Below are 115,343 nucleotides of genomic sequence, written 5' to 3'. Positions count from 1 at the left end.
TGGTTTCCACGATATCCGCTCCCGCTTCCAGATATTCTTCATGGATGGCCTGAATGATATCCGGACGGGTAAGGCTTAATAAATCGTTATTGCCTTTCAGGTCGTCTGCATGATCTTTGAGCTGCTCGCCCCGGAAATCCTCTTCTGTCAGCTTATAGCGCTGAATCATGGTACCCATGGCACCGTCGAGAATCAGGATTCGGTCTTGTAATGCTTGTTCTATATTCACTCTTTCGATGTTGGATTAGCTTATACAGAAAGAGCGTGAGTGATTAGCTCGCTTATCTTTCTAAGCACATAACGGGTTATGTACTTAGTGGGATTTGGCACCTGCCCCTTTTTAGAAGTGGTTGCCAAGACGTCATCGGGCCCATCCCTCGGTCTTTCTTTATAAGCATTCAATAAATTGCGTTTTGAATATAATAGTTGTTGAGCCGCTGAGCAACTTATAAGAATGGAACACGGATGACAAGGATTAGACAGATAGTCACTGATAAGAAAAGTCATTCAGAGCAATAGCAATGAATCTTCATAAGATTAAAATGGTCCGATTGCTTGAGGCTGAGTTTAGATTTGGAATTCCGGAGCGGAGTACTGAAACGAGAGTAAGTTTTAGGTCTATTTTAATTCATAAATACTTTGTGTATCTCTTGTAAACAAGAATACTTTATCAAAATTTGATTCATAATTTTTTGATAAGAATTTATTAGAGTCTAATAAATCAAAAGACCTTTCAAATGTTAGTGGCTTTACTACTAGAAGTAGCCAAATCAAATCACATTTTTGATAATACTCAGTAACCTTTTGATCTTTCTTAAGTATTTTTTTTTGTAAAAACTCAGGACTTGATATTGGAATTTTTCCACCTCTAACTCTTTCAAAAGACGACCTACCATAAGAATCATTATTCCAGATTGTAATTGCTTTAATTCTTTCATCAACCTTTATTTCATCCTTAATACTGTTAAAGAATTTTTTATTGAGTAAAACTTTTGATTCTGATTTTCTATTATTGAAATGAACCAACAAGGAAATTTGGTCTGATAGTTTTTCAACATCTTTATTGGATAATTTGAATTTAATTCTATTATAAGTTTGGACCTCTTCAAAGTCGACAAAAACCAATACATTCGTTTCACTCTTATCATTGTATTTCGATTTAGCCTTTAGTAAAACCTTATCTTTTAAAGCTTCTTGGTTCTGAGGTACTAAATCTTCTCTATCCTTTGGTTGAAAAAGTCTTTGATGCTCAATTCCTAAATTGAGACCCTCATATTCTATAACAAAATCAGGGCTTTCATCTTGAATTAAGCTTTTAGAATTGATTGACTTTGTTTCAAGAAAACTGGTGACATCTTCTTTCTCTTCTAATTTTTGTTTTCGTGATTGTGACATACTGAGTTACTATAATTGTTAAAGGCTAAGTCGAATTTCAAAATTGCTCCCAACCTAATCAATACTCTCTTTTTGAATCATAATCAAAGCTCCGTCCTAATCCCAAAATGCACCTTTCCGTTACCTATAGACTCTTCGGGAGAAATAGCGTAGGTAAATTTCAATCGGCCGATTTGGGTTTGGTAACTCAGCCCAAAACCTGTGGAAAAAAGATATTTCGTTATTTGGAAGTCGTTATTGGTTTCGGTAAGTAGTCTTGGTCGGTTAAAACCTCCCGCCGCTCCGAAACCGAACAGATAAGACTGTCGGTTGAGTAAGAATCTATATTCAACATCTCCCCAAAGCATGGTTCCGGCCCGGAACTGCTGCTCGGCATAGCCACGGAAGGAATTAGCTCCTCCAAACCGGATTAAGTCGTTGGTGGTTACTTTATCAGATTCCAGCAAAAAGCCATGTAAAGAAGTGGCAATTACGCTTTTATCAAAGATAGGCATATAGTTACGGGCAGTGAATTCAAGAGAATTCTGCGTGAATGACGTGAGGGAATCATCGCTTAAATCTTTATTTGCGATACCAAGTATCAGTCGAATGGAACTGCCTTTGGTCGGTACATCAAACCGGTCTACATTGGTGAATTCAAAACCTAATCGGGCGGTTCTTTTTTGTCCATCCGGCTCCACAACCTGCGGAAGATTACTGCCCGACGTAGTACTTTGGAAACCCACTCCTCCTATCAGTTTTACGCCTGAGCCCACCAGGAAATATCCGTCCAGATCAAAATCCCGGCTTTGGTAAGTGGTGTCATTCTGGTAGAGCTGCATTCCGGCTGAAATGCCCACCGGAATTTCCCCAATCCAATCCTGGGAAGCTTTCAGATTCAGCTGGCTGGTTTCCGGCCGTAGTCGTTGATAACGAAAATCAACGCCGTTTCCCTGGGTAAGTACATTCCATAGCGACAGCTCCACATCCCCTGCAATTTGCCCATTTCCGGCAGCATCCGGCACATAACCGAGTAAACCATCAAACTGGTTCAGCGACCGCTCCTCCACACTAAAAACGATAACCGGCTCTCCCTGACGAAGATAAATACGGGCCGGTTCAACAGCATTAAAAAGACCACTTGAATTCAAATTCGAGCGTAAAACCCTGAGATAATCAGGTGAAACCTGTCTGTTTGTATTAAACCTCGAAATCTTTCTCAGGTAATCCTGTGAGTTTGTTTTTGCTCCGGAGAAGTATATATCCGGCCGGGTTACTTTATCACCGGTTCGGATTTCAATTTCCACATCAACCCGACACTCTTCTTCTATGGGGATAATGGACGTGATGATGGCTTCAGCAAAAGGAAATCCATCCTCTTCCATCCCATAAATAAGCTCAGCAATTTCTGTACGTAAGTTCTGATCTGTGTAAAACTTATCAGGTTCAATGGTTGAGGATGAGTCAATCTGACCGGAATAAAGCACGTTCATTTTGTCGAGCCGATATTTACAGCCCTTGGTCACCTGTGCAGTCGAATCGGTAGTTGATGTCACAGCCGCATCAAAGAATCCCTCCGAGACAAACCATCGAAGAAGTTTTTGCTCAATTTGAGAGGAATTGTTAGCCAGTTCGGTCTCCATACTATCCGGAATAACAACCTTTTCACCGTTTTCGTAAACCCGAAATTCCGCAGATCGGTTTTGTGGAACCGCCAGAACCGGGATCAAAAGAAATAAAAAGGTAACACCTGATTTTAAGGACATACCTGAATCTACACTCTTTTTAAAACTTGTGCATTGAATCGATGGGGATGATCTGGGTACGGAATCCTAAAGTCATATTTACAAAACCCATTTAATACTATTCCATCAATAGAAATTTAACGAACTCTTCGTTTAGTAATAATTGAAAAAGGTCGTAATTTCTTCTTTGTCGAAAAGAAAAACATATTTTCGTTCTAAAAAATACAGCCAAATATATTTTATATTAGTCGCCCAATTATTTACTTCTTTCGTTCTTAATTCCATATTATTTAATGAAAAATACCTATCACGAACTTATTGACCAGACCTATCATTTCCCACAAAATGGCTTTAGCCTGGTTGATGGCACGCTGAATTTTAACAATGTAGATCTTCACTATCTTATTGAGAAATATGGCACCCCCTTTAAGCTGGCTTACCTTCCGAAGATCAGGGAAAAAATTAAGCAGTCCAGAGAGTATTTCAATAAAGCCATTGCTGAAAACAACTACTCCGGCAGCTACGAGTTTTGTTACTGCACCAAATGCTGTCACTTCAATCATGTTGTAAGAACCGCTCTTAAAGAAAACGTTTCCCTGGAAACCTCTTCTTCTTTTGATATCGACTTGATTGAAAACCTGTATAACAAAGGTGTTTTCTCAAGTGATAAAACCATTGTTCACAATGGCTATAAAACGGACGATTATATCAAGAAAATTGGCCGGCTCAACAAAGAAGGATTCAAAAACTCTATTTGTGTGCTGGATAATGCCCGGGAGTTGGATCAGCTGATGGAGCTTAACCTTGATCATCCCATCAAAATTGGATTGCGGATATCGATTGAGGAAGACCCTAAAGCTGCTTATTACACCTCAAGATTGGGTATCAACAAGCGTGAAATTCTTGACTTTGTAAAGGAGCGCATCATTGGTAACGACCAGGTTGAACTGGTTATGGTTCACTTTTTCGTGGATTCCGGCGTAAGCGATAATATGTATTACTGGAATGAATTCAAGAAGGCACTGAACCAGTTCACAAAAATCAAGAAAATTGCTCCCTCGGTAAATGCTTTAAATATCGGTGGTGGATTTCCTATCCAGAACAGCCTCAGCTTCGATTTTGATTATGAATACATCACCGGCGAAATTGTGCGGAATATTCAGGAAGCCTGCAAGGATGAAAACGTTGAAGAACCGGACATATATACCGAATTTGGAAAATATACGGTCGGGGAAAGCGGTGCGGTTATCTTCCAGGTGCTGGAACAAAAACAACAAAATGACGCCGAGCTTTGGTACCTGGTTGATAACAGCCTGATGAATACCATACCAGACGCCTGGTCCATCAACGAGAAATTCATTCTTCTCCCCCTCAATAAATGGGAAAACCAATACAAGCGAATAAACATTGGCGGTATCAGCTGCGATCATTCCGATTACTACAATTCTGAGGAGCTGAACCAGCAAGTACTTCTCCCCACTTTTTCGGATGATGATTCGGAGCCACTTTACATTGGGTTCTTCCATACGGGAGCCTACCAGGATTCCATAAGCGGATATGGCGGCATCAAACACTGCCTCATCCCTTCGCCCAAGCACATTGTGGTGGATATTGATGAAGACGGAAATTTATTCGACTACGTATATCGCGATGAACAAACGGTAGATAACATGCTTAACATTCTGGGATACAATGACTAAGAATAACCCAATTTTTGCTGGAATTGAAGGAGATCATAATGCCTTTGATCGAGCCAACGTACTTTTACAGTCTATCCCTTACGATGGAACCAGTACCTGGGGGAAAGGAGCCGATCAGGGCTTTGAAGCCTTTCTGGATGCTGCTGAAAACATGGAGATTTATGATATCGAGACGGATAGTGAGGTCTATAAACAAGGCGTACACATTCTGGACCCTATACTGGAGAAATCCTCCCCGGAAGCGATGTTTGAAGCCGTTTATAAGGGCACAAAAGAACTTCTGACAAAAGAAAAATTTCTCACCTTCTTCGGGGGAGAACATTCGGTTAGCATCGGGATCATCAAAGCTTTTTACGAAGCCTACCCCGATATCACCATCCTTCAGCTGGATGCACATACCGATCTGCGTTCTCAATTTCACGGTTCGCCTTATAATCATGCTTGTGCAGTATATGATGCGTCCCAAAATGCAAACCTGGTTCAGGTGGGCATCCGAAGTATGGATTCGGAAGAACTTAAATACCTGGATCGCAATAAATGCTATTTTGCTGAAGACATGTATGGTCAGACCGACTGGATGGATGATTCTATTACCAAAATGACTGATAAAGTGTACATCACCTTAGACCTGGATGTATTTGATCCTTCCATCATGCCGGCAACCGGAACTCCAGAGCCTGGCGGGCTGGACTGGAACACGACAATCCGATACCTCAAGAAAGTATTTCAACAAAAAAATGTACTGGGCTTCGATATTGTGGAACTTGCCCCTATTGAAGGACTCACGGCACCGCAGTTTTTGGCGGCCAAACTTTACTATAAAATGCTAAGCTATAAATTTTCCAACTCATGAGTAACAAAGGACCTGTTTCTGAATTCCTAACCTATCATTTCCGGCACTTTAACGCCGCTTCTGTAGTTGATGCAGCCAAAGCCTATGAAGATCAGCTACAGTCCGGCTCCAAGATGATGATCACCCTTGCCGGAGCTATGAGTTCTGCAGAATTAGGCCTTTCGCTGGCTGAAATGATTCGGGAGGATAAGGTGCATATCATCACCTGCACTGGAGCTAACCTGGAAGAAGATGTATTCAATCTGGTGGCTCATGATCATTACAAACGCATTCCCAATTACCGGGATTTGAGTCCACAGGATGAGCAAGACCTCCTCGATCAACATTTTAACCGCGTCACCGATACCTGCATCCCAGAAGAAGAAGCCATGCGCCGTATTGAAGATCATTTGGTGAAGCGCTGGGTAAAGGCAACCGAAGAAGGAAACCGACACTTTCCCCATGAGTATTTTTATGATCTGCTTTTAAGCGGAGACCTTGAAGATTCCTACCAGATTGATCCTAAAAATTCGTGGCTTATGGCAGCAGCGGAGAAGAATATCCCTGTGATTGTTCCCGGTTGGGAAGATTCCACCTGCGGTAATTTCTTTGCCTCTCACTGTATTGAGGGCCGCACAAAGCCAATCGCGATTAAGTCAGGCATAGAATACATGATGTATTTGTCTGATTGGTACCTGAACAACTCAGACAACGGAGTTGGTTTTTTCCAAATCGGAGGCGGAATTGCCGGCGACTTCCCCATTTGTGTAGTACCTATGATTGAGCAGGATTTAGGGAAATCAGATGTACCGCTTTGGTCCTACTTTTGCCAAATCAGTGATTCCACCACCAGTTACGGTTCATACTCTGGAGCCGTTCCTAACGAAAAAATAACCTGGGGCAAACTTGGAATAGACACGCCAAAGTTCATAATAGAATCTGATGCTACTATTGTAGCTCCGCTTATTTTTGCTTATCTGTTGGGTTGGTAACCTGCTAATTAATCATCTTACTGCGTGGCTATTACTGATAAAAAGATCTCTGCAGAAACAGCTTTATACATCTATAAAAACCTGATGCTGCCCAGGCGCATCGAAGAACGAATGCTGATGCTGCTCCGGCAGAATAAGATCAGTAAATGGTTCTCGGGAATAGGCCAGGAAGCAGTTGGGGTTGGAGTTTCACTCTCCTCAGAGCCTGATGACTATATCCTTCCCATGCACCGCAACCTGGGAGTGTTTACGGCTCGAAATGTTCCCTTCTACCCTCTTTTTTGCCAGTTATTTGGCAAGGCTGACGGATTTACTCAGGGACGGGATCGTTCCTTCCATTTTGGAATTCCCGAGCACAAAATTATTGGGATGATATCTCACCTGGCCGCCATGATGCCCGTTGCTGACGGACTGGCCCTGGCAATGAAAATGCGGGATGAAAATGCCGTTGCATTCTCTTTCTGTGGTGATGGAGCCACCAGTGAAGGTGATTTTCATGAAGCCCTGAACTTAGCTGCCGTATGGAAACTGCCGGTGGTATTTATTATTGAGAATAACGGGTACGGACTTTCCACTCCAACTTCCGAACAATTTGCCTGTGAGCATTTATCTGATCGCGCCAAAGGCTATGGCATGCATGGTTTCAATATTGATGGCAACAATATCTTTGAGGTCATGAATACGGTTGGTAAAGCAAGGGAATTGGCATTAAAGGGTGAACCGGTACTCATTGAAGCTAATACATTTCGCATGCGTGGTCATGAAGAAGCTTCAGGGACGCATTATGTACCGGATGTATTATTTGAAAATTGGGCAGAAAAAGACCCGATTCATCGGTTTGAGCTGTATATGGAATCCGAAGGCTTGTTCACCCAGGGCGAGCTTGAAAAGGTTACCAAAGAAATTGACGAGTCCTTTAAGGAGGATCTTAACAAAGCTTTGGCAGCACCTGATCCTGAATTTGATGAAGAAAGGGAGCTTGGAAGAGTGTATGCCCCTCAGCCCTATGATACCCCTCCGCATAAAGATGGAGTTACCTACGAACATCGCTTCGTGGATGCCATTCAGGCATCATTACGTCAAGCTTTTGAAGAAGACAGTAAGTTCGTCATCATGGGACAGGATATTGCCGAGTATGGTGGCGTGTTTAAAATTACGGAAGGTTTTTTAGAGCAGTTCGGGCATCAGAGAGTCAGAAATACGCCGATTATTGAATCCGGTGCTTTAGGCGCTGCCCTGGGATTGGCGCTGGCGGATTTTAAACCCGTGGTGGAAATGCAATTTGCCGATTTCATTTCCTGTGGATTCAATCAAATTGTGAACAACATCGCAAAAACACATTATCGCTGGTCTCCTCCTCTCAATATCACCATTCGTGCGCCGCATGGCGGAGGAGTTGGAGCCGGGCCTTTTCATTCTCAATCGGTTGAAGGCTGGTTTATGCAAATTCCGGGGCTGAAAGTTGTGGTGCCCGGCACGGTGGAAGATGCCATGAATTTGATGTACAGCTCCCTTCACGATCCTAATCCGGTGTTGTTTTTTGAGCATAAAAAGCTATATCGAAGCTTAAAGGCCCACATCCCTGATACCGCTAACTATGAACCTCTGGGGAAAGCTAAAGTCCGAAATGAGGGTTCGGATGCAACCATCATCACCTATGGAATGGGTGTTCAATGGGCACTTTCTGTGGCTGAATCATATAACAAAAAAGGTATTTCACTGGAAGTGCTTGATTTACGCACCCTCCTTCCTCTGGATAAAGAGGCTATTCGGGAATCGGTTCAGAAAACAGGAAAAGTTTTACTGTTGCAGGAACCTTCGCTCACGCTGGGACCATTGAGCGAAATCTCCGCAATCATTTCTGAGGAATGTTTTGAATGGCTGGATGCACCTGTAATGCGTTGTGCTTCCTTAGACATGCCCATCCCCCACGATAAAGGACTTGAAGGCGGCTACATGGCCCATTCAAAACTGGACAAGTTGATTAGTAAACTCATTGAATACTAAACAGGGATCCAACATTATGGAAAATACAAAGAGCATTGACCGACTCAATTACAGCTGGAATATTTTCCTTCACCAACAAGAGCTCATCAAATTAGCGGATAACAAAATCCGGTATTTATTCCTGGTAAGTAGTGTGGCGGCTACTTTTATACTTACTGAATCCAAAACGCTGGAAACCATCAATATTTCCGAAATTTTGTTTATGGGTTCCTTTGTGCTCTTTTTGGCTTTTGCCTCGCTGACCATCAAGCCCCGAAAAACTACTCATGGCGGTAATGATACCTCAAGGCTTGTATATCATCAGGATATTATCTCAAGGCCGAACCGAGCGGCCTATGCAGCTGATTTTCGGGAAGCTTCGGATGAAGAATTGCAAAGCGACCTGCTCCATCAGATCTATGAAATTTCTTCTATAGCCAACAAGAAATACCGGTACTACAATTATTCCTTCTACACCCTTTGTGTACAGATTATCTTTTTCTTTATCGTACTTATTTAGAATCCCCTTCAGCTTCAATAAAAACCCGCTTCACACGTGGGTACATTTTCTTAATCTCCGTAGATAGTTCTGCCGTGCCCGACTCAACCTGATCCGAATTCAACTCAGATACAAAATCAGCGTTAATCGTTACCAAAATGTACTGAGGCCCCATGTGTAACGTAAGCACTTCTTTCACCATGTGGATGGAGTTCATTGCATTCCCCATTTTCTGTATGCTTTCTATTATTTCACGGTCGGCACTCTCACCAATCAGCAGCCCTTTGGTTTCATGGGCCAGCCAGATTGCAGTTCCGCCTAAAATCACTCCAATAACGATAGACGCTATTCCATCAAAGATGAGTATACCGGTAACCTGAGAAAGAAATACCCCAACGAAAGCCACCATTAGTCCCAGCATAGCGGCGGAATCTTCAAACAGAACCACAAAAGTAGTTGGGTCTTTTTCTTTGCGGACGGCTTCGTAATAACTTCGGTCGCCTTTGGTCTTATTGAACTCTTTCCAGGCAAAATACCAGGCGAAGGCTTCAAAAATCATGGCCAGCCCCAGCACAATGTAATTCACCATGGGGTTGGTAATTTCATGGGGATCGGACAGGCTGTGAATTCCTTCATAAATGGAAATACCGGAACCCACTGCAAAAATCATGATAGCCACCACAAAACTCCAGAAATAGACTTCCTTACCATGACCAAAAGGAAAGTCGGCGTCGGCCGGCTTTTCGGCTTTCTTCAATCCCATCAGCAGCAGAACCTGATTTCCGGTATCAACCACCGAATGGATCCCCTCCGACATCATGGCCGAACTGCCGGTAATTACAGCAGCGATAAATTTAGTGATTGAAATGAGTCCATTACCGATGAGAGCGGCATAAATAACTTTTTTTGAACCTGAGGCCAAGGGAATTTTTTTTTAGTTAATGATTGGCTCTAAGTAAAGTGATTTTAAGCAGAGTTTCACCATCCAATAATTTCCCGTACCGGGTGGATTCTTTTCAGTGAATTAATATCTTGGTATTGATTTAAACAACATGGTGATGTTATGGAGAGACTTATAATCCCTTTACTTGTTGCAATACTTCTGCCTGTTTTAGCAACTGCACAATACAATCCTCTTGTTGATGAAAAACCCAGTGTTAATCAAGTTCCCCCTCCTCCTCCGGATGAATTAATATCATTTAAGCCTAAGAGTGAAAAAACAGCAAAAATGTTAACCGTTGCTGTTCCATCGGCAGCCATTTTGATTGGTTCTGTTTTCAGAAAATCAGATTTCGGCTTTATCATGATTACAACAGGAATTGTCTTTGGCCCTTCAGCAGGAAACGTATATGCCGAAAACTTTGAATCTGTAGTTAAGGGAATAAGCCTCCGTTCTGGTGGCTTTGGACTGATGGTAGTAGGAACTTATTTAGGACTTTTTGAATATATCTTTTCCCCTCATTCGGATGATGGAGACCGTAGCATCGGTTTTTTCCCGAAAAGTCTGGTAATCGGCGGAGCAGGAATTATTCTCTACAGCTGGGTACACGATTATTTTAAATCAGCAGAGAATGTACGAGAGTACAATAGTGAATATGAAAAGCCTTTTTTCACCTTCGCTCCCACTTATTTCCCAAAAGAAAAAGCTCCGGGAATAAGTGTATCACTGAGCTTTTGATTAACTGATTTTCTTCATCAGCTTTTCCATGAAATCTTCTCCGGCTTTCACTTCCCTGAACTGTGAAAGCAGTTTTTTTCCTTCTTTCGCAGAAAATGCCAGTTCACGAAGGTCATCATCATGAACCAGCACTTCTTCAAAAGTAGCTCTCTCGACCGAGCCCATTTCATCGTCCACATAATCGGTGATGAAATCTTCTATTACCGGATGGTATTCTTTGTCTAAAAAATTATCCATAAGGGGAGTTTGCTAAATGAGTCTTCACTCCCCTTTAATTCAATTATGCAGCATTTGTTCCCAGCTGCACATAATCTTTGATTAAAGCCTGGATTTGAGCCCTTCCACGGTTAATTCGTGATTTCACAGTTCCCATCGGAATGTCCGTGATATCAGAGATTTCTTCATAGGAAAGTTGCTGAAGGTCTCTGAGTATGATTACTTCGCGGAAATCTTCCGGTAGTTCCATCAGGGCTTTCTCCAGTTGCTCCATGCATAATTTCTCATGAAGAGCATCGTCCTGAAGGATAGTAGCATCCTCCAGGAGAAGCTCTCGATCATCGGGGTCAGATTCATCTTTGTGAATTGACACCTTATACATTCGTTGCTTCTTTTTATACAAACTCTTGGCAAGGTTCAGCGCAATGGTGTACATCCAGGTCGAAAATTTGGCAATACGCTCGTAAGAATGCTTGCTCTTGTGAACTCTCAGGAACGTTTCCTGCACCAGGTCTTCACAGTCCTGATGGTTATGAGTATAGCGATACAAAAAGTTGTGAAGACGATCCTGGTACCGGTACACCAATTCATTAAAAGCCAGTTCTTTTCCGTTTTGGAAATACTCCATTAAATCTTCGTCGTCATAGTTTTTGACCGATGCCGCTTGAAACGCTTCCATTAGTAAACTCCACAATTTTAGTTTCGATTCTTATGATGAGCGAATCGATACTACCCGATGATTCGCTTGACCAGGAAGAATAAAATCGAAGTGGAGTCTAAAGTGCTGAACCCTTTGATGGAGCGATCTGCATCCAGCAAGGCTTCAAATATCCGGGGCATATCGCTGTAGCGAAAAGCTGAGGCATCTTCCCAGAGTTTGTTAAAGTACCAGCTGCTGCCGATGCCTAACTCGCTCTGGATCTGATTTTTAGCAAACCCCTTTTCGGAGAGCCTCAAAATCTGCCAGATATTTACAAACACACTGTTAAAGAACCCCACGAGACGAATTAATTCTCCCGTGTCTGATTTAGTGTGTTGCAACATCTGTTCCGAGATATAAAACGACTGTTCCAGATTTCGCTTAACAATGGCCTCTTTGAGCTCTATGGCCGTAAATTCGCGATATGAGCCGATTATTTTTTTTACATCGGCCTCTGAAACGGTATCAGAAGTGTCCACAAAAGTGCACACTTTATCTATTTCTGTGGACAGTAACTGCAGGTTATTACCAACAAACTGAGACAACAACTGGGCTGCTGCCGGCTCAATTTCTTTGGAGTGATGGCTACGAACCCAATCAATCACCCAATCCGGGATCAGGTAATCGGCCATGCGTTCAAATTCATGGAACCCAACCTTCTTATCTTTTTTCAGGGCTTTACCGATGTTGGTATTGCCTGCCGGTTTTTTTGTATCAAAACAAACCAGGATTGTGGAGGGATTGGGTTGTTCTATATAAGAGATAAAATCATTTATGTGCCCCGCCGGTGAGCCGTCTTCACTCCCGCCCTTACTTAATTGCAGGAAGTTGCGGATAATGAGAACTCTTCGTTCGGCCATCATAGGGAAGCTTCGGGCAATGGAAAGAGCTTGTGCCGGCGTAACTTCCTGTCCGTATAGCAAATCGAAATTAAAATCTTTTTGCTCAGGGGGAATGATTTTCGAGAACCGTTCCAGCAGCTGGTCCAGATAAAAATCCTCTTCTCCGTAAAGATAGTAGATGGGTTTGAGGTTACCGGAGTTAATTTCTCCGACTACCTGCTGATAAATCTGGTTACTGTTTGGTTTTCGTGCCATCGCGGTGGAAATTCCAAATAACGTGCACCAAATTCCATTCTGTTTTGGAGTTTTTTTTGTGCTGTATTCCTTATATCGGCTTTAGTTAATGGAACACGGATAAAACGGATACTGTGGATTTTTTTTGATTGTTTCTTCGGTTTTGAACTCTAAATCATGACTATCAAAATGGTGTTTTCTTTTGAAGAAAGAACCTCCAAGCGTCCATCAGATCTTGGAGCGTTCGCCTGATGCTTTAACCAAAAACTTAATTGATATATGGGAACATTTACCTTAGTGTATAGTTGGAACAGTTACTATGCTTAAGAGAAAATCTACTCCCGTGAAAAACACATCGAACAATAACTCTAATTCCAAAAGTGGTTCCGCCCCTTCCATCACTTACATTACTAAGTCCACCGAGATAACGGCGGATATGTTTTGTGAGGATGACGTGCGTATTGCCGGCACCGTTGATGGTAAAATCGAATCCAAAAAGAAAGTGATGCTGACCGAATCCGGCAAAGTGAATGGCAGTATTCATTCCCCTGATGCCGATATTTCCGGTTCCGTATCCGGAGATGTAAAAGCCTTCGAATCACTGGTGCTGAGAGCGTCAGCCATTGTTGATGGAAAAATATTTACCAAAAAGCTGACTATCGAGAACGGTGCACAGGTAAAAGGTTCCTTTCAGGTTGGGCCGAATGTATCAATCCCAGCTAACGGATCACAAATTGTTAGAAAGACAGGAGCTGGCGATAAAAAGAAAGAAGAAACCGATACTTAGACCCGATTTATTTTTTTGCTTTCGATATAAATAAATTGATCTGTATTCAATATTTTAAGGATTCGATCAAGGTTAACTAATTGGTATTTCGTGGACGAACTTAACAAGGCGGAGTCGGTAACTACTATTACGAAGGGCACCCGGGTTTCAGCTAACATTCAGACAGAATCAGATATCCGTATTGCCGGAACTGTTGATGGCGATATTAACGCTAAGAGAAAACTGATTCTAACCGATACCGGGCGAATAACAGGATCTGTGGTTGCACAGGAAGCTATTCTTGAAGGGCGCTTTACCGGAGAACTCCGAATTAAAGATCATATTAAGGTTACCTCCACAGCTGTGATTGATGGATTTATATTTTCCAAGAAAATTTCAGTAAACGAGGATGCCGAGGTAATCGGGATTGTAAGCGTTGGGCCGGATGTCGATGTAATGAACGCCAAGCTCACCAAAGAGCCAAAGCGTCCTGAAATCAGAAAAGCCGTTAAGAAAGCAAAAGAAGCCATCTCGGATTCAGAGACAAACGGTGAAGTTAAAGAAGTACCTGAACCCACCTCTCCTTTTGGGCAGGAAGAGAAAAAAGCGCCTCAATCTCGTTTTATAGGAAATGTATTAATTGGAATTCCTTCTGTTGATACGGACAAAGACCAAGCTGATGAAATCAAGTCAACCTGCGAGAACTTTATGCAGGAACTTGGATTTGAACTCGAAATCTTTGACGAACCGGTTCTGGATTCCTTCTACCAAAAGCTGACGTACGTACGAAAAAGCTCTGACACGGAAAATGACATCAGGGATTTGTACAAAGAAGGAAAAGAAAGCCTGGAAACATCATTACTCAACAAAGGAAATACAGATGCCAACTCATCACTGCAGAATGCAGCAGATAACCTGGTTCAGTTTTTCAAGCAATTTGATGAGTTTGCAGTCATCCTGGGTGATATCGTCCTGGTTCAGCAGGTAGAAGACGACGTGCAAAGCATTGCCGTAGAAATAGTACCCGAACAGCTGCAAGCCGCTTTAAAGAAAGATGCAGAATTGGTGAGCACTCCTGCCCGGGTTTATTCTTATGTAGGAAATTAAGGCGTCAACCGACCCATCATTCTCGGGAATGGAATCGTCTCACGCACGTGAGATAAGCCACACACCCACGCTACGGTTCGCTCTAACCCAAGACCATAGCCGGAATGCGGAACGGAGCCAAAGCGGCGTAGGTCGAGGTACCATTCAAATACCTCTTTATCCAGCCCTTCTTCTTTGATGCGCTCTTCCATCACTTCGAGATCGTCCTCACGTTGACTTCCCCCGATGATTTCACCGTAACCCTCAGGAGCTAATACATCCATTCCAAGAGCAAGTTTATTAGTATCGTCTCGCTTCATATAGAAGGCTTTGATTTCAGCCGGCCAGTGTGTTACAATCAGCGGTACATCATATTGCATCATCAAAACGGTTTCATCACTGCCACCGAGATCATTCCCCCACTCAAAATTACGTGCCGACTCTTTCCAGCCTGGGATGTTTCGAAGATCTTCCTCAATCTGATCGATGCGGGCTGAAATTTCTTTTATGCGCTGATCAATCTGGGCTTTTCGCCACTTTTTAGCTGATCCATGTTCTTTTTTAATTTCTTCCCACTCTTTCTCGAGATCCACCTGTTCCTGTCTGCGCGACTCAGCCATTTCATCCAGCATATCTGCGGTTTCGTCGCTCTTAAGGATCTTCACTGCCTCATCATAAGTCATTCTCTCGAAAGGTTCAGTGGCCGTTTTTTCGAGTGAGGAAGTATCCCGTTCCAAAATCTCCAGCTCATCCTTTCTCTTCTCCAGCACGGTAGATACGATGGCTTTGATCATATCCTCGGCCAGATCCATATTCATATCCAGGTCGTAATAAGCCATTTCCGGCTCAATCATCCAGAACTCTGTTAAATGACGGCGTGTTTTGGACTTCTCTGCGCGAAAGGTTGGACCAAAAGTATAAATCAGACCGTGTGCCATCGCCATGGCCTCGCCATAAAGCTGACCCGTTTGAGCCAGGTAGGCTTTATCTTCAAAATAGTCCGTTTCAAAAAGGGTTGTACTACCCTCAGCTGCATTGCCGGTAAAAATCGGGGAATCCATCTGCACAAAATCCCGCTCCTGGAAAAACGTATGGATAGCATAAATAATCTCATTCCGAACACGCATGGCCGCCCACTGCTTCTGGCTTCGCAACCACAAGTGACGGTTATTCATCAGAAACTCAACGCCGTGTTCTTTTGGGGTGATGGGATAGTTCTCCGCCACCTGATGTACCTTTACATTTGATACATGAATTTCATGGCCGCCAATACTTCGCTCATCGGCTTTAACGGTTCCAACCACTTCCAGCGAGCTTTCTTGTTTGAGAGAAGTTGCGGCTTCCCATACATATTCTGAAACATCATCTTTGGCTACCACACATTGTGTGATTCCGGTTCCGTCTCTCATCTCGATAAAGACTAAACTTCCGCTGCTTCGGAAATTATATACCCACCCTTTCAGGGTTACTTCTTTATCAACGTGATCTGCGAGTTTCTTGATGTAGGTCATTTTTGGAATGAGGAATTAATGATTATAGATTTTGAATTTTTAGAAGCTAATTTTCGGGTAACAGGATTGCTTCCATAAAATCTTCTTCGGTGAAGAAGTCTTTTACGAAGCGCTGAATTTCTTCTGCGGTTACCGAATCGATGTTTTCAACGAGTTCGTCCAAAGTAACAAATCGGCCAAAATATAGCTCGCTCTTAGCCAATCGGGTCATTCGATTACTGGTACTCTCCTGAGACAGCAGCAACTTCCCTTTTAACTGCGACTTGGCTTCGGCCAGCTCTTTTTCAGGAACCTGTTCATCCTGCATTTGTTTGAGTTCTTTCTTGATCAGTTCACGAACGTGATCAACATATTCCTTATCGGTTCCCACATAAATTCCCCATAAACCAGTGTCGGTGTACGACTGGTTAAAGGTTTGAATGGAGTAGCAATACCCGTACTTCTCACGCACATTTTGATGCAGCCTGGAGCTCATTCCACCACCCAGAATGGTGTTAGCCAACAGTAGCAGGTATTTGTCCTTGTGATCAAAATTCAGCCCTCTGCGGCCATAAATGTAATGGGTTTGTTCTATGGCTTTGGTCAGCGTGACATCTTCCGGTTTGAACTCAGGCAGTGGTTGCTCCGATTCATCGTGGTCTTTAGCCTCAAGGTTTTCGAAATACTCGGTAACAAGCTGCACCACTTTGTCGTGATCTACATTTCCGGCAACGGAAACCAGTAAGTTGCCCGGGTAATATCGATCTTTCATATAATCGTAAAGATCCTGGCGCGAAAAGTCAGATACCGTTTCTTCATATCCCAAAACCGGCCGCCCTAATTCATGTCCGTTAAAGATCTTTGAATTGAATTCTTCAAAAAGGAAATCATCCGGAGAATCACGGTACATCTTCATTTCTTCGATTACCACTTTCTTCTCCTTCTCTATTTCTTCTTCAGGGAAAGCGGGGTGAAGTACCATGTCGGAAAGCACGTCCAATGCGCGGTCTAATTGGGTATTCAAACACCGTGAGTAATAGCAGGTATATTCGGATGAAGTAAAGGCGTTAAGGTATCCTCCTACCGATTCCATACTCAGCGCAATGTCAAAAGAAGAACGCTTATCAGTTCCTTTAAACAGCATATGTTCAAGGAAGTGAGTAATTCCGGCTTGTTTAGCTGTTTCATGTCTTCCTCCTGTTTTTACCCAAATTCCAATCGATACGCTTTTTACAGACTCAATCTTTTCGGTAACAATTCGAAGTCCGTTAGGTAGCGTACTCTTGCTTACAAAATCAATTTCTTTCACGTTTTCCAATCCTTTTTATCTCTTCCTCTTCTATATAGTAACTTTTCCAAAGTTACAACGATATCGTTTATCCTTTTCGATCCTCTTAACTTTGGAAAAGTTCTACTTCTAATTCACGATTTTAATCTCAAAAAAATGGCGCTCTTTCGCGAAGAAAGAGCGCCTAATATAAACAGCTTTGTTGGCAAAGACTTACTCTTCTTCGTCGTTTTCCAACAATGCTTTTCTGGATAATCGAAGCTTATTTCCCGGCTCAATTTTGAGGAGCTTAACTTCAATCTCATCGCCCACACTCATGTAATTTGTTACGTCTTTAACATGCTTGTGATCAATTTCAGAAATATGAAGGAGTCCATCTCGTCCCGGAGCGATCTCTACGAAAGCACCAAAGTCTTTGATGGTTTTAACCGTACCTTTATAAGTCGCGCCTTCTTCAAGCTGACCTGTAATTGCTTTAATTCTGTCTTCAGCATCTTTTGCTTTGTCGAGGCTGTCAGCTGAAATAGTGATTTTACCTTTGCCGGTTTCGTCATCTTCTTCAATCCAGATTTCAGTATCTGTTTCTTTCTGAAGAGTCTGAATCACTTTACCACCAGGCCCAATCACAGCACCAATCATGTCGCCATCAATCGTCATATTGACGAACTGAGGTGCGAATTCGGATAAACTTTCTCTTGGAGCAGAAATGGTTTCAGCCATTTTACCCAAAATGTGCATTCTTCCGGTATGAGCTTGCTTAAGGGCTTCTTCCATAACTTCAAAAGAAATGCCCTTAACTTTCATATCCATTTGGCAAGCCGTGATACCATCTGCGGTACCGGCTGTTTTGAAGTCCATGTCGCCCATGAAATCTTCTTCACCACGGATATCAGAAAGAACAACAGAGTTGTTTTCTCCAACAATCATACCCATTGCTATACCTGCAACCGGTTTTTTCAGAGGCACACCGGCATCCATCAGCGCCATAGAACCACCGCAAACGGAAGCCATGGAAGATGAACCATTCGATTCCGTGATATCAGAAATCACACGGATTACATATCCAAAGTCATCAAAGGATGGCATCATCATACGGAGTGCACGCTCGGCAAGGTGACCGTGACCAATTTCACGTCGGCCAGGACCTCTCAGGAAACCAGCTTCACCTACAGAATATGGAGGGAAGTTGTAATGCAGGTAGAATTTCTTCTCTTCTTCATCGAACAGAGTATCTACTGCCTGAGCATCTTTTTTGGTACCTAAGGTCACAGATACAAGAGCCTGTGTTTCGCCACGGGTGAAAATGGAAGAACCGTGTGTGCGTGCGAGGTATCCGGCTTGTGTCCAGATATCGCGAATGTCTTCAGGAGCACGACCATCGATACGTCGTTTTTTCTCCAGAATCATGTTGCGAAGCTCTTCTTTCTCAACAGTACTCAGAATATCCTTAACGATATCCATTTCTTCTTCAAAATCTTCTTCAAGCTCAGCAATCACGCTGTCTTTGGCTTCCTGTAGCTTGGCAGAATATTCTTCTTTCCCAAGGCCGATGTTAACTACTTCTTTAATTTTGTCGGTAGCTAATTCACGGACTTTATTCTCAATTTCTTCAGGATTTGATTCCGGAGTGAAATCTCTTTTTTCGCGTCCATATTCTTCACGAAGTTCTTCCTGAAATTCGCATAATGTGATAATAGAAGCGTGGGCAGCTTTAATAGCTCCTAACATCTCATCTTCAGAGATTTCATCCATCTCTCCTTCCATCATCAATACTGAGTCGGCTGTACCACCAACAATCATGTCGATATCACTTTTCTCCAGTTCAGACAGGGTTGGGTTGATAACAAACTCGCCATCAACGCGACCTACTCTAACTTCAGCCATCGGTCCGTCAAAAGGTACATCGGACATATGTAGCGCAGCTGAGGCACCAAATCCACCCAGAACATCACCATCGTTTTCTCCGTCTGAAGAAACAACGCTTGAGATGATTTGGGTTTCACATAAGTATCCTTTTGGGAACAAAGGACGCAAGCTACGGTCAATGAGACGACTCGCTAAAATTTCTTTTTCTGAAGGACGTCCTTCACGTTTCATAAAACCACCGGGGAAACGGCCGCCGGCTGAAAAACTTTCTCTGTGGTCAACAACTAATGGGAAAAAATTCTGTCCCGGTTTTGGTTCTTTAGCACTTACGGCGGTACAAAGTACCTGGGTATCACCCATTCGAACCACTACAGCGCCATCGGCTTGCTTGGCAATCCGGCCTGTTTCTACTGAAAGCACCTTACCCGGTGCAAATTCTACACTTCTTATTTCTTCTTTCATTTGTCTTCTTTGTCTTTATTGATTTGCGAAATCCCGCCAACAACAGATAGGAAAATAGCGGCAGGATAAATTAGAAAAGGCTCCACAATGGAGCCTTTAAACGAATAAACTTACTTACGGATACCGAGTTCTTTGATAAGTTCTCTGTACTTCTCGATATCGTTTTTCATGAGGTAGTTCAACAACCTTCTTCTTTTACCTACCATTTTCAACAATCCTCGTCGTGATGCGTGATCCAGTTGATTATCTTTCAGGTGGTCAGTCAGGTCATTAATTCTTTTGGTAAGAAGGGCAACTTGTCCTTCTGTGGAACCCGTATCGGTTTCACTTTTTCCAAACTTCTTAAAGATTTCTTTCTTTTCTTCTGCGGTTATGCTCATTGCAATGGTTTAATTAGTACTTATATAAATCGATTTATAGTTTTGAAAGATAGGGGTTTTTGTTGAAATGGACAATGTTTGGATGTATGATTTTTAACCTAAGAATGCAGAGATTATCATCCTGCCCTATTTTTATAATTGAGCAACTTTAAAAACTTCCTGCTCAGAAGAGAATATTTGGTTCATATAAAGTATAACTGCACCCATCTTATTGCTTTGATATTGAATCCGCTTTCTTCATTTTATTCTGTTGTTAAAAAAATTCGGGAATGTTGTTTCTGATATAATTGAGAAAATTCATTTAAATAATTCGGGAAAGCAGGACAATGAAAAAGACAATAGCTACTATAGCACTTTTACTTTTTACTACTCTTTTTAATAGCGTGATTTCTCAAACAAGTTCAGGGGAATCTTTTGCGATAACGAATGCCACAATAATTGATGTTGAGCGTTCTCAACAAATTGAAAACAGAACCATACTTATTGAGAATGGCATAATTAAATCAATTCTGCATAGTGATTCTGTGAGTTTAGAATGGATTGAACGCATAGTTGACGTAAATGGAAGCTACATCATCCCGGGGTTAATTGATTCCCATGTTCACCTTTTCAGACCAAAGAATCGCAATGACATTTTATCGGAATTGCTTTACTCAGGAGTTACTGCTGTGCGTGATATGGGTGGTGATGCAAGAATGTACCAATCTCTGAATCAGGAAATCAGCAAGGGAAATCTAATGGGTCCTGATATATACTACTCAGCAAATGTATTTGGCCCAACTTTCTTAAAAGATCCCAGAACCAAATTCGCTGCACTGGGTTTTGAGCCGGGTTCAGCTCCCTGGATGCGGCTGATTACTGAAGAAACTGATTTAACAAGAGTAGTTATCGACGCCAAGGAAGCCGGGGTAACCGGGCTGAAGGTCTATTCAAATGTTAATCCTGAATTATTATTAAAGCTAAGTGAAATTGCCCGCGAAAACGGGTTAAAAATGTGGAGTCATTCCAGCGTATTTCCCAGCCGGCCTTCTGATGCTGTCAAAGCTCAAGTGGATGTATTATCCCATAGTGTAGGAATGATTTTTGAATTGGAAGAGAATATGCCTGCCTCCTTCAATGAGGCCATTCGTGAATCTGTTCCACTTCAAGACTTTAAAAACACCGATGCTATAGCGTCAGAGTTCTTGTCCTTGTTTGAAGAAATGAAATCAAGAAACGTGATCTTTGAGCCAACACTTTCAGCCTGGGAAACGCAAGAACGTACTCAGGTGTCTGAAATCAGTTCACAAAATCAAAAAGAGAATCCGACTAAACATCTGTCAGGTGCAGCAGAAAGGCTCGACCCGAAAGCTCTGAACGATTGGGCATACAGAATTACAAAAACAGCTTATCAAAATGGAGTTACAATAGCGGCAGGCACCGATTTCAACCTAAGTATCAAATGGGTACAGGACGAAATCATCCTGCTTACAGAATCCGGCTTGTCAAATATAGATGCAATTAAAGCTGCAACGTTGAATAATGCTAAGGCCATCGGAATTGAGCATACTCATGGCTCTATAGCCGTTGGAAAGACAGCTAACCTTGTTGTTCTATCTGGTAACCCCTTAGAAAACATCGAACATATCAGAACCGTGGTCTCCGTATTTAAAAACGGCAAAGAATATAAAAAGACTCAATAAGCATGTTAAAATAACTGGTACTGTGGTGGCGTAATCCCGTTCATTCTTAAATAAATAGTTGTTTGCCCTTTGTGATGCGTGTTATGCTCCAGCGCTTTGTGAATCCACCCTCTCCTGGTTACTTCAAATTGCCCTCTTTGTACGATCTCCGTTAACTTATCGGCATCCATTTCATTGATACTTTTTATAGCAAAATCATAGCTCTCGGTAACTATTCGTTGAACTTCGGCTTTGGTATGATAGGCTTTTGTTGCTTCCAGATTCTCTCCCGGAAAGATTCCCGCAGCACCTGTTCCATTTGATGAAAGTCCGATAAGTCCCTGAGCGAGGTGTAAGTATTGCTCTGCAAAAGTGCGGACGTCCTCATTAGGTCTGAAACTGTATTTATCAGCAGGCATCGCTTCAATATAGGAAAGAGACATGGCTTTACTTCTTTCCATATCTGAGGCAAGTTCATCAACAATATACTGCTGGGAAAAAGCTGTGGAGGAAAGGCTTAAAAAAAGAATAGTGATCAGTAATCGCATGGGTTCGGAATTGGTTGTGGTTTAGTCCCCTGAAATAAAAAAGGGCTAACCGAGACCTACGTGGTAATACCCAAATTGATTCAGTCTGATAAAATTTGCAGTGCTGTTTGCTTGTCCGCTCCCAATTGAGCCTTCAACACTTCCACCCCATCAAACTTCTTCTCATCCCGAATTCTATCTATGAACCGCACCTGTATAGTATCTCCATAAATTTCCCGGTCAAAATCAAAGATATTGACTTCCAGTGTTCTCTCGTCTTCCCCGAACGTTGGACGAACACCGATGTTCATCATACCGCCATACCATTCGTTGTTCACCCTAACTTTGACAGCATACACCCCGTTTTTCGGTATCACTTTATTCTCATGTTCCGGCTTCAGGTTGGCCGTTGGGTAACCGATGGTGCGGCCGCGTTCATCCCCGTGCATCACTATTCCGTTTAATAAATAATGACGGTTCAAATATTCAGCGGCTTGTTTAACATCGCCTTCCTCAGCCAGGGTATTCCGGATTACGGTACTGCTGATGGTTACCTCTCCCATTTCCTGCTTGGAAACCACATACGAATCAAAACCTAACTCCTCCCCCAGCTTCTCTATAGTATCGATGGTACCTTTCCGGTCGCGGCCAAAATGATGGTCATAGCCAATTACAAACTCAGATACGCCTACTTTGCTGAAAATAATATCACGTACAAATTCCTCGGATGATAGAAGGGAAAAATCCCGGTCAAACGGAATCACCAATAACACGTCCACGCCGAGATCTTCCAATATCTCCGCTCTTTCTTTGAGCGTTGTAAGCAGCTTGATTCCTTCTTTTCCCGGATTAATGATCTCTCTCGGATGAGGATCAAACGTCACCACCACACTACGAGCATTTCGTTCACGGGCTTTGGTAACCACCGCTTCCATCAGTGCCCGGTGCCCCTGATGCACACCATCAAAAGTACCGACGGTTACTACGGTGTTGGGCTCACGGGTAATATTTTTCAGTTCAATTAACTCTGCCATATCTCTTTTAATTGATCTCCCATTTCATGAGGCGTTAGCGCATCGTCCACTAAAAAATCTCCGATGGCCGTTCGTTCCAGCCCACTCAGATATGCTTTTGAGTCAAGAGCCTCTCCCAGATCTCGTGCCAAAGACCGGATATAGGTTCCTTTGCTGCACTTAATTTTCAAGGTAAGCCTGGGCGGTTCAAAGTTGAGGATCTCATGTTCATGAAAAGTAACCTGCCGTGGCAGCCGAACCACTTCTTCTCCTTTTCGGGCTAACTCATACAGCTTCTTGCCGCCATATTTAAGAGCTGAATACATCGGCGGAATTTGCTCTACCGTGCCGGTGAATTCTTTACCAAGAACGTCAACAATCTTTTCTTTGGTGATGTGTTCCCAGCTCGCTTCTTCGGTCACTTCTCCCTCTGCATCATAGGTAGTTGTAGATTTACCAAAGGTGATTTCACCTGTATATACTTTAGGCAAATCCTGAATCATAGAAATGGATTTGGTCGCCTTTCCGCAACACAAAATCAGCATTCCTGTTGCCAGAGGATCCAGCGTACCTGCATGCCCTACTTTTTTTACACGGATGCGTTTTCGCAGGAACTTGACCACATCAAAACTGGACCACTCAAGGGGCTTATCGATCAGGAAAATAGCTCCGTCAGATAAATTAGTATCCTTATCCGGTAAATTATTTTTACCGAAAACCGGAATTTCATCCAAAGGAAGAGCTCGGGCCATTTTTAGTCTTCGGAGGGTGAGTCAGGGTCTTCTTCAGGTATGTCTACCTTTTTAAGCAGCTGCTCCATTTTATTGACATACTCAGCAGTATCGTCTTCGTAGAAATGGAGCTCAGGGATCTTCCGAACCTGGTTCTTAATTTTTGAAGCCAGATCGTATCGAATCTGATCTATGTGCTCGTCAATAAATTCATAAACCGGTTTGTCATCGCGGCCGGGTGAGAACACACTTAAATAGACCTTCGCAATGGAAAGATCATCGGTCATAACCACATTGGTTACGGTCACAAATGTTCCGCTTGGCTGGTAAGATCGCTGTATAATTTGGCCGAGGTCACGTTTAATAACCGCCGCCAATCGTTCTGGTCTGAAACCCATAATCAGGTAAGTATAAAATTAGACTTCTAATTCCGTCAGATATCGATTATCCGGCAGAATCTTCAAGAGTACGCTTCTGCTCAGTAATCTTGTAACTCTCAATCTGATCGCCAACCTTGATGTCGTTATATCCCTGGATACTGATACCACACTCGTAGCCGGAAGTAACTTCTTTCACATCATCTTTGAAACGCTTGAGAGCATCGATTTCGCCATCATAAATAACGACACCGTCGCGAACAAGTCGGATTGGGTTATTTCGTTCAATCTTGCCTTCGGTTACATAACAACCGGCAATGGTTCCCACTTTGGAAACTTTGAAGGTTTCCCGAACATCAACAACACCCATCATCTGCTCTTTAATCTCAGGTGATAACAGACCCTCAAGGGCATCACGAACTTCATCCACAGCATCATAAATAACGCTGAACAGTCGGATGTCAATCTCTTCATTCTCAGCCAGTTTACGGGCACTGGTAGTAGGTCGCACCTGGAAACCGATAATAATCGCATCGGATGCAGATGCCAGAAGCACATCGGATTCAGAAATGGCTCCTGCTCCGGTGTGAATAATATTAACCGCTACTTCATCGGTACTCAACTTCTGGAGTGAACCTGAAAGAGCCTCAATAGAACCGTCCACATCGGCTTTGATAATGATATTCAGCTCAGAAACCTCACCAAGGGCAAGTCGGCGTGAAATATCGTCCAGCGTCATGTGCTTGGTTGTTCGCATGGCTTGCTCACGGCGGATTTGCATTCGCTCGTTAGCTACTTCTTTAGCTAATTTCTCGTCTTCTGCGGCAATCAGTTTATCACCGGCCTGAGGCATTTCATCAAAACCCATAAGCTGTACCGGTGTAGATGGTCCGGCTTCTTTTACACGTTTACCACGGTCATTTTCCATGGCTCGTACACGCCCAAAGCAAGGACCGGCTACAAACGGATCTCCAACCCGGAGTGTACCACCCTGAACAAGGATGTTGGATACAATACCTTTTCCTTTATCCAGACGGGCTTCAAGTACAACACCATCAGCGCGTCGGTCAGGGTTTGCTTTCAGTTCAAGCAGTTCGGCTTCAATCAATACTTTTTCGAGCAGGTCTTCAATTCCCTGTCCGGTATGAGCCGAAACTTCAGCATACTGAACCTTACCGCCGTATTCCTCAACAATAACGTCGTGCTCAGAAAGCTGCGTTTTAATTTTATCGGGATTTACTCCCTCTTTATCAATCTTGTTAATGGCTACAACGATAGGTACGCCTGCTGCTTTCGCGTGATTAATCGCCTCAATAGTCTGCGGCATCACGGAATCATCAGCGGCTACTACCAGAATTACAATATCGGTAGCTTGTGCACCACGAGAACGCATAGCGGTAAAGGCCTCGTGACCCGGAGTATCCAGGAAGGTAATCTCGTTATCATTATGTACTACCTGATACGCACCAACGTGCTGGGTAATACCCCCGGCCTCACCGGCTGCTACCTTCTCTTCACGGATGTAATCAAGCAATGATGTTTTCCCGTGATCAACGTGACCCATTACCGTAATAATCGGAGCACGTGGTTTTAGATCTTCTTCGTCATCTTCAGGGATGGTCAGGTCTTCATCCATCTCTTCTGCTTCGATGAACTTCACTTCCTTACCGTACTCTTCGGCAACCAATTCGATGGTACCGGCATCCAGTCGCTGGTTAATGGTAATCATCAACCCGATAGACATACATACCGAAATAATATCGTTTACGCCTACACCAAGCAGATCGGCCAGCTCATTAGCTGTAATGAACTCGGTAGTCTCGACAACATCTGATTCGAGCTCCTCGAGTTCCGCCTGCTTTTGCAGTTCCTCCTCACGTTCTTCTTTACGCTCTCTACGACGTTTCTGACGCTTGCTTCCCACGGTTTTAGAAGACTGCATCTTCTTCATGGTTTCGCGCATCATCTTATCTACATCAGTCTCGTCAATTTCTGTCTTCTTCTTTCTCTTCTTGCGAGACTTTTTGGATTTGTTATCCGAATCAGATTTTGAGCTTGAAGAATCATCTTTACGGTCTTTACGACGCTTTCTCTTCTTACGAGGTTTACGCTCGGTAGTGAAAGATGCTTTACCTAATACTTTAGTTCCTTTTAGTTTACCGGCAGATCCGCGGATGACATCTTCATCCTCTTCGTCCTCATCATCGTCAGACTTCTTGGATTCAGTGTCTTCATCTTCCTCGTCGTCTTCATCATCCTCCTCTTGCTCGGATTCTTTAGCTTCTGCTTCGGCTTCTTTCTTCTCAGCTTTCTCAGCCTCTTCTTCCTCTTTCTTGGCTTTAGCCTCTGCCTCAGCTTTTTTCTTAGCTTCAGCTTCTTCTTTCTTCTTAGCCTCTGCTTCTTCTTCCTCTTTCTTCGCCTTAGCTTCTGCTTCAGCTTTTTTCTTAGCTGCTTCTTCTTCGGCCTGCTCATCAGCCTCATCTTCTTCTTCGATAGGCTCTAAATCAAGCTCATCACCACTATCATCATCTTGTGGCTCAAGGTCTTCAGTATCGTCTTCCGGCTCCAGCCCTACTTCATCTTCAATAGGTTCCAACACGTTATCCAGAGTAACGCTGTCGTTGCGTTGGTTCATCATCTGGCTTCGGCGGCTCTCATATTCTTCACGGGCTTTTTCGTGATCTGCACTCTTTGCCCGGTCTTCGCCATACACCTCATCCAGCGCCTCATACATTTCAGGCGTTATTTTGAAGTTAGGACGATTGGCTACGTCAAAACCATCTTCACTTAAGGTATCCACAATACTTTGTGTAGATACATTAAACTCTGATGCTACTTTAAATAATGGTTTGGGTCTTTTAGACATATAGAATATTTGAATGTGAGCTTGTTAAACTAAGAATTTTTAAATGGAATTGCCGACTTAAGCCTCGTCTTCGAATTCATAGGCAATTACACTCATAATCTTCTCAGCAAGCTCGGGATCTATTTCTTCGTTCGTTCTGCTTACTAATTCATCTGCATCTAACTCCAGTACTGCGCGTGCAGTGTCGCAGCCGATATCATGAAGCATCTGGATTACTTCTGCTCCGAAATCAACTTCAAACTCGTCGATATCGATATCATCTTCGGCTTCAACTTCACGATATACATCGATTTCGACCTCAGCCAGCTTGGAAGCAAGGCGGATGTTAACCCCTCCCTTACCAATGGCTTTTGATACTTCATCGGCCGGAACCAGTACATTGGCGTGTTTGGCTTCTTCGTTCAGTTCAACCTTCAATACTTCTGCCGGCTGAAGTGCACGTTTTATGAAGTCAATCTTATCCGGGGTGAAGTTGATCACGTCAATATTTTCGTTCTGTAATTCACGCACAATTGCATGAATACGAATTCCTTTCATCCCTACACAGGCGCCAACCGGGTCAACGCGCTCATCATGTGAGAGAACAGCAACTTTAGAACGATCGCCCGGTGCACGTGCAATTCGCACCAATTCAATAATGCCGTCAAATACTTCAGGAATTTCGTTTTCAAATAATCGCTCCAGGAATAATTCGGAAGTCCTTGAGATAATCACTGTCGGGTTACCATTACGCATGTGAACACCCGTCACTACTGCGCGGATCGTATCACCTTTGCGGTATCGATCTTTATAAATCTGCTCACTTTTGGGGAGCAGCAGCTCAACTCCATTGTGATTTACAAGAATGTCTTTATTGTGGCGAACCTGGTACACATCACCGAGAATAATTTCCCCAACGCGATCGGTATAGTCTTCATAAATATTATCCTTCTCGATCTCGCGGATTCGCTGTGCCAACTGCTGGCGGGCCATTGTAACGGCTCTGCGGCCGAAATCTGTAATCTGAATTTCCTGAGCAAGTTCGTCATATAGCTCAATATCCGGATCTACTTTTTGGGCATTTTCGAGGGTAATTTCAGCAACTTCATCAGTGAGCTCATCGGCAGGAACAACCTCCTGTACGTGTAAGATCTGTATCTCTCCCCGATCAGCATTCAGGATTACCTCAAATGAATCATCCGACTCATATTTCTTGCGAATCATGGTACGGAAAACATCTTCCAGAATGGAAAGAAGCATATCACGCTCAATGCCTTTCTCGTGTGCAATTTCAGCAAACGAGGAGATAATCTGTTTTGATAATTCGTTCTGCATCAGTATAGCTTATTAAATTACGGGGATTATTTTGGTTTCAACGATGTTGTCGAACGGGATCTGAGTTTCTACTTCTTCTTCATCCGTTATAGCCACCACTTGGTCTTCAATGCCGGTGATGACTCCTTCAATTTTTTTATACTCACCGTCTGTATTTTTAAATTTGATAGTAGCCACCCGACCTTCATTTTTTTTGTATTGCCGGAGATCACTCAGTGGGCGACTCAATCCCGGAGATGAAACATTCAGCCGATATTTTTTATCAAAAAGCTCATGCGCTTCTATCAAAAATCCGAGTTCTCGGCTAATTTCAGAGCAATGATCTATATTCACTCCGCCTTTCTCAGTGTCTAAAAGAACCCATACTTCGGTTTGACCGGAATGTGTTTTTAATTCCACATCCACCACAAACAAGTCGTGTTCCTCGGCAAGAGGAGCCGCTAAGTCTATAATATTTTGGGTGATATCTATTTGCATTTCTATCAAATTCTGAAACAAAAAAAAGCGAGTGCCTTGCGACGCTCACTGCTTTTCAAAGGTAGCTCTATTTCGTCTAAATTTCAATGAAACAAACCGATTGAAGATAGATTCATTTTTGATTCAATGTTTTTGGAGTTAATTTCCTGACTGCCTTAAAAACTGACACATACCAAGTTTATCCACCAACCTGATTTTTATTCATGAAGTACTCATTGTCTTCCCTTTTGTTTTGCACCATATTTTGCTCGCTATTTGTGCTTTCCTGCTCCCAAAAAGATCCCAACAAGAAGAAAGAAATTCCTAATCAGGGAAGGCAATTGGATTTAGTGGAAGAGGTTACTTTTCTCACCCCCGAGGGTGAAGCGATTTCTACGGTGAAAGTAGCTTTGGCAGATGAACCCGAAGAACGAAATCAAGGGCTGATGGACGTCACCGAAATGGCTCCAGATGCCGGCATGCTTTTCATTTTCCCCAATGAAGCACCTCGAAGTTTCTATATGGCAAACACCCCTCTTCCGCTCGATATCATTTTTGTGAATGCCGACAGCACCATTGTGAGAATTCATCACAACACCACCCCTTTTAACAGTGAACAGCTGCCTTCCGAAAAGCCTGCCAGGTTTGTGGTTGAGACCAATGGAGGGTATTGTGTTTCCAATGATATTCAGGAAGGAATGCGAATTCGGTTCTAAGAGGTTTTCAGGCTACTCTTTTTCGAATAATCGCTCATAACCATGATAAGGGCGAAGTGGAATCAGCTCAAATGAAATCAGTCCTTTTTGAACAAGGGGAAGGGTTGAAAGTTTTTCTTCAGCTTCTTCAACATCTTTGCATTCAAGGATAAGCACGGCTTCCGGCTTATCATCCCGAAAATACATTTCCCTGATTACCCCTTCCTTATATAGCTCCCATCCCCGCCGGGCTTCGTCTCTTAAATGAGGAACAAAATCCCGCTTCGAAAGATCTTGCGCTTCTTTTTGAATGGCTATGATTCTCATAATTAATTCTGAATTAAGAATGAACTTTAAAGTACCTGATATGGGAAGAACTATACTCTAATTTAACAAATGCGATGCCGTGAAAGACTCGCTTACGTACTGGAATACATCGAGCTTTTTTAACCAAATAACCCTTCCAGAGTTACGGCAATTAGTTTGACTCGAGCATATGGTTTTAACTCTGGAAGGATTAGGTGTTAATCAGCAAAAGGATACAGCCCTTTACAAATAGAAACTCCTACTGTTCAACAGTTGCGTGCTCTTCCAGGAATTCCATCACGGTTTGTACATTCTTTTTTGAGCCGATGTAAATTGGAGTTTGCTCATGAATAGCTTTGGGCTGTAATTCCATGATCCGCGTTTGTCCATCCGTGGCCATACCGCCGGCCTGTTCAATAATAAAACTTAGCGGGTTACACTCATACATAAGCCGCAGTTTACCCTTAGGGTATCTTTTACTGTGTGGATAGATAAAAATCCCGCCCTTTATCAGCGTTCGGTGGATATCAGCCACCATAGAGCCGATGTATCGGGCCGAATACGGGCGATTGGTTTCCGAATCTTCCTCCTGGCAATATTTGATGTATTTTTTAAGACCTTCATCCCAGGAATTATAGCTTCCCTCATTGATGCTGTAAATAGCCCCATGTTCCGGCATTTTAATTCCACGATCACTCAATATAAATTCACCGATGCTTGGGTCTAAGGTAAAAATCGATACTCCCAATCCTGTTGTGTAAGCCAGAATGGTACTGGAACCGTAAAGCACATAGCCTGCCGCTACCTGACGTACACCGGCCTGTAAGGCATCTTCTTCCCGAACAGCCGGATCAAATCGAGGCTCCCGCATATATACTGAAAAAATACTCCCTATCGACACGTTCACATCAATGTTGGAGGAGCCGTCAAGGGGATCGAGATATACAATATATTTCCCGCCTTTGCTGCCCAGTTTCACGACGCCGTCATTTTCTTCAGAAATCACCATGCACGTGATCAGTGAGCGATCGAGGGCAGAGATAAGCTGTTGGTCAGCAAAAAGATCCAGCTTTTTAACCGATTCTCCATGAACATTGGTGGACCCGTCGTAGCCAAGGATGTTGGTAATACCGGCTTTATTCACTTCGCGGGAAATAATCTTTGCGGCCAGACCAATATCCCTTAATAATTGTGAAAGTTCTCCTGTTGCACCCGGAAACCTGTTCTGAGATTGGATAATGTACTCTTCTAAGGTTACCAGTCTGGATTCTTTTGTACTCACCATATTTCTTTTCTTGTTGGAAGCGCTTTTTTAAAAGATAAGAATGTTTATGAGAGAAAATCTCCCGTTTTTTGAAATTCTAATCAGCCAACCGATTTAATCTCTTCCAAAATTTGTACCGCCTTATCTTTCAACTCATCTTCAGAACCGTTATTGAGAACCACAAAATCAGCAAGGTGCGTCAATGATTCAAAATCAGGTTGTTTATCCATACGGTTTCTGATCTCCAGTTCCGTTGCATGATCACGCTCCAAAGTCCGCTCTATTCTTTCGTCCTCATTAGCCATTACGATGATCACATAATCCAAATCCTCGGGCCGGCCTTTGGAGAGAAGTATAGCTGCTTCTTTGGTGAATACCTCCACACCTTCGCGCTCTTTTTCTTTGGCCAGTTCGGCGGCACGGTCCCACAATACAGGGTGAACCAAGTTATTCAATTCCTCAACCCTTCCCTTTTGAAATGCTTCCTGAGCAAGATATGGGCGATTCAAGTTTCCGTTGGCATCATATGATTCATTCCCAAAAACTTGTTTTATTTTATGCTGAAGTTCCTCATCCTCCTGCATCAGCTGTTTGGCAAAATCATCCGCATACAGTACAAAAGCCCCGAGCTTTTCCCATTCCTTGCAAAAAGTAGTTTTTCCTGATCCTATGCCTCCGGTTATGCCTGCTTTAATCATTATGAAAAGTTTGATATCTATTCAGAGTTAAGAATTTAAAACCGATTTTCCGAAGACCGTACTGGTTATCATAATTTGAATTAGTTGTTACGCGTCCTTCTCCTTATCAAGGAGAAGACAGATGAGGTCCATATTTGAACAAGATATTTAAGTTGTTATTATGAAAGCGTTTAACCAACAACTGATAAAAAAGCCAATCTAAACTTAGATACCTGAACTTCGACCTCTCTAAGTCTCTCCTTCGCAAGGAGAGACTTTTCTTTCTTGCTTCTTGCAGCCAACCTTTTGTTTACTTAAAAAAAGTTTAACCATCTTCTATTTCCTTCACCCTTTTCTTAAGAACAGATAATTGTTCATCAGACAGAGAAGCCGGAGTCCACGGGCCCTTAGTCCAGTTGTATAAAAACATCAAGGCAAGGTTTAGCTCCTCACCAGAGAGTTGTTGGACTCTTTTTTTCAGATGTGCCAGAAGTTTATTTCTATCCATAACGGAAGTAAACATTTATTCACTCTCAGGGCAAGTAAAAAAGCTAATCAATCACCGTTGTTATTCTCTGTTCAGAGGTTTCCGGATAGTCGGTTGTGTAATGCAGCCCCCGGCTTTCTTTGCGTTGCATCGCTGATCTGACAATCAGATAGCCCACACACACCAGGTTTCTGAGTTCACATAGCGGTACACTTACCTTGGTTCGGTGATAGAAGTCTTCCGTTTCCTTGTATAGTAATTCCGTTCTGCGTGCTGCTCTTTCAAGCCTTAAGTCGCTGCGAACAATTCCAACATAATTCCACATCACCTGTCGCAATTCCTGCCGGTTGTGAGAAACCAATACCCATTCCTCGGTATTGGCCGTACCACTTTCATCCCACTCGGGAATCTCATCGTTAAAATCCAGCTCTTTAAAAAACTGAACAGATCGCTTAAACGCCTGGTCTGCGAATACGAGCGACTCTAACAGGCTGTTTGACGCAAGCCGATTGGCACCGTGCAATCCCGTACAGGCTGTTTCGCCGCAAGCAAAAAGCCGCTCTATGGTTGTTTGTCCGTCAAGATTTGTGGCAACGCCTCCACAAGTGTAATGGGTGGCAGGAACCACAGGAATCAGCTCCTTCGTGATATCAATACCATACTTCAGGCAAGTATCATATATAGTTGGGAATTCTTCTTTGAGCGCCTCTGCATCCAAATGAGTGACATCCAGAAAAACATGATCATCCCCTCTTTTCTTAAGCTGATCATCGATAGCGCGGGCTACAATATCCCGGGGAGCTAATTCCTTTCGGTCATCATACTTTTCCATAAAGGCCTCGCCGTCCGAATTCCTCAAAATCCCCCCAAAACCACGAACAGCTTCAGAAATCAGGAATGAACCGGCTTCAGGAACAGCTAAACTGGTAGGATGAAACTGGACAAACTCCATATTCTCAATCCGGGCTTTTGCACGGTACGCCATTGCTATTCCATCTCCGGTGGCTACCGGTGGATTGGTGGTATGAAGATACACTTCACCGGCACCTCCGGAAGCCAGAATGGTCACTTTGGAAAGCATCCGTTTTACCTGGTCTCCCTTTTCGTCCAGCACATACGCTCCAAAACAATGGATTTTATCCAGTGTCTTCACCTTTTGACCCAAGTGATGCTCGGTCAACAACTCCATCGCAAAATGGTGCTCAAAAATCTCAATATTCGGATGGTTCCGTGCCTGATTCACCATCACCGTTGCAATCTCGAAACCGGTCGCATCGGCAGCATGGACAATGCGGTTTTCGGAGTGACCTCCTTCCCTGCCTAAATCAAGCTCTCCATTCTTATGGGTGAACTGAACCCCGTAATCTATCAATTCCTGAATAAGCCCCGGGCCTTCTTTAACCACTAATTCAACAGCTTCACGATTGCATAGACCTGCTCCGGCTTCCAGCGTATCTGATATATGTTTTGCGAAGGAATCTTTCTTATTGAGAACTCCGGCGATTCCACCCTGGGCATAAGCCGTGTTGGCTTCCATCATCTCTTTCTTAGTGATGATTGCTACGGTTCCGTGTTCAGCAGCCTTCAGTGCAAAGCTAAGCCCTGCAATTCCACTGCCAATCACCAAGAAATCGTAGCTATACTTCGGCATCCTGTAAGAGATAAGCTTTTATGAATTCATCCAGATCGCCATCCATCACCCCACTTACATCACTGGTTTCGTAGTTGGTACGGTGATCTTTAACGCGCTGATCATCAAAAACATAGCTGCGGATTTGAGATCCCCACTCGTTTTTACTTTTGGAACCTTCAAGCTTGGCTTTTTCCGCTTCCTGTATTTCTTTTTCCAGCTCATAGATTCGGGACTTCAACAAAACCATGGCTTTTTCACGATTCTGAAGCTGAGACCGCTCTTGCTGGCATTCAGCTACTACCCGTTCGGTCCTTCCGTCTGAAAGTTCACCTTCCCAAATCAGCCGAACTCCGGTTTCTACCTTATTCACGTTCTGCCCACCGGCACCACTTGAATGGAAACGCTGCAACTCCACATCACTTTCGTTGATATCTAACTCGATGGTATCATCAATCAGTGGAGCTACAAAAACGGAGCAAAATGAGGTATGCCTGCGTGCATTACTGTCGAATGGAGAAACCCGTACCAAGCGATGAACCCCACTTTCCGCTTTCAGAAATCCATAGGCGTTATCTCCCTGCACCTCGATGGTGGCGCTTTTCAGTCCGGCTACATCGCCATCCTGATAATCGACAACCGATACCTTGAATCCTGCTTTATCAGCCCAACGGGTGTACATGCGGTAAAGCATTTCACCCCAATCCTGACTTTCCGTACCGCCAGCTCCCGGGTTAAATGTGACAATCGCATCACGATGGTCATCTGGACCACTGAGCATATTGCGAAGCTCCATGTCTTCCAGGGCTTTCTCAAGCTTTTTGTACTCAGCTTGCAGGTCATCTTCCACCTCTTCGCCCATCTCCTGAAATTCGAGATATACGTTAATGCTTTCACGCAGGTCATTCAGGTTATCCCAGCCTTCCACCAGGCTTTTTTCATGATTTAGCTCTTTCATTACAGATTGAGCTTTATCCGGGTCGTTCCAAAAGTTAGGATCCTGGGTTTGTTCGGTAAGTTCTATTATTCGGACTTTTCTTTTTTCGTAGTCAAAGATACCCCCTGAGCGCGTCCACACGCTCGTAGAGTTCATTAAGGTGATCTGTATTTATTGCCATCTGTGTTGTTGAATATATTTTATTTACCGCCTCTGGTAAGCAGGGCGCCAACCAGCAACCCGGCTACAAATGCGATCCCTAACCCTTGCTCAGGGTGGGCACGTACGTATCTGCGGGCGTTTCGGTATTCATGCTTTAATTCTCGTTCGAGGCCGTCGCGCTCATACTTTAAACGATCGAGCAAAACGTCATATGTTTCTTCTGCTTTATTCTGAAGAGCCTCCGTAGTGTCATAAATAGTCTCTTCGATATCGCGTTTGGTCTTAGAATTTTTCTTTGAAGCAGCCATAATATTACCTCCTTTGGTTTTTCTGAAAATACAAATTCGCGTGCTTAATTTTCGAGTGATTTACGGCCTAATTTTAGGACGCCTACCTTATTGAACAATTCATAAAACCTGTTGTTCCGTGAAATCGTTAACCGGCCACCAACTGATCTTTATACTGAAGCTCATACAGCTTTTTATAGATACCGTTCTCCTGAAGGATAAGCTCCTGGTGACTGCCTGATTCTCTGATCACCCCTTTATGCATTACCAAAATGCGGTCGGCATGTTGTATGGTGGACAAGCGGTGGGCCACAACAATTGAAGTTCGCCCTTCCATCATCAAGCGGCTCGATTCGGTAACCAGTGCTTCGGTTTCAGAATCTACGCTGGAGGTTGCCTCGTCCAGAATTAAAATTTCAGGATCGTACACCAGAGCACGAACAAAGCAAATCAGCTGTCTTTGTCCCATTGAAAGTGAAGCTCCCCGTTCCTGCAGTACATAATCGTATGTTTCAGGTAGTTTTTCTATGAACCGGTGGGCCTCCACTTTGTGAGCGGCTTCAATTACTTGCTCTCTGGTAATATCCGGATGTCCCAAAGTGATGTTATCCAGTATGGAACCTGAAAACAGCGCATTATCCTGAAGTACTAACCCAAAATGTGATCTCAGATCATGAAGGGTCAGATCACGGATATCTACTCCGTCCAGTTTTATGCTTCCTTTCTGGATATCATAAAACCTCATAAGAATGTTTATGATAGTCGTTTTCCCGGCTCCCGTAGCGCCAACAAGTGCGATATCATCTCCGGGTTCCGCCACAAACGAGATGTCTTTGAGAATCCATTCTTCATCTTCGTTGTATTTAAACCAAACATTTTCAAATTCAATTTTACCCTGAGGTTTCTCAATCTGTTTGGGATTATCGGTCTCCTTCACTTTGGTTTCCGTGTCCAGTACACTGAATATGCGTTCCGATGAAGCCAGTGCCGATTGCAGCGTATTAAACTTCTCAGACAATCCCTGAATAGGACGGAAAAACTGACGGGCATACTGAATGAAAGCTACCAGCACACCAAAGGTTACGCCATCCATTAACGCCCTGGCACCACCATACCATACAATGAGGGCCATAGCCAAACTGGCTGTTACTTCAACAATGGGCCAGAATATGGCAAAGTAGAAAATGGTTTCAATGTATGCGTCACGGTGACCTGCATTGATTTTTCTAAATTTTTCCTGCTGCTTTTCCTCCCGGTTGAAAAGCTGAACCACATCCATCCCGTTGATATGTTCCTGGACAAAAGAATTCAGCTGGGCGATTTTGTCTCGCACTTCCAGAAACGTAACCCTGACTTTGGCCTTAAACCAAAAGGTAGCATAGAAAAGTATAGGGAGTACAGTTAATGTGACCAGCGTTAGCTCCCAGTTCATGCTAAACATAAAATAGAGGATGAAGATAATCCGAAACATATCCCCGATTATGGTAACTACGCCATCTGAAAGGAGTTCACTGAGGGCTTCAATATCACTGGTGGTTCGGGTAATCAGCCGGCCAATGGGATTCTTATCAAAGAACTGAACATTGAGCGTCTGTATTTTTTTGAACACCGTATTACGAAGGGAGTACAGTGAATTTTGCCCAAACCATCTGGTCAGGTAGGTATTAAAAACCAGCAGGATGAATTCACCCAACAAAGCCCCTCCCAGAAGCGTGATAATCCACCATAAACCTTCAAAATCGTCGGTAGCAATATACTCATCAACGGCTATTTGGGTAAGTTTAGGCCGGATAGTCCCCAGGTAGGAAGCCGAAAGTGTAAGGCCAATGGCGAGTAGTACGTATCCTCGGTAGGGTTTTAGAAAAAAATAAAGCCGCCGAATCAGTGTGGTATCGACGGCTTCAGAATTTGATTTATTGCTCACAAGCTATGTTGATTAGAATCTGTCAAAGTCATCATAGGAAGATCTCGGAGTGATCTTCCGCCTTGAGCTTGAATCAGAATCGTCTTTTTTGTCTTTAATGTTCGCGCTGTACGTACTGCTTCCGTACGTTTTGCGCTTATAATTGCTTTTTCCGCTATTAGAACGATTTGAGCTGCTGCTTCGGTTCCCACGCGAACTGCTTTTTCCACGGCTGGAACTTCCGCCTTTTCGACTTCGAAAATTCTTCTTCCCACCGCCTTTGCTGCTCTTACGGCCTTTGTAATTTTTACCGCCGCCACCGGACTTTTTATTCAGCTCGTTGATCTCCACCTTAGGCGTGATAATTCCACGCTCATGGGTTGGATCCGTGAAAATGGGGCGTAACTCATTAGCCAACCAGGCCGGGTAAAATCCATCCCTGGCTTCCTGGAGTAAGTCGTGTGCATTTGTATATCGGGCCGAGAAGTGTCCAATAACCAGAAGCTTGGTTTGGGCTTCCGTTGCTACCCGCGCAGCATCAGCTGTTGACGAGTGACCGGTTTCACGGGCTTTGTCGTCAAGATCTTTACCGAAGGTTGCTTCGTGATATAAAATATTGGTGTTCATCGCCAGCTTCACGGCATTGGGTGTGTATTCCGTATCCGTTACATACGCAAAACTATCACCCGGGCGCGGGTGTCCAACAATATCATGAGATTTCACCACAGTGCCATCTTCCAGGGTTACATCCTCTCCTGCTTTCAGAGCTTTGTATTGCTCATCTTTGGAGATGCCCATTTTCTCTGCTTTTTCGGCATCAACCTTTCCGGGTCGATCTTTCTCCTGGAAACGGAAACCCACACAAAATTTGGTATGGTTCAATGGGCGAGCTTCTACATAGTACTCATCTGCATCGAATACCCGGTCCACTTCTTCAATATCTTCCTCTATTTCATGGAAGTTGATTTCATATACCGGATCTATTTGTGAAAACTTGAGATTCCATTCCACATATTCTTTGATGCCTTTCGGGCCAACAATGGTAAGGGGTTTATCCCGACGCTGAAGCTGAAGGGTTGCCAACAGGCCAAGTAAGCCTGAAAAGTGATCCACGTCAAAGTGTGAAATGAAAATGGCTTCAATTTTTGAACGCTTTATCCCTGCCTGAAGCATGCGCATTTGTGCATTTTCACCGCAATCGAAAAGGAATACACTTCCTTCTCTCCATAAAGCTACTGAGGGTAAGTGTCTTACAGCGGTTGGGGTTGCTGAAGCTACTCCTAAAGGTACTACAATCATTTTTCTGATCTCCCGTAATGTATGTTTTCTTTATTGGGGCGTTGCTTTCATACAATTGGCCCCGGTTGATAACTTATATTTCTGCCAATTCTTGTTCTAATATCTGTTTGTTGTACATAGCGGTATATCTGCCATCTTTAGCCAACAACTCTTCGTGTGTGCCTTCCTCTACAATGTGTCCTTCCTCTATGTAATATATTTTGTCAGCATCCTTTATAGTAGAAATACGATGACTAATCATGATGGTTGTGCGTCCGCTTAACTCTTGCCTGAGGTGTTTTAATATTGCGTCTTCTGTTTTTGTATCTACCGCACTCAGTGAGTCATCAAAAATTAAAATCCTGGGGTCTTTAATCAGTGCTCTTGCTATTGCTGTCCTTTGCTTTTGACCACCTGACAATGTGATACCCCTCTCGCCAAGCATAGTCTTAAATTTTTTCTCAAAATCCAAAATATTCTCTTTAACCTGCGCTTTTTCTGCAGCGGTTTCAATCTGCTCATCCGAAGCGTTATCTACCCCAAAGGCTATGTTTTCTCCAATGGTATCCGAAAATAAAAATGTTTCCTGAGGAACAAAACCAATGGCTTCCCTCAAACGACCAAGCGACCAGTTTTTCAAGTTAACCCCGTCGATCAAAATTTCCCCTTCCACCGGATCGAAAAGACGGGGGATCAGCTGTACCAAACTTGTTTTACCTGAACCGGTTCGGCCTACAATGGCAATGTTCTCTCCGGGTTTAATCTCGAAGCTGACATTCCTGAGCACCATTTCATCGGTATCCGGATATTTGAAGCCTATGTTTTTGAACTCAATGTGCCCTTCTATTTCACGATCAATCTGGTCGTCCGAGCTCTTAATTTCAATCGGTTCATTCATCAGCTCTTCAATGCGATTCCAGGATGCCAGTGAACGCTGAAAACGATTGGTGGTATAACCCAGAGCAGCAACCGGCCAAATCAGATAGGCCACATAAATTAAGAACTCAGCGATATTACCAACGGTAATGGTTCCGGCAATCACCATTTCTCCTCCCTTCCATATCACAATAAGTAAAGAGATCCCGATAAGGAAGTTGAGCGCAGGATGAAACATGGACTCAATCATGTCTAACCGGAGCTTTTTCTTTCGGTATTTCTCACTTTCATTCTCAAATAACTTTTGCTCATTATCAATGCGGTTATACGCTTTTATGAGCCTGATGGCTGAAAAGGTTTCCTTTGCCCTGCCGGCTAAGGAAGAATACTGCTCCTGAATAATGGTGGAATGCGTGTGGATGAACCCGGTAATCCAGTAAGCAAAAATTGAAATGAGCGGAAGAGGAATCAGTGCCCACAATGTAAGAGTTGGATTCACCAAAAACATCATGGTCAATACAAAACCGGCACGTGTAATAGTGTTGATACTATACATGATAACCGGCCCGTAGTAATCACGGACCTTACCAACATCCTCCGTTGCCCGCACATAGGTTTCACCGGAAGAATTCTCCGCAAAATAACGCTGTGGGAGTTTCATCAGCTTTTCAACAATATCGTTGCGAATATCGAACTCTACTCTTCGTGAAGTTACAATAAGGGTTTGACGGGTAGCAAATAGCAGAATACCATACATCACAACCGCACCAATAAGAATCAGGGAATTGGTTGCAAGCAGCTTGGACGCTTCGGTGGTAAAGAGGGTTTGAACGATGCTGGAGGGCACATCAAATCCCTCTGCTCCTATTCTCTCTACTTCATCCATGGTTTGCCGGATGAGCACCGGTATCCAGACAAGAAATGCATTAGATGCAGTCAGGAAGAGGGCACCCAGTATCATCGTGCCCTTGTACTTTTTAAGGTACCTGTTAAGTTGTTTTATAGCACCCAAACCTAATCCGGTTTAATGGCTTCAAATTTAATTAGTCGGCGAATTGCTGAATCCAGTGTTTTCCGAGCTTCAATCCTGAAAGGTATGCCGATTCAACGGTGTTACCGTTCATATAAGCCCCAACCAAAGCTAATGGAGTGTCGTCGTTTCCTCTAATTTCCATAAAGTCGTGCGGCAAGGGATTTACGGCCCGGCTGTATCTCCAAAAATGCACCTGTTTCCAATCAGCGAGGGCTGCCCAGCCTCCTAATATTTCTGTCAGTCTATCCGTAATCAGCTCTTCTACCACTTCACGGTCGCCATGCATATGCTTCTTCGCAAATTCCGAGGTAGTATGAACAACCAGTGTTTTCACCTCTCCCTCATTTCTCTTGGTAGTTTCATTGGAAATGAATTCAATTACATCATCTTCACAATCAAGCGCATTCCATTCAGGCATGTCTGCTTCATCGAAACCGGCCATCAAAGTAAACTGAGACTCGTATTCCACTTCATCAATTTCACGAACCAGTTTCAGCGTTTCGATTTCATCGATGGTGGTATTAAGGAGTGCATAAGCCTGGCGGGCCGGTGCTGATATGATAACCGCATCCGCACTTTCTGTTAATGCGGTGGGGAAATTCAGCATCCAGCTTTTCTTCTTGCGGCGGTTTTCACCAATATGTGTAAGCCCACCCACCTTTTCATTTAGTCGGATATCGAGATTCCTTCCCAGATATTTGCCAACGGTGTTCATTCCTTTGGGCGCGTAGTAATAAGGCGAGTTATTCTCCCGAAAAGTTACCTTACCGTTTTCATTTCTGGTTGCATAGCTGCCTTCCCAGGTTGTAATAATATCTTTCGCTGCCAGTTCGGTAACCAGTTTTTTGAATTCCGAAGACTCCGCTGTAAAGAATGATACTCCGTGATCCAGCTTTTGGGCATTATCTTTACCGGCATAACGAGTGGCCAGCCTGCCTCCATAGCCTCCGCTCTTTTCAAATACAACAACTTCGTGGCCGGCATTTGCTAACTCACGTCCGGCTGTTAATCCTGAGATTCCTGCTCCAATAACCGCAATCTTCATTATTTTTCTTTTTTAACTCTTGCACAAAACCATCAGATTTTGCGCTTTGATGATGATTAATTATTTAATTTCGAATAAGGTGACTTTAGGACTCACAGCATCCTTGTCTAATAAAGCCGGCCAGTAAGCTACCACATCGCTTGCCTTGGGCCGCCCTCCCGCAAAACCGGTTACACCGCTTGGGCCTGTTAAGATAAGAGGTGCTATTTCCATCCCAAAGCGATTTAAATCATTTTTGCTTTTTCCCGAAACCGAGACCCGCATCTGGATTTCATCGAACTCTGTATTTAGGGCTTCTTCTGTTACCGGAGCCTCTGTATTTCCGTTATAGCCAATGTACTCTTTGTTGAATTCATCGAAATTCAGCCCAAGTGCTTCCGCTCTTTTCTCCAGGATTTCAGCACCTTTTACGGCTTTTTTCAAAGCATCCGGCCAGCAGTAAACCAATGTTGAGGAGAGTTTAAATCCGTCATTATAACTGGCTGATACTTTATAAGTAGGTGTATCGGGTCGGCCTTTGATACCGGTCACTTTTACCCGGTTTGTTCCGGTTTCTTCAACCTTAACAGAAGTAAAATCAGCAATTACATCCGGAGTAATATATTCTGAAGGATCTCCTATTTCATACAACAACTGCTCTTTCACGGTCATCTCACTTACAAGTCCGCCGGTGTTTTCATGCTTGGTAACAAAGAAGTCCCCGTTCGGATAGGCTTCAATAATGGGGAATCCGATATCTGTGAAATCATCCACCTTTTCCCAATCGGTGAAATTACCGCCCGACACCTGGGCTCCGCATTCTATAATGTGTCCGGCAATAGTTCCTACCGCCATTTTATCAAAATCGTCCGCTTTCCATCCAAATTCATGGATCATGGGCGCGAGTGTAAGCCCGGTGTCAGTTACTCTTCCGGTGATGATCACATCAGCCCCGGCCTCTAAAGCTTCTACGATAGGCTGGCAGCCAAAATATACGTTAGCACTAAGCAGGTCATCCTTTATTTCAGAAATAGGACGCCCATCGTCCATATTTTTCAGCTCATGACCGTCTGAAATCAATTCATCAATATTGCTTAGAATATCATCGCCGTTTACAACGGCAACTTTTAAACCGGTATAGCCTTTTTCTTTTGCTACTTTCAGGATTTCATCCTTACAAGCCATCGGATTCACTCCCCCGGCATTGCTGATTACTTTAATTCCATCATTTTTGATTTCAGGAAGAACCTGTTCCACAACATTCACGAAATCGCGGGCATATCCCCAATCAGCATTTCTCATGCGTTGTTTTTGCATGATCGACATGGTTACTTCCGCCAGGTAATCCATCACCAGGTAATCGATGGGCCCTTTTTTTGCCTGATTGACGGGTGCGTTGGGCAGATCGCCCCAAAAGCCTTGTCCCGATGCGATGCGAATAAAATCTTTCATAAAAAGCTGCGTGGTTTATACATCTGAAATTCGCGCTGAATATCGGGATATTTTCGCTGCATGTGAAATTAAAAAAGCTCCGTCTTTATCAAAAGACAGAGCTTTAGTGTATTAGGTTAGTATAGTCTGGAAGGACTAACTGCGTCCAAGCTAAAAAGGGAGGCTCTAAATGTAACCGCATAACAATGTGGTTCTAACAGAATACAGAGCTGTTAGTCGTTGTCAGGATCAATGATATGGCGGGTAATGCCTTTTGCGATGGCTTCGGAACGGGAATGCACTTCCAGTTTCTGGTAAATGTTCCGGATATGATGCCGGACGCCATCCACTGACAAGAATATCTTCTTCCCAATGGCGGCATACGAGCGACCCGTGGCCAGCTCTTTCAGAATTTGAATTTCCCGATCCGACAATTCCTCTTCCAGATCTGCTGCCTTTTGAAAGGTGGCTATCACTTTTCGCGCTATGTTTGGGGTGATTGGAGAACCGCCTTCATGAGCATCCCGAATAGCATGTACCATTTCATCAGGAGTAACTTTTTTCATCAGGTACCCAACGGCCCCTGCTTTCAAAGCATCGAAAATGTGGTCGTCATCATCATGAACCGTTGCCATGATAATGTTTACATCAGGATGATTTTCTCTCATGTACTTAACTCCTTCAATGCCGGTCATTCCCGGCAGACCAATATCCATAATCATCAAATCCACTTTATTGATGGCATCTGATTCAAAGGCTTCTTCACACGAACCAAAACTTCCAATTACCGTTAAATCCCTTTCATGGTCGATGAAGGTCTCCCACCCTTCCCGCATGTACTCATTGTCTTCTACGATACCAACTTTTATCACGATAAGCCCTTGTTACTTTGTAAGATGTTTACTGCTTTAAATATAGCCCGTTCCACCGAAAAACATACTACATACTTATGTGGTCTTGGTTAAAGAGGAACTTTTAACATCCAACGGGTTCCAAATCCTTCGGATGTTTTCAGAGAAATTTCTCCGTTTATCTGCTCAGCCCGTTTGTGGATGTTTACCAGCCCGTTCCCTTTTCGAACGTTGTCCACATCCATGCCTTCTCCATTGTCCTGAACCACCAGTTTTAACTCGCCGTCTTCATACTTCATGATTACATCCAGCTGTGTAGCTTGTGAATGACGTACGGCATTGGTTACCATTTCCTTAAAGATCAGCCACAGATGTTGACGTAATTGCATGTCCAGCTTACCGGGAATGAACTCATCAATCTTGAGGCTATAGTCCATCTCTTTACTTTCCAACAGATCTGACGTAAAACGGCGGCACTTTGAAAGAAAAGACAGCCAATCGTCGTGCTCCGGGTTTATAGCCCACACGATGTCGGTGATTTTTTCTTTGGCGTCATCCGCGCTGTTGGCAATTAAGTTAACAAACCGGCTTTTGTCTTTTTTCAGTTTATCGCTTTTAATAGCCTCTGCAAAGTAACTGATGCTGCTAAGCGTGGCGCTTACTTCATCGTGCAGATCGCTGGCAATATTATTCCGTATTCGCTGTACCCGAAGAATCTGATTAATCCTGATTTTATAAGCCAGGTATAAAATCCCTGCAATGGTAAACGTGTATAACAAATAGGCCCACCAGGTTCGGTACCAGGGTGGGAGGATTTCAAACGGAATAGCATCACTAATCCCTGCTACATCATACACATTCTTACTGCGGACCCTGAACATATATTCCCCTTCCGGGATGTTGGTATAATCTTTCTGGGTTTCGGACGTCCATGTGCTCCAGTCTGAATCAAATCCTTCCAGCTTCACCTGGTACTGGTTCCGGTCAGGGGCCACATAACTGGCAGCTGCATAACTAAACCTGAGCTCGTTATTGGCATAGGGTAAAACAATGGGCTGCTGCGGTTCACCGAAGCCTCCATAAATCAGCGAGTCATTACGAATATAGATTCCAGTAATATTGGTTCGAAATTCAGATTTAAAATTCCATTCTTTATTGGGAATGAAGGACAAGTTATTTGTACTTCCAATCCAAATGCCGCCTTCTGCGCACCTCATCGTATACTTCGGGTTCTTGCTTACTTGTTGATAGGGAGATTCATAAACTCTCCATTCATTCTGTACTTCTTTGACCTTCAATATTTTCTTATTCGCTGTAAACCATATCACTTCTTGTGAACACTGCTCAAAATTATAGACTTGTTTGTTTAGAAAATCAGGATGTTCACCAAGAAATTCACTTTTCCGGAATACCTGATCATCAGAATGATATTCATACAAGCCCGAATTGCTACCACCTCCCTCAGCACCGGCATATAGTTTACCGTCGAAAACTCCAATCTTAATAATTCTTATCACATTGGAACTGTCAAACTTAACAGGAACTGTATTCAGTTTTCCGTCCTGGATTTTTGCTATTCCTGTGCCTCCAGTTTTGTGGCCAATTGTTACAAAGACCTCTTGCTTATACTTCACGGCGTATCCGATTTCATTTCCGGCTGAGAATTCCCGGCTTCTGAACCGTAACCCATCAAAAATCAATATGTTTGTAGGCGTAATAAATGAAACAGTCTCTTCCTCCTTTGCTTTCTCAATGTGCTCTAAAATCGGTCCCTGATATAAACTGGTTAAGGTTCCATCTACACCAATTTCATAAAGTCCTGTATTGTCATACAGATACACACGGTTTCTAAAGGTGACAAAGCCGGCAATTTGTCCCTGATAATCAATAGGTTTAAATAATAGGACGTTCTCCGGGACTGCCAGTTCCTTTCTGTAAATATGTGGATAGGCAAATACAAACATATTGTCTCCTTCAACAGCTATATCGGTTACATCTCCCTCAATTCCTGCCCACTCCGAGTAGTTTTGAATGTGGCTATTTAATTGAAGGGTTTGAATTCCTTCCGCTAACCCCATCCAAAGAGTTTTTTCACGGTCAAGAAACAAGTCAAATACAGAATTAGTGTAAAGCCCGGTCTTTTCATTAAAAACTTTGAGAATCTCTCCGTCTTCATTTGTAAAAATTACTCCACCGTAAATAGTAGCTATAGCAATGGTTTGACTATCAATTAGAATGGCATCAAAAAGTAGTTTTTCTTCCAAATAAGAAGAAACTTCGGTATCAAAAGATTGTATTTCTTTTCCATCATAAACCCATAACTCGCTTTTTGTACCAGCCTTATCTATAGTTCCAAGAAGATATTTTTCTGCACCGACTTTTATCCCAAAAAGTAAACGCGCTTCTCCTAATACTTCAGAGCCTGAAACCTTGGAATAAGAGCTACCATTGAAAGCCCACAAACCTGAATCTCCATCTATAATAATGGTATTATCCTTAAGAAAAGAGGCTCTCCCAAACCTCTCATTTGCCTGAAAATTTGAGAAAGTTTTTTCAGAGGGATTATACACTCCAATGCCATCTAAATGACAGAAGTAAATCTTGCCATCAATTTCGTAAATGCTCCAAACTGAAGGGTGCTCAGCATTTTTACTATAAAAATGATCTGAAATAGACTGGTACTTTATCCGATTGAGTGAATCAGGAATGAGTTTCCCAAAATTTGTTGAGCCACTTACATAGATGTTCTTATTCGATGATTCAAAAAAAGAAAGCCCTCTTCCTCTTTCCCCTATATGATCAAAACCCCAATTTAAACCATCAAAAAAATTTAATCCATTACCAGAGCCTGTGTAAATATATCCATTTGAATCTTGGTAGACAGTCCAGTTTTGAGGGTGGCCTTTCTGTCCAGACTGGCCATAAAATTCCGGCGAGTAGTACGTTTGAAACGAAAAACCTTGACCAACAGATGGGGCTGTGCTGCAAATTAAAGCTAAAGCTCCAACTGCTAATTTGATGAATTTCATGGGCTAATAGTAGTAAGGGCTTTTATGATGTTAGTCACACTCTGTGTCCAAAGGATTACAAATATGCCCCTGTATATGAAAATTATGACTCTCATCTATCCCTATGATCGTAAAGACTATTTGAACTGTTTCATCATTTTTGAAAATTATCGCTGTTTTTTCTGCTTCAATAGCATGACCAAAAACAATTTTAACTCCAACATATTCTCCATTTTCAAAAAAGGCCTCAAATGGCATTTCAATGATTAAATTATCATCAAGCTCAAAATTCACTATTTCTCTTGTATCACCAATCGGTAATTCAGAGGACACTCCTTCTTTTTCATTCTTAAAAGCTCCCTGTAATGATCTTCTCCAGATCAAAAACTTCTTTGATAAGTAAACGTTGACGTCTGTTTCTAAAGAATTTTTAAAATTATCAGGCCCATCCCCATTAAAGTAGTTGACGGTATTAGTTTGAACAAAATCAGGATTTACTCCAACTACTAAGCTATCCATTTTAACCTGTGCTTGAATACTCACCGAATAACATACTGCCATTAACACCAATACATAGTTTTTCATAAATATTACCCCATCTTCAGATTTGTTGTTGAATGTGCAAACAAAAAGCGGATAAATAATACTTTTTTCACCGCATAGGTATGTTGTTTGAAGTACGCTGTAAATCCTCAATAAATCAAGAGAAAGAGAAGCTGGCATGAGTTACCAAAGATTACACCTGCTTTATTTTACTTAAAGTAGCGGTAACACATATATAATTTGACTCATTGAAATAAGATTCACACATTACAGTAATTCTTTAATTGAATACTGCATAAACAGGCGGTGATCAATTAATTTTTTTTCGGTACATATAACATCACAATCTAATCTATACATAGAGAGCGAATAAAAAGTGGGTACGCTCATCTCGATCGATTAGGGGTTACTAAACAAATAATAAAATACAAGGGGATACCATGAGATCCAGAATTCTACCATTTCTGTATGCTATCTTTATACTTATTCTGGGAAGCGGAACCGCTTTCGCCCAGGATGGAGTATTTACAAGTTCCTTTACGGCACCTTCAGCAAATATAATTTTAGGTCCGACAGGAAGCGATGTTACATTTTCTTACTCTTTAGATCCAGCCGCTGACTCGCTGGATTACATAGAAGTAAGAGTTTTTGAACAAGGAGGTGATACATTAACTTCCGTATTAATTAAAACATTAGGTTCGCCGAACGTAGCACCTTTAGAATCAGATGTTCCAAGCTCATTCTTGTTGAATGGTGATGAGATTGAAGGCGTACTTACTGATCCTTCCAACTATTATACTGTAGAACTAATTGCTTATACAGATGATGACAATACTTCCGGTGGTGGTGATCAGACTGCAAACGGACAAATATACATCGATGTATATGTAGATACTGATGCTCCAACTCTGGCAGGATATGGACTTGATAACTATTCTGGTATTAACGAACCCCGAATTGGAGGTGATACTCTTAGAGTAAATATCCAGGATGACTTCATTGATTTCTCAAACTCTGATTTTGAGCTCGATTTAGCCATTTTTGAAAATGGGACAACGGATACTACTTTTCATTTGACCGGTACAATCGCCGAGTTCCTTACCGATGGCACTCTTATTGATACCACGAGAAATGATTCTTTGGATTATGACTTTACCTTCCTGGTTGATCTTACTGAGTACGTACCTCAGTCTGCTGTGAGTGTTGATATCGACCTTGATGTGGCCGATGGAGCTGCAAATACCTCCGTTCAGAGTCAAACAATTCTGGTTAACGACAACACCGCACCAACGGTTCAATTACTTACTATTGATGGAGCCGCTCCCGGTTTTGATGTTGTTCCTAATGCAAATACCGGGGTAAATACGCTCATTTATGATGTGCGGGATACTTACCTAAGTTCAGACAGCTTAAGAGATGACTACAACTTAGACCTTACCTTGTTTGGCGATCTCTTCTCAGGTACTATCGAAGAACATGATGATGCCGGACGACTAACCGTTCAGGGTGATACCTTATTTATCTTCAATGTAAATCTTAAGCCTTATACTCAAAGTAATGGCAATATTACCCTGGAGGTTACCGATGCTGCCGGAAACAGCGGCTCTGATACCGAGAATGTGGATATCATCGATTTCAATACCGATGATTACTTCCTGATGCAGCCTTATCCACATACAGCTTTCAATAATAATCTGACGGTTCAGCTTACTCCGGACAAAGAAGGTGAATACACCGGAGCAACCATTCAGCTTTCATCCGATCCAAACTTTGGTGCAGGTAATATTGATACGACCTACACCCTGGATGATGCTGTTCTGAATGATGTGTTTGATACTCCGGCGAGCCTCGGACTTACCGATGGCGGCATGTATTATGTACGGGCGGTCGTTTCCGATGCCGATGGTTCTACATTTAATACCAGGGCCAACCCGGTTTTTTACGACACTACAGCACCCTCACTCACAATGGCTCTGCTTGATGCTATTGATTTTGGCGGAACCGATTATATAACCGGTGACAACACCAGAGTTCAATTCAACTCAACAGATGATGATCTGAACGAATTGGATGTGGATGTGCAACGGGTACTTATCGACTCTACCACGAATTTCTTCAATGTCGATTTTCTTACGGAATATCCTTTCCGCTTCTCTTTCGATTCGGAAGATTATGACGGAGATCTGACTAACGAGTTGTTTGATGGCATGGTCGTATTCCGCGTTATTTCTACTGATAATCTGGGCAATAACAGCATGCCTATGTACTTCCCGGTCAACGTAGATAACGTATCGGCTGACTATATTCTTTCGGAAGTAAACGGTATTGACATCCTCGCCGATAACGCGGACGGCAATTACCCTCCGATTAATGCCGGTGGTGTACTTACGCTTGAATTCACCCATTATGCGGATGACATTGCTGCCGATGGTGCCGAATTTGAATTAGATTACGGTGGTGAAACTATTGTTGGAGAAATCACCGCTCAAACATCGGATACCTACACAGTAGAGTTTGCCATTCCGGATAATGATATGGACGTAGATGTTGACCTGACTCCAGGGTCTGGTGACATCACCGTTAACTTCATTGACGTGTTTGGTAACGAGAATGAAAACTACATCGGTACTCCTGATGTAGGAACTATCCAGATTTTTAATAATGCACAACCATGGGTAGCATTACTTGATGGTTTTGCTAATAACACCGTTCGCGATACGCTTGAACTGGATCTTGATCTGCAAAGCGACCGCGAGTTGGTTGACAGCGTCATGATCCAGTATGGTACCTATACCGAAACGGATACTACTTATTCTGAGCTGGTGACGTTGCCGGTAGATTCTCTGGATGGAGCCGGTGATTATACCTATCCATTCCTGACTACAGGTTTGGCTGATGGTGATTACCTCCTTCGAACCGTCACATACGGTTTTGAATATGATCGATTTGATGGCACCCAGGTAACCGTTGCGGACACCTCCTATGCCCTGCGTATTGACAACACACATAACGGCACAACCGAACGTGTGGCTATTCTTGAACAGCCGGACAATACCTTGCACGGCAGCGAGGATATTACGTTATCAGCAGAAAATGGCGGAGATGCCTACGGTACCCTTTTCGAAGGTAAATTCGTTGCCACCAATCCTATGGTAGAAGAAGACGCGGATACCAGTTGGGTTCTTATTGATTCTGTTATTGTGGAAACAACCGATGGCATCTTCACAACCGATGTAGATGAGGCCACACTGGAAACCCTGTTCGATATCGACAATGTGGAAGGGGTATTCACTTTCCGTGCGGTTGGTTTTGACTCAGCGGGTATTTATCAGAATATCACTGGTAATATGGATGACCCGATGGCGGTAGCCACTATCGAAGTTTTCTATGACGATATCTCCCCATCAGGAACCATAGCAGTTAACGGCATGTCGATTGAGCACCCTTCCTCTCCTGTTAATTCTGATGACTGGGATTCTCAGTCTTTCACAGACTTCAACGTATGGAGCGGTATGGTAACGATCGGTTTTGAGCTGGATGAAGAAGAAAACGACTTCAATCGGGCTGTTTTGGATATCCGAAGAGGTGCTGCAAGAGAACCGGGCGATTATGACGCCTTCCGTTCTTCTCAGGATCAAACCATAGCTACTATGACAGGTGCCGGAGCAACATATGAACTGGACGTGGATGATTTAGATCCGGGTGCTGTTTATGTACTTACCATGTACCTGATCGATGACTTTGGAAACCGCTACGAAGCGGGAACAGTTGAATTTACAGCTGTTGGTCCTCGAGCTCACATTACCGGTTTAAGTGACGAACACGGTGATATTTACGTACAGGCAACTCCACATACACAAACGGCCATTCTGGAAGTTTCTACCGATAGTGGAGCTACCTATGAGCAGGTTTCGGTCATCGAAGATGGTGATTTCGATTACTATACCAGCGCCAGCTATGATGGCTTCAAACAGGCCATGATGAACCTGGAAGATTTCCAGTTACCGTTAGGTAACCTGATGTTCCGATTAACAGCCGGTGAAAATGAAGAGTTGTACGAGTCGGAGTATCAAAACTCTACCACCATCATGATCAACCATTCCGAAAGCTCAGATGTACGAGCTAAGGCTGGGCCTGAGGTAAATCAAATGCAGGGCGTTTTCACCCCTATTACCTCGGATGATATCGACCTTTCTCTCTACAGAGCAAAGGGTGAGATCAACGACATACGCGTGGAAATCGCACCGATCAATGCCAATGACAATGTAAGTCTGTTCCTTTTAGCCGATGAGAATACATTCTCTACGTTAAATGATCTGGAATGGGCTATTTTCCCACGCTGGGCCAGTTATACCGATACAGAGTGGTTTGGAATTTCCAGTCCGCTTGAAGCGATAGATGGTAACTATCTTGGATTCAAAGCTGATGGAAATACCATTCGTTTGGATGATGACATTGATATTACCGGTGGCGGTAAGTTTTTTGCTTACGTAACTACGGTACTCCCAACCGGTGAAACCATCATGACTCGCGAAATCATTGAAGTACAGCGTGTAGCTGCCCAAAATGGCGGCACTGTTACTTCGCAAGATGGTAACTTTATGATTGACATACAGGAGAATACGCTTGACAGAAATGCCAATCTTATGATTGAAGAAGATCCTTCAAGCTTGTTCTTTACGCACGACAGTGAAGCTCAATACGGTCAGATCGGCACGGCTTATTACCTGAATTCATTTACAAGTAATGCTGTACGTGAAGGACGTAGAGTGAACTTCTCTATTGCTTACAACCCGGCTGACATCATGGACCTAAATGAAAATGGATCCACTGATGATGAAATCGCTGCCCTCTGCGTTGGATTTACCGATGTTGGAGACACCGATATAAGCTTCCAGGGTATTCTTGATAAGCAGATTGATACCGACAATAATATGTTCCATTTCACAATGGACTACCTCCCTACCAATGCCATGCGATTTGCCCTGGTACTTGAAGGAGCTATTGTCAATAACCCAGGTTCAATGAGAGTTGTAAATACTTCCATTGACAGTGATGCACCTTATGTAAACGAAGATCATTTACTTTCTATCACCGTTTCAGATGATAAAGTAAATAGCTTTGATGAATACTGGGTGATAGTTGATGGCTCAATTGTGGAGTATGACACTAACTTCCCTGATGGATTAGAAAACGGACTCAGACTTGAATCAGATTATGATATCGAAGACCTCAACCTAAATGAAGGTCTGCATACTGTGCGCTTTGTTATAACTAATAACAATGGCAACCGCCTTGATGTTACCTACGATTTCATAGTTGATAAGAAGAAGCCTGTAATATCTCAGGATATTCAGTTCGTAGATATGATTCAATCCGGTCATAAGAACACCCTTTCGTTCAAAGTAAGAGATGCAATGGCCGGCGATCAAACCGGATCCGGAGTAGCTCTGGACGAAATCTTTGTAGATGTTTACCTGATTGAACCTGACAAGCGCTATGGAGCCTATGATACTGCTTCAGGAACATGGCACTACCGTCAGGATGTCTTCAAGCGATACTTTAAGCAGTATAGTGAAGGAGATTTCATAATGGGTGAAGGCAGCCGAAGTGATTCAATGGGCTTGTATTTTGAAGTTGTTTTTAACCAGGAACTTGAAGTTTCCGGTTACGAGTTCGTAGTGCATAACGGTGACTTTGTTTTCGATGAGGATTCTCTGAAAACATGTGAAACCGTATGTAGAGAAGATGATTTCGAAATCGAGAATTATTACGAAGGCGGTATTATGGACAGAGCCTCCAACCAGGCGAATGCGGTTTCATTCACTGTTGGAATTGATCCTACTGTTACTTCGAATGAAGAGGAAAACGTTATTCCTGAAAAATTCCATATGGATCAGAACTACCCGAATCCATTCAACCCAACAACCACTATTCAATATGGCATCCCGGAAGCAAGTGATGTTATAATGAAAGTGTACAATACGCTTGGGCAGGAAGTAATGACCCTGGTTAACGATCGTAAGAGTGCAGGAACGTACAAAGTACAGTTCGATGCCGCTACCCTTGCAAGTGGTATGTATATATACCGAATCGTAGCCGGTGACTTCGTTCAAACGAAGAAACTGATGCTGATAAAATAGAACTCAGCGTTTAGTTAAACACATAGTAACTTTAAAGGGCTGCTTTCGGGCAGCCCTTTTTTTATGTCTTTATAACCCATGTAATATTATTCCAGGTATATCATCAGGATAATGGTAACGGTGAATGTAACTGATAGTAAGAACTCAGTTTTCATTGCTCTTCACTGCTTTTATTGGATAAGCTATACAAACAAAAAGGCCCGTCATTTCAAAGACAGGCCTTTAGCAGTTCTTTAGGTTAGTAAATCAGAAAAACTCGGTTTGGTAAATTGTACCCCGAAAAACCCAAACCAGTTTTAACTCTGATACGACACTATGATCGATATTTTTTCTTCATCAAACACTACATACTTATGCAGTATTCGAGTTATTAGGTTTTTTTAATAAACCTATTATATCCGTCAAATAAGTTTATCACGCAAAGCTTTTGCAACGGCTTCGCTTTTATTGCTCACTTCCAGCTTATTATAAATATTACGGATGTGATAGCGCACTCCGTCAACTGAAAGATACACCTCTTTGGATATGCCTTTGTAGGAACAGCCCTCAGCAAGTAAGGTAAGAACTTGAGTCTCAGTATCTGAGAGTTCAATATCAACGTCACTCGAAGCCTGAAAAGAATTGATGACCTTTCGAGCAATATTCGGACTCATGGGAGATCCCCCATTTTGTGCAATATGTACGGCCTCAATTAATTCATCAGGAGAGATTTTCTTGGATAAGTAGCCAATCGCCCCATTTTTGAGTGCTTTAAATATTCGTTCGTCATCATCGTGAATGGTAACCATCAATACAGAAAGGTGGGGGAACTTGTCCCTGATGATCTTCACCCCTTCTGTGCCATGAATCCCCGGCAACTGAATATCAAGCAGAACAACGTTGGCCTTTGCGAGCTGAGTACCTTCAAAGGCATCTTCACAGCTTTCGTACTCAGCAATTACACACAAGTCTTGCTCAAAATCGAGGATGGTTTTCCATCCTTCCCTCATATATTTGTTGTCTTCGATTATTACAATGTTAATCATGTGCCGGATTTTTAATGCTATATAGCCATTAAATCAGAAAAAGTAACCACCTGATCAGGCAGTTCTATGGTACAATCAGGATAGACTGAACGTAAAGGTCCATTTCGTGCCCTCTCCGGGAGCTGATTTAAGATTGGCTGTGCCCTGTATTTGTTCAGCCCTATACCGGATGTTATCTATACCATTTCCTGATTTCAGACTTTCCTGATCAAAACCGGAGCCATTATCAGAAATACTAAGAAATACATGATCCCCCTTCTCTCTTAAGCAGATTTCAACCTTCGTGGCTTGGGCATGCTTGCTCAGGTTTGTGATACACTCTTTATAAATGAGCCACAAATTCTGACGAAATTGAAGTTCAACGGGGAAACTGAAATCATCGTCCATATCAAAGCTATACTCAATGTCGTTGCTATCCAGCACATCAGCGGCAAAGCGCTTGCACTTTTTCAGAAATACCGACCAGTCATCTTTGGATGGATCGATCGCCCAAATGATGTCATTAATTTTTTCCTTGGCCTCAACAGCACTTTTGGTGATGATATTGAGAAACCTTTCGGAGTCTCCCCGGTCTTTATTGACCCGATGCGCCGCTTCGCTGAAAAAACTGATACTGCTCAATGTCCCGCTCAAATCATCATGTAAATCACGCGCAATCTGATTCCTGGTCTTCTCCTCTTTAAGTAGATAGTACAACCGGTATCGATAGAAAATATAGCCGGTAATTAATATCAACCCGACGATAATCAGCATATTTCTCAGCCTGATGTTTTCTATCTCCAGGTTGGCGTCCATTAGCTGAGCTTCTTTATTCTGCAGCTGATAACGTACAGAAAGCATGGCATCGTTACGCTCTTTCCTCCTGTCGTTTACTTCTTTTTCATGCTTTCGTTGAAGGCGCTCATTCACAAGCGCATTATTCAGATCACCCATTTCCTCGTAGGCTTCGGCTTTCAGAGCATAAACATTCCTCATCATTTGGAAGAGATTATGGGTGTTTGCCAATTCAATGGCCCGGTCTGAATATTCCAGGCTTTTTTCATAATCCCCTTTGGCAAAATGTAATCTTGAAAGAAACTCATGCTTTACAATGTCCTCATTGGGTCTGGAAAAAGCAGTAGGCGGAGCAGTGTTTATGATATTTCCCACAGAATCCGCTTTTGCAACCATTCCTTGCTCTAAATAAAGGTCACCGAGACGATATAAATGCCCGTTCCCAATATTGGGTATCCGATACCGGGAACTGATTGCCGTAGCTTCTTCCATGAGTTGTGTGGCACGGTCAATATCGTTCTTTTGTTTGTACATCGTGCTTAAATTGGAACGAACTATAGCTTTTATCGGCGGCGGCAGGTTTTCGTACTCCAGACACGGACTTAAGGTAGAAATTGCCTTATCCATATTATCAAGCTCCATAAAGCTATTTGCCAGCTTAGACAGGATATTGCATCGGTTTGGGGGACTGTCTTCATATTCCAAAAATTTTTCAAACATCTCTATCGCCAGATCATGCGCCCCAACGGTAACATATAAATTCCCGAGATTTCCATAGAAAAATTGGACGGGATACTCAATTTGATCCTCAAGTTCACTCCGATAAGAAATGGCATCCAGATATAACGACTCCGCTTCCAGGTACTGATCTTTTCGGGCATATTGCATAGCCTGAAGGTTTTCCATCATCAGGTAAGAATCGTGTTCCTTCAGTTCCCGCAGGATACCGGACGCTTTGGATGCATAGAAAATAGCTGAATCAGCATTCATCAGCCTGTAGGCATTTGCATTCAAGAATGATATGAACGCTTCCTTCTTTTCTCCTTCAACGCCTTCAAGCCCATTAATTTCGTCTGCAATGACCAGCAATGAGTCCGGAGCATTACGGAAATACCGGTTACTCATTTCAATATAGGTTCTCAGTTTATCATCCTGAGATTCCAGCTGCTCTATTTCCTTTTTAATTTCATGCAGGCTGATGGATGGTGTACGCTGTTGAGCAAATATCAAAACCGGCAGTAAAAAAAGTACAGCTGCGAAAAAACTACTAACCTTCAATTTCATACTCAATGCCTGCTTCCATTTCAGAATTAATCTGATAACCAATAATCTCCGGATTGGATGTCAATCCGCGTTCATCAGACTTAATGTGGTAAAAAACACCCTTAGAATTTTTAAACAGCAGAAAATAACAAAATCAACCTTATAAAAAAGTGCCTTCATAAGTGACTATGATATAAAAAGCCCATCCCAAATTTTGGAACGGGCTTAAGGAGACTATAACGAAAGCTTAAAAAGCTATTTGTTCACAGCATCACGATTCAAAAATTCATCATAAAGCTGAGTGTGGCGGCTTGTCATAGGGATTTTATACCCTTTTATAAATACTTGCTCAATATTGGTCATAGGCTCCAGCGGGTCGCCATCAGAGATGAACAAGTTCGCTTGTTTACCTGATTCCAATGATCCGAGTACATCATCCACACCAAAAATCTCGGCAGGGTTAATAGTTAAAGCTTTGATCGCTTCTTCTTTACCCAAGCCATATGCAGCGGCATATCCGGCTTCGAATGGAGCGTTCCGTGAATTCTCAGTGTCGTCAGAAACGATAGCTACCTTCACTCCTGCTGCAGCCATCAAACCGGGGTTTTGATAGGGACGCTGATAGTTATCGTAGTCACGGGCCGGAGTGTAAAGAGTGGTTGTTAAAACCGGGATGCCGGCTTCAGCAATTTCATCCGCTACCCGCCAGCCTTCTTCAACGCCCGCGAAAACAAAGTTCATGTTCTCATGAGACTTCGTCCATTCTATGGCATCAAGTATCTCCTGCTCGCGATTTACGGGAATCACAACCGGAACATCTCCTGAAAGCACCTCTCGCATGGCATCCATACGCGGATCAAAGTCAGGTTTTGTTTTGCCTGAGGGATTTGCATTGTAAGCTTCCATCATTTCGTGATAGAATTTGGCTTTGTCAATGAACTCATTGATCTCTTTAATGTTCTGCTCATATTGTTTTTTGATCTCTTTTTCCGAGCGGTTATCCCACCAGCCTCCTCCCTGAGAAGATGGAAGATTCAGGATTAGCGCTCCGCTTTTCTTCACAGCCATAGAGTCCGGAGAATATCCCCACAAATCCATAACCGCACCTTTACCGGCTATACTTCCCGAACTTGGGTGAGTCATCACCGTTGTGACTCCGCTCACTCTGGTTACAGGAACAGAAGCACTATGCGGGTTGAAGGCCGTAAATGCATACATGTGAGGGTTGAAACGCCCTAATTCACGGTTATCTACGGTTACGGCAACAGCAGAAACCTCAACCAATCCTAAAGCTGACCAGCCGTCAATGAACCCTGGGTAAACGTGTTTACCCGAGGCATCAATACGCTGGTATTCGTTTGTGATTCTTACATTCTGACCTACCTGGACAATTTCTTCTCCATCAATCAAAATGACTCCACCTTCAATGGTTCCATTAGTTACGGTATGAATGGTGGCTCCTGTAATGGCAAATTTACCAAATTCAGGTTTTTCGGTGATTTGTGCTTCCGCTGTGGCATTCAATCCAAACAGCAGAGCAACTGTAAAAACAAAAATATTGAGTTTCTTCATGATTCTGTCTCCTGTTTAGTTTTGAAATAGAATGAATACATCCTGCAGGCAGGAATCATCTTTTCGTCTTGATATGATTTCGCGGTGGTTAGCACCGTCCTCAAAATCCGTTCCCGGATTTATTTGGATACGCATGTCATCAGGATCATTTTCAAGATCGAAGTATTTTTTACCGTCAACGAAAGTCATTACCGCCTTGCTGTAAATGCTGAAAGGGTGTCCATCCCAGATTACAACATCACCGTGCTTCCCTTCTTCGATACTTCCCACACGATCATCAATACCCAGTTGAATAGCCGGATGCAAGGTGATCATTTTCAGGGCATCGTTTACGGATGTATTTCCATATCGGACTACCTTTGCTGCTTCATGATTCAGCGTTCGGAGCAACTGATCGTTATCACTGTTGATTGAATTAATCACTCCATTGGCATTCAAAATGGAAGCGTTGTAAGCGGTAGAATAATACACTTCAAACTTATACGCCCACCAGTCAGAGAATACCGAAGTGTGTGCTCCGTTTTTTGCCAATTCAGGTGCTACCTTGAACGCCTCGTTGGCATGCTGGAAGGTATAATTCTTGACACCATAATCATTGAAAACACGCATCAGCATGAGAATCTCATCAGATCGGTACGAATGGCAATGAACCAGAATCTCCCCTTCTATGATATCATTTAACACTTCGTACCGAAGGTTTTTTGCTACCGGTACTGGAGGAGTTCCACGACCTCTTCGATCGTATTGTTCTTTTGCCTTCAGGTAAGCCTCTCGTTTACGTTTGTAGTCGATCGCTTCATCGAAGTGGCCTCTGATAACTTGCTCAACCCCCATTCGGGTTCTGGGCTGAATGCCGTTGCCCTGTCCGTGGACACGAGTCGGGTTTTCACCCAAAGCAAACTTGATGGTTCTTGGAGCATCTTCAAACTTCATGCCTTCCTGTGAGGCACCGTAGCGAAGTTTAAGCGTTTCGCCCTGACCTCCTATTACATTTGCAGAGCCGTGCATCAGGTGAATACTGGTAGCACCGCCGGCTAATGCGTGATAGATTCCCACTTCATTAGGATCTACCGATTCTTCCATGGTTACTTCTGCAGTAACCGGATTGCGCCCTTCATTGATGTCAACTCCATTCAGGTGAGAATGGGCATCGATAATACCCGGCATCAGATATTTTCCGGACGCATCAATAGTTTCAACGCCTCGGGGGGCACGCAGGTCTTTTCCTATTTCGCGAATAATACCGTCACGAATGAGCACATCCGTATCCTCGAGATCTCCGTCAGTAATCGTGATAACCGTTGCATTCTGTATCAGCACCGAGCCTTTTTCCTGAGCTTGAACCGAAAGTCCAAATACTGAGGAAATAAGTAACACCAATGTAAAACCTCGCAGCGTCCGAAGGTCCTGCGAGCGTTGAGCAACCGTTCTTATTAAAACCTGAACGCTTCGAGGAGCGTTGCACGCTCGAAGGTTCTTTAAACTAAATAGATTAAATAGTTTACTCATCGTTTACTCTCCGTTAAATTCGTGAATTGTGCCGTTCGAAATGCTGTGCAGCACTTTAACTTTATCTTCTGACATGGCTTTATCAAAAACAGTGAAGCTGGCATTCTTACCTTTAGCCAAACTTCCCAATGTGTTGTTTAAACCAAGGATGGAAGCTGTATTGATCGTCATGAGTTTGACAACATCAGCCTCAGAAAGTCCGCCTTCATCCATCAAAATCTCCAGTTTTTCTGAAAGGTCTTTCAAATCAAGTCCGGCAGAAGCATATCCTACAGATACACCTGCATCCATCAGCTTCCTGATGTTCATGACTTCAGCTTTCCATGCAGCCAGTCGCTTATCACGATACTGCTGTTCCTCTTCCGAAATCTCTTCTTCTTTCTCTTCAGTTTCATCGGAGTCTTCCTTTTCATCCTCCGATTTTTCTTCGGCTTTCTTCATCTTGGAGTACCACTCCGGGGCTTCAGTAAAATCGATACTTGCCAGTACAGGAATATTTCTCCGCTTCAGTTCAGCTGACTTTGCATAGGCTTCCTTACCGGAAACAACGACGGCTTTAAACCCAAATTCATCCTGTAATTTGAATAGCCGTTCCATATGCTCTTTGGAATCCACCTCGAAATAAAGCGGTGTTGCTTTATTTACCAGTGGAAATAACGCTTCCAGTACTTTATCCCGGTTTGGAGCCGGCATTTCAGGATTCTGAGAGTAGTACTTGATGTGCTGCTGCAGAGCCGTGGCATCAAACATAAGCTGCCTGAACTGAGCCATCACTCCCATCATCGTAGATGGATAGGCTCCGTTGCCCCATCCACCGGGAGCTTCATCAAAGGAACCGGCAAGTGCCAGGCTTTCCTTCAATAAACGTACCTTATCAGATTCAGGTGCAAGGTAAAAAGCTTCTACCTGCCCGGGCAGCATATAGCCGTTCGGATAAAGGGCTGCTGTGGTAAAACCGGCTTTCATACCTGTTTCAAAAGCTTTGTCTTCTTTTAATAAGAGACTTGGCTTCCTTTCGGGTTGAATTCCGGCACGGTCATAAGGTGGGTCTCCGGGGTTATCCAACTCTTCAAGATTTCGAGGCAAATCAGGACTTCCCCAAATGGAAAATCCATCGATAAGGCCCGGATAAACATGGAGACTGTCTCCTCCATCTATCTCAAAAGCATCGAAAGGAATGTTAACGTTGGTACCAACAGCTTCTATAACTCCATTCCGCCATACAATAGTGGCAGACTCGGTTACAGAACCATCAGCATTATGAATAGTAATATTTTTTAGCGCGTGTGCGGGTGTAGTCTGGGCAAAAATTGCCTGCATACTCGTACCCAAAAACAACAACGCCAATAATAGAATGTGTTTTCTCATAGCACCTGTACTGATTATGGTTTTAGGTGCCGAAATAACTGAATTAATTGGGTATTAAAAAAGGCGGGCCGATCTAAATTTTGTAAATAATAAAGCTCTTAATTCATCTCATCCGCATAAGCGGCAGAAGAGCTGAATAATTGCCAGTAGTCTGGTTTTCCGGAAAAAGCTGATTTCATAAGTTGATCAAAATCCGATTTAGTAATCGAAACTTTGGCATATCCTCTGTAATAGCCTTCATCCGAACGGGATGCGCCGTTTGAAACACTGGCTGTTTCCTGCACCTGATTGTGAGCGTTGCGCAAGGTGAGTATAAAGTCAGAATTCGTAACGGTTGAATTTCCTTCCTCCTCCAATGCGGTACGCACTTCTTCCATTTTATAGGCTATGGCACTTTCGAGATTTGTTCGGGCCTGGAGTTCCGCGTTTGCAATGGCAACTACTGAGTCGGTTGAAATAGCAGTAGCAAAACCATGAAAAGATGTTGAATCAGCGTCAAAGGCTGCAGTGCTGTACCAAGCCGGGTACATAGCCGGCGATGATGTAGAAGCAGCTTTTTCTGAGGAAGAACAGGCTGTAAAGCCAATTAAAAGAGCTGATATGAATACTGATACCTTAAAAAAATGAGTCATTTAATTTCTTTTTAACTCGATGAAACCGCGGGCATCTTCTTCGTTTATGATTTCCAGCGTCACCGATCCTTTTTCATTTAAATATCGGCGCATAAGTTCTTCTAAACTGGAGAGATCTTCAACCTTTTCTTCTTCTATTTTTATAATCTGTTGATCTTGCCGAAGCCCCCTGTTCCAGGCCTCTGAATATTTGTAAACCTGATCAATGATTAAATCAAATTTCTGAACATCTTCGGCTTTGGCAAGGGCCATCACCCGGAATCCCAAATCAAACTCCTGGTACATTACCCCCTCGTTATTACCCTCCGGAATCTCACGCGGGTCTATCGGGGTTTCGTTGGCGGAAATTTCCGGAATGGGCTCGGGTTCCAGTAACTTCAGCGTTACGTCCTTTTCCATTTCTCTTCCATCCCTAAGAATGTTCAGAGTTACCACTTCTCCCGGGCTCATTACAGCAACCTGTTGCTGAAGTTGATTGGCTTCATAAACTTCTTTCCCATTTACGCTGAGTACCACATCGCCCGGAATAATACCGGCTTGGGATGCTGCCCCTTCTTCTGATGTACCCAGTATTTCAACTCCTCTTACGGTTTCCATTCCCTTTTCGATGGCACGATCATAATCCACACCAGCGATAGATACTCCCAACAGCGCGCGACGAACCTCCCCATATTCAATCAGGTCTTTGGCTACTTTAATCGCCAGGTTGCTGGGTACCGCAAATCCATATCCCTGATAGGCGCCGGTTTGAGAAGCTATCGCCGTATTGATGCCAATCAGCTGTCCGCTGGTATTGACCAACGCCCCGCCACTGTTTCCTTTGTTAATGGCAGCATCCGTTTGAATAAAACTTTCGATTCTCATTCGGTCATCAATAATCTGCACATCCCGGCTTAGGGCACTTACAATACCGGCCGTTACCGTAGATCTTAACCTGAATGGATTTCCAATCGCCAACACCCATTCCCCCACATCCAGCGTTTCTGAGTCTCCGATAGTTACTTTGGGTAAATTCTCACCATTAATTTTAATAACCGCTAAATCCGTACTCGAATCAATGCCTACTACTTTTGCTGGGTATTCTCGCTTATCATTTAATACTACCCTTAGCCCTTTCTCTACCGCCCCTTCAATTACGTGATAGTTGGTGAGAATATACCCATCGGTGGTAATCAATACACCCGAGCCAACAGTTCGGGCCCGGCGGGGCATCAACCGATCCCAAATGCTTTCCCCATCATTTTCTTCCCCATCAAATTCATGGTTTTCGTCTTGGGGTACGGCTTCGTCAATGGGAACAATAGCTTCTATATAAACGACCGTTGGCGTGACTTCTTCAGCTATCTTTTTGAAGAGGAACCTGGCATCGGCACCCTCCAGCTCTTCATCAGTGATAAAAGGTTCGTTGCCTTGAGTGATTTCTGTAGTCCGAACTTCTGCCAGAGGAGCTAATTCTTCGTTGATGGTGTATAACGCGATAAGCGTGCCGGCCGTAATCCCGATCATTATCAGCAAAATGGCAGTGAGTATTAAATCTTTACGTTTCATAGTGTCACCTATAGCATCTGTTCAAAAATGGAATCCGACCTTCGTTCCTGATATCCTTCAATGTGGTATTTAAAATAAACATCTAAATGGTGAACAAGTTGCCTGAGCTCTCCATTCTCTAAACCTACTTTAAAAATATTCTTACTTTTTGTGGACATTCCTAAAATTAAAAACCGCGTTTGGGCAGCTGTTAGTTTATAAGACAATTCATCTTCCGACTGTTCCGAAATTTTTCCGCTCGACACATTCAAGTAAGCCTGATCGGGAATCTCGGTCAATCCACTGATTAAACCAATTCCTGAAATTTCTGCCAAACGGAGCTGAACGTACGCAAATACGGAAGGATAAGTTTCCTTGGAATCGCCCAGCCATTCAATAAAATTTCTACTGAACTCAAATACCGGTTTGTTAACCTCATTATCGTGAACTAATTGTGATACAATTTCCAGGGTGGAGTATAAAATGGCCGCTTTCTCAAAGTCTTTTCGAAACCGATCGGTTGAATACTGTACAGAAGCTTCGGTAAGAGTTTGTACTCCCCGGTTCGGTTTGTAATAGTAAACCACATCCAGAACAGCGCCAATTTCGAGAATGCCGGCCAGTTTACTTTTTGGCTTCTTTGCTCCTTTAGCTATCAGGGCAATCTTGCCGTGCTCTGCAGAAAGTACCGTAAGAATCTTGCTCGACTCCTGGTAATCGATAACCCGTAAAATAATAACCTGGGTGTGTGAAATCATAAGTTTTGACTTGTCGCTATGCTAACATATATACTAAATCACTAATCATTTCAGCGGTTCTATAAATTCCACTTTGAATTTGAAATAGATATCGAGCTTTTCTTCCAGCTCTTGGAAAATCTCATACACTTCATCTAACTCTTCCTTGTCGGACTTAACCAACCTGATATATCCATTTTCCGTCATAATATCGAAAGTGAACCACTCCTTATTCTCCATGCCTTTGCTGAACAGGGCTTTCCCAGTTTCATGATTGGAGAGTAAAAATTCTTCCACTTCCCCAAAACTTATGGTTCGCAACCTAAACCGGAAATAACTGAAAAATTTATAATACTTGGTGATGGTGTACTCATCGGTGTTAAACTCAAACTCATACCGAGAGAAAATTTTCTGGAGTACGGCCACCGCAAAAATCAGAAAGAACAGAGCGAACACAAAGCCTAATAAAAAGCTTGAAAAGAATAGCAGAAAGTCGATTAATGTAAAGCTGGCTTCTACACCCAGAAAAATCAGGTTATACTCTTTGGTTAACTCGTAGTTCAAAAAATGGTTTGTTGAGTTGAAATCTGTCTCTTTGATAATATCATCTGCCTGAACTGATTGCAACAGTGGACTTACCTGTTAGTTAGCAAGTCTATTTTAACTTAATTAGGTTATATTTGCTATTTATAACTTAATTAAGTAATGTTTATTGAAATAATTATTGGAATGATATGATTGCAGTGCTAACGGGAGATATTGTTTATTCGACTTCAGCTGAAAGCTCAGAAACCTGGCTTCCTGATCTGAAAGAGATTTTTGCGCGTATAGAAGATCGTTTTGAATTAACAGGAAATGGTGCGGAAATGCATCGTGGAGACGGATTCCAGCTTGGACTCCATGATCCCCGGCAGGCACTAAGAGTTGCCTTTATTATAAGAGCCGGACTTATTAAATCAACCAAAACCGGTCTCAAAATGGATACCCGCATTGCTATTGGTATCGGAGAATATGCTTATCTGGAAAACAGCGTGAATGAATCGTTCGGAGATGCTTTTACCCGTTCCGGCCATGCCCTCGATGAAATGAAAAATACAGACGACCGCCTTGCTTTATCGTCCGACAGTTCTGACTTTGACAGCGAAATGTACGTTAGCCTTACTTTTGCGGATATGTTCATCAAAAACTGGTCGCAGGCGGATGCTGAAATTGCATGGTACATCTGGATGGAGGATTTAACTCAATCTGAGATTGCCAAAGAGTTGAATATTTCCCAACCGGCGGTATCAAAACGAAAAAAAAGAGCTCATATTGATGAGTTTGAACTATTGTTGAATCGGTTTGAAACCAAAACCAAATACATGTGATAATGGATGATTTATTTTTGATGCTGGTTCTCGCTCATCTGCTCGGAGATTTCCTTCTTCAACCCACCCGCTGGATAGAGGAGCGACGGCAAAAGAAATGGAAGGCAGGTCCACTCTACCTTCACGGCTTTGTTCATATAACCCTTGCTTTTGGCGCTTTATGGCTGGCCGGATTTTCGGTTTTCTGGTACCTGGCTATTCTGATTGGCGGAACACACATTCTGATTGACCCCATCAAAGCGTTTGCTAAAAAGAAGCGGTTATCTTTTTTCCTTGATCAGTTGATCCACTTATTGGTTATTGCCCTTACCACTCTCATCATTAGTAATTTTAACTTTCCGGAGATATCCCTGAGTTCGGTAGAATGGAAGGTGATCGTGGCTTTCGTATTTGTAACAAAGCCTGCTTCTATACTTATTACTCAACTTTTGCCTGATGACTGGGGACCACAGCCCCGATCAAAAGAAATAAAACCTGCGCAAGATGACAATGGACTGGAAAATGCCGGTGAGTATATCGGCATCCTGGAGCGCTTGTTGATTTTGGGCTTTATCCTTACCAACAACTGGAGCGGCATCGGGTTTTTGCTGGCAGCTAAATCGGTATTCCGATTCAGCGACCTTCAAAAAGCCGAGCAGAGAAAACAAACTGAATATATTATGATTGGCACTCTGCTCAGCTTTAGTTTGGCTATAGTGGCCGGTTGGTGGGCTACTTTTTAGTACTTACTGGTCCCACGAAACTAAAGCTACTCATCTCGTAGCAAATCACCATTACCATACGTAACTCCGTCAATTTTGGCTGCCAACAATAGAATTTCACTAAATTCAAAAATATCTGCTCCAAAGGAATACTTGTATAATCCAATATCTTTTAGAAAAACATGCTTTGTATTATAAAATTCTGAGGCGATATGGATTACCTTTGCCTGTTTAGACTCATCACTGAAATTTAGATTCTTTAATGGCTCTGTTTCTACTAAATAAACATTTTTATTTCCTGAAAAATTATAATCAAGTCTTATTGAAGTTTCTGGTTGGAAAGCCAAAGGAACAAAAATTTTGTACTTACTAATGAGAGGCAAAGTTGTAGCTCCATCATAATTGTTGGCGTCTGTATTTAGAATACTGGCAGAAAATTTTTCGAATACTAAATCTGGATTAAATACACTATAGAATGCTCCAAGTTTATGACTTGAATTATTGCTGGTTAAATATATTTCTTCGTCTGATAACGTATAGGTGTTAAACTGAAAATCAATTACAGAAGCTGGATATTCTGTTTCTGTAATTACGTCCATTTCAACTAAAAATGTATCAACTATAATCTCTGAGCCATTATTTGATCTTACTTCATAAATCCACTCATTACTATTTGATAATGGAAAAAAGGATTTTGCACTTTCAATTTCTTCCGAAGAATTAACATTTACGCTGAATGTTGACAGTGTATCTTGCAGTTCTTCTCCATCCTGATAGATATCTAAAATTAAGCTACAACTTTCTATACATAAGGATAGTGGAACCTCCCAATTAATATCTCTTTGATTCTTAATTGTACCTCCTTCAATTTTTTTGGATTCAAATCCATCATAGAAGGATAAAGTAAAATCTGCTTTTGAACGAGTGCTGCTCACTAGCCTGATAGGTATGGTTTCACCGGCTATTAAAGTTTTATCAGACAAATCCGTTGCCAATTTTATTTCCCCTACCCCCTTTGAACCACTAATATTACATGAAGTAAGAAAGAGTGCCATGCAAACAGAAAGAAAGATGACTTCAATTTTAGGAAATTTATATTTCCTGATAAGTATAGTACTAACGTTTATCATACTACATAAGCAGTTAGTTAATTCCATCAATATTTAACGAATAAATTTACTAAGTCTGGATAACCCCTGTTTTAAACTCCTCAATTTCCGGATTCAGGTTAGCGCATTCTATCGCTTTAGATATTCGGTCGCGCGTATCCAATGGATTTATAATACCATCTACCCATAGTCGTGAGGCTGCATAGCGGACATCTGTCTGCGTATCATAACGGTCGCTGATTTCTTTCATAATCCGCTCTTGTTCTTCTTCACTCACCTCTTTTCCTTTCTTCTTCATCGCTGCAACCTGTATCTGCATCAGGGTTTTCGAGGCTGAAGCACCGCTCATTACCGCAATCTTGGCCGTTGGCCAGGCGTACATAAAGCGTGGATCATAGGCGCGGCCGCACATGGCATAATTTCCGGCACCGTAACTATTCCCTACCACAATGGTTATTTTAGGAACCGTACTGTTGCTCATTGCATTAACCATCTTAGCACCGTCTTTGATAATGCCGCCATGCTCACTTCGTTTCCCAATCATAAACCCGGTAACATCCTGCAAAAAAATCAGAGGGATCTTCTTTTGATTACAGTTCATAATAAACCTTGCTGCCTTATCAGCACTGTCAGAGTAGATAACACCACCGATCTGCATCTCTCCTTTCTTGGTTCGCTTAACGGTTCGCTGATTGGCAACAATGCCTACGCTCCATCCATCCACTCGCGCAAAGCCGGTGATGAGCGTTTGCCCATATCCTTTTTTGAATTCAGTGAAGCTACCCTCATCCACAATGCAGTCTAAAACATCATTCATATCATACGGACTGGTTCTGGATTCCGGGATAATATCGAACACATCGCTGGCCGGACGTTTGGGGTCTTTACTCTCTTTTCGGTTGAAGCCGGCGGTTTCAAACGGGCCAAATTTATCTACCAAATCCCGAATGGTCGATAAGCATTCTTCATCGTCTTCCATCTTGTAATCGGTTACTCCCGAAATTTCGGTGTGCGTGGTAGCACCCCCCAGCGTTTCATTATCAACATCTTCCCCGATGGCTGCTTTTACCAGATAACTTCCGGCCAAAAACACACTTCCGGTTCCATCTACAATCAGAGCTTCATCGCTCATAATAGGCAGGTAAGCTCCACCGGCCACACAACTTCCCATGATAGCCGCAATTTGCGGAATTCCTTTTGCGGATATAATGGCATTGTTTCTAAACATCCGGCCAAAGTGGTCTTTATCAGGAAATATTTGATCCTGCATGGGAAGGAAAACTCCGGCAGAGTCAACCAGGTAGATCAACGGAATATGATTTTCGATGGCAATTTCCTGGGCTCTCAGGTTCTTCTTGGCAGTGATCGGAAACCAAGCTCCGGCTTTAACAGTCGCATCATTGGCTACAATCATGCACTTTCTTCCGCTTACCGTCCCAATTCCGGTTACCACCCCACCCGAGGGACATCCGCCTTGCTCTTCATACATTTCGTAGCCGGCCCAAAGCCCAAGTTCAAAGAAGCGGGAATCTTCATCAGTGAGCTTTTCAATCCGCTCACGAGCGGTTAGCTTTCCTTTACCATGCTCTTTATCAATTCGTTTCTGTCCGCCGCCGAGCTTAATCTCGTCTTCAATTTCTCCAAATTCTTCAATGATTTTATGTAACCAATGTTTGGTAGCGCTTCCGGATTCACTGCTCATATTCTGTTATCTTTTTTGTTTGTATAATGTTGATTCGAATGCTGCGTTGAAAATAGGGATTATATTTAATGTGTAAACCCCGATATTGATTTAAATCATTCAAAAAAATGACTTCCATGAGTAAGCGACTTTTAGCCATCCTTCTCCTTTTAGGTTTTTCCACCTCCATACTTGCACAACGGGTTAATTACCGACAGCTGGTCATGCAGTCGCAAAGCCCGACCATTTTTATTGAAGATATTATCCTTCCCGGAGAAGACGGTAAAACAACCCTGGCCTTTATTTTCAGGTTTAATAATGATTTTATCCCATTCAAAAAGATCCCGCTCAATCATAACCTGAAGGCTCCGGAGAATGCTGAATTCTATTCCACTATCAGGCTTAGTACGGAAATCTTTGAGGGGAAATTAAACCGTCGCGAGGATCCATCAGCTAATTCAGCTTCCCGGGATGTGTGGAAAGACACCCTGTTCACTTCCAACTTTGAGCAAACACAATCCTCAAAAATGTATGCTTCGGGTTCAGTTTCCACCAATCTGAATCCCGGCCACTACAACTTCATTCTTCAGCTCGCTATGATGCAGGAAGTAAATGAGCGAAATACACGCCGGCGTGAAATTTATGTACCCGATTTATCTACAAAAGAAACCGGGGAAGTCATTTTAGTGAAGAAGCGGAATGGAAACAGGTTAGAGCTCATGAACATGGAACAAAATGTGCTGTTCGGGGAAGACTTCTTTGCCCTGATCCGCATTCCCGGCTATGACGGCTCTGCTAACTATTCCATAAAAGTTGATAAGGCAAAAACTTCCCGGCGGGATACCACCTCCATCGAGAATATCTATTCCGCAGAACTTAATTCTGACGATGTATTCCAAAATTCTACGATCAAGCTTGTTAAATCCCAAAACCCGGCGTTAAATCTCGTCCGGGGTAATCAACCCTATACCTATGCCCTGGTATCTATTCCCGGAAGCACTTTTGAGAATGCTCCTTATTTATTGAAACTGACCAAAGAAGGGCAAGAGGAACCGGTGGCAAGATCCTTTTTCCGGTCCTACTGGCCAAATATGCCTGCAAGTTTATACAATTTGGATGTAGCCATTAATAATCTGAACTACATTATTTCTGAGAAAGAACTCAAGCAAATAAACAGCGGAAATAACCGTGAACGAGAACGAAAATTCAGGGAATTCTGGGAAAGCAAAGATCCAACGCCTAACACGGTTTACAACGAGTTAATGGCTGAATACTACCGCCGAATCGATTTTGCTTTTAAAGAGTTTGGAAGCCAGGAAAACCCCATGGGCCACGAAAGCGACCAGGGTGAAGTGTATATCAAATACGGGCCACCCTCCGAAAAAGAACGCCGGTTTCCTGAAAGCGGAAAAACCATTGAACTTTGGAAATACCCGAGTCGAACGTTTGTATTTGAGGCCACTTCCGGCTTCGGCGACTTTATGCTGGTTGGAACTCGATAACGCTGTGTATTGCCCATTAATCGCCTTATTTTAGGCGTGTCATGCTTAATAAAGAAATACCACGCATAGCTATTTCGATTGGTGACTTTAACGGGATTGGTCCGGAGATCATCTTGAAGTCATTATCCGATTTGGATTTGGGAACATCCACTCCTGTGATCATTTCCCCGAAAGAGATCATAGCATCCGTTCTCTCCTACCTTCCTTATGATTTAGATGTTAATTATTCAGATGACGTCACCGGTTTACAGACGGGAACCATTAACGTTCTCAGCTTTGCTGTGGATAATCTGAAAATGACTCCGGGCATACAGTCTGCCCTAAGCGGCAAGGCAGCCATGCAATCTATTGAGCAATGCATTCATCTTTGCATGAACCATGAGGTAGATGCAATGGTAACCGCTCCCATATCCAAAGAGGCCGTGAACCTGGCCGGTTACGAAATTCCGGGACATACCGAATTCCTGGCCACCCAAACAGGTACCAATTCTGTGCTGATGATGCTGGTTAGCGGAGATCTTCGGGTAGCTTTGGTCACCACACATATACCGGTTAAAGATGTTTCAGAAGCCATCACACCGGATGTCATCAAAGAAAAAGTTGAGATTCTTTCCTCAAGCTTGATTCATGACTTTGGGATCACCAACCCTAAAATTGCCGTATTTGGGTTAAATCCCCATGCCGGTGATGGTGGTGTAATTGGCAAGGAAGAAATCGACGTTATTACTCCAACGCTCAAGATGATCAGAGAGGAACGAAAGGATATCACCCTTCATGGCCCATTCCCTGCTGATGGATTTTTCGGGCAACAGCTCCACAAACATCACGATGCAATTTTAGCCATGTATCACGATCAGGGACTGGCTCCGTTTAAACTGCTGTCTTTTGGTAAAGGGGTGAATTTTACGGCCGGACTTCCTATCATCCGCACTTCTCCGGATCATGGCACCGCCTTTGATATAGCAGGCAAAGGCGTAGCTAATCCATCTTCTTTTAAAGAAGCGTATAAACAGGCGGTTGAACTTGCAAACAAACAAATTAGTGAAGACTGAAAAAGCCAACATCTACACTGTATTGGCCGAGCTCTACGATACCCTGATGAAGGACGTAGATTACGAAATGTGGGCAGATTTTATTGATGAAGTAATCCAAACTCACCATCCAGATCCCGTTGACGTACTGGAACTGGCCTGTGGAACCGGTGCTATTTCCCTGAATCTCGCTCAACTTGATGAGTATGAGCTGACCGCTACCGATCTTTCTGCAGCTATGATCGAAAAGGCAAGACTAAAAGCGGCCCAACAGGAAGTAGTAGTCGATTTCCATACCATGGATTTCCGGGACATCAGAAGTGAGGATACCTATGATATTATCTTCTCGGTTTTCGACAGTGTGAATTACCTTCACTCCAAAGAAGAAATCCACAAAATGCTGGATGGATGCCGGAATATTCTGAATCCGGGTGGATTATTGATCTTCGACTTTTCTACTCCTCAGAACTCCCTGGAAGCTGTTGATTACCTCAATAATGAAGAAGGAAGCTTTGGCAGTAATCGATATTTCAGAGAAAGCCGGTATGAACCGGGAGAGCATTTTCACTTTAACGAATTTGAAATAGATAAGATGGCTGACGACGGCAAAACCGTTCTGGAAAGCTATCATGAAATTCACAAGCAGCGAATTTATTCACTCAAGGAAATGCTATCAATTTTGGAACAAACCTCCTATCATCAGGTAGCCAAATATGAGGGCTTTGATTTGGTGGAAGCAGACGAAAAAAGCACACGCGTAACGATGGTACTTCGATGTCAGAAACAGCAGTAATTGAACTTAAAAATGTAACCCTGAGATATGATCATACCAGGGTATTGGATGATGTTAACTTCAAGCTTCATAATGGCGAATTTGCCTATCTGATTGGTCCAACGGGTATCGGAAAAAGCTCTTTTCTGAAGCTTTTGTACAGGGATGTTGTGCCCGATACCGGAACGGTACGGGTAACCGAATACCCGGTAAATAAAATATCCGAGCGGGAAGTACCCATGCTGCGGCGACGGCTCGGCATTGTATTCCAGGATTTTCAGCTGCTACAAGATCGCAACGTACACGACAATGTAGCCTTTGCTCTTCAGGTTACCGGAGAGAAGCCCAAGTTTATTAAACAGCGCGTGCTTGAAGTACTAACCATGGTTGGGCTCAGTCACCGCAGAAAGCACATGCCGAAGGATCTTTCCGGAGGTGAACAACAACGCGTTGTTATTGCAAGAGCATTGGCTAACGAACCCCGAATTTTACTTGCCGATGAACCCACCGGAAACCTTGACCCCAAAGCCACCAAAGACATTATGGAACTGCTTCGGAGTATTAATAACCGGGGAATGGCAGTTTTAATGGTAACGCACGACTATGCCGTGGTTAAGAAATACCGCGCCCGAACCGTTCGGATGGTAAATGGTAAAACTCAGAATTTAATCTGGAAAGGCGAGAAACTGGTTCCGGAAAAAACGTAATTCGGAATGCTTCAACAGAAGAAATTCACAGAACAAATCCGTTCGCACGCCCTTCAACTGGGTTTTGATGCCTGTGGATTTGCCGAAGCTCAACACCTCCCCTACGAAGCCCGCCGACTCGAAGAATGGCTCAAGCAGAATCGTAATGGCACCATGGACTGGATGGGCAATTACTTTGAAAAACGGGTTGATCCCACGCTGTTGGTTCCCGGTTCAAAAACCGTAGTTTCTGTATTGGCCAGCTACTATCATCCTTCTCACGAACAGCAAATTGGGGAAAAGAACGAACCGCTGATTGCCAAATATGCTCAGGGACGTGATTACCACAAAGTGCTGAAAAAGAAGCTCAAGAAACTCTTTAATTTCAGTAAGGAACTGTTGGGCGGACTTGAAGGACGTATTTTTGTGGACTCTGCCCCGGTTCTGGATAAAGTTTGGGCAAAACGAGCCGGTCTGGGCTGGATCGGTAAAAATTCGAACCTGCTCAATAAAGATATTGGCTCGTTTGTATTTATTGGGGAAATGATCATTGATGCGGAATTAAGCTACGACTCCCCCGTAACCGATCATTGCGGCTCGTGTACCCGCTGCCTTGATGCCTGCCCCACAGACGCAATTTATGAGCCTTACAGAGTGGATGCGACCAAGTGCATCTCCTACCTAACCATTGAGCTGAAGGAAGAAATAGACAAGCAGTACCAAACGGAAATTGAAAACTGGGTGTATGGCTGTGATATCTGTCAGGATGTATGTCCCTGGAACAGTAAATCCATAACTGCGCAATTCGAAGATCTCCATCCAAGAGAGTATGTGGTTGAAAGAGATCTTGATTTCTGGGAAAACCTTACTCCCCATCAATATGATAAGACGTTTGAAGGCAGCGCTATCCGTCGCGCCAAGTATGATAAGTTTAAGTCGAACGTGGAGATCGTTTCGGGGAATATCTCAAACTAAAAAAGCCGACCGATTAAAAAACCGGCCGGCCCTATAGCTACCTGGTAAGTACATCAATATCCAACGCTGCCACAGGCAACATCCTCAAAATTGCTATCCCAGCAATATCTGTTTGCAGTATCTGACCCCATTTGGTAGTAACCGGTCATAGCCTCATCATCCCAGAAAACAGTGATGTCGTTTTCCTCATCCGTATCGCTTAAGAAAACCATGAATTCATTGTCATTCTGAGTATAGGTATAGGTAGTTACCACACTGCCTGAGTCATAATAATCTGTTTCGATTTCAAGATTATTCTCCCCGGAGGTGGACCATTCAGAAATAAGAATCGGCTCCTCTTCATTGGTATCCGGGTTTAGGGTATTAAAGGTCCAGCTTCCGGAATTTCCATCAGAGGCTATACGGCCGGTTACTACTGAGTAATCTGTGATGGAATTACCCTGCCCGTCATCAAAAGACCAAAGCATTTCCCAGTTAATAAAATCACCATCGGGTTCGGCCGTTAGTTTTATAGATACAGACTCTCCTTCATAAGAATAGCTGTATTCCCAAACCCATTTACCGTTCTTAAAGTCGGCATTTTCTGAATCTGCCAGCGAAAAGAAGCTGACGTAGGCCTGAGAAGTAAAGGCAATACTACCCAGTCCCAGACCGTAGTAATAGGCCTCTGAATAATTGGAATTACTTTGCTGAGGCTGGTTTGAATCGAAATAAGAAAGGTCGGGCTCTATATTCTCAAATGTAGGCAATGCGGGGGGATCTTCATTCGCAGAAGCGGGGTCATCCCCACAAGAAATCAATGCAAACGAAAAAAGAAGTACAACCGAGAATAGTATTATTACTCTTGAATTACGCATAGTTCTGAAATTATGTTTAGGTGTTCACTTACCTATGCGTAAATTTGCCCGGAAAAGGCTCAAAATATTTAGAACTGCTCTCTTTTATCTTTCAGTGCTTTGTAGAGCAGCTCCCTTGCTCTGAAGATATGGGCTTTAACTGTACCGAGGGGTAAATCAAGCACGTCCGCTATTTCCTGGTACGACTTCTCTTCCATATGCCGCATTTCAATAACGGCTTTATATTTTTCGGGGAGATTTTCGATTGCATGCTGAACAATTGCTTTTCTCTCCTTCTTTATTACCGGGGTATCGGTTGAAAAGCTTTCATCCGGAAGCTGAATTTCCATATCCCCGTCCTTGGTTTTGTAAGGCTCGTTAATGGAAAGCGTTTGGAGCTTTTTCTTCCTTAAATAATCGATGGTGTGATTAGTGGCAATGCGATACAGCCAGGTGGAGAATGCATACTCGTTGCTATAGGAAGAAAGATTATGAAAGGCCTTCATGAAAACTTCCTGAACCAGGTCTTCAACAAGCTCCACCTCTTTAATCATTTTGCGGATATGGAAATAGAGGGGCTTCTGATACTTATCTACTAATTTCTTGTAGGAATCTTCTTTACCGGCTAATGCTTCCGCCACAAATTTGTCATCTTCGAGACTACTTGCAGACGCATTTTCGCGTGGTGAGGTATTTTTGATTTCGGAATTTTCTTCAGACATATCAACAATTATTCAGCCCTTAAAATACAAAGCCTGAGACAAATGAAAACGTCTTTTTTGAACCTTTTTTCTGAAACTTAACGCATATACCTGTGTAGTCTTTTAAACAAATAAAAAACACACAGAACTATGAGAAAATTATCCATTTTAATCGCAGCCCTGGCTGTTATCCTCGCACTCAACCCCAAAGCTTCTGCACAAGATGCTGAAAACACCTACGGGAATATCCAGATAGGAGCAGGTTTAATGTATGGAAGTGAAATAGAGCAGCCGGGTTTACGCCTCGACGGCACCTACCGAATCAATGAAGACTTTCGGGCGATAGCTGACCTCGGTTTCTATCTTCCTGATGATGCCGGGAACGCCGATGTAAACTGGTTCGAGTTTAGCGTGAACGGGAATTACATTTTTGCGAACGACCCGGAGCAAGGCCTTATCGCTTATGCCCTGGCGGGATTGAATTATACACGCGTGAGTGTAAGCTCGGGTAACTTTAGTTCCGATAATGGCGAAGTCGGACTAAATGTTGGAGCCGGAGCAGAATACGGCCTTGATTTTGCCAACTTGTTTGGTGAGTTCAAATATGTGCTGGGTGATTATGACCAGCTGAATATAGGGATCGGCCTTCGTTTTGCAATTGGCAATTAATCTGGAAGGAACAACCGCACAAGCATCGCTCCGGACGGGGTGATGCTTTTTTAATTACGCTAAGGTGATAATTGCCCCATGACGAATGCCCCCGGTAGAAACGAGGAGTTCGTCAAAATTAAAATGCTTCATGAAGCCTTCCAGAATCAGCATCCCTCCCATAAAAATATCTTCCCTTCCCTGTAGAAAAACCGGATTCTGAGCCAGCATATCTTCATGGGTATTCTCTGAAAACATATCAATATAGTGCCTTACGGTGTCAAGCTTTAGGGAATGGCCGTTTAATTTCTCCGGCTCGTAATTTGTGATATCCAGAGCCATGGCAGCCAGCGTGGTTACCGTTCCGGCTACACCCACGGCTTTTAATCTTTCATTCACCTCAAATTCCCTGCTCTTATAAAACTCGGTAATCTTATTTCTGCAGGTCTCAATTTCTTCGTAGGAAGGCGGATTACCGGACAAGAAGCGTTCTGTAAACCGGACAGACCCCATATCAAAAGAATAACCGTCAATAACTTTTCCTTTCTTAACCTGAGCGATCTCGGTACTTCCACCCCCGATATCCAGGATCAGTGTTTCTTCGTCTTCTATATTCTCCAACACCGATAACGCTCCTGAAGCTGTGCACTCCGCTTCTTCTCTTCCCGAAAGCAACCGAATCTCAAAGTCGGTTTCCTCTTTCACACTTGCCATAAATTCGTCCCGATTATTGGCATCACGAACGGCACTGGTAGCGGTAACTATGATTTGATCAACTTTAGGGAAGTCGGCATCTAAAATTTTCCGGTAGGCACTTAAGGCATCTATTACTCTTTCGGTAGCCGCCTCATTGATATTTTTATCGGCATCAACTCCTTTCCCAAGGCGGGGCACACGATGCTCTTCATGAACATTTTTAATCACCCCGTTTTCATATTCAGCCACTAACAGTAAAACCGTATTTGTACCAATGTCTATCGCTGCTTTCATGCTTCAAATAATATAGCTATCCATTCTTTATGCCGGCGGGTATCAAGGTGAGTGAGTTTTTCAAGAGCCTCCTGTTTTAACATCACCGGTTCATCCTCTTCCAGTAGTCCGGATAGGAGCAGTTTTCCGTCCTCCTTCAAAAAGCCCAGTAATTCAGGAATTAATTCTATCAAAGCATTCCGATTGATGTTGGCTAAAATCACATCGAATTTCTCACCGCTTGGAATTACTTCTGTGGAACCAAGTTTAACTTCAAAGTTATCTACTTCATTAAGAAGAATGTTTTCCTGGGCATTGGTCTCGCTCCACTCATCAATATCAAAACCAAAGGCGGATTCAGCTCCCAGCTTTAAAGCGGCAATAGCTAAAATGCCCGTTCCCGTTCCGGCGTCAAGTACTTTGTCGCCTTCACTGATAACCTCCGGGAGCCATTCCAGCATTACCCTTGTGGTTGCATGATAGCCGGTTCCAAAAGCCATCTTTGGGTCAATCATCAGCTCGATTTTATCACTGATGTCGGAATCGGTTGTTGACCAGGTAGGATGCACGTAAAACCGGCCAATAGCCTGGGGTTGTATGGTTCGTTCCCAAGTCTCGTTCCAGTTTTGATCGGGTATAATTTTTTCGCTTAGAATGGATGACTCTCCCCCGAATTTCATCAGTAGCTTCTCAATTTCTTCCCTTTTAGAATCGTCAAACCGCTGAGTGGGAATGGTCGCAATGAGCAAATCATCATCCTGCTCAAAGCCTTCAAAATCAAGATCAAAAAGTTCGGCAATCAGCAGTTCGTGAAAGTCATCATTAAGTGAAATCCGAAGTTCAACATATTCCATTATAATCGGTTGTAAATAAGTTCAGCCATTACATCACCCACCGCTTGCAGTGTTTCTCTGCTAATGATATCCATGTTATCATTATGGGTGTGCCAGTGAGGGGCAAACTGCGCATTACCCCGGGGTGTCCGGCTATGATTTATGATATTTATAATGGGAATCCGGGCTTGTTCATTCACGATTACATGATCATCGGAAACAGCGGCGCCTTCTTCATTCAGAAAATAATCTTCGTAGCCTTTCTCGGCAGCGATATTCCATACTTCTTCCACCAGATTTGGAGCATAATTCAGTGAATATCGCTCTTTTGGGAATTGAGCTCCCTCGGCTCCAACCATATCCAGCAAAATCCCAAAACGGGGGCTGTATCCCGGAACGGGAGGATTGTTCGACCAATACCGGGAACCGAGAAAGTATTTCTCCAGGCTTCCCGATTCTCCGTAATCTTCACCGTCAAACAATACAATATCTACTCCTATTGGCGGAGGATTCTCGCTGAACATCCGGGCCAGTTCCAGCAAAACGGCTACTCCGCTTCCACCATCATCTGCACCAACTATGCCTTCATCTTGTCGGGTTGAGTCCATATCAGCACGTGGACGGCTATCCCAGTGAGCACTTATCATTATCCGATCCTGAGCACTTAGGTTGAAAGCTGCAATCACATTGCCGAGTTCGAGCTGTTCATCATAGCCTTCGGCGGTAAATTCCTGTACAAAAACAGCATTGGGGCCGGCATATTCCTTGAGCTTCTCCACAAAATAAGCCTCCGCTTGCCGGTGAGCTTCCGTGTTCGGCACACGGGGACCAAAATCTACCTGTTGCTGAACAAACTTATAGACGGTATCTGCATTGAATTCAGGAACCTCTCGCCCTTTTTCGGAAAATTGAAGGCCTGATTTATCAGAATCTGAACAGCCGGTTAATAGAAGTGCCAGAGCTAAGAAAAGCCATTTATACATCTCGGTGTACCATTGTTGCTGAAGATTGGGCGGTAGGATAAATAATGGTGTCCATAATATTCACGTGGGCCGGACGGTTCGCTACAAAAACGATGATTTCGGCAATATCCTGAGCAACCAGCGGCTTCATTCCTTTATAAACCTCTGCCGCTTTTTCTTTGTCGCCTTTAAAACGTACTTCGCTGAACTCAGTTTCCACCAGTCCGGGCGATACCATACTCACACGGACTTCTGTCCCATGCAGATCTTTCTTGGTCGATTCGGTAATGGCCTTTACGGCATGTTTTGTGGCGGTGTAAACCACTCCCCCGGCATAGGATTCGTGACCTGCCGTAGAACCCACATTTATAATATGCCCGGTGTTTCGTTCTTTCATTTGCGGGATGATAAGCCGGGACAAATACAGCAGTCCTTTGACATTCGTATCAATCATAGTATTCCAGTCATCAAACTCTGCATCGTAAACCGGGTCGGTTCCTTTGGCAAGGCCGGCGTTATTCACCAGAAGATCTATGTTGGCTGTCAGTGATTCTACAAAAGACCGACAGGCATCAGCATCACGTATATCAAAAGCGGCTGTTTGAACCTTTACCTCATACTCTGATTCGAGCTTTTCTTTGATCTCCTCCAGCCTTTCCTCACGGCGACCGGTAACTACGAGATGTACCCCTTGTTCAGCCAAAAGCTCCGTGGTTTTGTAACCAATACCTGCGGTAGCTCCGGTTACAATTGCCGTTTTACCTTTCAGCCTGTTCATAAGTGTGGAGTAGTTTTATGATTGGAGTTCTACAAGTCGTGCAGCATTCAGAACCTTGGTTTCCTGGAAGCTGTCTCCCATAAACTGAATGCCGTAAGGAAGTCCGTTACTGTGTGTACCCGCAGGAACACTGATTCCACAAATACCGGCCAGGTTAGCTGTAATGGTATATACATCGTTCAGGTACATTTGCACGGGATCATCCATTTTAGATCCTAAGTCAAAAGCCGTGGTTGGCGCCGTAGGGCTTACGATTACGTCCACTTTTTTGAAGGCTTCCTTATAATCGTTCTGTATGAGTCGGCGCACTTTTTGGGCTTTACCGTAGTAGGCATCATAATAACCCGCACTCAATACGTAGGTCCCCAGCATAATACGCCGCTTTACTTCCGTTCCAAACCCTTCGGTTCTGGATTTTTTATACAAGCGAATGAGCGGAGAATCCAGCTTTGAAAGTTTTTCCTGTAGCTCAATTTTTTCTTCGCCTTTGGCCTGTTCGAATGCTTCTTTTAAAGCCTGCTCTTCTTTTTTGAGCTCATCCCGCATCTCATCCTTATCAGCGCGGTGCCCGTACCGAATTCCATCATATCGGGCCAGGTTACTGGAGGCTTCAGCTGTAGCTAAAATATAATAAGTGGAGATTCCATATTTGGTATGAGGCAGATGAATGGGAACCAACTCGGCCCCATCTGCTTCCAGCTTATCCAGTACTTCTTCGATACCTTTTTTGATTTCCTCATCAAGACCTTCACCAAAAAATTCCTCAGGCACCCCGATTTTAATATTCTTGTCTGGATTTTGAACCGCACCCACATAGTCATCTTTCTCACGGTGTGATGAAGTGTTGTCCCGTTCATCAAAGCCGGCGATGACATCTAAAATGCGGGCGGTGTCTTCCACTGAATTAGCCAGCGGACCGATACAATCAAATGAAGAAGCAAATGCAACCAGTCCGTATCGTGAAACCCGACCATAAGTAGGCTTCAACCCAACAACACCACAATACGAAGCGGGCTGACGAATGGAACCACCGGTATCTGAACCTAAGGTTGTCATGGCCATTCCGGAAGCTACAGCAGCTGCACTCCCGCCTGACGAACCACCGGGCACTTTATCAGTATTTTGGGGATTCTTAACAGGACCGAAATTGCTGTACTCGTTGGTGGAGCCCATCGCAAATTCATCCATATTAAGTCGCCCGATAAAGATGGCGTCTTCTTCCCGAAGTCGTTCAATTACGGTGGCATCATACACGCTTTCGAAGTTCTCAAGTATCTTTGACGCACAGGTTAGCTTCTTTCCTCGCTCAGAAATCACGTCTTTGATTCCCATCACCACCCCGGCAAGCTTTCCGGCGGCACCGTTATCAACCTTTTTTTGAACCTCATCGGCCCGGGCAAGAGCCCCCTCAAAATCGGTGGCTACATAGGCATTGATTTCCGAATTATGGGTCTCAATTTCTTTTCTGTACTGCTCTACAAGTTCTCGAAGTTTTAGTTCTCCTGATAAGACTTTTTCTCGAGTCTCTGTAATAGTCATGTAGTTCAATTTCTGGGTTTATTTGCTTTTAGAAGAGGTTTCTTCGTGATTAGCCGCATCATTTATATCGCGGGAACTGTCTTCAATTTCTTTTTTGATGTCTTTTGAAGCCTGGCGGAATTCTTTAATTCCCTGCCCTAATCCACGAGCCAATTCCGGAATGCGTTTTGCTCCGAAAAGTACCAAAACCATGATGGCAATAATGAGAATTTCAGGTGCACCTAAACTGTTAAACATAAAATAATCCTCTCAGGATTTAGTTGATGTATTTGTGCGAAGATAACAATATTTTCGGCACGAATTTGGAACAAAAATTTTATTTATTCACTTGTGTTTTATCAACACATGTGTTTATTACACTCATTCATTCTAAAATAATTACTTAACTATGATTTGGACCGTTGAATTAGCCGCAGCTTTAGATGATGCCCCTTTCCCGGCCACCCGGGAAGAACTTATTGAATGGGCAGAACGCAATGGCTTGCCTAACCAGGTTATTGTAAATCTCGAAGAGCTTGAAGAAATCGAACAAGGTGAAGAGCCTGTATATGAAGGTATTGAAGATATCTGGCCCGACTACATCCGAAAAGAAGACTTCTTTCATAATGAAGAAGACGAAGGATTCGATTACGACGACGTTTAATAACTAATCCTCAACAGAGGCTGCGGTTGTTCTGTAAAGAACAGCCGTTTTTTCTGTATTACCTTGCTTGCATCTATCTACAGCCTACTTAGAATCACATTTCTGCTATGTATTTTTGCATGGGTGGGTATCATTCACCCTGCAGAAATTTATGCTCAACAAACTCAGGAAAGCACCAACACCGAAGATGTAGTGCGCCGTATCCGGTTTTCAGGAAATGAAAACATCAAAGACCGCACTTTAGAAACGCTGGTAAGAACCCGTACCAATCGCGAATTCCTCGGAATCCCACGCTTTACCCCCTGGTACTTTATCTGGAACTTGTCGAATGGAATATTTGGTGAAGACCCCACCTACCTGAACCTGCAAACCGTTGCCAACGATATGGAGCGGATTGCCCTGTACTACGAGTCGCTGGGTTTTTTGGATGTGGCGGTAGATACAACCATTGTAGAGTACCGGACCGATAAAATTGAGGTCTCTTTTATTATAGATGAAGGTGAGCCTTATTTCATCAATACCATTTCGTACCGGGGAATACCGGGATTTTCAGATCCTCAAAAGAGGGTGAACTTCCTGGAACAAAGCATCCTTACCAAAGGACGTATTGATGAAAACACTTACCGTGTAAACCGTCAGTACAGTTCACAGGAGCTCAGCAATGAGCAGCAACGGATCATCACCTTCCTGAAGAATAATGGGTATGCCTCCGTTCAGCGGGATTCCGTCATTGCTTTGGTGAAGCCCGATTCCACTTCAGCCAACACCCTCGATGTGTTGTACCAGGTGAATCCCGGAGAGATTTATCGTTTCGGCGATATCAGGGTTCGTTTAAGTGACGAAGAACCTCCCGTTAATTATACCCAAAAAGATACTCTGATCGGCCCTCCACATACCGTGGATTCTTCGAATGTGATATATCTGCAGAAAGAACCGGGTACGCAATCTCACTTTAGCTTGCTTTCCAGTCAGCTGCTGTTTAAGCCGGGTTCCATTTACAATCACTCTTTATATCTGGAGACGGTAAATGAGTTTCAGAATCTCGGGATGCTTTACATACAACGCTTCGGGCAGAACGAGAACCAGGCCCTGCCGGACTTCAACAGAGAAGAAATTCCGGTTTACTTTGACCTTCAAACCCTTACCAAACACAGTATTTCTACCGAACTGTTTGGGATGAAGCGATATGGTTACGGTACAGGTTTTGGAATCGATTACAACAATAACAATGTATTCGGAAATGCAGAAAACCTGATTATCGGTGCCAATGCCAGTTTCGAGTTTGTGAGCCCGGCTGTTTTGGAAGAAATTGACACCACTGCCACTCAATCTTCCGTATTCCGAAGCTACGAATTGAGAGCTGAGTACTCTGTTCCCCGCTTGAACTTCCCATTCCGCACTCTTGATAACCGTCCGGGCTTTACCAGTGGTGTAACCCGATACTTGTTATCCTATAGCCGTTCCGATCAGCTGTTATTCGATATAAACTCTGACGTGGGTTTTAACATGCGGTATGAAGTTAATCACACCCCCAATTATTCCAGTTTCCTGGACTTAATTGAACTGGATTTGGTGGATACCAACCCATCCGATGCCTACATCCGAAACCTTCGCAATGAATTTGGTACCGATACCCTTCAGGATGGCACCATCGTAGATGCCTTTGAACTGCAGCGTATTCTGGAGGATTTTGAGCCGCAGGTATCATCCATCATACGATATACATTCCGAAGCCAAAACACGGATCTTATTAAAAGAAATCGCGGGTATTTCAGTGAGTATTCCATTTCGGTGGGTGGTAACATCCCCTACCTGATTGACAATCATATTTCAACACCAGACACGCTGGAAGGCAATCTTCCCTCCCTGTTTGGTTTGAGTGATAACGATTTAAGCTACAGCCGTTTTGTAAAGCTTTCTGCAGATTATCGTCGCTACGTCCCCATTTCAAATTCAGGAGTATTTGCCTGGAGACTTTTTGGTGGTTTTGCCCAACCTTACGGAGGCTCCAACTCTATCCCGCTTAACCGAAGGTTTTTTGCAGGAGGAAGTAATGATATTCGTGGCTGGGCTCCGTTCCAGCTTGGACCGGGTGATATCTCTACCGACAACGTGAACATTCCCGGCGGTGAAATCAAGCTGGCTGCCTTTAGCGAAGTACGGCAAACTTTCATCCGGGACTTTCTGGGTGCCAACTGGATGGCTGCCCTATTCGTGGATGCCGGCAATGTGTGGTACGGTCCTGAAAATGATTTCCGCGATGAAAACAACCAAGACAGGCTTGAACAAGGTCGTTTTCGTTTTGACAATTTTTATAACCAAATTGCTGTGGGCAGCGGACCGGGTTTACGTTTAGATTGGGAATATGTGGTAGTTCGGTTTGATTTTGCCTTCCGCCTGCACGACCTTCAGGATGGCTGGTTAAACAACAAGCAGCTATATTTCAGTTTTGGGATCGGTCACTCCTTTTAACCTCAATCACAGGTGCTATGTTTGATAAATTAAGTCGCTTAAAAGATCAGTCGAATATCGTCTTCAAGTCGAAGTTCCTGGCAAACCTCAACCCGGCTGAACGCTATGAGTTTCTGCAACTTTGCCACCGCCGAAGCTACAAAGAGGGCGAATACGTATTCTACAAAAACGATCCCGGTACCGGCATGTACTTCATCGAAAAAGGGAAAATACAACTCACCATTGGAAACCCGGATGATGAAACAGCAGAGGGTATTATTTCTGAACTTGAGCTGGAATCGCCGGATAGCTTCGGAGCACTTTCCATTGGATATAATTTGAGGAGAAAGTCCTCAGCACGTTGCGTCACCGATTGTGACCTGCTCGGGTTTTTCAAACCGGATTTTGAAGTCCTACGAGACCGGCATCCTCAAATAGCCGTTAAATTTTTGCAAACACTTACCAACATCGCTTTACGTCAGCTGGAAACAACGGCCCGGAAACTTGCCGAAGTTTCAAGTGAACAGCTGGCCCTCAACATTCAATTTCAAACGTATTACGAAGCAAACAGAGAAGAGAAAGTATAAATATGTCGCTTAAAAAAGGTCAGGAAGTAGAACTCGAAATTATAGATGCGGCGTTTAAGGGTAAAGGTTTGGCAAAGGTGGATGGACTTGCCGTATTTGTACCCGGCACCACCCCGGGAGATAAAGTAAAAGCCCGAATCGTTAAAAAGAAAAAGAAGCACCGGGAGGCAAAACTGCTTGAGGTGTTGGAACCCAGTCCGCACCGCATTGAGCCTAAGTGCCAGCATGCCAAAGTCTGTGGCGGTTGCAGCTGGCAGCATATCCCCTACCAGAAACAGATTGAGTTCAAAAGCCAGCAGGTTCGGGATCACATCGAGCGAATTGGCGGGCTGGATGGTTCCATCGTCAAAGAAGCAGTCGGTGCCGATCAGGAGTTTTACTACCGGAATAAGATGGAGTACAGCATCAGCTCACGCCGCTGGCTCACGGAAGAAGAAATCCGGAGCGATGAGTATGTGGATGATTCTGCCTTTGCAGCCGGACTTCATGCCCCGGGGCGTTTTGATAAAATCCTGAACTTGAAGGAATGTCACCTGCAGGTGAAAGAATCGTTTGAGATTCTGGATTTCGTGAGAAGCTACTGCATTGAGCACGGCATTGAACCGTACGATACCTTTGAAAACACCGGTTTTATGCGGCACGTGATGATCCGAAACTCCCATCACACCGATGACTTTATGGTGAACCTGGTGACGTACCAGGATGATCAGGAAGTAATGCAAAAGATGACAAAAGCCTTGCTTGATGAATTCTCCTTCATCACCACCATCGTGAATAATGTGAACGATACGAAAAGTCCAACGGCAGTCGGACGCTTTGAGAAAGTGCTGCACGGCCCGGGTTACATTGTCGATAAAATCGGGGAATTTACCTTCAAGATTCACCCCAATGCATTTTTTCAAACCAATACCGCACAAGCAGAAAAGCTGTATGAAATTGCCCGGGATTACGCCGAACTGGAAGACGGTGATGTTGTGTATGACCTGTATTGCGGAGTGGGTACCCTGAGTTTATTTATGAGCAAACCGGCCAAGCACGTTCTGGGAATCGAACTGGTGGATGTGGCCGTTGAAAATGCACGGTTCAACGCAAAAGAGAATGAAGTCGGGAATGTTTCTTTCATTAAGGGAGATATGAAAGATGTATTTACCCAGGAAGTGGTAGATGAATACGGGGCTCCCAATGTACTGATCACCGACCCTCCCCGCGCCGGCATGCACCCGGATGTGGTTGAACGGCTTTGTGAGCTGAAAGTCCCTCGCATTGTATACGTAAGCTGTAACAGCTCCACCATGGCGCGCGACCTGAAAGAACTAAAGGAAGTGTATGAGATCGAAGAAGTGCAGCCGGTGGATATGTTCCCTCAAACCTATCACATTGAAGCGGTAGCCAAGCTGAAGCTTCGGGATTAATACAAGTTGCTTCAGCCCTGAAAGGCTTTGCTTGTTTACAGCAATGAATTTGGATCTTAATACACATTTGAGCTGGGTTTTGGCCTGTTCAAGTACACAAGCATGTGGTTCACCCCTGTGCTTTACAAACATGCTTAAACTATATAAACAAATACGCCACCAGCCAAACGATCGGAATGCTCTCCACCCAAAAAGAAGCGTAATACCTGCCCTGATTTTCACGGCTGAACCAGACCGCCATCAGAAGAATCCCTAATACACCGAAGTTCATCGGCATATAGGAGGCGTAAACATACTTCTGAAGGTAAATGAGGATAGCTATTACACCCACCAAGGCCGTTCCAAGCCACTTCGTTTTCTGAACTCCCATCATTTGCGGAATAGTCACAAGGTGAGGCATATCATATTTCAGATCCCGAATCTCAAAGGGTAGCATCAGGACTATCACAAATAAGAATATCTCTGCACTTTGCAGAAGAACCCGTTCACTCAAAAAACTCATGTAATGGTATTGAAGGGGCAGTACAACGGTAAACCCGACCCAGACTGCGGCGATCACAAATACTTTAGCTCCTTTGAAACTCCTCAGGTTCTTTTGCCTGAAGAATGGAATGGTGTACAAAGCGGTAAGCACTCCCACAACTCCCGTTGTGTACCAAATATGGGCCGGAAGTAACCGGCCGAAGTACAATAAACCGGCGAAGCTGCACACGGTAAAAATCCGAATGAGTAATACATTCTTCGTAATCTCAAGATGATGCCGGTTTGAAATGCCGGCGTACTTCACAAAATTATATCCGCAGATGGTTCCCAGCCAAATAAAAAGCAATAACGTTGGCTCCGGCACAAAACCAAATTGCATCACCGAAAGCGCAGCAAGAGCCATTACGGCAAGCCCTACATGAATACTGCTCTGCAAATAAAAATCGAAGATAGATCCTATAAATTTCATGGGGTGAACTTATGCATTTTCAGGAAGACTAAAACACCGGCATATTATTTTGTCACAAATAACCATTCCAACGGTCTTTCATTTATTAGCTTTGTACTCTGATTCTTTGCTACAAACAAAATGTTACCACAACCTTTTACTTGAAGAAGTCTCACGATTCTCTATATTCGCAACACCAAACACAACCAACTAAATTTCCCTATGAGATTTTTACCCTATCGCTCTTTCCCTCTCCTCATTCTCCTGTCCTCTTTAATACTGATAGCTTCCGGCTGTAAAATTTACTCTGAAAAAGTTTCTGAAGAAGACTACCAGAGAGCCGAGAAAATGCTTTCCGGACATACCAATGATCTGGTTCACGGAACCATTGCCGGAGAGGAATGGCTGGATGATGACCGCCTTATTTACCGCCATTCTTTAGCGGACGGAACTGAATTTATGATGGCTGATCCCGAAGCGAGAACCAAAGAACGGGCTTTTGACCATAACCGGCTGGCTGATGTTTTATCAGGAATGATGGGCGAAGATGTGGAACCGCTTGACCTCCCTTTCCGGAGTTTTGACTTTACCGACGGTGGCGAGGCCATCACCTTTTCTGCCGATGGCAAAGAGTATCAATGTGAACTCACCGGCTACGATTGCGAAATCACCCGCGATGAAGTCCGCAATTACTGGAATGAATCAGTTTCCCCCGATGGAAAGAAATCGGTGTTTATCAGGGATCATAACCTCTTTATGCGGAATCTCGAAACCGGCCGGGTAACTCAGCTGACCTATGACGGCCGCGAGAACTTCGGCTATGCCACCAACAATGCCGGTTGGGTGAAAAGAGACGGCCCCGTGGTATTATGGTCACCCGATTCAAAACGAATTTCGACCTTTCAACAGGATGCCCGTGGTGTTGGAGAAATGTACCTCGCTTCCACTAAAGTGGGTCACCCGGAGTTGGAGGCCTGGAAATATCCCTTACCGGGTGACAGTGTAATTTTCCGCATTCACCGGGTAGTAATTAACCTGGAACCTGCACCGAAAGTAGTCAGGCTGCGCAAATCTCCTGACCCTCAGCGTTCAACCATCACCGATCATATTGCGGACTGGAGCGGTTCGTTCCTGGATAATGAATGGAGTAATGACAGCAATACGCTGGCTTTTGTAACTGTATCCCGGGATCATCAGGATGTGCACCTTCAAACCGCTAATCCAACTACCGGCAGTGTTCGGTCTGTGTTGACTGAAGAAACCGACACCTTTTTCGAGTCCGGTAACGACATGGTGAACTGGCACGTGCTGAACGAAAGCAATGAAGTGATTTGGTATTCACAGCGGGATAACTGGGGACATTTATACCTCTATGACCTTCAAACCGGCAAGCTTAAGAACCAGATTACCTCCGGCGACTGGAATGTGAATCAGGTTCGTCACGTGGATGAAGATTCCCGAACCATCTATTTCACCGGTGCGGTAAGTGAGGAAGGCGATCCCTATTTCGAATACTTTTACAGGGTGAATTTTGACGGGACCGAGCTCCGCCTGCTAACGCCTGAAGAAGCGCATCATGAAATCGAAGTCTCTGAATCCGGAAACTACTTTGTGGATACCCGTTCCACCCCAACCACTCCACCCACTTCCGTTATTCGAAACATGGATGGCGAAGTGCTGGTTGAACTTGCATCCGCTGATATCTCAGAACTGCAGGCCCACGGCTGGGTTCCTCCGGTTCCGTTTTCCGTTAAAGCCAGAGACGGGGTCACCGATTTATACGGATTGATGTATAAGCCGTCCAATTTCAGCTCATCGGAGTCGTACCCTGTGTTGAATTACATTTACCCCGGCCCGCAAACCGGTAGTGTAGGCAGTCGCGCTTTCCGTGCCGCCCGTTCCGACAAACAAGCCCTGGCTGAACTCGGCTTTATCGTGGTTGAAGTTGATGCGATGGGCACGCCGGGACGCTCTAAAGAATTTCATGACTTCTATTATGGAAACATGGGCGACAATGGCCTTCCCGATCAAATTACCATGATTGAACAGCTTGGTGACCGTCATTCCTGGATGGATATAAGTCGTGTGGGGATTTTCGGTCATTCCGGAGGTGGGTTTGCTTCTACCCGTGCCCTTTTCGCCTATCCCGGTTTTTATGATGTCGCTGTTTCAGGCGCCGGTAACCATGATAACCGAAACTATGCTGATCCATGGGGAGAGAAGTGGCAGGGGCTGCTCAAAGCTACCAACATTGATGGAGCTACCGATGATCAGTCCACCAACTACGACAATCAGGCCAACCAATTACTGGCCGACAGCCTGGAAGGCAAGCTGCTGATCACCCATGGTACACTCGACAGCAACGTCCCTCCTTACAACACACTGCTGGTCGTAAACGCCCTGATTGAAGCCAACAAAGACTTTGATATGATCATGTTTCCGAACCGCGGACACGGATATTACAGCGAGGATTATATGATGCGAAAGCGCTGGGATTATTTTGTGAAACATTTGAAGGGTGTGGATCCGCCGAAGGAGTATCAGTTTGGGGGGATTGACGAGTGACAAACGACGAGTGACGAGTGTCAAACGACCAATGACTAATGACCAGTGACGATTAGCGATTAAAAATGACCAGAAATGGATAATGGTGTAAAGGAAAAGTTTGAGGCGTACCCGGAGCATATCAGGGTGAAGATGGAGCGGTTGCGGGGGCTGATTTATGAGGTGGCCGGTAGCACGGAGGGCGTGGGGGAACTGGAGGAAACGCTGAAATGGAGTGAGCCGGCTTACCTTACCAAACGACCAAAGAGCGGTACCACCTTGCGCATCGACTGGAAGGAGAAAAGCCCGGATCAGATTGGGATGTATGTAAGCTGCAATACCTCTTTGATTGATACCTACCGAAGCATGTTTGGTGATGAGCTGAATTTTGAGGGAAACCGCGCCATTCTTTTACCAGTCGATACCGAGCTCCCTGAAAAAGAACTTCGGATTTGCATTCAGATGGCGCTGCGGTATCATTTGGATAAACGGTAGATACCAACCAAAGTCATTCTGAGCGGTAGCGAAGAACCTTTGCCACGAAATGATTACCAAGTGTTTTCCGGCTAAGAGCCATCTCCGCCAGCTGGCGGATCAGGATGACTTTTAATTCTACCTATTTCCTCATCCTATCATTTCTGCGGAGCCTGCCTGCCAGTAAAGACTACTCATACCCTACTCCTTTACATTTCAGCCACTTGTAAATAATGGGTTTGTACTTTTAGAAAGAATTTTCGCACCTTCGCTTATTATAAAATCGGACGTTAGGCGAATACTAAGGGTTAAAAAATCGTGTAAAGGCGGTTTCGGTTCGTTCGCCCTAACAATACCCTCGTTTGGATAATATTATGTTATACCAATTTCAGAAATTCAGATGATTAAAAAGATTCCTATTGTTTTGTGGTTCTATCAAGCAATATCCCTATTCTTTATAATTGCACATGCTGCTGGTGCTTATAGCTATGTTGTCGAATTATTTTCAAGTTTTACGACAACAAATTTTTTGGGAACCGCATTAAATTTTCTCGCCCTTGTTTTTATCTGTACGGTCATTGTTGGCATTTGGAAAAGAAAAGTATTTGCAAAGTTTGGCGCTGTTTTTCATTCATTTCTGCTATTTATTCTCGCTATATATATTTCCATAAGAGGTTACTTAGAATTCGCGCCAGAAGACATTTATTATCAGATTGGATATGTAGCGTTTTATTTATTGTTTACCGGAACTTTTTTATCAATACCTCTGATAATCTGGAAGTCAAAACAAGTGAATAAGTTTTTCACAGAACCAAATAGATTGGCATAACAAGGTGTTTAAACGCTGGGTCGTTAGGTAACTAATTCAAACCAACTATATCAATGGAAGAGTTTGGAGATGATTTTCCCTCGTTCCCAACACCCCTGTTGGGAATGCTATAGTGGACCACCCGGTCCACCCGTGCAAAAGCATGATATTCTTGCCATTTATTAACTCATAATTCGCGCTCCGTTTAAATGCTGGGTCGTTATATAACCTATCTATTCTCTTGTTCCCAATAGTGGAACTTTCTATATTCTTTTATGCGAGTATTTGCCCGAAAGACATTACGGGAGTTTTGGATTAATCATTCGGACAGTGAAGATGCTTTAAAGGCATGGTTTTCTGAAGCAGAGAATTCCCAATGGGAATCACCTTCTGACATTAAGAATAAATATCCACATGCGAGTATTCTTCCTGACAACCGAGTGGTTTTCAATATCAAGGGCAATAACTATAGGTTGGTGGTCAAAATTAATTATGACTACGGACAGGTATTCATCCGTTTTGTAGGTACTCATGCTGAATACGACAAAATTGATGCAACAACAATTTAAAGCGGATATTAATCATGCAGATTCAACCCATACATACCGAAGACGATTATCAAAGAGCATTAGATCGGATTGAAAAAATCTTTGACGCCAAGCCTGGAAGTGACGAAGGTGACGAATTGGAAATATTAGGAATTTTAGTGGATGAATACGAAAAAAAGCATTTCCCTATTGAAGCTCCAAAACCCGTTGAAGCTATTAAGTTTCGCATGGATCAATTAGGAATGCAACAGAAAGATTTGGCCAAAGTGTTGGGATCAAAATCACGAGCAAGTGAAATACTCTCAGGGAAACGCTCTCTTTCTCTCCGTCATATTAAATTGCTGCACAAAAAACTTGGGATCCCGGCAGAAGTATTAATTCAAGAACCAGAGCCGGTTACATAACAAAGTGTTTTCCCCTCGTTCCCAACAACCCTGTTGGGAATGCTATAGTGGACCACCCGGTCCACCCGCGCAAAAGCATGTAAGCTAAACACATCTTTAACCGGCAAATAAGGTAACCGGAATCAATCCCTCCCGGCCCAGGTAATTTCCTGCAGATGAATACCTCCAGTCATCCGGAGCATTCACCCAGCCCGCCTTTACAGGATTCTGATGAATGTATGCAATCTTCTGAGCCATCATCTCTGTCGTACTGAGTTGCTTTGGATGCAGCCCCTCTTCCCACACTTGAAAGGTGCGGTGCCTTTTATAAGACCGTTTGCATTCTTTCAACTTCCGCAACCACCGGGTATGTCCATACCGCTTTAACACCTCCAGTATCTGTCGCGCAGCATAGGATTTTGTAAGCCTGAGCTTTTTTGATAATTGCTCTCCCTGTACCACCGCATGAAAATGATTAGGCATGATTACATACGCATATACCTTAACCGACCTCATATTTTGCAGCACCATAAACTGTTCAAGTAATACCTGAGCAACCTGCGGTTTTGAAAATAGCGGAAGCTCTTCCAATAAGGTGCTACTGACAAAGTATGGGTAGTGTGATTCATAAAATTTGTATCGGCTTCGTCCCATTGTTTCTTTTTTAACAGTTAGAGGGCTAAGAATGGAACTCCTTACAAAATAATTCTAAATCAGGACCGGGAGGTCCGGGCGGGCGTTCCCAACATGGATGTTGGGAACGAGAGCTACAGTGTTGGGAAAGAGGGCTAACGAGGGCTAGTTGCCCTCTTGAGGCCCGGCCTACAATCTGTAAAACGTAGTCACCAGAACCCCGCCCCATTCCACTGCGGGAACAGCCAGCCATTGTTCTTTTTTTTGAACCCGAAGGTTAAATGGTGGTGCCAGCAAATCAACCCCGCTCCCCTTTTTAAGCCGGGTTCCCTGACCTGAAATGATGTCTTTATTGGGTTCAAAATCGCCTTCGGGCAGGTGTTCGGTTAAAATGATATACTTATAATCATACAGCTTACACACAATACGCTGTATCTCTGCATTCGATAGATGCTGCAACACCTGCCTGAGGATCACACAATCTCCGGGCGGCCATTCATCTTCGGCAATATCCAGGCATCGGAATTCCAGGTGGTCGGCCTCAAATTTCTCTCTGTTTCGTTCAATAAGATCCGGTACGATATCTACCCCCACATACTTCTTGGTATGCTTTACCAGCTCCTTGCCAACGTTGAAGTCGCCACATCCCAGATCACAAACCACCGGGGGTTCTTCAAAAGAACGCAGAAAAGTAGCTACAGCCTCTACATAAGGTTCAACCAACTCAGGATGATGCGAACCGGTTCCGGAATAAAAATCTGCATGCTCTCCGCCCCACAGATTTTTTTGATACACCTGCTCCATGGCATCTTTGGTGGGCCAGGGTTTTTTAGAACGGTTTGGGTTTTGTCTACTCATGGAAGCAATGGTAACCATTATACCTTTGGGATGCATCTGACTGAGACCTTTGCTTCTTGTATGTATAGAATTAATTTTGCTATTTCACGGAAGCTGATTTCCAAACCGGGGCTATAACATTTCAAACTAACAAGGGTTCACAAATGACCACTAAAACATTCGGGCTTATATCATTGCTGATATATTGTTCCACTGCATTTGCTGTCGCACAGTCAAAGCAACACCAACCCATCATCGATGTACACCTGCATGCCACAAACGAAAATTCTGCCTCAGCGGAACAAGTGCTTCAGCAGATGGATGACCACCATGTAGTATTGGCTGTGCTATCAGGAGCCGACCGGGAGCTTGCAGCAGCATGGAAAGCGAATACTCCGCATAAATTTAAGATCGGGCCTTCCTTTCCCTGCACCGACGGCATGTATCCGAGAATGTATCCCTGCTTTCCGGAAGGTGACGGCTGGCCCGACCCGGATTGGTTGCGAAAAGAATATGAAGAAGGGCGCATGAGTGCCATGGGAGAAATGCTGTATGTTTACTATGGTATGGCCCCTTCTGACGAACGGCTGGAACCTTACTTCAAAATGGCTGAGGAACTCTCGATTCCGGTGGGTGTGCATGCCGGTCATGGTCCGCCACCACAACGCCGCCTGAAAGGATGCTGCCCGAATTTTGATGAAGAAATGGGAAACCCCTTACTATTGGAGCCTGTATTAAAGAAACATCCGAATCTTAGAATTTGGCTTATGCACGGCGGTGAGATTAACTTCCATGATCAGGCTATCCGCTTAATGAAGAAATACCCCAATGTATATACCGATATGAGTATTCTGAACAGCGTAATGCCCGCGGAGCTTCATGCCCGTCTCCTGAAAAGCTTTATTGACGTCGGGCTTGAAGACCGCCTGATGTTCGGCTCCGACAACCTCCCTTACGGATTAATCATGAAACGTCTGTATGAAATTGACTTCTTGTCTGATAAGCAACGCCGCAACATATTGTATGATAATGCCGCCCGTTTTTTTGATTTAAGTGAGGAAACGATAGCTAAACACCACGGAGAAACTGAAAAGTAATGATGATCCGCCCCGTTCAGCCCAAAGACATCCCTGATATCAAGAACATCTACAACTACTACATCCGGGAGACATCCGTCACTTTTGAAGAAGCTGAGATAACCGAAAATGACATTCAGTCCCGAATACAAAAAGTAGAATCAGCCGGACTCCCCTGGCTGGTCGCTGAATATCAAAACGAAATCGCGGGTTATGCATACGCCACCAAATGGAAAGAGCGATCAGCATACCGGCATTCGGTGGAGATATCGGTATATGTGGACCATAACCGTCACGGAAATGGCTGGGGAACCAAACTCTACCAGGCTTTATTCACCGAACTTCAGAAAAAGGATATTCATCTGGCCATAGCTGGCATCACCTTACCGAATGATGCCAGCATCGCCCTCCACGAAAAGTTTGGGATGGAGAAAGTGGCACACTTCAAAGAAATCGGCTTCAAATTCGGCCAATGGCTGGATGTGGGGTATTGGCAAAAGAGATTATGAGTGGCTGTTTCCATTCTGATGCTGAGCTACAGAACGAGCTATAAGTTAGTTTAGCATCAGGTTCCCTAAAACACCGGAATACCTTCCCTATTGAAATATGTTTTGGTCTCTGAAATAAGAGCTGCACATGGTTCATCAGTATCGAATAACTCATAATCCATGTTCAAAGCTTCCCATTTGTATTCCCCCATTTTATGGAAAGGCAGCACCTCCACCCGTTCCACGTTTCCTAAATGACGGGCATATTTGGCCATTTTCGCTATGGCATTCATATCGTCCGTGTAGCCCGGCACAAGAACAAAACGTAGCCATACCGGCTTATTCATGGCTGCCAGCCGCTCTGCAAAATCGAGAGTGGGTTGTAAATTGACACCGGTTACTTTTTTATACCCTTCCGGGTCGAAGTGTTTGATATCGAGGAGTACCAGATCGGTCAGCGACAATAGTTCATCATCTGCTTTATGGCCTACAAACCCTGATGTATCCAAGGCAGTGTGCAATCCCATCATTTTGGATCCTTCGAAGATGGCCTTTACAAAGTCCGGTTGCCAAAGCGGTTCACCACCCGAGAGCGTCACGCCGCCCTTCATAGATAAAAGCATCTCTTTTTGCCTTGCAATACCCCGCAGTTCAGTGAAAGCATCTGTTCTTATGCCTCCTTTGTATCGCCTGCTATCCGGGTTATGGCAGTACACACACTTTAGTGGACACCCATTCAAAAATATTACCCGTCGTATTCCGGGGCCGTCCAGGGTTCCGGCTGTTTCTACAGAGTGCAGATATCCGGTTACATTTTCCATTCTCGTTTCCTCTTTTTAAAAAGGAGTACTGATTTTGTGGTCAGTACTCCTTTCCTGCTGCTACTTCAATGATATATATGATTTACGGTCGGTTGTTGTCAGTTCCTTTCATGGAAGGTTCTTGTGATCACATCCATTTGCTGTTCTTTGGTCAGCTTATTGAAATTAACTGCGTAGCCTGACACGCGAATCGTGAGTTGAGGATATTTTTCAGGATGATCCATCGCATCCACCAGCGTATCGCGGTCAAATACATTCACGTTGACATGGTGGCCGCCTTCCTTAAAGTATCCGTCCAGCAGGTTTACCATGTTTTCCACCCTGTCTTCATCCGTTCTGCCAAGGGCTCCCGGTACAATAGAGAATGTATAGGAAATCCCATCCTGAGCGTATTCGTAAGGCAACTTAGCCACTGAACGCATGCTTGCCACAGCACCGTTCTTATCACGGCCGTGCATTGGGTTGGCACCCGGTCCAAACGGCTCCCCTTTCTTACGGCCATCGGGTGTGTTTCCGGTCTTGTTGCCGTACACCACGTTCGAGGTAATCGTAAGAATAGATTGTGTTGGTACAGAATCACGATAAGCAGGCTGTTGCTTCAGCTTATTCATGAATGTTTTCACCAAGTCGCGGGCTATGTTATCTACCCGGTCGTCATCATTTCCGAATACCGGGAATTCACCGGTCGTTTCGAAATCAGTAGCCAATCCCCGTTCATCACGAAGGATCTTAACGTTTGCATACCTGGCAGCACTCAATGAATCGGCTACAACTGAGAGTCCAGCAATACCACAGGCCATGGTCCGGAATACATCCCGGTCGTGCAGGGCCATCTCCAGGCGTTCGTAGTAGTATTTATCGTGCATAAAGTGGATCACATTCAATGCATTCATATACGTGGCAGCCAGCCAGTCCATCATTGCATCAAACTTGGGCATTAACTCATCATATGTAAGCGTATCGCCTGTGATAGGAGCAAGTTCCGGGCCTATCTGCTCACCGCTCACCTCATCTTTACCACCGTTTATGGCATACAAGAGGGTCTTGGCCAGGTTGGCTCGTGCACCGAAGAACTGCATTTGCTTACCGATCTTCATGGCAGACACACAGCATGCGATGCCATAATCATCTCCCCAGTAATCACGCATCAGGTCATCATTCTCATACTGTAATGAAGACGTCTTGATAGAAGTATCCACACAGAATTGCTTGAATCCCTCCGGTAGATTTTCTGACCAAAGTACCGTCAGGTTCGGTTCTGGAGCAGGCCCCAAGTTATGGAGGGTTTGGAGGAAGCGGAAAGAGGTTTTGGAAACCATAGTTCGGCCATCAATACCCATACCGCCTATCACTTCGGTTACCCAGGTTGGGTCGCCGGAAAATAACTCATCATACTCTGGTGGACGCATGAACCGCACCATACGAAGTTTCATCACCAGGTGGTCGATCAGTTCCTGAGCTTCGGGCTCAGTAAGCACTTCTTCTTCCAGGTCGCGTTCAATATAGATATCGAGGAAGGTTGAGACCCGGCCGAAAGACATGGCTGCTCCATTTTGCTCTTTCACTGCCGCCAGGTACCCGAAGTATAACCACTGAACCGCCTCGGTAGCATTTGTGGCCGGCTTGGAGATATCAAAGCCGTAGCCGGAAGCCATCTCCTTGAGTTCGTTTAATGAGCGGATCTGCTCATTAATTTCCTCACGCAGGCGGATGGTTTCTTCCTGAATGTTTGTGACTTCAAGAGAATCCAGCTGCTCGATCTTGTCCTCAATTAAGCGGTCAATGCCGTAAAGAGCAACCCTTCTGTAATCTCCGATGATACGGCCTCGTGCATACGAATCAGGCAGACCGGTGATGATACCGGAAGATCGGCAGCTTCTTATCTCTGATGTGTAACCATCAAATACGCCATCATTGTGTGTTTTACGTATGGCATCAAATGCTTCCTGTGTTTTTTCAGAGAAGCTAAAACCGTGGCTTTCCAATGCCTTTCTGGCCATTCTTACACCACCGAACGGCATCATAGATCGTTTTAAAGGGGCATCGGTTTGAAGGCCTACAATGCGCTCAAGGTCTTTGTCTATGTATCCCGGCCCATGAGATATGATGGATGACACCAATTCAGTATCGGCATCCAGCACCCCTTCTTTTTGTTCCTTGATCATCAAATTCATCACCTGCTGCCACAACAGCTGAGTGGTATCGGTTGGACCGCTCAAAAAGGATGCATCTCCCAGGTAAGGGATATAGTTTTTCTGGATAAAATCTCTGACTTCTATTTCTGTATTCCACTTTCCCGCCGTAAAATTACGATAGCACAAAGGGGTGTCATCTGTTAAAAACGGTAGAGAAGTGTTTTTGTCGGTCGCTTTCATAAGATTAACTCTTGGTTTAGAACGGTTTTTTGAAGTACCCAATGCCAACATATTTCTGGCGGCACTGAATTAACCGAAGCAATGCTGTTGTGGAGACCTACCTGATGTATTCTGTATCTCCATGATCACCTTTTCGGTCGGGAGAAATGTATCTCCCAATTGTGAAGAGACCGTTAATTTTTTGCCGTTTTAACGAGTTTTTAGCGGAATTAACATTCTGTTAATATTGACTTAAGATTGGAAGCGCTTCCATGCAAGTCTGGTTCTCAACACCAGGTATCTCATGTACTAAATCACCCTATGGAGTAACTACTTCCTAACCATTTTGTGAAACAGCAAGCTCCTGAACCCGGCGCATCTCGATCTTCATGAGCAATGAAACCACCAGTGCCAATACAAAAGCTCCACCAAAAATGTAGAGACTTTGCTGGTAGCTCTTGGTTTGCTCATATACGTAGGCATTGAGAAGAGGACCGACAATACCTGCCAGTGACCAGGCTGTCAAAATGAAACCGTGAATAGTAGGCATTTCCTTCAAACCAAACAGGTCACTTATGTATGCCGGAATACTGGCAAACCCTCCGCCGTAACATGTCAGGATCACGAAAGTAACGATCATGAACAGTATGGGTTGAGTAGTAAGATTGGCAAGCAGTGGAAAGGCGATCATCTGTATTGCAAAAAAGGCCACATAGGTATTGGTTCTTCCAATGTAATCGGAAAGTGAAGCCCATACTATTCGCCCGATGCCATTAAACAAGGAGATACCCATTACCAGTAAGCTGGACATTTCCACTGAAAGGCGAACCATTTCGTAGCCCATTTTTTTAGCTGTTGCTATCACCGCGATCCCACACGACACATTGATGAATAACATAATCCAAAGCCCATAAAACCCCGGTGTTTTTAGAGCTTCAAAAGCTGTTACATCCGGTACGTTCATTAATTTTTTACTCGCAGAGTTCTTGGCCTGGCTTTCAAACTCTTCACCATAACCGGACGGTGGCGGGGCGATGTATAAAGCACTGGGTAACATGACCAGTAGGTAAATGATGCCAAGGCCAATAAATGCTGTGGCTATTGCAGATTTATCATACAACACAACCGTTCGAAATGGCGCAATGGTTGACTCAAGATTTTTGTAGGCTGTACTTTCCTGCATATTTTCAGTTTCCATTCTCATGAGTTCAGACTCATTGGCCTTAAAGTCATAGAAATCTGGTACTCCAGCCATCAATACTTCTGCCTGCTCCGGGTCTGCCGATTGCAATTCCATATATTCTTTGGCCGTTACTTCTACAGGCAGTACTATTTCAGATTGAGGTGGATTAAACACATCGATCAGATGGGCACATACCAGTCCGCCAAATCCAAAGCCCATGATGGCCAACCCGGTTGCCAGACCCCGACGATCCGGGAACCATTTCACCAGAGTAGAAACCGGAGAAATATAGCCAAGGCCCAATCCGACTCCGCTGATCACTCCAAAGAACAGGTAGAACAACCAAATGCTTTCCAAATAGACTGCTAAAGCAGAGCCAAACAATCCCACGGTAAAGAATAAAGTGGAAAGCAGCCCTCCTTTTGATGGGCCATGGATCTCAATGATACGCCCCAGGCTTGCTGCTGATATTCCCAGAAAGAAGATCGCAATACTGAATGCAATGGAAGTACTGGTGGTAGACCAGCCGAAGGTGTTTTCTAAGGGCATCTTCCATGCACTGTAGGCATATACTGAACCAATTGAGATGTGAATACCGACAGCCGAAGCCGCAATGAGCCAGCGATTTTTCATAATTTATCGATCTGTTATCTTTAGGATCACCTCTTGATGACGGTGTCGCTAAGAGTAAGAGAGCGATATGAAATATTGATGAAGGGAATGCTCATAATTTGAGAAACATAATGTTACCAAAGCATACCCATATCAAAAGCCTGCGTATCGGCAAATGAAACCTCCCCTATTGGATCAACCTGTTGTGCCCAAGCCACTGGCGATGGCATTCAGAACCAGGAGCATCTCAGGCAGTTGTTCTGCCGCTTCCTTCTCCTTTCCGGACGCTTTCAATCCACGCCATGTTTTAAGCTGCTCGATCTGCAGCTGATGCAATGGCTTTAACCTCCTGGATCGGAACTCGATCATTTTATACATACGAGGTCGCCGTTCACTCAGGTTGTGACCGTAAAGAAGCTCCAGCATCTCCCTTGTTCTGTTGAACTCAGCTTCTATATCATTCAGGTATTTTTCTGCGAGAGCCTGATCTTCAACCAACGAAGCATATTCCTTCATAATCTCCGTATCCGTGAGAGCAATTGCCGAGGATGCATTGGTAATGATATACCGGAAAGGCATGAAATTGACCGCTTCCTTGCTCAGCTCAGAAAATGCTTCCGGATCTTCATCCCGAAGTCGCTGCAGGGCTGAACCAACCCCATACCATCCGGTCAGGAAGAACCGAGCCTGGCTCCAGCTGAATACCCATGGAATGGCGCGAAGATCGCCAAAGGAACGCTTACCTGTTCTGCGGGCCGGCCTTGATCCGATGCTGCTGGATTCAATGACATCAATGGGCGTTGCCTGCGAAAAGAATTGAACAAACTCATCCGAATGCACCAGAGACTGATAGCTTTCAAGGCTGTAGTCATACAGTTTGTTCACTATTGGCTGAAGATCGCTTTGAAGGTCTTTTCCGCTGTCTTTGCTCAGGGTGTGTGAAGCCGTTCCTGCCTGCAACAACTCCAGGTTATACAAGGCAGTGACGGTATTGGCATATTTCTGAGAGATCATTTCCCCCTGTTCGGTCAGCCTCATATCTCCCTGAACCGTACCAGATGGAAGTCCCGCAATAAAACGGTGAGTTGGCCCTGCCCCGCGGCTTATGGTTCCGCCACGACCATGAAAGTATCGAATTCGGATATCATGCTTCTCACCTACCGCTGATAATTTGAGCTGCGCCTGATTCAGGCTCCAAAGACTGGCGAAGATACCTCCATCTTTGTTACTGTCACTGTACCCAACCATCACCTGCTGATACCTGTCGGAATTATCACGTTCCTGCCGGTAGGTAATGCTGCGCTGTGTGACCGGATGCTTCAAAAAAGCGTCCAGGATATCAGGCCCTTCTTCCAGGTCTTCTATCGTTTCAAGTAATGGAACCACCGGCACCTTGCAGGCCATGCCTTCATCAGTCAGCTCCATGAGGCCGGCTTCACGGCAAAGGGCGTATACCACCAACAGATCCGACAAACTTCTGGTCATGCTTACGATAAAGGATCCAATTCCATTGGTTCCATATCTATTGATGTGCTTATTTACCACATGGTAGCAAGCAAGTACGGCATCCGCTTCTGTACCTAATCCCTGCCGATGGCGAACAAAAGGACGTGAACTTTGGAGTTCAGCATTCAGGAAATCCACTCTTTTTTCCTCACTCCAGCTTGCAAAATTCTCTCCGTCTTCAATACCGGAGGCTTTAAGTAGCTGAGCCATGGCATTATCGTGAAATTGGCTGTTTTGCCTGATATCCACCGCTGCCAGATGAAACCCAAAGGTAGCTGCTTTCCGGGCAATGGGCTCCACATCACTTTTTATGATACGCCCGGCATTGATCTCATGTAAGGACTTAATGAGGATATCGAGGTCTGAAAGCACCTCCTTCTCTGATGTGTAATATCTTTTCGCATCTGGCTTTTCTACTGGTTCATCATTCTCCTGCAAGGGAAGTAAGACCTGCATCAGATTCAAATATTGGCGCCATGGCTCATCAATATTCCGTTCAAGGGCCTGTATTGCTGCTTCTCCTCCTCTTACTTTCATTTCGTTAAGTCGGGCCGAAAGCATGGCCGGTGTCTCAACTTCAAATGATGAAATACTTAATTTTTTAGCCAGCCCTGACAGGTCATTTTTAAGTAAATGTAAAGCCTGTTTTCTCAGTCCCAAGAGTGTTTCGCGGGTTACCCGGTCGGTTACGAAGGGATGTCCATCACGGTCGCCACCCACCCAGTTACCAAAACTCATTTTGGGAAACTTTCGATAATCATCCAGAAGCTCAGTATTGAAACCGGCATTTTCCCAGGCCTCTCTCAGTCGCTGATCAAGCATCGGGAGCACTTTAGGGAATACATTGGTCAGGTAGTGCATGATATTGGTGAGCTCATCCTGAATGGAGGGCTTATGCAGAAACACCTGCCCGGTATTCCATAGACGCTGCATAGCGGTCATGATCTCATCCCGGATCTGCTCCTTTTCAATTGTCGTCCACATTTCATTTTCACGCCTTACCATCAACAGGTACACAGACCTTAGCTGATCGATGACGGTAGAGCGTTTTGATTCGGTTGGGTGAGCCGTCAGTACCGGTTCAACCTTGATATCTGGGAGTTTGTTCAGAATGTCAGTTTCAGGGATTTTCTGATCACTAAGGTCCTGTAATGTCTTACCCCAAAGACCTGAGATACGATCCAGTCCATATTCATCTTCCAGTTTCCTGCGCAATTGCACGGCTGCATTTTCCTCTACAATGGTGATGAACTGAAAGTACAGTGAGAATGCCTTGCTTATCTTTTCAGAATCTGACTTTGAATGATGCCCTTCTTCAATGGCATTGGCTACCTGCTCTTCCCCGATATCCCGGAGCATTTCTACATAACAATTATGTAAATACGTGAGGTCATTCTGGATTTTTTCAAGTTCGATTCCATCATCGGTTGTACTGAAGTACATAGTGAGTGAGATTAATTGTAAGTACGTGAGTTTGAGATTCTAAAATTAACAAATCAATACTCACCGATAAAACTGAAAGGTTGATTTTTTTCCCAAGCATAGGATGACCGTGTTCAATTTATCATCATCAAGAATGAAAACCTTTCATTGGCTCTGATGCTCTGCATTGGAGCCTGCTATTGCCTCTTGTTTCTAAGAAATTAATTCTGCTAATTCCTTTTGGGTTAGTAATTCATAAAAAGAATATGGCTTTTGACGAGGGTTTAGCAGAGCGGATTCGAAACCTGCTGCGCGATCAGAATAATGTGGTAGAAAAGAAAATGTTTGGCGGACTCTGTTTCATGGTTTCCGGCCATATGGCGGTTGGCATTGTTAACGATAAACTTATGGCCAGAGTGGGTCCCGACCGTTATGAAGAAAGTCTTTCCAAGCCTCATGCCCATAAAATGGATTTTACCGGCCGACCCATGAAAGGAATGATCTATGTATCACCGGAAGGAGTACAAAAAGATCAGGATTTAAAACTGTGGTTGGATACCTGTTTGTCATTCACCTCCTCTCTCACCCCTAAATAATAATGCTATGCTGGAACCCCGTATTGTCACCATCTCGGATATAAAACTTGTGGGAAAACGCATTCGCACTTCTCTGGCTAAAGATCAGACCCGAGAGTTGTGGAAGTCGTTTCATCCCCATGTACACCAAATCGAAAACGCGACCGGTTCCGGTTTATATTCGGTACAGGTTTTTGATGATGATTTGAGTTCTGAAAGCTTTACTCCGGATACCCCTTTCGAAAAGTGGGCAGCTGTGGAGGTTAATGATTTTGGGGAACTGACAAATGGAATGGAAAATTTTACACTGGCAGGCGGTAAATATGCCGTGTTCATCCATAAAGGACTGCCCTCCGATTTCCCCAAAACCAGCCAATACATTCACAGCGAATGGCTGCCGGGCACCTTCTACGAACTGGATACCCGTCCTCATTTTGAGGTCATGAAAGAAGACTATGATCCCACCGATCCCGAAGCGGAAGAAGAAGTTTGGGTTCCCATCAGGGATTCGGAAGTCGGGTACGACTTATAAGAACGTATGCGTTGCCGTTACCCTTCTGCCTCTTTTCCGCTCCTCATCAATCGCTTGCGGAAAAACCATACAAGAAGTAGCGCAAGCCCCCATTGAAGCACAACCGTCATCACCGAAAAAGGACTCAGCGGATTGTACCAGGTGTCCGGTGCATAGGTAGTAGCAGAGAGATACATCCACCACCCCAGCAGTGTAACCACTTCAATCGGTACCACATATTTGATGATGATTTCCCACCAGGAACCTAAGGTTGTCGAGCGGTCTTCCGTGTTGATAAGCTCTTCGCGGAATTTTTGAGTTCCGTGTTTAATGACTGCATAGGAAATAAGAGCACCTGAAACCATCAGTCCCACTCCCCACACAAAATCCTGATTGGCGAAGAACGTCAGGTTCAGCGCAGAAGGAATTCCGAATCCAAAACCAGCTGCGCATATAACTAAGGTAGCTCGTTTTCGCTCAGCTCCCATATCCACAAATACTTTCACGGCCAGTTCAATCATGGAAATAAGCGAACTGAAAGCGGCAAACGTCAAGCCCAGGAAGAACAGGATGGCAAAAATACCGCCGCCTCCCATGGTTGCAAATAGCTGAGGCATCCAGATAAAAGTAAGTCCCGTTGAAGCCGGACCGGAGGTTTTCATTACATCCAGAATCTCACCACTTCCCATCTGTGGACTCAAAGTACCAAACACGGTTGAGAAAATGATAATGGCAGCCAGCAACGAAACCATATTATTCCCAATTCCGGTCTGGAATGCCGTGATGGTAACATCATCCGTTTTGCGCATATAGGCTGCGTAGGTCATTATCAATCCCCAGGCAGCACCGGTATCCCAGGCATTTTGCGTAAGCGCCTCCAGCCAGATCTCCGGTTTCTTCAATGTTGACCAATCCGGGGTAAACAGGTATTCAATTCCAAGTCCGCTGCCTTCAAGCGAAAGGGCTTTAAACAGGGAAACAATGAGTACCAGCAACAGGGAAGGAATCAACACCTTATTTACTTTCTCGATAGAGGAAATCCCCTTAATAACGATAAAGCCCCCCACACACATCACAAAGGCATGAGCTATTAGCGGCCAGCTGGAACCCTGAAATCCATCCCAAATGGCGTTGGCTTGCTGCAGGTTTGCAGGTAAAGCTTCGGTGATGCTGGTAATAAGATAGTAAAGACACCAGCCCGCTACCACACTGTAGTAAAACATGATGGCCGTGGCTACAAAGCCTACAAATCCACCCAGCCAGCCTTTTTTCTCTCCAATCAATTCAACAAAAGAACCTACCACACCTTTTCGGCCATTTCGCCCCATTCCATATTCAGCAATAATGAGAGGGATTGACCACAGAATCAGAAAGCAAATCCATGCAAACAGAAAAGCACCCGCTCCTTCTTCTCCTCCGTTCTGGGCTGCTATTCGGGGAAATCGCCAGATATTTCCGGTTCCAATGGCGATCCCGAGCACACTTAAAATCAACCCCAGTTTTGAAGAAAAACGTTCTTTTGTATTCGCTGACATGCAAAAATATTTAAAGTTGAAAATACGATTCGAACTTTCCCGTTTTAGCTGCGAGAAGTTTAAATTCTTATGTATCTTACATTTTGATTAGTATAAGGCTGTGCTTATAATTGCGAGCCTATCATAAAATGTTATCTACGAATATCCAAAAACTTTTTTGAGCAGCTAACCAATTTTACATGCTTTCAGATCATAAAACGACCAACAGATATCTCGCTCTTTTTACCTTTTTTGTTTCACTTATTATATACACGCTAACCCTCGCGCCCACTGCCAGTTTTTGGGATGCGGGTGAGTTCATTGCCGTTGCGCACGGCTTGCAGGTAAATCACCCTCCGGGCGCTCCCTTTTATTCCATCGTGGGGCGACTTTTCTCCATGTTTATGCCGGCTGAATACATTGCCGTTAGCATCAACTTTATAAGTGCGCTAACATCTGCCTTTACGGTAATGTTCTTATACCTGATTGTGGTCCGTCTGGTTCGCGAGTGGAAAGGCAATCCTGATTCTATGGATATGATGGATAAAATCGGGATGTACGGAGGTGCTTTAGTCGGAGCCCTCACCTTTGCCGTAACCGATACCTTCTGGTTTAGCGCTGTGGAAGCCGAAGTGTATGCCATGTCCATGTTTTTTACCTCTATTGTAGTTTGGATGGCGTTGAAGTGGGCTGAAAATTTCGACAAACCTTATAATGAACGCTGGCTGGTACTTATCGCCTATATGTTTGGTATAGCGATCGGTGTTCACCTCTTGAACTTGCTTGCCCTGTTCTTTGTAGCCCTGATTGTGTACTTCAAGCTTAAGGAATTTGAGTGGAAGTCGTTTTTATTGATGGGTGTCGGAGCCGTCATTGCCTTCTTTTCGGTGTATCCGTTTACCATTCAGATGATCCCGACAATGGCCAACAGTGTGGATGAAGCCACCTATGGACTTATCGGTCCCATGCTGTTCATCTTCCTGTTTATGGCCGCTGTAGCTTATGCCATTTACTACACGCATAAACACAAAATGCGCATAGCCAATATCATTGCTATCAGTTACGCGATGATTTTGATCGGGTTCTCCTCCTATTCCGTGATTATGATCCGCTCCATCGCCGATCCCCCCATCGACGAAAATGATCCTGAAACCGTGGAAGCTTTTATCAGTTACCTGAAGCGGGAACAGTACGGAGCCACTCCTATTTTAAAGGGCAACAATTATAATGACCAAACCGGGCAAATCGACCGCTCTGAAGAAGAGTTTTTCCCTCGCCGTTATTCTCCGGCCCCCAATCACCTTGATTACTACGGGCGGTATAATTCAGACTGGGCTTTCTTCTGGGATTACCAGGTTAACCACATGTACATCCGTTACTTCAACTGGAACTTCATAGGTCGTGAGGCTGATATTCAGGATACGGGTTGGCGGTCCGGATTTGAGGAGCCGGCCTATCCCGATAACCCCGCCAGTAATGCCTATTTCTTTATCCCGTTTTTACTGGGTTTATTTGGGATGATTTTCCACTTCAGCTCCGACTGGAAACGGGCACTCGCTATACTCGCACTCTTTATCGTCACGGGGTTGGCGATTATTGTGTTCCTGAATCAACCCCCATATCAGCCGCGTGAGCGGGATTATGCCTACGTGGGCTCCTTCTTTGCCTTTTCGATATGGCTCGGGCTTGGAGTCACAGGGATTATTGAACTCATCAAACAATACGCCAACAACAGAATATTGGGATATGCAGCCGTTGTTTTATGCCTGCTTGCCTCCCCTGTGTGGATGGGCTACCAAAACTGGGATGACCATGACCGTAGCGACCGGTACGTAGCTCCTGACTATGCCCGAAACCTGCTGGAGTCCGTAGCTCCAAATGCTATTTTATTTACCAATGGTGATAATGACACCTTCCCGCTTTGGTATGCACAGGAAGTGGAAGGCGTTCGTACCGATGTGCGCATCGTTTGCCTGAGCCTGTTGAATACCGACTGGTATATTAAGCAGCTCAGAGACCAGTGGTCGCACGAATCAGCTCCGCTGCCTATCTCTCTTTCTGATGAGGAAGTGGAACGGGTTACCGCTGGTATCAGCCAGTGGCAGCCACAGGATATTACCATCCCGGTGGATAAGGAAATGCTGCAGAATGCATTTTCAGAAGACATGAATTACAAAGAAGCCATCGGCGTTAAACCGGATACTTCTCTGCCCCTTTTACAGAAAGGCGTTGACTTCGAAATGCCGGTTGACTCCCTCGATGATGAAGTAACATGGACATTATACGGACGCTTTTACGGGCAAAACCAACAAGGTGACCGTATTTATTACCTCCAGGTTCAGGATCGGTTGATTTTGGATATCCTGCAAAACAACAACTGGTTGCGTCCTGTTTACTTTGCGAACACAGTTTCCGGTGAAAGCCAGCTTAACCTGCAGGATTACTTCCGAACGGAAGGAAAAGCCTATCGCGTAGTTCCTAAAGATTTCGGAGCCGGACGCGAAGGACACATCAATCCAAAAACCTTCACCGATCGTGTTGAGAATTTCAAATTCCGAGAATGGAATAACCCGGATGTCTATTTCGACGAGAACATCCGCCGTATGCTCAGCAACTACCGCTTTAACTTTATGTCGCTGGCCATGACCTACCGTGAGGAAGGTAAGATTGACAGTGCTCAATACTGGCTGAAGTGGGGAGAAGAAAAAATTCCTTTCCGTCCTTCAGAAACCAACGAGTCGCTTAAGTTGCTCTATGCCGTACGGTACGCTCAGGTTGATCTTCATGATGATGCCATGCGTCTTGCCGGTACAGCTGTAGAAGACATCAAGGAAAAGCTTGAGAAGAACCTGAATCGTTTTTCTGATATAGAGGCTGAATTCAACGAGCTGAATCAGCAACTTCAAAGCGCACAATCACGTGGCGACATTCGCACACAGCGTGAAATTCGCCCGCAATTGGAGCAGCTGAATAGTGATGCTCAGCAATACCTGACTGCGGTTCGAACGGCACGTCAATCACTGGTATTAATTCAGTACACTTATTATCAGGGTGATAACACCGAAGAAGCCAAAGCGCTTTCTGAAGAAGTAAATATGTTGATGGGCAGCAGTTTCCCTCCTATGCCGGCTACGAAAGAAGCCAGTGAGCAGGAAATTCAACGCTACGGAATCGATTAACTCTTTCATTTAAACTTATGAGAAGGTGCCGTATATTTCGGCACAATTAATGAGCCAGCTATGATTCACCAGTTTACAAAAGAAAATATTGATACCATCGGTAAGGTTTTGGGAACCAAACCAAAGCCCCTGGGTAACGACGTGTTCAGATTCGAGGTTAAAAATGAGGAAGAGCCTCGAAAACTGGCCCTTGAAATTCATCTCGGGCTGGATGTGAATGACGAACAGATGAACATGGTATCTGTGTATGCTTACAATACCTTTTTACAGCTTCACAACTGTACGGCTTTTGTTGCCAGTGAGATGCTTCAACAGGTTACGTTCTTCGGGAAATCCGGCGAAAAAACATCGGGACTTATTGTTGAGAAAACAGCCGGCTGTAGTTTATACGCCAATGTGGATCATTCCATCCTGAGCGGAGACTTCACCCAGCTTCCCGAAGATTTGATGATGTGTGGCATTGCCCTCTCCCTCACCGAGTCGATGGACGACGATTTCACCTTCTAAAACTACCCTCTTGAAAACAGATTCTTCCATCCTTCAACTTTTTAATGAAAGCGATGAGAAGGTTCCGTTAAGCCGCTCGAAAGCGGAATCCATCCTGAAGATAATTTCAGATAAGGAAGGTGTCTCTTTCTCCCTGGTTGAACTTGTTTTTGTGAGTGAGCAGGAAATTGTCCGGATCAACAAAGAGCATCTGAACCGATATTATGTCACCGATATTATTTCTTTTCGGTACGATGATGAACCCGGATCGAAAGGTAATGACGAAATTGAAGGCACCCTTTTCTGTTGTGCTCCGAGAATTATTGAACAATCAGCTGAATTCAAAGAACCGGTGGAAAGAGAATTTCAGCGAATTTTTATTCACGGGCTCCTTCACCTGATTGGATATGAAGATTCCTCAGATAAAGAAAAAGAGGCCATGACCGAGCTTGAGAATAAATATTTAGCCCTTGCCGAAGCCAACAAATAGGGAACTTCTGCGTACATCAGTCCAAAACTACGGATGAATAAACAGGACAATACAGACATTATAAAAGAGCGGAGCAAGCAATACGGTTCCCGGCTTTGGGAGCTCATCCGCACGCAGGTGGATAAACACTCTACCCTGCCCGAGAAAAAGGGCGAACTTGCCATCCCTCCTAAAAAAGTGACCGAACACCGGTGGTTAATGAACCTGCTTTTCGCTGTTCCTTACCTGCTTTTAGCGGTATTTATCACCTCTTTTTTCTGGGATTTCAACGGAATATCGGCAGAACTATTCGGACATACTTTTTCCTTTGAAGGATTGCTGCGAATTATCAGCATTAGCGGGCTCATTGGTTTTTTGACCAACTGGCTGGCTATCACCATGTTATTCAGGCCCACTCACAAGCGACCTATTCTTGGGCAGGGACTTATCCCCGCACAAAAAGACCGCATTGCCTATCGGCTGGCCCGGGCTGTGTCCGAAGATCTGATTAACCCGGAAATCATCAAGCGAAAAATTCACGAGTCTCAGGCTATTGCCAAGTACCGTGAAAAAGCCACCATTTACGTCCGTAATATTATTGACGACCCCGAATTTCGTGAAAACCTGAAGGCACTGGTTGTCAGCTATGTGGATGAAATGATTGCCGACCCCGAAGTGCGATCATCCATCGCTAAAAAACTGATTCAACAAATTGATGATGCCATTGATGAGAATTCCTTCGAGAAAGTAGCCATCAAAGCCTATAGCTTTTTGAAAGGACGGGAAATGCAGGACCTCGTTGAAAGTGCGCTGGTTAAGCTTCCTACCGGTATCGAGAACGGGCTTAATAAAATGGATGTATTCCTGGACGACCTTCCCGATAAGCTGGACGAACACGGTTCGGTGATTGAGGAAATGGTTACCAATCTGTTGTATAAGCTCATTAATCAGCTTGACGTGCATGCCCTGGTTGAAGACAATCTGCGCCAGTATGATGAAAAGAAACTCGAGCAACTGATTAAGAACGCCAGTAACGACCAGCTCCAGTACATTCAGTATCTGGGAGCTGTGTTAGGTACATTCGGTGGTTTCATTATTTGGGAACCTGTTGCGAGTATCATGGTATTGACGTTTATTATCGGGTCAACGGTGGTTGCAGATTCTCTGATCCTGAGAATGAAAAAGTCTTCCTGATCGTTATTAATTCTAAATTCAATTTTATCTACAGCAATTTTTTATGAACCTTACATCCAAGCTCTTCACCCTTCTTTTTGTCACACTCTTTACTGTGAGTTGTGCCGGAACCAAATCAACCACGGAAACTACTTCTTCATCAGAGAAAGAAACCGATACAGAAATGGTTTCTGAATCAGAAGCAGAGAAAATCACCGCCACTGAAACCTGGCATCTCACTCCCTCCGACGCTACTCCTTATTACGGTACCGGAGTGGAACGCGCCTACGCAGATTTTCTGGCCGCGAAATCACCTAAGCAAAAGGTAATCGTTGCCATTATTGATTCGGGCACCGATATCGATCATGAGGATTTGCAGGAAAATGTATGGGTGAATGAGGACGAAATTCCCGGCAATAACGCCGATGATGACGGAAATGGATATGTGGATGATATTTACGGCTGGAATTTCATCGGCGGCCCCGACAGCACCCATGTTGATAAAGATACTTACGAAGTTACCCGGCTTTATGCCAAGCTGAGTGAGAAATATGCCGGTATGAGTGAAGACTCCGTAGCTGAAGAAAATCAGGATGAATTTGACTATTACAAAGAGATTAAAGCCGCCTTTGAGCGTCGTAAAGAACAAAACGATCGTGAACTTACTCAGGTTGGTCAATCCAGACAAGCTATCATGTTTGCCAAGCAGGCGCTTGGGGTGTCCAACATCGATTCGTTAAGCGCGGAAGACCTGGAAATCAAATCAGGCGATACCCAGCAGGTTCAGCAAGCCAAGCAGATTATGAACTACCTGAAAAGCAATGGCGCAACCGAATCTGATATACAAGACCTTGAAGATTATTATGAGCACGTGCAGGGATTAGCAAATTATGGATTGAATCCCGATTTCAACCCCCGGGATATTGTAGGTGATGATTATGATGACCTCAGCAACCGCTTTTATGGCAATAATGACGTTACCGGGCCAAGCAGCGAACACGGCACCCATGTAGCCGGTATCGTAGGCGCCATTCGGAATAACAACCTGGGTGCAATGGGAATTGCGGATATTGAATTAATGATATTGCGAACCGTACCTGATGGAGACGAGCGTGATAAAGATGTTGCCAACGCCATCCGGTATGCAGCAGAGAATGGAGCAGATGTCATTAATATGAGCTTTGGAAAAGGGTATTCCCCTCAAAAGTTTTACGTAGATGATGCCATGCAATTTGCCGACAGCATGGGAGTTTTGATGATTTCAGGCTCCGGTAATGGCAGTGACAATGTGGACAGCACCGACTCCTATCCCACCCGATTTTACGAGAACGGCGGTTTTGCCAAAAACTACCTGAGTGTGGGAGCTACATCCTGGGAATCTGATTCAACGCTGGTCGCCAGCTTCAGCAACTATGGTAAGGAAACCGTTGACCTTTTTGCACCCGGTGTTGATGTATATTCAACCTACCCGGATGATGAATATAAAATGGAAAGCGGAACCAGTATGGCTTCTCCGGTGGTAGCGGGAGTTGCGGCTTTAATCATGTCGTATTATCCGGAATTAACGGCTACTGAGGTTAAAGAGATTATGCTTAAAACCGTCACCAAAGTAGATCAGGTGGTTTACAAGCCCGGAACCGATGAACCCATTCACTTCTCTGAACTTTCAGCAACAGGTGGTATTATCAATGCCTACGATGCTCTTAAAATGGCTGAGGAAAGAGTAAACCCATAACCGTTGAATACGCCCAATCCAGAATACGATGCCGTCATTGTCGGTTCAGGTCCAAACGGACTGAGCGCCGCCGTTCGGCTTTCGCAGGAAGGATTGAAGGTGTTGGTTTTAGAAGCCAAACCGACCATTGGTGGCGGAACCCGAACACAGGAAATCACCGAGCCGGGCTTTTTGCATGATATTTGTGCGGCCGTTTTACCAACAACGGCCGGCTCCCCTTGCCTGAACACGTTGAACCTGAAGGAATACGGGCTCGAATTCATTCATCCCGAAATTCCCTACGCACATCCTTTGGCTAAAGGAGATGCGGCCGTTTGTTATCGGTCGTTAGAAAAAACAGCAGAGTCTTTGGGAGCTGATCAGAAAAACTACTCCCGTCTTTTCAGCGAGTTTGCCGATCACTGGGATTACCTTTCTGAGGATATTTTTGGAACGCTCAGAATCCCCAAACATCCGCTGTTAATGGCTCGGTTCGGTTGGTACGGGCAGTTCTCGGCCAGGCATTTGAGCAACTCCCTTTTCAAAACACGGAAAGCCAAAGCCCTGTTTGCAGGTTGTGCGGCCCACAGCATCATTCCTCTTGAAAAAGCATTCAGTGCTTCTTTCGGATTGGTTCTTGGGAGTTCGGCTCACTCGGTCGGCTGGCCTGTCGCCAAAGGCGGATCGGCTTCTGTGACAACCGCTCTTGCTAACCTTTTCAAAAAACAAGGAGGAGAAATTCAGACCGATACGGAAGTGAAATCACTTTCTGATATCCCTTCTTCTAAAACCATTGTCTTTGATTTAACTCCGCATCAAATTGTTGACATTGCTGGCGATCATCTCCCAAAAACCTACCGCAATAAACTGCGGCGATACCAATACGGGCCGGGTGCTTTCAAAATGGATTGGGCATTGTCAGAACCGGTTCCCTGGCTTAATGAGGAATGCAGGAAAGCCGGAACACTTCACCTTGGCGGGACCTTTGATGAAATAGCTGAAGGAGAAAAGGCTGTTTGGGAAGGAAAACACCATGATAAACCGTATGTGCTGTTATCGCAACCCAGTCTATTTGATGGTACAAGAACACCTGAGGGCAAACACACGCTCTGGGCTTATTGCCATGTACCGAATGGTTCCACCAAAGATATGACACAAGAAATTGAAAGCCAGATTGAGCGGTTTGCACCGGGCTTTAAAGATACGATCATTAGTAAACACACCATGACGGCTCAGGGATTTGAACAGTACAATCCCAATTATGTGGGTGGAGATATTAATGGAGGAGCACAGTTTTTCAAACAACTTTTTGGCCGCCCGGTTTTGAAGTGGAACCCCTATAAAATTCCTGCCGATGGCATGTATATTTGCTCCTCTTCTACTCCTCCTGGTGGTGGTGTTCACGGGATGTGTGGTTATAATGCAGCTCAGTCTGTTCTCAAAAATGAATTCGGAATCTCATCTGATAAAAGCTAAGATAAGCGTATCTTAAGGCATGCTTAAAGCGCTACATACGACTATTCAAAATTTGCGGCCTGATTCCTCCAAAATCAGGCAGAAATCCCCAAAGTGGACCATCTTCAGCATGGTCATTGCTTTGTTGATTTCCGTACCTATACTCACGGTGGTATTCTCCATTTTTACTCCTTCAGGAGAGATCTGGAGTCACCTGGCAGAAACCGTTTTGGGCGACTACATCCAAAACTCCCTCTTACTTATTTTCGGCGTTTCGTTTGGGGTGATTGTGATTGGGGTATCATCAGCCTGGCTGATTACCATGTGTGAGTTTCCGGGACGTAAAATCTTCGAGTGGGCTTCCATCCTTCCTTTTGCTATTCCCGCCTACCTGATGGCCTATATCTATACCGACTTTCTGGATATTGCCGGTCCGTTGCAAACCACCATTCGTAACCTCTTTGGTTTGGGGATTGATGCCTACTGGTTTCCAAACATCCGCTCTATTGAAGGAGCTGTTTTGATTATGTCGCTGGCCTTCTATCCCTATGTTTACATGCTGGCGCGTTCATCCTTTTTAGAACAATCGACCTCTCTGCTGGAAGCGAGCAGGATTATGGGGTATTCTACCTGGCAAAGCTTTTTTAAGGTAGCTCTGCCTGTCGCGCGACCCGGTATTGCGGCAGGACTCGCCCTTGCCCTGATGGAAACCCTGAATGACTTTGGAACCGTACAGTATTTTGGTGTTCAAACCTTTACTACCGGCATCTATCGAACCTGGTTTGGGCTGGGTGAACGGCCGGCTGCAGCACAGCTCGCAGCATTCTTGATGGGCTTTATTGTCGTTCTGCTCATTCTGGAGCGATGGTCACGAAATAAGATCAGTAATGAAAAAGCCAATTCCAGTCGTTTTAAAAGACTAAACCGATTTAAACTGAAAGGTTTCAAATCCTGGGCTGCATTCACGGTTTGTTTTCTGCCGGTTTTAGCGGGATTCATACTTCCGGTAATTCTGCTGCTGGATATGTTCTTTTCAAACCTGAATCATCTTGATTTTGAATTTATCGAGCTGGCTTTTAACTCCTTTACCGTTTCAGCGATAACCGGGTTTCTTGCCGTAGGCATTGCCCTTATCATGGCTTATTCGGCACGACTTAACCCTACAAAACCTGTCAAACTGTTTAACCGGATCAGTTCGCTGGGCTATGCCATCCCCGGGTCTGTGATTGCAGTTGGGGTCCTTATCCCCTTCGGGCTATTTGATAATTCGGTTGATGCTTTCTTCAGGGAAAACCTCGGCTTTTCAACCGGACTGTTACTCAGTGGGACAATCTTTGCGATGGTGTTTGCCTATCTCGTTCGGTTTCTATCTGTTTCGTTTGGAGGGGTTGAAGCGAGCATGGAAAAAATCACCCCAAACATGGATGAAGCCGCCCGTGGA

At 44.0% G+C, this 115,343-nt stretch carries 99 protein-coding genes and 1 riboswitch (2 of these 100 cut by a window edge); of the genes, 39 read left to right on the top strand and 60 right to left on the bottom strand.

Going from position 1 to position 115,343, the window contains the following annotated elements; genetic code table 11:
• The 3 genes from NM125_RS13730 to NM125_RS13720 all read right to left on the bottom strand — a co-directional run.
• Positions 1 to 178: the 5' portion of a homocysteine S-methyltransferase family protein gene (locus NM125_RS13730; RefSeq protein ID WP_432419289.1), read on the bottom strand. Its footprint begins 794 nt before the window's first position; 178 of the gene's 972 nt are visible here — the first part of the coding sequence; its start codon is at positions 176 to 178; the stop codon falls past the left edge of the window.
• A 100-nt stretch (positions 179 to 278) separates the two neighbouring features.
• A riboswitch (SAM riboswitch) is annotated at positions 279 to 397 on the bottom strand.
• Positions 398 to 618: 221 nt separating this feature from the next.
• On the bottom strand, positions 619 to 1,395 hold the full coding sequence (locus NM125_RS13725) for a hypothetical protein (RefSeq protein ID WP_255135536.1): 777 nt from the start codon (positions 1,393 to 1,395) through the stop codon (positions 619 to 621).
• An 83-nt stretch (positions 1,396 to 1,478) separates the two neighbouring features.
• Positions 1,479 to 3,140 carry a BamA/TamA family outer membrane protein gene (locus tag NM125_RS13720; RefSeq protein ID WP_255135535.1) on the bottom strand — a complete coding sequence of 554 codons (1,662 nt, stop codon included), beginning with the start codon at positions 3,138 to 3,140 and terminating at the stop codon, positions 1,479 to 1,481.
• 272 nt (positions 3,141 to 3,412) lie between these two features.
• On the opposite strand from NM125_RS13720, the gene NM125_RS13715 reads away from it, so the two are divergent.
• From NM125_RS13715 to NM125_RS13695, 5 genes are read left to right on the top strand one after another with little or no spacing between them, the layout of a single operon-like run.
• A complete protein-coding gene (locus NM125_RS13715; protein ID WP_255135534.1) occupies positions 3,413 to 4,819 on the top strand; it encodes a type III PLP-dependent enzyme domain-containing protein in 1,407 nt (468 codons plus the stop codon).
• Positions 4,812 to 5,672 carry an agmatinase gene (speB, locus tag NM125_RS13710; RefSeq protein ID WP_255135533.1) on the top strand — a complete coding sequence of 287 codons (861 nt, stop codon included), beginning with the start codon at positions 4,812 to 4,814 and terminating at the stop codon, positions 5,670 to 5,672. The genes NM125_RS13715 and speB overlap by 8 nt, the downstream gene beginning before the upstream one ends.
• The gene (locus tag NM125_RS13705) at positions 5,669 to 6,643 is read left to right on the top strand and encodes a deoxyhypusine synthase family protein (protein WP_255135532.1); all 975 of its coding nucleotides are present in this window, start codon (positions 5,669 to 5,671) and stop codon (positions 6,641 to 6,643) included. Before speB ends, NM125_RS13705 begins: the two co-directional genes overlap by 4 nt.
• Before the next feature lie 24 nt (positions 6,644 to 6,667).
• On the top strand, positions 6,668 to 8,650 hold the full coding sequence (locus NM125_RS13700; protein WP_255135531.1) for an alpha-ketoacid dehydrogenase subunit alpha/beta: 1,983 nt from the start codon (positions 6,668 to 6,670) through the stop codon (positions 8,648 to 8,650).
• Positions 8,651 to 8,666: 16 nt separating this feature from the next.
• Positions 8,667 to 9,149 (top strand): Pycsar system effector family protein, encoded by a 483-nt coding sequence (locus NM125_RS13695; protein ID WP_255135530.1) that lies wholly within the window; start codon positions 8,667 to 8,669, stop codon positions 9,147 to 9,149.
• On the opposite strand, the gene NM125_RS13690 is transcribed toward NM125_RS13695, so the two are convergent.
• A complete protein-coding gene (locus NM125_RS13690) occupies positions 9,142 to 10,050 on the bottom strand; it encodes a cation diffusion facilitator family transporter (protein ID WP_255135529.1) in 909 nt (302 codons plus the stop codon). The two genes, NM125_RS13695 and NM125_RS13690, sit on opposite strands and share 8 nt — an antisense overlap.
• A 141-nt stretch (positions 10,051 to 10,191) precedes the next feature.
• On the opposite strand from NM125_RS13690, the gene NM125_RS13685 reads away from it, so the two are divergent.
• Positions 10,192 to 10,806 (top strand): hypothetical protein, encoded by a 615-nt coding sequence (locus tag NM125_RS13685; RefSeq protein WP_255135528.1) that lies wholly within the window; start codon positions 10,192 to 10,194, stop codon positions 10,804 to 10,806.
• On the opposite strand, the gene NM125_RS13680 is transcribed toward NM125_RS13685, so the two are convergent.
• From NM125_RS13680 to holA, 3 genes are read right to left on the bottom strand one after another with little or no spacing between them, the layout of a single operon-like run.
• Positions 10,807 to 11,043 (bottom strand): anti-sigma factor, encoded by a 237-nt coding sequence (locus tag NM125_RS13680; protein ID WP_255135527.1) that lies wholly within the window; start codon positions 11,041 to 11,043, stop codon positions 10,807 to 10,809. It abuts the gene before it with no gap.
• A 43-nt stretch (positions 11,044 to 11,086) separates the two neighbouring features.
• Complete coding sequence (locus tag NM125_RS13675) at positions 11,087 to 11,701, bottom strand: sigma-70 family RNA polymerase sigma factor (RefSeq protein WP_255135526.1); 615 nt, start codon at positions 11,699 to 11,701, stop codon at positions 11,087 to 11,089.
• Positions 11,702 to 11,751: 50 nt separating this feature from the next.
• Positions 11,752 to 12,819 (bottom strand): DNA polymerase III subunit delta, encoded by a 1,068-nt coding sequence (holA, locus tag NM125_RS13670; RefSeq protein ID WP_255135525.1) that lies wholly within the window; start codon positions 12,817 to 12,819, stop codon positions 11,752 to 11,754.
• A gap of 298 nt (positions 12,820 to 13,117) precedes the next feature.
• Between holA and NM125_RS13665 the strand changes: the two genes are divergently transcribed.
• Both NM125_RS13665 and NM125_RS13660 read left to right on the top strand, forming a co-directional pair.
• Positions 13,118 to 13,585, top strand: a complete 468-nt coding sequence (locus tag NM125_RS13665) for a bactofilin family protein (RefSeq protein WP_255135524.1) — start codon at positions 13,118 to 13,120, stop codon at positions 13,583 to 13,585.
• Positions 13,586 to 13,675: 90 nt separating this feature from the next.
• The gene (locus tag NM125_RS13660) at positions 13,676 to 14,671 is read left to right on the top strand and encodes a bactofilin family protein (RefSeq protein ID WP_255135523.1); all 996 of its coding nucleotides are present in this window, start codon (positions 13,676 to 13,678) and stop codon (positions 14,669 to 14,671) included.
• On the opposite strand, the gene NM125_RS13655 is transcribed toward NM125_RS13660, so the two are convergent.
• From NM125_RS13655 to rpsO, 4 genes are all read right to left on the bottom strand, one after another.
• Entirely contained in the window at positions 14,668 to 16,161 is a 1,494-nt protein-coding gene (locus NM125_RS13655) for an asparagine--tRNA ligase (RefSeq protein WP_255135522.1), read from the bottom strand. The genes NM125_RS13660 and NM125_RS13655 overlap by 4 nt on opposite strands.
• A gap of 46 nt (positions 16,162 to 16,207) precedes the next feature.
• Entirely contained in the window at positions 16,208 to 17,449 is a 1,242-nt protein-coding gene (locus tag NM125_RS13650) for a M16 family metallopeptidase (RefSeq protein ID WP_255135930.1), read from the bottom strand.
• A 192-nt stretch (positions 17,450 to 17,641) separates the two neighbouring features.
• Positions 17,642 to 19,756 carry a polyribonucleotide nucleotidyltransferase gene (pnp, locus tag NM125_RS13645; protein WP_255135521.1) on the bottom strand — a complete coding sequence of 705 codons (2,115 nt, stop codon included), beginning with the start codon at positions 19,754 to 19,756 and terminating at the stop codon, positions 17,642 to 17,644.
• 110 nt (positions 19,757 to 19,866) lie between these two features.
• Positions 19,867 to 20,136 (bottom strand): 30S ribosomal protein S15, encoded by a 270-nt coding sequence (gene rpsO, locus NM125_RS13640; RefSeq protein ID WP_255135520.1) that lies wholly within the window; start codon positions 20,134 to 20,136, stop codon positions 19,867 to 19,869.
• Between the two features lie 326 nt (positions 20,137 to 20,462).
• On the opposite strand from rpsO, the gene NM125_RS13635 reads away from it, so the two are divergent.
• Positions 20,463 to 21,818: an amidohydrolase family protein gene (locus NM125_RS13635; RefSeq protein WP_255135519.1), complete on the top strand. Its 1,356-nt coding sequence runs from the start codon at positions 20,463 to 20,465 to the stop codon at positions 21,816 to 21,818.
• 5 nt (positions 21,819 to 21,823) lie between these two features.
• Here NM125_RS13635 and NM125_RS13630 read toward each other — a convergent pair whose 3' ends face one another.
• The 7 genes from NM125_RS13630 to rimP form a co-directional block, all read right to left on the bottom strand.
• Positions 21,824 to 22,345 carry a DinB family protein gene (locus tag NM125_RS13630; RefSeq protein WP_255135518.1) on the bottom strand — a complete coding sequence of 174 codons (522 nt, stop codon included), beginning with the start codon at positions 22,343 to 22,345 and terminating at the stop codon, positions 21,824 to 21,826.
• An 80-nt stretch (positions 22,346 to 22,425) separates the two neighbouring features.
• Positions 22,426 to 23,358 (bottom strand): bifunctional riboflavin kinase/FAD synthetase, encoded by a 933-nt coding sequence (locus tag NM125_RS13625; protein ID WP_255135517.1) that lies wholly within the window; start codon positions 23,356 to 23,358, stop codon positions 22,426 to 22,428.
• Entirely contained in the window at positions 23,346 to 24,089 is a 744-nt protein-coding gene (truB, locus tag NM125_RS13620; RefSeq protein ID WP_255135516.1) for a tRNA pseudouridine(55) synthase TruB, read from the bottom strand. Before truB ends, NM125_RS13625 begins: the two co-directional genes overlap by 13 nt.
• Positions 24,090 to 24,091: 2 nt before the next feature.
• Positions 24,092 to 24,466 (bottom strand): 30S ribosome-binding factor RbfA, encoded by a 375-nt coding sequence (gene rbfA / locus NM125_RS13615; RefSeq protein ID WP_255135515.1) that lies wholly within the window; start codon positions 24,464 to 24,466, stop codon positions 24,092 to 24,094.
• A 46-nt stretch (positions 24,467 to 24,512) separates the two neighbouring features.
• Complete coding sequence (infB, locus tag NM125_RS13610) at positions 24,513 to 27,311, bottom strand: translation initiation factor IF-2 (protein ID WP_255135514.1); 2,799 nt, start codon at positions 27,309 to 27,311, stop codon at positions 24,513 to 24,515.
• A gap of 57 nt (positions 27,312 to 27,368) precedes the next feature.
• On the bottom strand, positions 27,369 to 28,625 hold the full coding sequence (nusA, locus tag NM125_RS13605) for a transcription termination factor NusA (protein ID WP_255135513.1): 1,257 nt from the start codon (positions 28,623 to 28,625) through the stop codon (positions 27,369 to 27,371).
• A gap of 12 nt (positions 28,626 to 28,637) precedes the next feature.
• Complete coding sequence (rimP, locus tag NM125_RS13600) at positions 28,638 to 29,102, bottom strand: ribosome maturation factor RimP (protein WP_255135512.1); 465 nt, start codon at positions 29,100 to 29,102, stop codon at positions 28,638 to 28,640.
• A 203-nt stretch (positions 29,103 to 29,305) separates the two neighbouring features.
• Between rimP and NM125_RS13595 the strand changes: the two genes are divergently transcribed.
• Positions 29,306 to 29,797: a DUF192 domain-containing protein gene (locus tag NM125_RS13595; RefSeq protein ID WP_255135511.1), complete on the top strand. Its 492-nt coding sequence runs from the start codon at positions 29,306 to 29,308 to the stop codon at positions 29,795 to 29,797.
• A 12-nt stretch (positions 29,798 to 29,809) separates the two neighbouring features.
• On the opposite strand, the gene NM125_RS13590 is transcribed toward NM125_RS13595, so the two are convergent.
• From NM125_RS13590 to NM125_RS13520, 15 genes are all read right to left on the bottom strand, one after another.
• Entirely contained in the window at positions 29,810 to 30,103 is a 294-nt protein-coding gene (locus NM125_RS13590; RefSeq protein ID WP_255135510.1) for a hypothetical protein, read from the bottom strand.
• Positions 30,104 to 30,341: 238 nt separating this feature from the next.
• Positions 30,342 to 31,367 (bottom strand): class 1 fructose-bisphosphatase, encoded by a 1,026-nt coding sequence (fbp, locus tag NM125_RS13585; RefSeq protein WP_255135509.1) that lies wholly within the window; start codon positions 31,365 to 31,367, stop codon positions 30,342 to 30,344.
• Between the two features lie 80 nt (positions 31,368 to 31,447).
• Entirely contained in the window at positions 31,448 to 32,044 is a 597-nt protein-coding gene (gene coaE / locus NM125_RS13580; protein ID WP_255135508.1) for a dephospho-CoA kinase, read from the bottom strand.
• A gap of 304 nt (positions 32,045 to 32,348) precedes the next feature.
• Complete coding sequence (locus NM125_RS13575) at positions 32,349 to 32,531, bottom strand: hypothetical protein (RefSeq protein ID WP_255135507.1); 183 nt, start codon at positions 32,529 to 32,531, stop codon at positions 32,349 to 32,351.
• Between the two features lie 43 nt (positions 32,532 to 32,574).
• On the bottom strand, positions 32,575 to 34,161 hold the full coding sequence (nadB, locus tag NM125_RS13570) for an L-aspartate oxidase (RefSeq protein WP_255135506.1): 1,587 nt from the start codon (positions 34,159 to 34,161) through the stop codon (positions 32,575 to 32,577).
• Positions 34,148 to 35,258 (bottom strand): peptide chain release factor 2 gene (gene prfB / locus NM125_RS13565; RefSeq protein ID WP_255135505.1). Its coding sequence is split into 2 segments (ribosomal slippage): positions 34,148 to 35,191 and positions 35,193 to 35,258, totalling 1,110 coding nucleotides; the frame shifts between segments, so codons are not numbered across the junction. The genes nadB and prfB overlap by 14 nt, the downstream gene beginning before the upstream one ends.
• Positions 35,259 to 35,277: 19 nt before the next feature.
• Positions 35,278 to 35,547, bottom strand: coding sequence for a glycine zipper domain-containing protein (locus NM125_RS13560; protein WP_255135504.1), 270 nt, complete (start codon positions 35,545 to 35,547; stop codon positions 35,278 to 35,280).
• Positions 35,548 to 35,674: 127 nt separating this feature from the next.
• Positions 35,675 to 37,450 (bottom strand): ABC transporter ATP-binding protein, encoded by a 1,776-nt coding sequence (locus NM125_RS13555; RefSeq protein ID WP_255135503.1) that lies wholly within the window; start codon positions 37,448 to 37,450, stop codon positions 35,675 to 35,677.
• A 12-nt stretch (positions 37,451 to 37,462) separates the two neighbouring features.
• A complete protein-coding gene (rnz, locus tag NM125_RS13550) occupies positions 37,463 to 38,728 on the bottom strand; it encodes a ribonuclease Z (RefSeq protein WP_255135502.1) in 1,266 nt (421 codons plus the stop codon).
• A 73-nt stretch (positions 38,729 to 38,801) separates the two neighbouring features.
• Positions 38,802 to 40,595: an ABC transporter ATP-binding protein gene (locus NM125_RS13545; RefSeq protein WP_255135501.1), complete on the bottom strand. Its 1,794-nt coding sequence runs from the start codon at positions 40,593 to 40,595 to the stop codon at positions 38,802 to 38,804.
• 31 nt (positions 40,596 to 40,626) lie between these two features.
• Entirely contained in the window at positions 40,627 to 41,661 is a 1,035-nt protein-coding gene (locus NM125_RS13540) for an NAD(P)/FAD-dependent oxidoreductase (RefSeq protein ID WP_255135500.1), read from the bottom strand.
• Positions 41,662 to 41,721: 60 nt separating this feature from the next.
• The gene (locus NM125_RS13535) at positions 41,722 to 43,092 is read right to left on the bottom strand and encodes an acyclic terpene utilization AtuA family protein (RefSeq protein ID WP_255135499.1); all 1,371 of its coding nucleotides are present in this window, start codon (positions 43,090 to 43,092) and stop codon (positions 41,722 to 41,724) included.
• A gap of 212 nt (positions 43,093 to 43,304) precedes the next feature.
• Positions 43,305 to 43,943, bottom strand: coding sequence for a response regulator transcription factor (locus NM125_RS16005; protein ID WP_255135498.1), 639 nt, complete (start codon positions 43,941 to 43,943; stop codon positions 43,305 to 43,307).
• A gap of 89 nt (positions 43,944 to 44,032) precedes the next feature.
• Positions 44,033 to 46,951: a sensor histidine kinase gene (locus tag NM125_RS13525; RefSeq protein WP_255135497.1), complete on the bottom strand. Its 2,919-nt coding sequence runs from the start codon at positions 46,949 to 46,951 to the stop codon at positions 44,033 to 44,035.
• A 30-nt stretch (positions 46,952 to 46,981) separates the two neighbouring features.
• Positions 46,982 to 47,653 (bottom strand): hypothetical protein, encoded by a 672-nt coding sequence (locus NM125_RS13520; protein WP_255135496.1) that lies wholly within the window; start codon positions 47,651 to 47,653, stop codon positions 46,982 to 46,984.
• 260 nt (positions 47,654 to 47,913) lie between these two features.
• On the opposite strand from NM125_RS13520, the gene NM125_RS13515 reads away from it, so the two are divergent.
• A complete protein-coding gene (locus NM125_RS13515; protein WP_255135495.1) occupies positions 47,914 to 53,616 on the top strand; it encodes a T9SS type A sorting domain-containing protein in 5,703 nt (1,900 codons plus the stop codon).
• A 401-nt stretch (positions 53,617 to 54,017) separates the two neighbouring features.
• On the opposite strand, the gene NM125_RS13510 is transcribed toward NM125_RS13515, so the two are convergent.
• From NM125_RS13510 to NM125_RS13470, 9 genes are all read right to left on the bottom strand, one after another.
• On the bottom strand, positions 54,018 to 54,641 hold the full coding sequence (locus tag NM125_RS13510; protein ID WP_255135494.1) for a response regulator transcription factor: 624 nt from the start codon (positions 54,639 to 54,641) through the stop codon (positions 54,018 to 54,020).
• Positions 54,642 to 54,716: 75 nt separating this feature from the next.
• Positions 54,717 to 56,699, bottom strand: a complete 1,983-nt coding sequence (locus NM125_RS13505) for a tetratricopeptide repeat-containing sensor histidine kinase (RefSeq protein ID WP_255135493.1) — start codon at positions 56,697 to 56,699, stop codon at positions 54,717 to 54,719.
• Positions 56,700 to 56,933: 234 nt separating this feature from the next.
• Positions 56,934 to 58,250: an amidohydrolase family protein gene (locus tag NM125_RS13500; protein ID WP_255135492.1), complete on the bottom strand. Its 1,317-nt coding sequence runs from the start codon at positions 58,248 to 58,250 to the stop codon at positions 56,934 to 56,936.
• Positions 58,251 to 58,265: 15 nt separating this feature from the next.
• Positions 58,266 to 59,759, bottom strand: coding sequence for an amidohydrolase family protein (locus tag NM125_RS13495; protein ID WP_255135491.1), 1,494 nt, complete (start codon positions 59,757 to 59,759; stop codon positions 58,266 to 58,268).
• Between the two features lie 3 nt (positions 59,760 to 59,762).
• A complete protein-coding gene (locus tag NM125_RS13490) occupies positions 59,763 to 61,127 on the bottom strand; it encodes an amidohydrolase family protein (RefSeq protein ID WP_255135489.1) in 1,365 nt (454 codons plus the stop codon).
• A gap of 98 nt (positions 61,128 to 61,225) precedes the next feature.
• Positions 61,226 to 61,759, bottom strand: coding sequence for a hypothetical protein (locus NM125_RS13485; protein WP_255135488.1), 534 nt, complete (start codon positions 61,757 to 61,759; stop codon positions 61,226 to 61,228).
• A complete protein-coding gene (locus tag NM125_RS13480; RefSeq protein ID WP_255135486.1) occupies positions 61,760 to 63,307 on the bottom strand; it encodes a S1C family serine protease in 1,548 nt (515 codons plus the stop codon).
• 8 nt (positions 63,308 to 63,315) lie between these two features.
• Complete coding sequence (gene recO, locus NM125_RS13475) at positions 63,316 to 64,044, bottom strand: DNA repair protein RecO (protein ID WP_255135484.1); 729 nt, start codon at positions 64,042 to 64,044, stop codon at positions 63,316 to 63,318.
• 45 nt (positions 64,045 to 64,089) lie between these two features.
• Positions 64,090 to 64,587, bottom strand: coding sequence for a hypothetical protein (locus NM125_RS13470; RefSeq protein ID WP_255135483.1), 498 nt, complete (start codon positions 64,585 to 64,587; stop codon positions 64,090 to 64,092).
• A 170-nt stretch (positions 64,588 to 64,757) separates the two neighbouring features.
• Between NM125_RS13470 and NM125_RS13465 the strand changes: the two genes are divergently transcribed.
• Complete coding sequence (locus tag NM125_RS13465) at positions 64,758 to 65,390, top strand: SatD family protein (protein ID WP_255135482.1); 633 nt, start codon at positions 64,758 to 64,760, stop codon at positions 65,388 to 65,390.
• A 2-nt stretch (positions 65,391 to 65,392) separates the two neighbouring features.
• Positions 65,393 to 66,112, top strand: a complete 720-nt coding sequence (locus NM125_RS13460; RefSeq protein ID WP_255135481.1) for a DUF3307 domain-containing protein — start codon at positions 65,393 to 65,395, stop codon at positions 66,110 to 66,112.
• 26 nt (positions 66,113 to 66,138) lie between these two features.
• On the opposite strand, the gene NM125_RS13455 is transcribed toward NM125_RS13460, so the two are convergent.
• Both NM125_RS13455 and NM125_RS13450 read right to left on the bottom strand, forming a co-directional pair.
• On the bottom strand, positions 66,139 to 67,146 hold the full coding sequence (locus NM125_RS13455; protein ID WP_255135480.1) for a hypothetical protein: 1,008 nt from the start codon (positions 67,144 to 67,146) through the stop codon (positions 66,139 to 66,141).
• Positions 67,147 to 67,270: 124 nt separating this feature from the next.
• Positions 67,271 to 68,902, bottom strand: a complete 1,632-nt coding sequence (locus NM125_RS13450) for an acyl-CoA carboxylase subunit beta (protein WP_255135479.1) — start codon at positions 68,900 to 68,902, stop codon at positions 67,271 to 67,273.
• Between the two features lie 116 nt (positions 68,903 to 69,018).
• Between NM125_RS13450 and NM125_RS13445 the strand changes: the two genes are divergently transcribed.
• Genes NM125_RS13445 through queG form a run of 5 tightly spaced genes read left to right on the top strand, consistent with a single transcriptional unit; the run spans position 69,019 to position 73,847 of the window.
• Positions 69,019 to 70,383 (top strand): GWxTD domain-containing protein, encoded by a 1,365-nt coding sequence (locus NM125_RS13445; RefSeq protein WP_255135478.1) that lies wholly within the window; start codon positions 69,019 to 69,021, stop codon positions 70,381 to 70,383.
• A 41-nt stretch (positions 70,384 to 70,424) separates the two neighbouring features.
• Positions 70,425 to 71,435 (top strand): 4-hydroxythreonine-4-phosphate dehydrogenase PdxA, encoded by a 1,011-nt coding sequence (pdxA, locus tag NM125_RS13440; protein WP_255135477.1) that lies wholly within the window; start codon positions 70,425 to 70,427, stop codon positions 71,433 to 71,435.
• Positions 71,425 to 72,207 carry a class I SAM-dependent DNA methyltransferase gene (locus NM125_RS13435; protein WP_255135476.1) on the top strand — a complete coding sequence of 261 codons (783 nt, stop codon included), beginning with the start codon at positions 71,425 to 71,427 and terminating at the stop codon, positions 72,205 to 72,207. Before pdxA ends, NM125_RS13435 begins: the two co-directional genes overlap by 11 nt.
• Positions 72,189 to 72,893 carry a cell division ATP-binding protein FtsE gene (ftsE, locus tag NM125_RS13430; protein WP_255135475.1) on the top strand — a complete coding sequence of 235 codons (705 nt, stop codon included), beginning with the start codon at positions 72,189 to 72,191 and terminating at the stop codon, positions 72,891 to 72,893. Before NM125_RS13435 ends, ftsE begins: the two co-directional genes overlap by 19 nt.
• A 6-nt stretch (positions 72,894 to 72,899) precedes the next feature.
• Entirely contained in the window at positions 72,900 to 73,847 is a 948-nt protein-coding gene (queG, locus tag NM125_RS13425) for a tRNA epoxyqueuosine(34) reductase QueG (RefSeq protein WP_255135474.1), read from the top strand.
• Between the two features lie 53 nt (positions 73,848 to 73,900).
• On the opposite strand, the gene NM125_RS13420 is transcribed toward queG, so the two are convergent.
• Together NM125_RS13420 and NM125_RS13415 are read right to left on the bottom strand one after the other, a co-directional pair.
• On the bottom strand, positions 73,901 to 74,704 hold the full coding sequence (locus NM125_RS13420) for a hypothetical protein (protein ID WP_255135473.1): 804 nt from the start codon (positions 74,702 to 74,704) through the stop codon (positions 73,901 to 73,903).
• Between the two features lie 68 nt (positions 74,705 to 74,772).
• On the bottom strand, positions 74,773 to 75,405 hold the full coding sequence (locus NM125_RS13415; protein ID WP_255135471.1) for an RNA polymerase sigma factor: 633 nt from the start codon (positions 75,403 to 75,405) through the stop codon (positions 74,773 to 74,775).
• 129 nt (positions 75,406 to 75,534) lie between these two features.
• On the opposite strand from NM125_RS13415, the gene NM125_RS13410 reads away from it, so the two are divergent.
• Entirely contained in the window at positions 75,535 to 76,053 is a 519-nt protein-coding gene (locus tag NM125_RS13410) for an outer membrane beta-barrel protein (RefSeq protein ID WP_255135470.1), read from the top strand.
• A 54-nt stretch (positions 76,054 to 76,107) separates the two neighbouring features.
• On the opposite strand, the gene NM125_RS13405 is transcribed toward NM125_RS13410, so the two are convergent.
• Genes NM125_RS13405 through NM125_RS13380 form a run of 6 tightly spaced genes read right to left on the bottom strand, consistent with a single transcriptional unit; the run spans position 76,108 to position 81,350 of the window.
• Positions 76,108 to 77,022, bottom strand: a complete 915-nt coding sequence (locus tag NM125_RS13405) for a Ppx/GppA phosphatase family protein (protein WP_255135468.1) — start codon at positions 77,020 to 77,022, stop codon at positions 76,108 to 76,110.
• Positions 77,019 to 77,855, bottom strand: coding sequence for a 50S ribosomal protein L11 methyltransferase (gene prmA / locus NM125_RS13400; protein ID WP_255135467.1), 837 nt, complete (start codon positions 77,853 to 77,855; stop codon positions 77,019 to 77,021). The genes NM125_RS13405 and prmA overlap by 4 nt, the downstream gene beginning before the upstream one ends.
• Complete coding sequence (locus NM125_RS13395; protein WP_255135466.1) at positions 77,855 to 78,817, bottom strand: M28 family peptidase; 963 nt, start codon at positions 78,815 to 78,817, stop codon at positions 77,855 to 77,857. The genes prmA and NM125_RS13395 overlap by 1 nt, the downstream gene beginning before the upstream one ends.
• Entirely contained in the window at positions 78,810 to 79,574 is a 765-nt protein-coding gene (locus NM125_RS13390) for an SDR family NAD(P)-dependent oxidoreductase (protein WP_255135464.1), read from the bottom strand. Before NM125_RS13390 ends, NM125_RS13395 begins: the two co-directional genes overlap by 8 nt.
• 15 nt (positions 79,575 to 79,589) lie before the next feature.
• On the bottom strand, positions 79,590 to 81,113 hold the full coding sequence (locus NM125_RS13385) for an amidase family protein (protein ID WP_255135463.1): 1,524 nt from the start codon (positions 81,111 to 81,113) through the stop codon (positions 79,590 to 79,592).
• A gap of 18 nt (positions 81,114 to 81,131) precedes the next feature.
• Positions 81,132 to 81,350 (bottom strand): Sec-independent protein translocase subunit TatA/TatB, encoded by a 219-nt coding sequence (locus NM125_RS13380; RefSeq protein WP_255135462.1) that lies wholly within the window; start codon positions 81,348 to 81,350, stop codon positions 81,132 to 81,134.
• Between the two features lie 151 nt (positions 81,351 to 81,501).
• Between NM125_RS13380 and NM125_RS13375 the strand changes: the two genes are divergently transcribed.
• The 4 genes from NM125_RS13375 to rlmD all read left to right on the top strand — a co-directional run bounded on the left by NM125_RS13375 (position 81,502) and on the right by rlmD (position 86,206).
• Entirely contained in the window at positions 81,502 to 81,756 is a 255-nt protein-coding gene (locus NM125_RS13375; RefSeq protein ID WP_020402200.1) for a DUF2795 domain-containing protein, read from the top strand.
• A 123-nt stretch (positions 81,757 to 81,879) separates the two neighbouring features.
• A complete protein-coding gene (locus NM125_RS13370; protein ID WP_255135461.1) occupies positions 81,880 to 84,228 on the top strand; it encodes a BamA/TamA family outer membrane protein in 2,349 nt (782 codons plus the stop codon).
• Between the two features lie 17 nt (positions 84,229 to 84,245).
• On the top strand, positions 84,246 to 84,794 hold the full coding sequence (locus NM125_RS13365; RefSeq protein ID WP_255135460.1) for a cyclic nucleotide-binding domain-containing protein: 549 nt from the start codon (positions 84,246 to 84,248) through the stop codon (positions 84,792 to 84,794).
• 2 nt (positions 84,795 to 84,796) lie between these two features.
• Positions 84,797 to 86,206, top strand: coding sequence for a 23S rRNA (uracil(1939)-C(5))-methyltransferase RlmD (gene rlmD / locus NM125_RS13360; RefSeq protein WP_255135459.1), 1,410 nt, complete (start codon positions 84,797 to 84,799; stop codon positions 86,204 to 86,206).
• A gap of 139 nt (positions 86,207 to 86,345) precedes the next feature.
• On the opposite strand, the gene NM125_RS13355 is transcribed toward rlmD, so the two are convergent.
• Positions 86,346 to 87,158, bottom strand: a complete 813-nt coding sequence (locus NM125_RS13355; protein ID WP_255135458.1) for a UbiA prenyltransferase family protein — start codon at positions 87,156 to 87,158, stop codon at positions 86,346 to 86,348.
• 201 nt (positions 87,159 to 87,359) lie between these two features.
• Here NM125_RS13355 and NM125_RS13350 point away from each other — a divergent pair, with 201 nt between their 5' ends.
• The 5 genes from NM125_RS13350 (at position 87,360) to NM125_RS13330 (ending at position 91,915) form a co-directional block, all read left to right on the top strand.
• On the top strand, positions 87,360 to 89,702 hold the full coding sequence (locus tag NM125_RS13350) for a S9 family peptidase (RefSeq protein WP_255135457.1): 2,343 nt from the start codon (positions 87,360 to 87,362) through the stop codon (positions 89,700 to 89,702).
• Positions 89,703 to 89,777: 75 nt separating this feature from the next.
• Complete coding sequence (locus NM125_RS13345; protein WP_255135456.1) at positions 89,778 to 90,176, top strand: DUF1801 domain-containing protein; 399 nt, start codon at positions 89,778 to 89,780, stop codon at positions 90,174 to 90,176.
• 379 nt (positions 90,177 to 90,555) lie between these two features.
• On the top strand, positions 90,556 to 90,984 hold the full coding sequence (locus NM125_RS13340) for a hypothetical protein (protein WP_255135455.1): 429 nt from the start codon (positions 90,556 to 90,558) through the stop codon (positions 90,982 to 90,984).
• A 254-nt stretch (positions 90,985 to 91,238) separates the two neighbouring features.
• The gene (locus tag NM125_RS13335; RefSeq protein WP_255135454.1) at positions 91,239 to 91,532 is read left to right on the top strand and encodes a type II toxin-antitoxin system HigB family toxin; all 294 of its coding nucleotides are present in this window, start codon (positions 91,239 to 91,241) and stop codon (positions 91,530 to 91,532) included.
• A 14-nt stretch (positions 91,533 to 91,546) separates the two neighbouring features.
• Positions 91,547 to 91,915, top strand: a complete 369-nt coding sequence (locus tag NM125_RS13330) for a helix-turn-helix domain-containing protein (RefSeq protein WP_255135453.1) — start codon at positions 91,547 to 91,549, stop codon at positions 91,913 to 91,915.
• Between the two features lie 96 nt (positions 91,916 to 92,011).
• On the opposite strand, the gene NM125_RS13325 is transcribed toward NM125_RS13330, so the two are convergent.
• Both NM125_RS13325 and NM125_RS13320 read right to left on the bottom strand, forming a co-directional pair.
• On the bottom strand, positions 92,012 to 92,548 hold the full coding sequence (locus tag NM125_RS13325; RefSeq protein WP_255135452.1) for an REP-associated tyrosine transposase: 537 nt from the start codon (positions 92,546 to 92,548) through the stop codon (positions 92,012 to 92,014).
• 168 nt (positions 92,549 to 92,716) lie between these two features.
• Positions 92,717 to 93,385 carry a class I SAM-dependent methyltransferase gene (locus NM125_RS13320; protein WP_255135451.1) on the bottom strand — a complete coding sequence of 223 codons (669 nt, stop codon included), beginning with the start codon at positions 93,383 to 93,385 and terminating at the stop codon, positions 92,717 to 92,719.
• Between the two features lie 143 nt (positions 93,386 to 93,528).
• On the opposite strand from NM125_RS13320, the gene NM125_RS13315 reads away from it, so the two are divergent.
• Together NM125_RS13315 and NM125_RS13310 are read left to right on the top strand one after the other, a co-directional pair.
• Entirely contained in the window at positions 93,529 to 94,461 is a 933-nt protein-coding gene (locus tag NM125_RS13315) for an amidohydrolase family protein (RefSeq protein WP_255135450.1), read from the top strand.
• The gene (locus NM125_RS13310; RefSeq protein WP_255135449.1) at positions 94,461 to 94,949 is read left to right on the top strand and encodes an arsinothricin resistance N-acetyltransferase ArsN1 family B; all 489 of its coding nucleotides are present in this window, start codon (positions 94,461 to 94,463) and stop codon (positions 94,947 to 94,949) included. Before NM125_RS13315 ends, NM125_RS13310 begins: the two co-directional genes overlap by 1 nt.
• 65 nt (positions 94,950 to 95,014) lie before the next feature.
• On the opposite strand, the gene pflA is transcribed toward NM125_RS13310, so the two are convergent.
• The 4 genes from pflA to NM125_RS13290 all read right to left on the bottom strand — a co-directional run bounded on the left by pflA (position 95,015) and on the right by NM125_RS13290 (position 102,847).
• Positions 95,015 to 95,749 carry a pyruvate formate-lyase-activating protein gene (pflA, locus tag NM125_RS13305; protein WP_255135448.1) on the bottom strand — a complete coding sequence of 245 codons (735 nt, stop codon included), beginning with the start codon at positions 95,747 to 95,749 and terminating at the stop codon, positions 95,015 to 95,017.
• Positions 95,750 to 95,847: 98 nt separating this feature from the next.
• Positions 95,848 to 98,124, bottom strand: coding sequence for a formate C-acetyltransferase (gene pflB / locus NM125_RS13300; protein WP_255135447.1), 2,277 nt, complete (start codon positions 98,122 to 98,124; stop codon positions 95,848 to 95,850).
• A 316-nt stretch (positions 98,125 to 98,440) separates the two neighbouring features.
• Positions 98,441 to 99,919 carry an OFA family MFS transporter gene (locus NM125_RS13295; protein WP_255135446.1) on the bottom strand — a complete coding sequence of 493 codons (1,479 nt, stop codon included), beginning with the start codon at positions 99,917 to 99,919 and terminating at the stop codon, positions 98,441 to 98,443.
• Between the two features lie 174 nt (positions 99,920 to 100,093).
• Positions 100,094 to 102,847, bottom strand: coding sequence for a phosphoenolpyruvate carboxylase (locus NM125_RS13290; RefSeq protein WP_255135445.1), 2,754 nt, complete (start codon positions 102,845 to 102,847; stop codon positions 100,094 to 100,096).
• 245 nt (positions 102,848 to 103,092) lie between these two features.
• On the opposite strand from NM125_RS13290, the gene NM125_RS13285 reads away from it, so the two are divergent.
• Positions 103,093 to 103,422, top strand: coding sequence for a TfoX/Sxy family protein (locus NM125_RS13285; RefSeq protein WP_255135444.1), 330 nt, complete (start codon positions 103,093 to 103,095; stop codon positions 103,420 to 103,422).
• A gap of 7 nt (positions 103,423 to 103,429) precedes the next feature.
• The gene (locus tag NM125_RS13280; protein WP_255135443.1) at positions 103,430 to 103,933 is read left to right on the top strand and encodes a GyrI-like domain-containing protein; all 504 of its coding nucleotides are present in this window, start codon (positions 103,430 to 103,432) and stop codon (positions 103,931 to 103,933) included.
• 17 nt (positions 103,934 to 103,950) lie between these two features.
• Here the strand turns inward: NM125_RS13280 and NM125_RS13275 are convergent, their stop codons facing one another.
• Entirely contained in the window at positions 103,951 to 105,447 is a 1,497-nt protein-coding gene (locus NM125_RS13275) for a sodium-dependent transporter (protein WP_255135442.1), read from the bottom strand.
• Positions 105,448 to 105,626: 179 nt separating this feature from the next.
• Between NM125_RS13275 and NM125_RS13270 the strand changes: the two genes are divergently transcribed.
• The 7 genes in view from NM125_RS13270 to NM125_RS13240 are tightly spaced (at most 60 nt apart) and all read left to right on the top strand, a layout consistent with a single transcriptional unit that may run on beyond the window.
• Positions 105,627 to 108,605: a protein O-mannosyl-transferase family gene (locus tag NM125_RS13270; RefSeq protein ID WP_255135441.1), complete on the top strand. Its 2,979-nt coding sequence runs from the start codon at positions 105,627 to 105,629 to the stop codon at positions 108,603 to 108,605.
• A gap of 60 nt (positions 108,606 to 108,665) precedes the next feature.
• Complete coding sequence (locus NM125_RS13265; RefSeq protein WP_255135440.1) at positions 108,666 to 109,112, top strand: hypothetical protein; 447 nt, start codon at positions 108,666 to 108,668, stop codon at positions 109,110 to 109,112.
• Positions 109,113 to 109,122: 10 nt separating this feature from the next.
• Positions 109,123 to 109,581 carry an rRNA maturation RNase YbeY gene (gene ybeY, locus NM125_RS13260; protein ID WP_255135438.1) on the top strand — a complete coding sequence of 153 codons (459 nt, stop codon included), beginning with the start codon at positions 109,123 to 109,125 and terminating at the stop codon, positions 109,579 to 109,581.
• 33 nt (positions 109,582 to 109,614) lie between these two features.
• The gene (locus tag NM125_RS13255) at positions 109,615 to 110,754 is read left to right on the top strand and encodes a DUF445 domain-containing protein (RefSeq protein WP_255135436.1); all 1,140 of its coding nucleotides are present in this window, start codon (positions 109,615 to 109,617) and stop codon (positions 110,752 to 110,754) included.
• 43 nt (positions 110,755 to 110,797) lie between these two features.
• Entirely contained in the window at positions 110,798 to 112,468 is a 1,671-nt protein-coding gene (locus NM125_RS13250; RefSeq protein WP_255135435.1) for a S8 family serine peptidase, read from the top strand.
• Positions 112,469 to 112,471: 3 nt separating this feature from the next.
• Positions 112,472 to 113,923, top strand: a complete 1,452-nt coding sequence (locus tag NM125_RS13245) for a phytoene desaturase family protein (RefSeq protein WP_255135434.1) — start codon at positions 112,472 to 112,474, stop codon at positions 113,921 to 113,923.
• Positions 113,924 to 113,942: 19 nt separating this feature from the next.
• On the top strand, positions 113,943 to 115,343 hold the 5' portion of the coding sequence (locus NM125_RS13240) for an ABC transporter permease (RefSeq protein ID WP_255135433.1). It continues 294 nt past the right edge of the window; the window shows 1,401 of its 1,695 coding nt (coding positions 1-1,401); it begins with the start codon at positions 113,943 to 113,945; its stop codon lies off the right edge, out of view.

It is taken from the genome of Gracilimonas sediminicola (assembly GCF_024320785.1).
Taxonomy (GTDB): Bacteria; Bacteroidota; Rhodothermia; order Balneolales; family Balneolaceae; genus Gracilimonas; species Gracilimonas sediminicola.
This window is presented reverse-complemented; position numbering and strand designations above follow the sequence as displayed.

What these genes read in the sequence shown, in the direction of transcription:
- NM125_RS13725 (WP_255135536.1), bottom strand. Translation starts at nt 1,395, where the DNA reads ATGTCACAATCACGAAAACAAAAATTAGAAGAGAAAGAAGATGTCACC.
- NM125_RS13720 (WP_255135535.1), bottom strand. Translation starts at nt 3,140, where the DNA reads ATGTCCTTAAAATCAGGTGTTACCTTTTTATTTCTTTTGATCCCGGTT.
- NM125_RS13715 (WP_255135534.1), top strand. Translation starts at nt 3,413, where the DNA reads ATGAAAAATACCTATCACGAACTTATTGACCAGACCTATCATTTCCCA.
- speB (WP_255135533.1), top strand. Translation starts at nt 4,812, where the DNA reads ATGACTAAGAATAACCCAATTTTTGCTGGAATTGAAGGAGATCATAAT.
- NM125_RS13705 (WP_255135532.1), top strand. Translation starts at nt 5,669, where the DNA reads ATGAGTAACAAAGGACCTGTTTCTGAATTCCTAACCTATCATTTCCGG.
- NM125_RS13695 (WP_255135530.1), top strand. Translation starts at nt 8,667, where the DNA reads ATGGAAAATACAAAGAGCATTGACCGACTCAATTACAGCTGGAATATT.
- NM125_RS13685 (WP_255135528.1), top strand. Translation starts at nt 10,192, where the DNA reads ATGGAGAGACTTATAATCCCTTTACTTGTTGCAATACTTCTGCCTGTT.
- NM125_RS13680 (WP_255135527.1), bottom strand. Translation starts at nt 11,043, where the DNA reads ATGGATAATTTTTTAGACAAAGAATACCATCCGGTAATAGAAGATTTC.
- NM125_RS13675 (WP_255135526.1), bottom strand. Translation starts at nt 11,701, where the DNA reads ATGGAAGCGTTTCAAGCGGCATCGGTCAAAAACTATGACGACGAAGAT.
- holA (WP_255135525.1), bottom strand. Translation starts at nt 12,819, where the DNA reads ATGGCACGAAAACCAAACAGTAACCAGATTTATCAGCAGGTAGTCGGA.
- NM125_RS13665 (WP_255135524.1), top strand. Translation starts at nt 13,118, where the DNA reads ATGCTTAAGAGAAAATCTACTCCCGTGAAAAACACATCGAACAATAAC.
- NM125_RS13655 (WP_255135522.1), bottom strand. Translation starts at nt 16,161, where the DNA reads ATGACCTACATCAAGAAACTCGCAGATCACGTTGATAAAGAAGTAACC.
- pnp (WP_255135521.1), bottom strand. Translation starts at nt 19,756, where the DNA reads ATGAAAGAAGAAATAAGAAGTGTAGAATTTGCACCGGGTAAGGTGCTT.
- rpsO (WP_255135520.1), bottom strand. Translation starts at nt 20,136, where the DNA reads ATGAGCATAACCGCAGAAGAAAAGAAAGAAATCTTTAAGAAGTTTGGA.
- NM125_RS13635 (WP_255135519.1), top strand. Translation starts at nt 20,463, where the DNA reads ATGAAAAAGACAATAGCTACTATAGCACTTTTACTTTTTACTACTCTT.
- NM125_RS13630 (WP_255135518.1), bottom strand. Translation starts at nt 22,345, where the DNA reads ATGCGATTACTGATCACTATTCTTTTTTTAAGCCTTTCCTCCACAGCT.
- NM125_RS13625 (WP_255135517.1), bottom strand. Translation starts at nt 23,358, where the DNA reads ATGGCAGAGTTAATTGAACTGAAAAATATTACCCGTGAGCCCAACACC.
- truB (WP_255135516.1), bottom strand. Translation starts at nt 24,089, where the DNA reads ATGGCCCGAGCTCTTCCTTTGGATGAAATTCCGGTTTTCGGTAAAAAT.
- rbfA (WP_255135515.1), bottom strand. Translation starts at nt 24,466, where the DNA reads ATGGGTTTCAGACCAGAACGATTGGCGGCGGTTATTAAACGTGACCTC.
- infB (WP_255135514.1), bottom strand. Translation starts at nt 27,311, where the DNA reads ATGTCTAAAAGACCCAAACCATTATTTAAAGTAGCATCAGAGTTTAAT.
- nusA (WP_255135513.1), bottom strand. Translation starts at nt 28,625, where the DNA reads ATGCAGAACGAATTATCAAAACAGATTATCTCCTCGTTTGCTGAAATT.
- rimP (WP_255135512.1), bottom strand. Translation starts at nt 29,102, where the DNA reads ATGCAAATAGATATCACCCAAAATATTATAGACTTAGCGGCTCCTCTT.
- NM125_RS13595 (WP_255135511.1), top strand. Translation starts at nt 29,306, where the DNA reads ATGAAGTACTCATTGTCTTCCCTTTTGTTTTGCACCATATTTTGCTCG.
- NM125_RS13590 (WP_255135510.1), bottom strand. Translation starts at nt 30,103, where the DNA reads ATGAGAATCATAGCCATTCAAAAAGAAGCGCAAGATCTTTCGAAGCGG.
- fbp (WP_255135509.1), bottom strand. Translation starts at nt 31,367, where the DNA reads ATGGTGAGTACAAAAGAATCCAGACTGGTAACCTTAGAAGAGTACATT.
- coaE (WP_255135508.1), bottom strand. Translation starts at nt 32,044, where the DNA reads ATGATTAAAGCAGGCATAACCGGAGGCATAGGATCAGGAAAAACTACT.
- NM125_RS13575 (WP_255135507.1), bottom strand. Translation starts at nt 32,531, where the DNA reads ATGGATAGAAATAAACTTCTGGCACATCTGAAAAAAAGAGTCCAACAA.
- nadB (WP_255135506.1), bottom strand. Translation starts at nt 34,161, where the DNA reads ATGCCGAAGTATAGCTACGATTTCTTGGTGATTGGCAGTGGAATTGCA.
- NM125_RS13560 (WP_255135504.1), bottom strand. Translation starts at nt 35,547, where the DNA reads ATGGCTGCTTCAAAGAAAAATTCTAAGACCAAACGCGATATCGAAGAG.
- rnz (WP_255135502.1), bottom strand. Translation starts at nt 38,728, where the DNA reads ATGATTGTAGTACCTTTAGGAGTAGCTTCAGCAACCCCAACCGCTGTA.
- NM125_RS13540 (WP_255135500.1), bottom strand. Translation starts at nt 41,661, where the DNA reads ATGAAGATTGCGGTTATTGGAGCAGGAATCTCAGGATTAACAGCCGGA.
- NM125_RS13535 (WP_255135499.1), bottom strand. Translation starts at nt 43,092, where the DNA reads ATGAAAGATTTTATTCGCATCGCATCGGGACAAGGCTTTTGGGGCGAT.
- NM125_RS13525 (WP_255135497.1), bottom strand. Translation starts at nt 46,951, where the DNA reads ATGAAATTCATCAAATTAGCAGTTGGAGCTTTAGCTTTAATTTGCAGC.
- NM125_RS13520 (WP_255135496.1), bottom strand. Translation starts at nt 47,653, where the DNA reads ATGCCAGCTTCTCTTTCTCTTGATTTATTGAGGATTTACAGCGTACTT.
- NM125_RS13515 (WP_255135495.1), top strand. Translation starts at nt 47,914, where the DNA reads ATGAGATCCAGAATTCTACCATTTCTGTATGCTATCTTTATACTTATT.
- NM125_RS13510 (WP_255135494.1), bottom strand. Translation starts at nt 54,641, where the DNA reads ATGATTAACATTGTAATAATCGAAGACAACAAATATATGAGGGAAGGA.
- NM125_RS13505 (WP_255135493.1), bottom strand. Translation starts at nt 56,699, where the DNA reads ATGAAATTGAAGGTTAGTAGTTTTTTCGCAGCTGTACTTTTTTTACTG.
- NM125_RS13500 (WP_255135492.1), bottom strand. Translation starts at nt 58,250, where the DNA reads ATGAAGAAACTCAATATTTTTGTTTTTACAGTTGCTCTGCTGTTTGGA.
- NM125_RS13495 (WP_255135491.1), bottom strand. Translation starts at nt 59,759, where the DNA reads ATGAGTAAACTATTTAATCTATTTAGTTTAAAGAACCTTCGAGCGTGC.
- NM125_RS13490 (WP_255135489.1), bottom strand. Translation starts at nt 61,127, where the DNA reads ATGAGAAAACACATTCTATTATTGGCGTTGTTGTTTTTGGGTACGAGT.
- NM125_RS13485 (WP_255135488.1), bottom strand. Translation starts at nt 61,759, where the DNA reads ATGACTCATTTTTTTAAGGTATCAGTATTCATATCAGCTCTTTTAATT.
- NM125_RS13480 (WP_255135486.1), bottom strand. Translation starts at nt 63,307, where the DNA reads ATGAAACGTAAAGATTTAATACTCACTGCCATTTTGCTGATAATGATC.
- recO (WP_255135484.1), bottom strand. Translation starts at nt 64,044, where the DNA reads ATGATTTCACACACCCAGGTTATTATTTTACGGGTTATCGATTACCAG.
- NM125_RS13465 (WP_255135482.1), top strand. Translation starts at nt 64,758, where the DNA reads ATGATTGCAGTGCTAACGGGAGATATTGTTTATTCGACTTCAGCTGAA.
- NM125_RS13460 (WP_255135481.1), top strand. Translation starts at nt 65,393, where the DNA reads ATGGATGATTTATTTTTGATGCTGGTTCTCGCTCATCTGCTCGGAGAT.
- NM125_RS13455 (WP_255135480.1), bottom strand. Translation starts at nt 67,146, where the DNA reads ATGGCACTCTTTCTTACTTCATGTAATATTAGTGGTTCAAAGGGGGTA.
- NM125_RS13450 (WP_255135479.1), bottom strand. Translation starts at nt 68,902, where the DNA reads ATGAGCAGTGAATCCGGAAGCGCTACCAAACATTGGTTACATAAAATC.
- NM125_RS13445 (WP_255135478.1), top strand. Translation starts at nt 69,019, where the DNA reads ATGAGTAAGCGACTTTTAGCCATCCTTCTCCTTTTAGGTTTTTCCACC.
- pdxA (WP_255135477.1), top strand. Translation starts at nt 70,425, where the DNA reads ATGCTTAATAAAGAAATACCACGCATAGCTATTTCGATTGGTGACTTT.
- ftsE (WP_255135475.1), top strand. Translation starts at nt 72,189, where the DNA reads ATGTCAGAAACAGCAGTAATTGAACTTAAAAATGTAACCCTGAGATAT.
- queG (WP_255135474.1), top strand. Translation starts at nt 72,900, where the DNA reads ATGCTTCAACAGAAGAAATTCACAGAACAAATCCGTTCGCACGCCCTT.
- NM125_RS13420 (WP_255135473.1), bottom strand. Translation starts at nt 74,704, where the DNA reads ATGCGTAATTCAAGAGTAATAATACTATTCTCGGTTGTACTTCTTTTT.
- NM125_RS13415 (WP_255135471.1), bottom strand. Translation starts at nt 75,405, where the DNA reads ATGTCTGAAGAAAATTCCGAAATCAAAAATACCTCACCACGCGAAAAT.
- NM125_RS13410 (WP_255135470.1), top strand. Translation starts at nt 75,535, where the DNA reads ATGAGAAAATTATCCATTTTAATCGCAGCCCTGGCTGTTATCCTCGCA.
- NM125_RS13405 (WP_255135468.1), bottom strand. Translation starts at nt 77,022, where the DNA reads ATGAAAGCAGCGATAGACATTGGTACAAATACGGTTTTACTGTTAGTG.
- prmA (WP_255135467.1), bottom strand. Translation starts at nt 77,855, where the DNA reads ATGGAATATGTTGAACTTCGGATTTCACTTAATGATGACTTTCACGAA.
- NM125_RS13395 (WP_255135466.1), bottom strand. Translation starts at nt 78,817, where the DNA reads ATGTATAAATGGCTTTTCTTAGCTCTGGCACTTCTATTAACCGGCTGT.
- NM125_RS13390 (WP_255135464.1), bottom strand. Translation starts at nt 79,574, where the DNA reads ATGAACAGGCTGAAAGGTAAAACGGCAATTGTAACCGGAGCTACCGCA.
- NM125_RS13385 (WP_255135463.1), bottom strand. Translation starts at nt 81,113, where the DNA reads ATGACTATTACAGAGACTCGAGAAAAAGTCTTATCAGGAGAACTAAAA.
- NM125_RS13380 (WP_255135462.1), bottom strand. Translation starts at nt 81,350, where the DNA reads ATGTTTAACAGTTTAGGTGCACCTGAAATTCTCATTATTGCCATCATG.
- NM125_RS13375 (WP_020402200.1), top strand. Translation starts at nt 81,502, where the DNA reads ATGATTTGGACCGTTGAATTAGCCGCAGCTTTAGATGATGCCCCTTTC.
- NM125_RS13365 (WP_255135460.1), top strand. Translation starts at nt 84,246, where the DNA reads ATGTTTGATAAATTAAGTCGCTTAAAAGATCAGTCGAATATCGTCTTC.
- rlmD (WP_255135459.1), top strand. Translation starts at nt 84,797, where the DNA reads ATGTCGCTTAAAAAAGGTCAGGAAGTAGAACTCGAAATTATAGATGCG.
- NM125_RS13355 (WP_255135458.1), bottom strand. Translation starts at nt 87,158, where the DNA reads ATGAAATTTATAGGATCTATCTTCGATTTTTATTTGCAGAGCAGTATT.
- NM125_RS13350 (WP_255135457.1), top strand. Translation starts at nt 87,360, where the DNA reads ATGAGATTTTTACCCTATCGCTCTTTCCCTCTCCTCATTCTCCTGTCC.
- NM125_RS13345 (WP_255135456.1), top strand. Translation starts at nt 89,778, where the DNA reads ATGGATAATGGTGTAAAGGAAAAGTTTGAGGCGTACCCGGAGCATATC.
- NM125_RS13340 (WP_255135455.1), top strand. Translation starts at nt 90,556, where the DNA reads ATGATTAAAAAGATTCCTATTGTTTTGTGGTTCTATCAAGCAATATCC.
- NM125_RS13335 (WP_255135454.1), top strand. Translation starts at nt 91,239, where the DNA reads ATGCGAGTATTTGCCCGAAAGACATTACGGGAGTTTTGGATTAATCAT.
- NM125_RS13330 (WP_255135453.1), top strand. Translation starts at nt 91,547, where the DNA reads ATGCAGATTCAACCCATACATACCGAAGACGATTATCAAAGAGCATTA.
- NM125_RS13325 (WP_255135452.1), bottom strand. Translation starts at nt 92,548, where the DNA reads ATGGGACGAAGCCGATACAAATTTTATGAATCACACTACCCATACTTT.
- NM125_RS13320 (WP_255135451.1), bottom strand. Translation starts at nt 93,385, where the DNA reads ATGAGTAGACAAAACCCAAACCGTTCTAAAAAACCCTGGCCCACCAAA.
- NM125_RS13315 (WP_255135450.1), top strand. Translation starts at nt 93,529, where the DNA reads ATGACCACTAAAACATTCGGGCTTATATCATTGCTGATATATTGTTCC.
- NM125_RS13310 (WP_255135449.1), top strand. Translation starts at nt 94,461, where the DNA reads ATGATGATCCGCCCCGTTCAGCCCAAAGACATCCCTGATATCAAGAAC.
- pflA (WP_255135448.1), bottom strand. Translation starts at nt 95,749, where the DNA reads ATGGAAAATGTAACCGGATATCTGCACTCTGTAGAAACAGCCGGAACC.
- pflB (WP_255135447.1), bottom strand. Translation starts at nt 98,124, where the DNA reads ATGAAAGCGACCGACAAAAACACTTCTCTACCGTTTTTAACAGATGAC.
- NM125_RS13295 (WP_255135446.1), bottom strand. Translation starts at nt 99,919, where the DNA reads ATGAAAAATCGCTGGCTCATTGCGGCTTCGGCTGTCGGTATTCACATC.
- NM125_RS13290 (WP_255135445.1), bottom strand. Translation starts at nt 102,847, where the DNA reads ATGTACTTCAGTACAACCGATGATGGAATCGAACTTGAAAAAATCCAG.
- NM125_RS13285 (WP_255135444.1), top strand. Translation starts at nt 103,093, where the DNA reads ATGGCTTTTGACGAGGGTTTAGCAGAGCGGATTCGAAACCTGCTGCGC.
- NM125_RS13280 (WP_255135443.1), top strand. Translation starts at nt 103,430, where the DNA reads ATGCTGGAACCCCGTATTGTCACCATCTCGGATATAAAACTTGTGGGA.
- NM125_RS13275 (WP_255135442.1), bottom strand. Translation starts at nt 105,447, where the DNA reads ATGTCAGCGAATACAAAAGAACGTTTTTCTTCAAAACTGGGGTTGATT.
- NM125_RS13270 (WP_255135441.1), top strand. Translation starts at nt 105,627, where the DNA reads ATGCTTTCAGATCATAAAACGACCAACAGATATCTCGCTCTTTTTACC.
- NM125_RS13265 (WP_255135440.1), top strand. Translation starts at nt 108,666, where the DNA reads ATGATTCACCAGTTTACAAAAGAAAATATTGATACCATCGGTAAGGTT.
- NM125_RS13255 (WP_255135436.1), top strand. Translation starts at nt 109,615, where the DNA reads ATGAATAAACAGGACAATACAGACATTATAAAAGAGCGGAGCAAGCAA.
- NM125_RS13250 (WP_255135435.1), top strand. Translation starts at nt 110,798, where the DNA reads ATGAACCTTACATCCAAGCTCTTCACCCTTCTTTTTGTCACACTCTTT.